The organism is Enterobacter cloacae complex sp. S3, from assembly GCF_014930495.1.
GTDB classification, from domain to species: domain Bacteria; phylum Pseudomonadota; class Gammaproteobacteria; order Enterobacterales; family Enterobacteriaceae; genus Enterobacter; species Enterobacter asburiae_B.
On sequence record NZ_JADBRD010000019.1, the window covers coordinates 1 to 115,343 of the forward strand.

Here is a 115,343-nt window from a genome sequence, read left to right on the forward strand (position 1 = left end):
TTTCAACTCATCGAATGTACTTACATTCACATTCAAACGTTTTAGATTCGATATTTCAGATTCGATTTCTCCAATTTTCTTCTGTAAATTTTTCAAAATTCTCCTATCATTAGGATCGGGTATATCCTCTTTCTCGATATCTTGTAAGATCTCATCTTTGTACTTTATATGTGTTAACAACTCCATTGAAAGATGATTTACTCTAATCTGAATATCAGATTCATTCGCATTCAATGATGAAAAATCAAAATTCCTGATGTATTGCAATAATGCATTTTCAAAAAACTTGTATTTGAATCCACGTTCCTGACATCTATCAATCTTAACGAGACTGCCACCACAACGAAAATAAGATTCACCATTAGGCTCAACACTGTTAACCTGAACATATCTCCCACATTCCATGCATATACATAATCCAGCAAATAAATTATTTGCCTTGCGATGAATTTTACCAACGGGATTCCTCTGTTTCCGTAGTTGGTCAACGATGTGGAATAGTGATAAATCTACAACTACTGGATAGATAACAAGACCACTTAGCTTTTTCCTACCAGTTGAATTGAATTTCCCAATCAATCTCTCATCTTTTATTATCTTGTTTATGTGAGCAATCGTTGGTTCACTATCATTGATTAACATATTTTTTTCTTTTAATACATCGCGTATTGCTGCCGGACCGAAACCGTCAGCATACATCTGGAATATAAGATTATACTTTTCCTTCTCCCCTTCTTTGATTACATATCCATTGTCTTTTACTTCCAACCATGATGGAACTCGATTAGTCAGTACTGCTTTACCATCGATTGCGTTTTTGATTCGTTCATCCCAATTTTTGATACTCAATCGGGCTTTGCGTTTACTCTCGTTATGAGCACGTTGTAACCCGCCCGTAATGATACTGAGGTCACTACTGGAATGATGTATTGTTTCAGTTTCGACTTCATGGATATCACATCCGGCAGTGATCAAATTAAGGAATAGATTAGCGGCTTTAATTGGTTCTGCTCGACTAAATCGATCAAGGTTCTCAATGACTAAAACCGAATTGATAATCTTACGATCCAATACATCATCAATGAATGATTTCAGCACTGAACCATCTTCGATGTTCTTACCGCTATAGGCCGAGATCCCCTCTGCGAACAACCAGTTAACTGCTCCTAATTCGTATCCTCGATCATGTAGAGAATCATCATATGATGACACGTAATCATTCAGCATCTTTTGCTGGCGAGACATCCCAAAGCCATCTTTAGCCTGACCTCTCGAACTAACACGAGCGTAACAATATACCGTTTTTATCATTCTATTTTCCGAAAAATTACAACAGTAATAATAAGTATATCATGGTGGTCATTGGCATCATTGCGATTCTGAGCGCCATCGGCGTTCCCGCCTATCAGAACTACCTGCGCAAGGCGGCGCTGACCGATATGCTGCAAACTTTCGTTCCCTACCGCACGGCCATTGAGCTTTGCGCGCTGGATCACGGTGGTGTGGAGAGCTGCGACGCCGGCAGTAACGGTATCCCTTCCCCCACCACGACACGCTACGTTTCAGGAATGAGCGTGGCGAAAGGGACCGTGACCTTAACAGGACAGGAGAGTCTTAACGGGCTGACGGTGACCATGACGCCACGGTGGAGCGACGGCAACGGTATGACGGGCTGGACGCGCGACTGCAACATCAGTGCTGACAGCGCCCTGAAACAGGCCTGCGAAGACGTTTTCCGCTTCGACAATAACTGAGGAGCGGATAATGAATACCGATCAACTCGTGGCGCTTTGTCAGCGCCATCACGCTCTGCTGCTCACCAGCGACAGTGACATGGTCAGCATCGCCGTCGTGGGCAGCCCCGCGGCTGAACTCATGGAGGCGCTGCGCTTCGCGACCCAGAAACGGATTGATATTGAGTGCTGGAGCGCTGAGCGCATGGAAAAACACCGGCAGCTAACGTCACAATCGCATCTGCCCGTCGTTTCGCAAACACACTCGACGGTGGATATCCTCAACCACACGCTGCAGCAGGCAATCAACCAGCGCGCCTCCGACATTCATATCGAACCGATGGAGCATGCATGCCAGATTCGGTTACGCATCGACGGGGTTCTTTGCCCCCAGCCTCCGCTTTCCGCCTCGCTGGCCAGCCTGTTCAGCGCACGTTTAAAAGTGCTGGGTAATCTGGATATTGCAGAACGTCGTTTACCTCAGGACGGTCAGTTTACGATTGAGCTGGCAAACGAGCCGGTCTCGTTTCGGATCGCGACGCTTCCCTGCAGCGGTGGCGAGAAAATTGTGCTGCGTCTCCTGCATCAGGTTCAACAGGCTCTTGAGCCGAAAGCGCTTGGCATGAGCGCAGAACAACTGGCCTGTTTCAATGAGGTTCTCCACCAGCCGCAGGGGCTGATTCTGGTCACCGGCCCTACCGGCAGCGGCAAAACCGTGACGCTGTACAGCGCGCTGCAGGCGCGTAATACCCCTGACGTCAACATCTGTAGCGTGGAGGATCCGATTGAAATCCCCCTTGCGGGATTAAACCAGACGCAGATTAATCCCCGGGCGGGTTTAACATTCCAGAGCGTGCTGAGGGCGCTGCTGCGTCAGGATCCAGACATCATTATGGTCGGCGAAATCCGTGACGGTGAAACGGCAGAAATTGCCATTAATGCCGCCCAGACCGGTCATCTGGTGCTGTCAACGCTGCACACCAACTCGACGACGGAAACCCTGATTCGCCTGGAGCAGATGGGCGTCGCGCGCTGGATGATATCTTCCGCGCTGTCGATGGTGATTGCCCAGAGACTGGTCCGGCGTTTGTGTCCGCACTGTCGCCGGGAAGCCAGCGAGCATGCTGAATTACCGCGCGCCGTATGGTCCAGACCGCTTCCACGCTGGCAGCCCACCGGCTGCGATCGCTGTTATCACGGTTTTTATGGCCGCGTTGCCATTTTTGAAGTACTGGCGATCGACAATGCCCTGCGCCAGGCCATTGCCAGCGGGGCGGGAATCGAAGTGATAGAGGCGAGTGCCCGGCAGGCGGGAATGATTTCTCTTTTTGAGCACGGCTGCATGGCCGTCGAAAAAGGGCTGACCACGATCGAAGAGCTGGTGCGCGTGCTGGGAATGCCGGATGGCTGCTAATCAGCTCTAGCGCTGGCGAGCGCTCACCAAAGAAGGTGAACCCCAAAGCGGAACACTCTGGGCCACAGACCGCAATGCCGCCTTCACCAGGCTGATGCGTAGCGATCTCCATCCTCTGGCGCTTACCCGATGCGCTCAGCGGCACCGCTGGCGGCCGCATCACTGCTACGAGATGTTTCGCCAGCTCGCAACGCTTCTGCAGGCGGGGCTGACGTTGTCCCACAGCCTGCAGATGCTGGCAGAGCAACATCCGTTAAAACCGTGGCAGGCGCTGCTGCAAAGCATTGCCGATGAGCTCAGTGAGGGATCCCCCTTTTCTGAGTCGCTAAAAAAGTGGCCAGCGGTGTTTAGCCCACTGCATGTCTCGATGGTGAAAACCGGTGAGCTCACAGGGAAACTGGAGGAGTGCTGCCGCCAGCTCGCGCAGCAGCAAAAAGCGCAGCAGCAGCTCAGAGATAAGGTGAAAAAGGCCCTGCGCTATCCGGCGATCGTCCTGACGCTGGCCGTACTCGTGGTGCTGGCGATGGTCATTCTGGTCTTGCCCGAGTTTGCCGCGATCTACAAAACGTTTAACACACCGCTTCCGATGCTGACACAAATGGTCATGGGGATGGCCGCATTTATCCAGTCTTATGCCCTCGCGTTGTTCGCAGCGTTATTAATGCCCTTAGCCGCCGCCTGGGCTCTGAGGCAGAACCCTCGCTGGCAGCGCATGCTGATCCATACGCCCGTGATGGGCGCGCTGGCAAAAGGCCAAAAGCTGGGACACATCTTTACCGTGCTGTCACTCACGCAGCAGGCAGGTATCCCCTTTTTACAGGGCCTGGAGAGCGCAGAGGAGACCGTTGAAAGTCGCTATTGGCGGGGAATACTCCGCAGCGTTCGCGAGGACATTGAAAAAGGTCTCCCCGTCTGGTCATCCTTTCAGAAAGCGGCCATCTTTACCCCGCTGTGTATTCAGCTTTTACGAACCGGCGAAATGTCAGGTGCGCTGGACATCATGCTGGAAAATCTCGCCCGGCACCACACGGAACAGACCTTTCAACGGGCAGATAATCTGGCGGCACTTCTCGAGCCAGTGCTTCTGATTGTGACAGGGGTCATCATCGGCACGCTGGTGGTGGCAATGTACCTGCCGATTTTCCATCTGGGAGATGCGATGAGCGCGGGTTAGTGCTAAACAGTGCTGGCGCACGGGCATGCGCCAGCAGAAGCCATTACAGACTATTGAATACGCGGTTTTCCTGTTCCTGAACGCGAATAAACGTCGTACGTTTCGTCAGCTCTTTCAGGCGGGATGCCCCAACGTAGGTGCAGGCCGAGCGCAGGCCGCCGAGGATATCGCGCGCGGTGTATTCAACCGGGCCGCGCAGAGGCAGCTTCACGGTTTTGCCTTCTGCCGCACGGTATTTTGCCACGCCACCGACGTGACGGGTCATCGCGGATTCAGAGCTCATGCCGTAGAACAGCATAAATTTCTCTCCATTTTCTTCAACAACGGTACCACCGCTCTCTTCGTGTCCAGCCAGCATACCGCCGAGCATCACAAAGTCGGCGCCGCCGCCGAAAGCTTTCGCAACGTCGCCCGGCATGGTGCAGCCGCCATCGCTGATGATCTGGCCGCCCAGACCGTGCGCCGCGTCGGCGCATTCAATGACTGCAGAGAGCTGCGGATAACCGACGCCGGTTTTGACGCGGGTCGTGCACACGGAGCCCGGGCCAATACCCACTTTCACGATATCTGCACCGGAAAGGATCAGCTCTTCACACATTTCACCGGTCACCACGTTGCCCGCGATGATGGTTTTCGTCGGCCAGGCTTCACGCGCCTTGCTGACGAACTGCACGAAATGTTCGGAGTAACCGTTCGCCACGTCAATACAAACGAAGTTGAGCGCCGGGTTAGCGTTCAGGATCTGTTTGGTCTTCTCGAAATCGGCATCGGAAGTGCCGGTAGAAACCATCACATGCTTCACCACGTCAGCAGGCGCGGACGCAACAAACGCATTCCACTCTTCAGGGCTGTAATGTTTGTGCACGGCGGTAAGAATGTCGAACTGTGCCAGGGCGGTTGCCATCTCAAAGGTTCCCACAGTATCCATGTTGGCGGCGATGATCGGCACGCCAGACCAGGTCTGACCGGAATGCTTAAAGGTGAATTGACGTTCGAGTTCAACGTCTGAGCGACTTTTCAGTGTAGAGCGTTTAGGGCGGATAAGAACGTCTTTGAAACCTAACTTCAGATCTTCTTCGATACGCATGTGCGGATTCCTGGGGTTAGAGGCAAATATGTTAAAAGCACAACTCCAGTGACGTTATCATACGCACTAATACCTGCTCCGCAAGACTGCGAAATTCTCTTTTTTTACGCTACAATCCTATAAATTTACCTGGTAAAAAGCCGGTAAACAGGGTCAAACAGTTGCCAGCGCACCTAATAGTTTTAAACAACTGATTTTAATAATGAATAATTCCCAGGATTTGAATTAATGGGGTATATCGTCGCATTAACCGGCGGCATCGGTAGTGGCAAAAGTACCGTTGCGGACGCGTTCTCTCGTTTGGGTATCACGATTATTGATGCCGATATCATTGCCCGCCAGGTGGTAGAGCCCAATACACCCGCGCTAAAGGCCATCGCAGAACATTTTGGTCAGGCAGTCATCAGTGCCGATGGCACACTGAATCGCCGTCAGCTTCGAGAATGTATTTTTTCTGATTCTGCGGAAAAAGCCTGGCTTAATGCCCTGCTCCACCCCATCATCCACCAGGAAACTCAACGTCAGATAGCCGCAGCCCGCTCGCCCTATGTCCTGTGGGTGGTTCCGCTACTGGTTGAAAATCAGCTGCAGAAGAAAGCCGATCGTGTGCTGGTGATTGATGTCGCGCCCGAAACGCAAATCCAGAGAACCATGACGCGCGATCGCGTCTCTCGGGAGCATGCTGAACAAATTCTTGCCGCTCAGGCTACGCGCGCTCAGCGCCTTGCCGTGGCGGATGATGTTATTGATAATAACGGCGCACCAGATGCCATTGCATCGGATGTTGCCCGTCTGCACGCGCAGTATCTGACGTTCGCCGCGCAGGCCGTTGCACAGGAAAAACCATAATGTCGACACACATCCTTTTTGAGCATCCGCTCAACGAAAAAATGCGCACCTGGCTGCGCATCGAATTCCTTATTCAACAACTTTCACAACATCTGCCTGTTAACGATCATGCCACCGCGCTGCACTTCTTCCGCAACGTAGGCGATCTGCTGGATGTGATTGAACGCGGCGATGTCCGCACAGAATTACTCAAAGAGCTGGAGCGCCAGCAGCGTAAATTGCAGGCATGGACAGAGGTCCCCGGCGTAGATCAGAGCCGTATCGACGCGCTCCGCCAGCAGTTGAAAAGCAGCAGCGCCGTCCTGATGGCCGCGCCGCGCGTCGGGCAGTTTTTGCGTGAAGACCGCCTGATTGGCCTGGTGCGCCAGCGTCTGAGCATTCCTGGCGGCTGCTGCAGCTTCGACCTGCCGACGCTGCATATGTGGCTACATATGCCACAGGCGCAGCGTGACGCACAGGTGAACAGCTGGCTGGCAAGCCTGGAGCCAATGCACCAGACGCTATCGCTGATCCTCGATCTGATCCGTAACTCTGCGCCGTTCCGCAAGCAAACCAGCCTGAATGGTTTCTTCCAGGATAACGGTGATGATGCCGATCTTCTGCGTCTCAACCTGTCTCTCGGCGAACAGCTTTACCCACAGATTTCCGGGCATAAGAGCCGCTTTGCGATTCGCTTTATGCCGCTGGACAGTGAAAATGGCACCGTGCCGGAACGTCTCGATTTTGAACTGGCCTGTTGTTAAGGAGTGCCGATGTCTGATGTCACCACCGTAAGCTGCCCAACCTGTGGCAAAACCGTTGTCTGGGGCGAAGTCAGTCCGTTCCGCCCATTCTGCTGCAAGCGCTGTCAGCTCATTGACCTGGGCGAATGGGCGGCGGAAGAGAAACGCATTCCAAGCGAAGGCGATCTCTCGGATAGCGATGACTGGAGTGAAACCCAGCAGTAATCTGTAAAGCCTGCTGGCGCTTCGCTCAGCAGGCCTACGGTTGTGCGACTAACCGCAGGATCACGGGTTCATTAGCTGGCGGGAATTTTTCGGCATCACTTGCCTGAAGTTCCACCCAGTTACCCGGCTGTCCCTCTTTTCCCCAGGGTTCCCCCTCCCAGTTTTCTACCAGCCAGAACCACAGCGTGATGTGCCTGTCCGGAAACTGGTACTCAAGCTTATCAAACAGCGTTGCGCCAAGCGGCGTGATCCCCACCTCTTCCTGAAGCTCCCGAACCAGCGCCTCTTCCGGCGTTTCACCTGACTCGATTTTACCGCCTGGAAACTCCCACTTGTTCGCCATATGGGCGTCGGCAGCGCGCTGGGTGATGAAGATTTGGTTTTGCGGGTTGCGAATAATCCCGACGGCAATTTGCAGTATTTTCATATTGTCACTTCCATAAAAAAGGCGCAGATTTCTGCGCCTTTTTGTTTTTTTATGAACTTAGCTCAGACGGCCGTGGCACGCCTTGTACTTTTTACCGGAACCACACGGGCAAGGATCGTTACGACCCACTTTACGATCGCCGGTCTGCGCGGCGATCGCCGCTGCGGCTTCGCTGTCGTCGGTCTGATGACTCAGCTGTTGCATCTGTGCCAGACGCTCGGCTTCTTCACGACGCTGCTGCTCCATCGCTTCCACTTCTTCCGGCATACGCACCTGAACCTTGCTCAGGGTGCTGATCACTTCATACTTCAGTGATTCCAGCATAGAGGCAAACATGGAGAAGGATTCACGCTTATATTCCTGCTTCGGATCTTTCTGCGCATAGCCACGCAGGTGAATACCCTGGCGCAGGTAGTCCATCGCCGCCAGGTGCTCTTTCCACAGGGAGTCGAGCGTCTGCAGCATTACACCTTTTTCGAAATGACGCATCATTTCAGCACCAACAACCTCTTCCTTACGCTTGTAGACGTCCAGCGCGGTTTCAAAGATACGTTCGCGCAGGGTCTCTTCGTGCAGCTCAGGCTCTTTATCCAGCCACTCTTTGATTGGCAGATCGAGGTCAAAGTCATTTTTCAGACGTTCCTGCAGGCCTTCGATATCCCACATCTCTTCCAGAGACTGCGGTGGAATATGCGCGTCGATGGTGGCTTTAAACACATCTTCACGAATGCTGTTGATGGTTTCGCTCACGTCGGACACGTCCAGCAGTTCGTTACGCTGGGTGTAGATCGCGCGACGCTGATCGTTAGCCACATCATCATATTCCAGCAGCTGCTTACGAATATCAAAGTTGCGGCTTTCCACTTTACGCTGTGCGTTAGCGATCGCTTTAGTCACCCAAGGGTGCTCGATGGCTTCGCCAGGTTTCATCCCCAGCTTACGCATCATGCCGGAAACACGGTCGGAGGCGAAAATACGCATCAGCGCATCTTCCATAGACAGGTAGAAGCGGGATGAACCGGCATCACCCTGACGACCCGCACGGCCACGCAGCTGGTTATCGATACGACGAGACTCGTGACGCTCTGTACCGATAATGTGCAGACCGCCGGAAGCCAGGACGGCGTCATGACGAACCTGCCAGTCGGCTTTGATCTGCGCAATCTGTTCTGGCGTTGGGTTTTCCAGCTCCGCCACTTCAGCCTGCCAGCTACCGCCCAGCATAATATCGGTACCACGACCCGCCATGTTGGTGGCAATGGTTACTGCAGCCGGATAACCCGCCTGCGCAACAATGTCCGCTTCTTTGGCGTGGAATTTGGCGTTCAGAACGTTGTGTTTGATACCCGCTTTAGTCAGCTCGTGAGAAACCACTTCAGATTTCTCGATTGAGATGGTCCCCACCAGAACCGGCTGGCCGTTGGCAGTGCGGTCGCGAATATCTTCGATGATCGCCTGAATTTTTTCCGCTTCGGTCATGTACACCAGATCCGGCATATCCTTACGGATCATCGGACGGTTGGTTGGAACGACCACGGTATCCAGCTTGTAGATGGAGCTGAATTCAAACGCTTCGGTATCAGCAGTACCGGTCATCCCCGCCAGCTTCTCGTACAGACGGAAATAATTCTGGAAGGTAATAGACGCCAGCGTCTGGTTTTCATTCTGAATATCCACACCTTCTTTGGCTTCCACAGCCTGATGCAGACCGTCAGACCAGCGACGTCCCTGCATGGTACGGCCGGTGTGTTCATCGACGATGATCACTTCGCCGTCTTTAACGATGTAATCGACGTCGCGGGTGAACAGCGCGTGGGCGCGCAGTGCAGCGGTCACGTGGTGCATCAGCATGATGTTGCTCGGGGAGTACAGGGACTCGCCCTCTTCCATGATGCCTTCAGCCACCAGCAGCTCTTCAATTTTCACCAGACCACGTTCGGTCAGGTTCACCTGGCGCGCTTTTTCATCTACGGAGAAGTGACCTTCACCCTGGAAGGTATCCGAGTCCTCTTTCTCCTGGCGCAGCAGGTGTGGAATGATTTTGTCGACTTTACGGTACATCTCGGAGCTGTCTTCAGCCGGGCCGGAGATGATCAGCGGGGTACGCGCTTCATCGATCAGGATGGAGTCAACCTCATCCACCAGCGCATAGTGCAGCTTACGCTGTACGCGCTCTTCCGGGCTGAACGCCATGTTGTCACGCAGGTAGTCGAAGCCGTATTCGTTGTTGGTGCCGTAGGTGATGTCCGCGTTATACGCTTCGCGCTTGGCTGGCGCAGGCAGGCCGGACATGTTGATGCCGACGGTCATACCGAGGAATTCGAACAGTGGACGGTTGTTTTCGGCGTCACGCTGCGCCAGATAGTCGTTGACGGTAACCACGTGAACGCCTTTACCGGTCAGCGCGTTCAGGTAAGCCGGCAGCGTTGCGGTCAGGGTTTTACCTTCACCGGTACGCATTTCCGCGATGCAGCGCTCGTTGAGCACCATACCACCCAGCAGCTGAACGTCGAAGTGACGCATGCCGAATACACGCTTACTCGCTTCGCGCACGACAGCAAACGCTTCCGGGATCAGGCTCTCTAAGGTTTCACCTTTTTCCAGACGCGCACGGAATTCCGCCGTTTTCGCTTTCAGCTCGTCATCAGAGAGCTTCTCCATCGCCGGTTCCATACCGTTGATGACGGCAACAGCTTTGCGCATACGGCGCAGGGTACGATCGTTACGACTACCAAAAACTTTAGTTAACAATTTGATTAGCATAATAAATTCTCAAACGCCCCATTGTGGGCAGATAAATTAAGGTATTGAAAAAGTTAATTTAGCTGAGGCGTTGCGGCCCGGCGCGAATGCCGTGAGCCTGGCTAATCCAGGTTGAAACAGAGAATGAAGCAGGTGAAACAAACGCACGCTGCGTTGTCTGACGAACCATGACCGGCGGCTGGCTGTCCTGCGTGAGCAGCGCGTTGAGCGTGTCCAGCAGGGCAAGATGCTGAGCCTGCACCGGCAGCGCCTCTTCCGCAACAGGCATGGCCTGCGGTGCCATCGCAAAGGACAGATGGCGGATAACGGTGCGGATAGCGTGCTGGTGCCAGTAATCGACGGTGAAGTTTGGGCGGCGACTGGCTTCAAGCCACGCGAGGTTAGTGAAGTTAACCCGCGTGCTGAGATCGTGTTTAGTGGTGGAGGTTTTTGCGGGCGTCGCCGCTTCGGCACTGTTGCTGAGCGCAGGCAAGCCGAAACTCGCCGCGACCATCCCTAATAAGAGATGCGGCCAGAAGTAACGTCTGCCAAATTGTCGCCAGCGCGTCAGTATTCCGCTCACCTGCTCCACCCAATAAGCCAGCCTTGCAGAGGCTGAGTTCAGTTATTCATTTTAGCGCCCAGATAGTACCACTAAAGCCAATATACATCAGCAGGAATGAGGTGCCGCCGCGGAGAAAAACGGTCAAGAATGCAGCTAACGCACATATTTTCTGAGTAAGACAAACGAGAGATAACGCTGGGGTAAACGAAGAAGGGTAAAAATAAAAACGACTGGTCTTCCTGGTCGGAGAGAGTACCAGGTTAACCAGTCGATTTTTTTACGAAACGGTTTGAACCGTTACGCCAGAACCATGCTTGGTGCTTTGAAAGCCAGCGGCAGTTCAGCTTCGTCTTCGAAGGTCACATATTCCCAGGCTTCCTGTTTTGCCAGGACGGCCTGCAACAGTTTGTTGTTCAGCGCATGACCGGATTTGAACGCGGTAAATGCACCAATGATGTTGTGACCACACATGAACAGGTCGCCAATAGCATCCAGCATTTTGTGACGAACGAATTCATCTTCGAAACGCAGGCCGTCTTCGTTCAGTACGCGATAATCGTCAACAACGATGGCACAATCGAAGCTGCCGCCCAGGCACAGGCCGCGGGACTGCAGATATTCGATATCACGCATGAAGCCAAATGTACGGGCTCGGCTGATCTGGCGCATAAACGCATCGGCAGAGAAGTTCATCGCATAGCGCTGGGTGCTGGAGTCAATCGCCGGATGGTTAAAGTCGATGGTAAAGTCCAACGAGAAACCATTGTACGGTTTGAATTCAGCCCATTTATCGCCATCTTCGACGCGAACGGTCTCTTTGATGCGTACAAATTTCTTCGCGCAGTTCAGTTCTTCGATGCCGGCATCCAGCAACAGATAGACGAACGGTGCAGCACTGCCATCCATAATCGGGATTTCTGGCGCATCGACTTCAACAATAATGTTGTCGATACCCAGACCCGCCAGGGCGGCGTTCAGGTGCTCTACGGTAGAAATCCGCACGTCATGCTCGTTCACCAGACAAGTACAGAGCATAGTATCACGCACAGATTTGGCATCGGCCGGAAAATCTACCGGTGGATTCAAGTCGGTGCGACGATAGATGACCCCGGTATTGGCCGGCGCAGGGCGTAACGTCAGCGTGACTTTCTTGCCGGTATGTAAACCGACACCAGTCGCCTGAACGATACGTTTAAGTGTCCTTTGTTTGATCATCGTATAATCTCGCCAAATTAACTATCCAACCGAGAGTGTATATCACTAACGGTGGGCCAGTTTAGCACAAAGAGCGCAAATCCCCTAATTCCAGCCAATTCTTAGTCAGCTTGCTTACGCAGGAACGCCGGGATATCCAGATAATCTGGCTCTTTCGCCGTTTGCGGCGTTGGGTCGTTCACCACTTTCGCGGCCGGTTTCTGCTCCTGAGTCAGAGGAGACATACCGTGCTGCTGGTAACGATCCATTACCGGTTGCTGAGTCTGCTTGTTGGTCACCAGGGTGATCTCAGGACGCTTGTCCATACCGATACCGGTCGCAACAACGGTAACACGCAGCTCGTCGTTCATTTCAGGGTCAAGGGAAGTACCGATTACCACGGTAGCGTTGTCAGAGGCGAACGCACGGATGGTGTTCCCCACGGTTTCGAACTCATCCAGACGCAGGTCAAAGCCAGCGGTAATGTTGACCAGCACGCCGCGCGCACCAGACAGATCGATATCTTCCAGCAGTGGAGAAGAGATAGCCATTTCAGCCGCTTCTTCAGCACGGTCTTCACCGCTCGCCACGCCAGAGCCCATCATCGCGTAGCCCATTTCGGACATAACGGTGCGAACGTCTGCAAAGTCAACGTTCATCAGGCCAGGACGGGTAATCAGTTCAGCGATCCCCTGAACCGCGCCTTTCAGCACGTCGTTTGCTGCACCGAATGCGTCCAGCAGGGAAATACCGCGACCCAGAACTTTCAACAGCTTGTCGTTCGGGATGGTGATCAGCGAGTCCACATGCTTGGACAGCTCGGTGATACCCTGCTCCGCGAAGGCCATACGCTTCTTGCCTTCAAAATTGAAAGGCTTGGTCACGACAGCAACGGTCAGGATACCTAAATCTTTTGCCACTTCAGCCACAACAGGTGCTGCGCCGGTACCGGTACCGCCACCCATACCTGCTGCGATGAAGACCATGTCCGCACCTTCCAGTGCAGCGCGCAGCGCTTCACGATCTTCTTCAGCCGCATTGCGACCGACTTCCGGGTTAGCCCCTGCTCCCAGCCCTTTGGTGATACCACCGCCGATCTGGATAGTCTGGCCTACAGCCGTCTTACGCAGTGCCTGCGCATCGGTGTTAACTGCGAAGAATTCAACACCTTCAATGCGTTCACGCACCATATGCTCTACGGCGTTACCGCCGCCGCCACCGACGCCGATGACTTTAATCACCGCGTCGTTGGTCAGTTCCATAGGTTCAAACATAATTTCTCTCTCCGTTGTGCCTGTCGCCCGAGACCGCTAATTCTCTACGGTCTCTTAAAAAAATTAAAACTCTTTTCGCAACCAGTTGTTCAGTCGTTTGACCCACGACCCCACTGAGACGCGTTTTTCCACTTCTGCTTCACCACTGAGATGAGATTCCTTCCCGTAGTGGAGCAGGCCCACAGCCGTTGAATAATACGGCTCCTGAGCATAATCCGTTAAACCGGTGATATTCAGCGGCGCACCAATACGCACCTGCGTATGGAATACGCGCTGAGCACAGGCCGCAAGACCTTCAATTTGCGCTGCACCGCCGGTTAATACAATCCCCGCCGCAAGATGATGTTTAACGCCCTGCTGACGAAGCTGTTCCTGTAACTGTAAAATCTCTTCGTTGACCAGGTTGAGCAGCTCGGTATAGCGCGGCTCAATGACCTCTGCCAACGTCTGGCGCTGCAGGCTACGCGGTGGACGACCACCGACGCTCGGCACTTCAACGCTCTCATCTTTGCCAACGATAGACCCCAGCGCACAGCCGTGGCGCACTTTAATCGCTTCTGCATCGCTCGGCGGCGTACCAAAAGCGTAAGCAATATCGCTGGTCACAACGTTCCCGGCATAAGGGATCACTTTCGTGTGGCGCAACGCACCGCCGGTATACACGGCGATATCCATTGTACCACCACCAATATCGACCACACAGACACCCAGTTCACGTTCATCTTCGGTCAGCACGGAATAACTTGCCGCCAGACCCGCGAAAATAAGTTGGTCAACTTTCAGGCCACAACGTTCAACGGCTTTTACAATGTTCTTCGCCATATCGTTGTGACATGTGATCAGGTGCACTTTTGCCTGCATACGTACGCCAGAAAGACCGACCGGGTTCTTGATCCCTTCCTGGTAGTCAATTGCATATTCCTGTGGAATGACATGCAGCACGCGATGTTCGTCGCGGACACGGACGGATTTCGCCGTGTGCACAACGTTTTCAACGTCTTCCTGCGTCACTTCTTCTTCGGAAATCGGCACCATACCGATTTCGTTCTGGCAGCTAATGTGCTTACCAGAAAGGGCCAGATAGACAGAAGAAATCTGGCAATCTGCCATCAGTTCAGCCTGATCGATGGCGCGCTGAACGCATTTCACCACCGATTCAAGATCGTTTACCCCACCTTTATCCATACCACGGGACGGGCAACTGCCTACGCCAATGATATTGACCATACCGTCGGGCAGAACTTCCCCTACTAAAGCGGCAACCTTCGCGGTGCCAATCTCCAGTCCAACTACCAGTTTTCTGTCCGTCGCCTTGATCATTGTTGTTCTGCCTGTACCTGTGCCTGATTCTGTTGCTGATTAGGTTCCTCGACCGGAGCCGGTACCCAACCGACTGCTGCGCCTGAGTCATAGCGCAAATCAACGTAGCTTATCCGTTTGCCGTCAGTCTGTGCCTGCTGCTGTAAAACCGGGTAAAGTTCGACAAAACGCGCCAGACGCTTCATTGTGTCGCCGCGTCCCAGGTTGAGCTTAATGCCGTTCGTTAACGTCAGCTGCCAGGAACGGCGCGCCGTCATGGCAGCATCTTTTAACGTAAACCTGTCCTTCGCCAGCACCTGACCCATTTCGCGAAAACCTTGTAACACCTCGTTTTCGCTACCTTCCGGGCCATACAACATCGGTAAATTTTGCTTGTTGACACGATCGGCCGGGACGCTGAAGGAGTTTCCGTCTGCGTCAACCATGTGCTGATCATTCCAACGCGCAATGGGCACATATTCAACCAGATGAATCTTCAATTCATCAGGCCATTGCTTTCTTACGCTCGCCTGTTTTATCCATGGCAGACGTTCTATCTGGCTCTGGATAATGTTGACGTCCTGCGTCATAAAGGTGCCAGGCGAGCCCAGCGCCAGAATTGACTGGCGAATATCGTCGTTACGCGTGTAGTGACGCTCACCGGTGACCACCAGCTTAGAAAGCGGCAACCGCTGCGCATCTTCCATCCAGCCCAGGACCATCCAGCCGCTGATAAACACGGTGCACAGCACCCCGAGCAGGAAAATGATGCCTGCAAGACGCGTTCCATTACTGCGGCGTGAGGAGGCGTATTCGTCCTCGTCATCGCGGTTGCGCGTGTTCAATGCAGCCTGAGACATATCAGCCCGCCTGGTCCAGAATGCGTACGACTAACTGCGAGAAGCTCATCCCCGCCTGACGCGCGGCCATCGGCACAAGGCTGTGGCTGGTCATTCCCGGAGAGGTATTCGCTTCCAGCAGATAAAATTGTCCGTCACTGCCCTGCATCACGTCGATGCGTCCCCAGCCCTGACAACCCAGAATATGCCAGGCTTTAAGCACCAGGGACTGTAAATCTGCTTCACGCTCAGCTTCAAGACCACAAGGGCAGAAATATTGCGTCTCATCAGAGAGATACTTCGCCTCATAATCATAGAAGGTTCCGGCCGGTTGGATACGAATTGACGGTAAAATTTCTTCGCCAAGCATCGCGACGGTAAATTCCGGCCCGCTGAGCCATTTTTCAATCAGAACTTCTTCATCATGTTGAAATGCCAGTGCTAAAGCGGACGAAAGATCTTCAGCTTTGTCGACTTTGGACATTCCCACGCTGGAGCCTTCCCGGCTGGGCTTTACAATAACCGGTAAGCCCAGCTCAGCAATGCGTGCATTAACGCTATCCGGCAGGCCCAATTCAAATTCGCGACGCGTCAGCGCAACCCATGGCGCAACGGGTAACCCCGCGCCCTGCCACAGAAGCTTGCTGCGCAGTTTATCCATAGAGATAGCGGAGGCCATCACGCCGCTGCCGGTGTACGGCATGCCGATCAAATCCAGAAGCCCCTGCAGGGTGCCGTCTTCGCCGCCGCGACCATGCAAAGCGATAAAGACTTTATCGAAGCCCATGGCTTTTAATTGCGTCACGTCGACCTCTTTTGGGTCGACCAGGTGCGCATTGACGCCACCTTCGCGCAGTCCCGCCAGCACAGCCGCGCCGGAATTCAGGGAAACCTCGCGCTCGGCGGAGGTACCGCCAGACAGGACAGCAATCTTATCAGCCATGATGCTCATCCTCCTGGGTTTGCGGCTTCAGTTTGATTTCAGCTAAGGTACGGGCGATTTTGCCAATATTTCCCGCGCCCTGAATCAGAATCAAATCGTTACCTGTCAGAACCGGTGCCAGAATTTCCGCCACCTGTGCAGGGTCAGAAACCAGAATAGGGTCAACTTTACCGCGTCCACGGATGGTACGACACAGAGAGCGGCTGTCGGCCCCCGGAATCGGCGTCTCGCCTGCGGCGTACACGTCCAGCATTAACAGGGTGTCTACCTGTGACAGGACGCTGGCGAAATCGTCGTACAGATCGCGCGTACGCGTGAAGCGGTGCGGCTGGAAGACCATCACCAGATTTTTGTCCGGCCAGCCTGCGCGTGCGGCTTTAATGGTGGCGTCGACTTCGGTCGGATGGTGGCCATAGTCGTCCACCAGCATCGCAGTGCCGGCTTTACCGTTCACGGCGTCCAGCGGGAATTCACCGAGGAAGTCGAAGCGACGGCCGGTGCCCTGGAAGCTTTCCAGCGCGCGCAGAATGGCATCATCATCAATGCCTTCTTCCGTCGCGACGGCCACAGCCGCTGCGGCATTGAGGGCGTTATGGCGACCTGGCGCATTCAGCGTGACGTGCAGCAGCTCTTTGTCCTGACGCGCCAGCGTGAAGTGCCCCTGCGCACCGATCTGTTTGTACTCTTCCACGCGGACGTCAGCGTCTTCGCTGAAGCCGTAAGTGGTGATTTGACGACCCACGCGCGGCAGCAGCTCGCGGATCACCGGATCGTCTACGCACATCACCGCGCGTCCATAGAATGGCAGGTTGTGCAGGAAGTTGATGAAGGTCTGCTTTAAGTTCTCGAAGTCGCCCTGGTAGGTATCCATATGGTCAGCTTCGATGTTAGTGACAATCGCCACCATCGGCTGCAGGTGCAGGAACGACGCGTCGCTCTCATCCGCTTCGGCAATCAGATAACGACTGTGGCCCAGACGCGCGTGTACGCCTGCGGCTTTGACCAGACCGCCGTTGACGAACGTCGGGTCGAGACCCGCTTCCGCATAAATACTGGAGACCATCGCCGTGGTCGTGGTTTTACCGTGGGTCCCGGCAATGGCGATGCCGTGACGGAAACGCATCAGTTCCGCCAGCATTTCTGCACGGCGGATCACCGGAATGCGCGCTTCGTGCGCGGCAACGATTTCCGGGTTGTCAGAGGAGATGGCGCTGGAGACCACCACCACGCTCGCATCGCGCACATTTTCCGGACGATGGTTGAAATAGATAGTCGCCCCAAGCGACGCCAGCTGCTGCGTAACAGGGTTTGGCGCCAGGTCAGACCCGCTGATCTGATAGCCTTCGTTAGCTAACACTTCGGCAATACCGCCCATGCCAGCACCACCGATGCCAACAAAGTGAATGTGCCGGACGCGACGCATCTCGGGCACGATTGAACGCAGTTTTGCCAGTTGTTGTGTATTCATTCTCTAAACGCCATCGACTACTTAAAATTCGTGCAGCGCAACACGCGCTGCGAGGGTTAAGCCTGGGCTGCCAGGCTCACTTCTTTTGCCACCCGTTCCGTCGCATCAGGGATAGCGGCCGCGCGTGCGCGTTGCGCCATCTCCAGCAGTGCGTCTCTGTTCCAGCCCGCCAGGGTGGTGGCGACCGCGTCGGCGGTAAATTGTGGCTGTTCAAATATCTTCGCGGCACCGGCTTTCTCAAGCGGCAGCGCATTCCAGTACTGCTGTCTGTCTTTGTGCTGGAACGGCACAAAAAGGGCCGGCAGACCGGCGGCGGCGATCTCGCTCACCGTCAGCGCGCCTGAACGACAGACCACGACATCGGCCCAGGCATACGCTGCCGCCATGTCGTCGATAAATTCTGTGACTTTATGCTGCGGCTGGCCTTCGTCTGCGTAAGCTTGCTCAACGGTCTGCTGAGCGCCTTTTCCGCTCTGGTGCCAGATGGTCACGGTATCCCCCAGCTTTGCGGCAACCTGCGGCATCGTCTGGTTTAGAACACGCGCCCCCTGAGAGCCGCCGACGACCAGTACACGAACCGGCCCTTCACGGCCCGTCAGGCGAGCGTCCGGCAGCGGGAGCGCCAGCACGTCCACACGCACCGGGTTACCCACCACGTCCGCTTTCGGGAACGCACCGGGAAACGCCTGCATAACTTTGGTAGCGATTTTCGCCAGCCACTTGTTGGTCAGACCGGCAATACCGTTCTGTTCATGCAGCACAACGGGAATGCCTAAGGACCACGCCGCCAGCCCGCCAGGACCAGAGACATAGCCGCCCATGCCCAGCACCACATCTGGCTTAAAGCGCTTCATGATGGTGCGCGCCTGGCGCCAGGCGTTAAAAATACGCACAGGTGCCAGCAGCATTGCCTTGAGGCCTTTGCCCCGAAGGCCGGAAATACGAATAAAGTCGATCTCAATACCGTGCTTCGGTACCAGATCGGCTTCCATGCGGTCTGCGGTTCCCAGCCAGCGTACCTGCCAGCCCTGATCCATTAAATGGTGCGCAACCGCCAGCCCCGGGAACACGTGTCCACCGGTACCGCCTGCCATCACCATTAACCGCTTCGGTTGATTCATCGTGAACCTCGTGTAAACGCCTGGGCTTTTTCCAGACGCGTTTCATAATCTATACGCAACAAAAACATGATGGCCGTCGACATAATCAACAGACTCGAACCACCATAACTGATCAACGGCAACGTCAGACCTTTGGTCGGCAGCATACCCGCTGCGGCCCCGACGTTAACCAATGCCTGGAAGCTAAACCAGATACCAATTGAACAGGCTAAGAATCCTGAGAAGCGGTGATCGATCTCCAGCGCTTTCCGGCCGATAGACATGGCGCGGAAAGCGACGAAGAATACCATTAATAGCGCTAATACCACACCGATATAACCCAGTTCTTCCGCAATAATGGAGAAGATGAAGTCAGTATGCGCTTCCGGTAAATACTCCAGTTTCTGTACCGAGTTACCCAGCCCCTGCCCCCAGACTTCACCGCGACCAAAGGCCATCAGCGACTGCGTCAGCTGATAACCGCTGCCGAAGGGATCTTCCCACGGGTTCCAGAACGAGGTAACACGGCGAATACGGTAAGGCTCGGCGAGGATCAGCAGCACAACCGCCGAAATACCCATCCCGATGATAGCGATGAACTGCCACAGCTTCGCGCCCGCCAGGAACAGCATGGCCAGAGTGGTAACGAACAGCACGACAACGGTACCGAGGTCAGGCTGCGCCAGCAGTAATACCGCCAGCACCAGAATCACGCCCATCGGTTTTAAGAAGCCGCGCAGGTTGTTACGCACTTCATCAACCTTACGCACCAGGTAGTTAGCCAGATAGCAGAACAGGGAGAGCTTGGTAAATTCCGCAGGCTGAATGCGCAGCGGGCCAAAGGCGATCCAGCGCGATGCCCCGTTAACAGAGCTCCCCACCACCAGTACGATCAGCAGCATAATAATCGAGGCGATCAGCATCGCCGTACTGTGGCGCTGCCAGAACTCCATCGGCAGGCGCAAGGTCACCAGCGCCAGGCAGAACGCCAGGATGATGTAAAGACCATCACGCTTGGCAAACAGGAAAGGATCGTTCGCCAGACGCTGCCCGACGGGCATTGAGGCTGACGTCACCATAATGAAGCCGACCGCCGCCAGCCCCATAGTGAGCCAGAACAGCGTGCGATCGTACATGACCAGGCTGTCGTTATCTTTTTGACGAGAGCCCATCACCCAGCCTTTGAGCGCCGCAAATACCCATGCCAGGATCCCAAATCCTGGCAGGCGCGGCATTTTCAGGCGAGGGAGAGATAAACGCATTAGCCTAACTCCTTCGCCAGGCGGGTAAAGACATCACCACGCTGTTCGAAATTCTTGAATTGATCGAGGCTGGCACAGGCCGGAGAGAGCAGCACCATATCGCCTGGCTTCACGCGAGGGGCAATCAGCCGCATCGCCTGTTCCATGGTTTCGGTTTGCTCGGCAACCTCAGGGCGCAGTTCAGCCAGCTCGCTGCCGTCACGCCCGAAGCAGTACAGGCGGATGTTATCTCCGGCGAGATACGGCTTCAGTGAGGAGAAATCAGCTGATTTACCGTCGCCGCCCAGCAGTAAATGCAGGGTGCCGTCAACGTGCAGACCGTTCAGCGCGGCCTCCGTGCTTCCGACGTTGGTGGCTTTGGAGTCGTTGATCCAGCGCACGCCGTTGTGCTCCAGCGCCAGCTGGAAACGGTGCGCCAGGCCAGAAAACGTGGTTAACGCTTTCAGGCTGGAGGAGCGCGGCAGCCCTACTGCATCCGCCAGCGCCAGCGCTGCCAGGGCATTGGTATAGTTGTGCTGACCAGTGAGCTTCATCTCTTTCACGTTCAGCACTTTCTCACCCTTCACGCGCAGCCAGGTTTCGCCCAGCTGACGGTTCAGGTGGTAATCCCCCATCGTGATACCGAAGCTGATACAGCGATCGTCTGCACCGCGTACGGGCATGGTCAGCGCGTCATCGGCGTTAACAACGCAGACTTTGGCATTTTCATAAACGCGCAGCTTGGCGGCACGGTACTGCTGCAGACCAAATGGATACCGATCCATATGATCTTCAGTCACGTTGAGGATCGTCGCGGCCGCAGCGTGCAGGCTGGAGGTGGTTTCCAGCTGGAAGCTGGAAAGCTCGAGAACATACAGCTCGCAGCCTTTGTCCAGCAGCATCAGAGCGGGTAAACCAATGTTACCGCCAACGCCGACATTCATGCCCGCCGCTTTCGCCATTTCCCCCACCAGGGTGGTGACGGTGCTTTTACCGTTAGAACCGGTAATGGCGATAACAGGCGCCTGCGCTTCGCGGCAGAACAGCTCGATATCGCCGACAATCTCAACGCCCGCATCCGCAGCAGCGCTCAGCGAAGGATGCGCCAGCGCCATACCTGGGCTTGCGACAATCAGATCGGCTGCCAGCAGCCAGTCATCATTCAGACCACCAAGGTGGCGTTCAACCTGTTCCGGCAGTTTGTCCAGACCCGGCGGAGAGACACGCGTATCCATCACGCGTGGCGTCACGCCGCGTGCGAGGAAAAAGTCCACGCAGGAGAGCCCCGTGAGGCCCAACCCGATGATAACGACTTTTTTGCCCTGGTAATCTGCCATGATTAACGTACCTTCAGCGTTGCCAGGCCAATCAGCACCAGCATCAGCGAAATAATCCAGAAGCGCACAATCACGCGCGGCTCCGGCCAGCCTTTCAGTTCATAGTGGTGGTGAATCGGCGCCATACGGAAGATGCGCTGACCGCGCAGCTTGAAGGAACCGACCTGCAAAATCACCGACAGGGTTTCAACCACAAACACGCCGCCCATGATCACCAGCAGGAACTCCTGACGCAGCAGTACGGCGATAATGCCGAGCGCACCGCCCAAAGCCAGAGAACCGACGTCACCCATAAAGACCTGCGCCGGATAGGTGTTGAACCACAGGAAGCCCAGCCCCGCGCCGACAATCGCCGTACAGACGATCACCAGCTCACCCGCGTGGCGCAAATAAGGGATGTGCAGGTAGTTCGCAAAGTTCATGTTACCGGTCGCCCACGCCACCAGCGCAAAACCGGCGGCCACAAAGACGGTTGGCATAATGGCCAGGCCATCCAGACCGTCGGTCAGGTTAACTGCGTTGCCGGTACCGACAATCACAAAGTAGGCCAGAAGGATGTAGAACAGCCCCAGCTGCGGCATCACGTCTTTAAAGAACGGCACGACCAGCTCGGTGGCTGGCGTATCTTTCCCGGCCAGATACAGCGCGAAGGCCACGCCCAGCGCGATCACCGACATCCAGAAATATTTCCAGCGCGCAATCAGGCCTTTAGTATCTTTGCGAACGACTTTGCGGTAATCATCCACAAAACCGATGATCCCATAACCCACCAGTACCGTCAGAACGCACCAGACGTACGGGTTGGAGGGATAGGCCCACAGCAACACGGAAACTACGATGGCGGTCAGGATCATGATCCCGCCCATGGTCGGCGTGCCGCGCTTGCTGAAGTGCGATTCCGGACCGTCGTTACGCACAACCTGGCCGAAAGAGAGTTTTTGCAGACGGGCAATCATGCGCGGGCCCATCCACAACGAGATGAACAGCGCAGTCAGCAGGCTGACGATGGCGCGAAACGTCAGATACGAAAAGACGTTAAAGCCTGAATAATATTTGACCAAATGTTCGGCCAGCCAAACTAACATGTCCCGTTCTCCTGTAATGCGTGCACAACCTCTTCCATGGCGGCACTACGTGAACCTTTCACTAACACAGTCACAATTTGTTTTTCTGTAATCAACGCCTTAAGGCGCGCTATCAACGCGGTTTTATCAGCAAAATGCTCGCCAACGCCGCTGGCTTGGCTAATCGCCTGGCTCAGTTTTCCTGCGCTCAGCACGCAGTCCAGCCCTGCAGCTTTCGCCGCTTCACCGACCTGGGTATGGCAGGCTTCGCTTTCGTCGCCCAGCTCTGCCATATCGCCCACCACCATGATGCGGTAGCCCGGCATTTCAGATAACACCTGCACCGCCGCCGTCATCGAGCCCACGTTCGCGTTGTAGGAGTCATCAAGCAGCAGCTTGTTTTCCGAAAGCTGAATCGGGAACAGACGCCCCGGCACGGCTTTCAGGTTCGCCAGCCCGGTTTTAATCGCTTCATGCGACGCGCCCACTGCCGTCGACAACGCCGCCGCCGCAAGCGCATTGGCGATATTATGGCGACCCGGCAGCGGCAGCAGCACATCGACGCCACCCGTTGGGGTGGTGAGGGTGAACTCCGTACCGTGCGACGTCACGTGGATATTGGTCGCGGTAAAATCACTGTTGGCCGCATTCGGCGAGAAGCGCCAGGTTTTACGCGAACCAATGATGCTCTGCCAGTTCAGCCAGTCGTTGTTGTCGGCGTTCAGGATGGCGATACCGTCATCCGGCAGACCGGTGTAAATCTCACCTTTGGCTTTCGCTACGCCTTCCAGCGAGCCAAAGCCTTCCAGATGCGCCGCCGCGAGGTTATTCACCAGCGCGGCTTCCGGGCGAGTCAGGCTCACGGTCCAGGCGATTTCGCCCTGGTGGTTTGCCCCTAACTCGATCACCGCAAATTCATGTTCTTTGGTCAGGCGGAGTAATGTCATCGGCACGCCGATGTCATTATTGAGGTTGCCCGCGGTATAAAGCGTATTCCCGCACTGGCTGAGGATCGCCGCCGTCATCTCTTTCACCGACGTCTTGCCTGATGAACCGGTCAAGGCGACAACGCGCGTAGGGACCTGCTGGCGAACCCAGGCGGCCAGCTCACCGAACGCGAGACGCGTATCTTTCACCACAATTTGTGGCAGATCGATATCGAGCCTGCGGCTGACGAGCAGCGCACCGGCGCCGTTCTCTTTGGCCTGTTCCGCAAAATCATGCGCGTCAAAACGCTCGCCTTTCAGCGCCACAAACAGACAGCCCGCGGTGATTTTGCGGGTGTCCGTCGTCACGGCATCAATGGTCAGGTCTTGCCCGCGCAGGTCGCCCTGCAGGATGGCAGCGGCCTGGCTTAACGTGATGCTAATCATGCCACGACTCCCAGCAGACGAGCTGCCGTTACGCGGTCCGAGTAGTCCAGACGGCGATTGCCAACGATCTGATAATCTTCATGGCCTTTGCCCGCCAGCAGGACAACATCATTCTCCTGCGCCTGCATGATGGTGTTGGTCACGGCTTCCGCACGCCCTTCCACCACGCGAGCGCGGCCCGCGTCCAGCATGCCCGCCAGAATGTCATTAATGATGGCGCGCGGCTCTTCAGTACGCGGGTTGTCATCGGTCACAACCGGAATATCTGCGAACTGCTCAGCAATAGCCCCCATCAGCGGGCGTTTGCCTTTATCGCGATCGCCGCCGCAGCCAAACACGCACCAGAGCTTACCGGCGCAATGCAGGCGCGCCGCTTCCAGCGCTTTTTCCAGCGCATCCGGCGTGTGGGCATAATCAACCACAACGGTCGGTTTGCCCGGCGCGCTGAACACTTCCATACGGCCGCAAACCGGCTGCAGACGCGCTGAGGTTTTCAGCAGTTCAGCCATCGGATAACCCAGCGCCAGCAGCGTCGCCAGCGCCAGCAGAAGATTGCTGACGTTAAAGGCGCCCATCAGGCGGCTTTCAATTTCGCCTTCACCCCAGGAAGAGGAAAAGCGGATTGTCGCCCCGCTGTCGTGATAATTCACCTCAACCGCCTTCAGCCAGCGGCCGTGGCAGTTCGGATTGATATGGTCTTCCATCGACACCGCAACCGCATCCGGCAGCTTCGCCAGCCAGCGGCGGCCCACTTCGTCGTCGGCGTTGATGATGGCTTGTCCGTAATGGTGAGTAGAGAACAGCAGCCATTTCGCGGCTTCGTAATGCTCCATATCACCGTGATAATCAAGATGATCGCGGCTCAGGTTGGTAAACACGGAAGCGGCAAATTTCAGCGCCGCGACGCGGTGCTGAACCAGACCGTGCGAAGAGACTTCCATCGCAGCAAAGGTTGCCCCCTGCCCTGCCAGACCGGCAAGCACATGCTGTACGTCTACGGCCGAGCCGGTGGTGTTTTCCGTCGGGCTCACTTTGCCCAGCAGGCCGTTACCCACGGTACCCATCACCGCACCGGTTTCACCCAGCAGCTGGGCCCACTGCGCCATCAGCTGCGTGGTAGTGGTTTTACCGTTCGTACCCGTGACGCCTACCAGGCGCAGCTGGTCGGAAGGTTCGTGATAAAAACGTCCAGCGAGCGCGGAAAGACGCTCGTTTAACTGGCTGAGATAGATGACCGGCACCCCGTGCATTTCACGGATCTCACCGTCGGTTGCCTCATCTTTGGCCTCAGCAATAATGGCAGCCACACCTTGCGCAATCGCCTGCGGGATATAACGACGCCCGTCCGCCTGATGACCGACCACCGCCACAAAAAGATCGCCAGAAGCAGCCACGCGGCTGTCCAGTACCATCTCTCGCAGTGCTCGCTCCGGTGCATTTGGCACCCACGGAGCGAGAAGGTCGCGCAAATTACGATCTGCCACCTGTACCCTCGCCTTGATTAATTACAAATTCACTTTTTTCGCCCGTCGCCAGCGCATCCGGTTCGATGTTCATGGTGCGTAACACGCCGCCCATGATAGCCCCGAACACAGGCGCGGAGACGGCGCCGCCGTAGTATTTACCCGCCTGCGGATCGTTTATCACGACCACCAGCGCAAAACGCGGATTGCTTGCAGGCGCAACGCCTGCGGTATAGGCAATGTATTTGTTGATATAGCGGCCGTCCGGCCCTACTTTTTTCGCCGTACCGGTCTTGATGGCGATGCGATAACCTTTAATTGCCGCCTTCACGCCGCCGCCGCCGGGCAACGCCACGCTTTCCATCATATGAACAACCGTACGGACGGTTGATTCCGGGAAGATACGCTCGCCGGGAACCGGTGGATCAACTTTGGTAATCGACAGCGGACGATAAACGCCATAGCTGCCGATCGTTGCGTAGACTCGCGCTAACTGTAACGGTGTCACCATTAGCCCGTAGCCGAAAGAGAAGGTGGCCCTCTCTATGTCAGACCACCGTTGTTTTTGAGGATATAAGCCACTGCGTTCTCCGACCAACCCCAAATTGGTCGCCTTTCCAAGTCCAAAACGTGAGTAAGTCTCTACTAACGCTGAGGACGGCATCGCTAACGCCAGCTTTGAAACACCGACGTTACTCGACTTCTGTAACACCCCGGTCAGGGTCAATTCGCTGTAGCGCGCCACGTCTTTGATCTCGTGGCCGTTAATTCGGTATGGAATGGTATTCAGGACGGTGTTTTCGTTGACGATACCGCGCTGAAGGGCAGTCATGACCACCATCGGCTTAACGGTCGAACCCGGTTCGAACACGTCGGTGATGGTACGGTTACGCATAATATCCTTCTGCGTACCGGTAAGATTGTTAGGGTTGTAGGACGGGCTATTGGCCATCGCCAGCACTTCACCCGTGTTGACGTCAACTAACACGGCACTGCCCGATTCCGCTTTGTTGAAGGCCACGGCATTGTTCAGCTCGCGGTAAACCAGCGCCTGTAACCGCTCATCAATACTCAGGGCCAGATTGTGTGCGGCCTGGCTGTCCGTAGAGGAAATATCCTCGATCACGCGACCATAGCGGTCCTTACGCACAATACGCTCGCCGGGCTGGCCGGTGAGCCATTTATCAAAGCTTTTTTCAACGCCTTCAATCCCCTGGCTATCAACGTTAGTAAAGCCAATGAGGTGAGCAGTCACTTCGCCGGATGGATAGTAACGACGGGATTCTTCACGGAGATGGATCCCAGGCAGCTTCAATTTTTTGATGTAGTCCGCCATGTCAGGGTTCACCTGACGCGCCAGATAGATAAAGCGCCCTCGCGGGTTCGTATTTACGCGTGAAGCTAACTGGTCCAGCGGCATCTTCAGCGCATCCGCAAGGGCCTTCCAGCGGTTATCAAGCGTGATCCCGCCAGCGTCGTGCAGCTCTTTCGGATCGGCCCAGATCGCCTTCACCGGCACGCTCACCGCCAGCGGACGACCCGAACGGTCGGTGATCATCCCGCGGGATGTCGACACTTCCTGGACGCGCAGGGAGCGCATGTCGCCCTGACGCACCAGCATGTCAGGGGCGATGATTTGCAGCCAGGCCACGCGTCCCAGCAGAAAACCCAGAGCGAGTAAAATGCAGCCGCAAAGCAACGCAAAACGCCAACTGACAAAGTTGGCCTGTTCTTCCTGACGTTTTGGTTTTAGCGTTTTTGCCGCTGCTTTCATGCGTCGCGTTTTCCCTTATTTTTGTACTACGATATTTTCCTGCGAAGGATCAACATGCTGCAGCTGCAGCTTTTCCGTTGCGATCCGTTCAACCCGGCTGTGATCGCCGAGCGCGTTTTCTTCAAGGATCAGATTTCGCCATTCAATATCCAGCGCATCGCGTTCCAGTACCATCTGCTCGCGTTGCGCAGTCAATAAACGTGTATGGTGGGCGGTGGTCACCACCGTAACTGCCGTGACAATGATGCAAATGAACAGACAGAGTGGCAGTTTCCCAAACCGCAAAAGATCGTCGCCGATCACGCCAGGCAAGGCATGGCGCTCGTTGCTTCCTAACGAATCCTTAACTTTGCTTAGGGTCTCTGTCACTCTGCCGATCATGCGTTCGTCCTCTCTGCAACACGCAGCACTGAACTACGGGCGCGTGGATTCTCTGCCACTTCTTCTTCGCCCGGCATCAACTTGCCTAATGCTCGCAACTGACGGCCACCCAGTTTCCTGAGTTGTTCTTCCGTCATCGGCAGCCCCGCTGGCACCTGTGGACCGCGGCTTTGCTCACGCATAAAGCGTTTCACAATACGGTCTTCCAGCGAATGGAAGCTGATGATGGATAACCGCCCACCCGGGGCCAGCACGTCGAGCGAGCTTTTTAGCGCCAGCTCTATTTCCTCCAGTTCACTGTTTACCCAGATGCGAACCGCCTGGAAGGTACGGGTCGCGGGATGTTTGTGCTTATCCTTCACCGGTGTCGCCGCCGCGATCACTTCGGCCAACTCTTTGGTGCGGGTCATGGGCTCAATGCGATTGCGCTCAACGATGGCGCGCGCAATACGTTTGCCAAAGCGCTCTTCGCCAAACGTTTTGATGACCCATGCAATATCTGCTTCGTCAGCGGTCTGTAACCACTCAGCGGCAGACTGACCGCGCGTCGGGTCCATACGCATATCCAGCGGACCATCACGCATAAAGGAGAAACCACGTTCAGCATCATCAAGTTGGGGTGAAGAGACGCCAAGATCGAGAAGAATCCCGTCGATCTTGCCCGTCAGGCCACGCTCGGCAACATAATCCGCGAGCGCAGAGAAAGGTCCATGCACGATGGAAAAGCGTGGGTCATTGATGGTTTGTGCAACGGCAATTGCCTGCGGATCGCGATCGATTGCCAGCAGACGTCCTTCCTCTCCAAGCTGGGAGAGAATCAAACGCGAGTGACCACCGCGACCAAACGTGCCATCAATGTAGATGCCATCCGGACGAATATTCAGACCGTTTACGGCCTCGTCCAGTAACACCGTTTTGTGTTTATAATTTTCCATCATATTTATAGAGACAAGTCCTGCAGCCGTTCCGATAATGTTGCGGAATCAGACTGCTCAGCGTCGATATCTTCCTTGACCTGTTGATACCAGGTCGTTTCATCCCACAGTTCAAACTTGTTGAACTGCCCGACCAGCATCACTTCTTTGGTCAGACCGGCATGTTGCCGCAACACAGGGGCAATCAGTAACCGCCCTGCGTTATCCATCTGACATTCACTGGCATGTCCCAATAACAGCCGCTGCACGCGGCGTTCCTGCGGGTTCATGCTCGACAGTCGCGACAGCTTTTGCTCAATAATTTCCCATTCAGGCAAGGGGTAAAGCAGCAGGCAGGGGGAGTTAATGTCAATGGTGCAAACCATTTGACCCGCAGCGTTCTCAATCAGCTGGTCGCGGTATCGGGTTGGTACCGATAAACGCCCTTTGCTGTCGAGATTGACTAACGTAGCTCCACGGAACATGCCAGTCTCACCCCTCCTCACCACTTTAACCCACAAATTCCCACCTAAAGGAGTTTACGGAGCGAGGGAAAAGCTTGTCAAGCCAGGACTCTCCCTATAAGGACCCGAAAGCCCTCTATTTACAGAGATAAACAGTCCTGGTTAATAACTGCACAACTGGCGAGGCAAAATTAACGTTATGAATATTTGTAAGAAAAAAACCGAATATGCACACTAGCGTTAAAGCTCACTCAATATCATCGCAGATAAATATAAAGTGTCAGTTTGCGACGCGGGCAGCATTTTATGACAGATTCTCAGGGGATAACAGCGCCAGATTCATCCAGGTGCCCGGTAAGCGCGGAGGTTGCCACGTAAGCTGAAGCAGTAAGAGGAAAAACGTCTGAATATTCATCGACCGAAGAGGGTTTGTAACAAAATAATACAAAGATAGCTGTTTAAAATCGCCCGCATGTTCTTTAAAAGGACAATTTAAAAGCCAGAATGAATTAAAAAAATAGGCGATTACGATCCCGCAAGAATTATCCTAATTTCTCTCCGGGAATTATCTGCACGAATAATCACAGCAAAATGGGGCAGATTTCTCCGCCCCGGTCATTTCATTTTTGGCGGCTTAAAATTCCGCGATGGTAGAGATTACGTTTGATACGCGTCAGACCCGGCTTCGGTTTGCGCGGCTCATCCAGGCTTGCCAGCACAATCTCAAGCACGCGTTCAGCCACATCGCGGTGACGCTGTGCTACCGCCAGCACCGGGCACTGCAGGAAGTCGAGCAGCTCATTATCCCCGAACGTGGCAATCGCCAGGTCGGAGGGCAGTTTACCTTCACGACGTAAGGTCACATCCATGACACCCTGCAACAGCGCAAATGACGTGGTGAACAGCGCCTGAGGCATCGGATGCGTTTCCAGCCATTTCTCAAACAGCTGCGCTGCGGCTTCGCGTTCGTAGCTGTTGGCATAGAGGTAGTGAACCTCGCGCGGATCGTCTTTCCAGGCGGTTCTGAATCCCTGCTCACGCAGGAAGCTCACGGAAAGCTCAGGCAACGCGCCAAGATACAGCACTGTTTCAGCGGGGAACGTTCTCAGCTCTGCGGCCAGCATTTCGGCATCATCCTGATCCGCACCCACGACGCTGGTGAAATGCTCGCGATCGAGCGCGCGGTCCAGCGCAACGATTGGGAACGGGTCGTTCGCCCAGCGCTGGTAGAACGGATGCTCTGGCGGCAAAGAGGTCGACACGATGATGGCATCCACCTGGCGCTGGAGCAGATGCTCAATGCAACGCATTTCGTTGTCGGGCTGGTCTTCCGAGCAGGCAATCAGCAATTGATAGCCGCGCTGGCGCGCCTGTCGTTCAAGATAGTTGGCGATACGGGTATAGCTGGTGTTTTCCAGGTCAGGGATCACCAGACCAATAGAGCGGGTACGCCCGGCACGCAGACCGGCTGCGACAGCATTCGGATGGTAGTTATGCTCACGAACCACCGCCATAACTTTTTCAACGGTCTTGTCGCTGACACGGTACTGCTTTGCTTTACCGTTAATCACATAGCTGGCCGTTGTTCGTGACACGCCGGCTAGCCGGGCGATTTCATCCAGTTTCACAATTGCCCCTTAAAAAAAGAAAAGAGTCCATGGCCCTGTCAAGGTTATGGTTAAAACTTTTAACATCTAAACGCAGAAAAGACTTCGCGGCAACCGCTTTTATCTGCGTTGTCGGCTGATTACGCAAAAAAAAGCCCGGCTTTGGTGACCGGGCAGAAAGAGGCGAACCTTTTTGACAACTAACGCATGATTTTCTCGCCGCGTGACAGACCTACGACACCCGATCTCGCCACCTCGACAATTTTTGCAACGTCCCGCACGGACGCGAGGAAAGCATCCAGCTTGTCGCTTGTCCCGACCAGCTGCACAGTATAAAGAGAAGGCGTGACGTCGATAATTTGTCCGCGGAAAATATCCGCATTGCGTTTGACTTCATCACGCCCGTAGCCGCTGGCCTGGATTTTCACCAGCATGACCTCACGCTCAACGTAGGCCCCCTGCCCCAGCTCGCTCACGCGCAGTACGTCGACCAGCTTATGCAGCTGTTTTTCAATTTGCTCAAGCACTTTGGCATCGCCGACGGTTTGGATCGTCATACGCGACAGCGTCGGGTCTTCCGTCGGGGCAACGGTCAGGCTTTCAATGTTATAGCCGCGCTGGGCAAAAAGGCCAATGACGCGCGACAGTGCGCCAGACTCGTTTTCCAGTAAAACAGATAATATCCGGCGCATATCAGGTTCTCTCCGTTTTGCTTAACCACATTTCATCCATACCACCACCACGAATATGCATCGGATAAACGTGCTCGGTCCCATCAACAATCACATCCATAAAGACGAGGCGGTTGTTTTTTACGTGCTCAAGCGCTTGCGCGAGCTTCGTTTCCAGCTCAGCCGGATCGGTCACCCGCATGCCAACATGACCATAAGCTTCAGCAAGACGAACAAAATCCGGCAGCGATTTCATGTAGGACTGAGAGTGGCGGCCAGAGTAGATCATATCCTGCCACTGCTTCACCATACCGAGATACCCGTTATTCAGGTTCAGCACCAGTACCGGCAGTTCATATTGCAGCGCGGTAGACAGCTCCTGAATGTTCATCTGAATACTGCCGTCCCCCGTCACGCAGACGACGGTTTCATTCGGCAGCGCCAGCTTCACGCCCAGCGCGGCAGGCAGACCAAAGCCCATGGTTCCTAAACCACCGGAGTTGATCCAGTGTCGCGGTTTATCAAACGGGTAATACAGGGCGGCAAACATCTGATGCTGCCCCACGTCTGAGGTCACGTACGCCTCACCTTTCGTCAGTCGCCACACCGCTTCAATGACCGCCTGCGGCTTAATATTTTCACTTTGCGTGTCATATTTCAGGCACTGACGCGCGCGCCACTGTTCAATCTGCTGCCACCAGTCGCGGATCTCATCCAGCGGCTGGGTTGCACTCTCCTGGGTCAGCAGATCCAGCATTTGCTCCAGAACCTGCCGGGCATCACCGACGATCGGCACATCAGCCGACACCGTTTTTGAAATTGACGTTGGATCGATATCAATGTGCAGCACGGTAGCGTTCGGGCAATACTTCGCCAGGTTGTTGGTGGTGCGATCGTCAAAGCGCACGCCGACGGCAAAGATCACATCGGAATGATGCATTGTCATGTTGGCTTCATAGGTGCCGTGCATACCCAGCATCCCCAGCGCCTGACGATGGGTGGCAGGGAACGCCCCCAGCCCCATCAGCGACGACGCAACGGGAAGGTTAAGCTTTTCAATCAGTTCACGAAGCTGGGCTTCACAGGCAGAGTTGATCGCCCCGCCACCGACATAGACCACCGGTTTTTTGGCCGCCAGAAGCGTTTGCAACGCTCGCTTGATCTGACCTTTATGCCCCTGCGTTGTGGGATTATAAGAGCGCATGCTGACCGATTCCGGCCAGACATAAGGCAGCTTGTTTGCAGGATTGAGAATATCTTTAGGCAGATCGACCACCACCGGTCCCGGGCGTCCGCTCGCCGCCAGCCAGAAGGCTTTTTTCAATACGCCGGGAATGTCTTCTGTTTGCTTGACCAGAAAGCTGTGCTTCACAACGGGACGCGAAATCCCAACCATGTCGCACTCCTGAAACGCATCGTAGCCAATCAGTGAGGTTGCCACCTGCCCGGAGAGGATCACCAGCGGGATAGAGTCCATATAGGCCGTTGCAATCCCGGTAATGGCGTTTGTCGCGCCGGGGCCAGACGTGACTAACACCACGCCCACTTCACCCGTCGCACGTGCCAGGCCGTCAGCCATGTGTACCGCCGCCTGCTCGTGACGTACCAGAACATGGTCAATGCCCCCAACCGTATGCAGCGCATCATAAATATCGAGAACCGCACCGCCAGGGTAGCCGAACACTTGCTTTACGCCCTGATCGATCAGCGACCGAACGACCATTTCCGCGCCAGACAACATCTCCATGCTTTGCCTCCAGGCATTTTGTTATAGACGGACTGCCGAATTCATTTCCGCACCGTCTTACGATTGGGATGAACCAATCTTATATTTTGCAGAGTGTTCTTTACCTTAACCGCTCGTTATGAGGCAGGCAATTAGCAAACCCGGGGAGATAAACGGTGCGTAAAGCAGAAAAAGCAGCCGTTCACAGAAGATATGGTTAATTCATCTGGGAATAGAGAGTGAGGTGATAAATCATCGCTGAAAAGCGCGACAATGCAGGAAATCATCTATTTTTGCGTGCCGTAGAGCAGCCAAAAAAAATCATCACAGAAGAAAATAGCAGTTATCTAAAAAAACTCAGGATAAATCACATAAACCGATGCGATTTATCCTGATGCGTTTACCGGCGACAGATGCCAACCAGCAACTCTTCCATCCACTGATGTCCTTTATCCCGGCCCGCTGCTTCATGCCAGGAAAGATAACAGGTACGGCTATTTAGCTTGAGCGGCAGAGGCAAAATTTGCAGATTTAAAGGGTCAGAAAACTCTTCTGCCAGCCAGCGCGGCGCAATTGCCACCAGCTGTGTCTGAGAAACCACGTTTAATACGCTGACCATGGCCATGCCCTGATAAGCCACGCTCGCCTGTTTATCCGCAGTGTCATACCACGGCAGGCTAAAGGAAGCATATCTGTCGAGCGCAACAACGGCGTGCTGCTCGTTATAAACATCGTTTTCTCGCAGCGGAGAATTCAGGCGCGGGTGTTTTTTACTGGCGACCAAAACCATTTCATCTTTAAACAGCGGCACGCAGGAAAATTCCGGACGACGGAACTCTTCATACCCCAGAACGAATTCGATCTCCTGATAGCGTAACTGATGTTCTGTGTTTTGATTCAGGGATGATTTAAAAACAAGATTGATATTGGGTGCGATCTCTTCAACTTTATTATAGATAATCGACGTTAAATAATTATCTAAAGGGCTACAGACACAAAGATGGAATACGCGCTCGCTGCTTAAGGGTTCAAAGCCCGATCCCGGCAGCTCATTTTGGACCAGTTGCAACGCCTGACGAATGGAGCCAAACAGCTGGAATGCGCGCGCCGTAGGCTGGATCCCCCTCCCGTAGCGAACAAATAATTCGTCGTTAAACATAAGCTTAAGCCTGGCAACGGCATTACTCACGGCAGGTTGTGACATCCCCAAGCTTTGGGCAGCGCGGGTGATATTCTGTTCCTGCATGACAGCATCAAACACCGTCAGAAGATTCAGATCCACCGTGCGTAACTGCGGTTTAATCCCATCAGTAGCTTGAGGTTGTTTAATATTATTTTCTGGCACTTCTGACTCCACTGTCACGCTACACCCCTTTGCCAACGTACGGTAATAATCCTGAAAAATATCATTTATCATGCAAATACGATCAGCGAAAGAGAATTATTTAAAATTCGGAATAAATAAAGACTGTATATTAACGAAAATTAATGAACAAAACTGATATGTTTGACTTTAGGATTTAAATGAAACCATAAATCAAACCAATATACAATTGCCGTCAGGTTAATGATGGCTTAAGTATTATTAAACTGTTATTACTATCGCCCTACAGTTAGTTAACAACCTGTTATCTCTATTCGCTTTCCAGCATTCCGGAAAAGATTCACTGCATTTATAAGTTTATGATATCAAAACTATTTAAACACAAAGCATCCTCATAAAACATTTCACTCATTTTTAAACATTTATATTTATTGGTTTCTGCAACTCTTTTCTCAAGTCCAAAATTAGACAATTAATCGGGTAAAAAAAGCTAAAACCAGCACAATTAGCTAAAGTGAATACCCTGTTGATTCCGTCTGTCGGGCCCGTTTTCATCCTCAGGGGTTGACATGAACAACCGTATCCAGTACCACTAAAAGCATATTGAATTTAACGGAGCACGATTCATGACACGCACCATTCGTTTCACCGGTCTACTACTACTAAACGCATCCACTGTGCGCGGTAGACTGGCGGGCGAAATTCAGCGTTGAATCGTCACCAGTAAGACTAGAAACCCGCGCCACTGCGCGGGTTTTTTTATGCTCGTAGCAAGGCGCCCTAAGACTGACAAGGACCTAACCCATGAGCCAGCAAGTCATTATTTTCGATACAACTTTACGTGACGGTGAACAGGCATTACAGGCAAGCCTGAGTGTAAAAGAGAAACTGCAGATCGCGCTGGCTCTCGAACGTATGGGTGTTGACGTGATGGAGGTCGGTTTCCCTGTCTCTTCCCCAGGTGATTTCGAATCCGTACAGACCATTGCGCGCACCATTAAAAACAGCCGCGTCTGTGCCCTGGCGCGCTGCGTAGAGAAAGACATCGACGTCGCCGCCGAGTCGCTGAAGGTCGCCGAAGCGTTCCGTATCCACACCTTTATTGCTACCTCGCCTATGCACATCGCAACCAAGCTGCGCAGCACGCTGGATGAGGTGATTGAGCGCGCGGTCTACATGGTTAAACGCGCACGCAACTATACCGATGACGTTGAGTTCTCCTGTGAAGATGCGGGCCGTACGCCAATCGAAGACCTGGCGCGCGTTGTGGAAGCCGCCATCAACGCGGGCGCGAAAACCATCAACATCCCGGACACCGTCGGCTACACCATGCCGTTTGAGTTCTCCAACATCATCACCGGCCTGTATGACCGCGTGCCGAATATTGATAAAGCAATTATCTCCGTCCACACCCATGATGATTTGGGTCTGGCCGTAGGCAATGCCATCGCCGCCGTCCACGCTGGCGCGCGTCAGGTAGAAGGCGCGATGAACGGTATCGGCGAACGCGCGGGCAACTGTTCGCTGGAAGAAGTGATCATGGCGATCAAAGTGCGCAAAGACATCATGGACGTGCACACCCGCATCAATCACAACGAAATCTGGCGCACCAGCCAGACCGTCAGCCAGATTTGCAACATGCCCATTCCGGCTAACAAAGCAATTGTCGGTACCGGCGCCTTCGCGCACTCCTCCGGTATTCACCAGGATGGCGTCCTGAAGAATCGTGAAAACTACGAAATCATGACCCCGGAATCCATCGGCCTGAATCAGGTGCAGTTGAACCTGACCTCCCGTTCCGGTCGCGCGGCGGTTAAACATCGTATGGAAGAGATGGGTTATAAGGACAGCGATTACAACATGGACCAGCTGTACGACGCGTTCCTGAAACTGGCCGACAAAAAAGGCCAGGTGTTCGACTATGACCTGGAAGCGCTGGCCTTTATTAACAAGCAGCAGGAAGAGCCGGAGCACTTCCGTCTGGATTACTTCAACGTGCAGTCCGGCTCCAGCGACATCGCCACCGCCTCGGTCAAACTGGCCTGCGGCGATGAAATTAAAGCAGAGGCCGCTAACGGTAACGGCCCTGTCGATGCCATCTACCAGGCGATTAATCGCGTCACCGAGTATGACGTTGAGCTGGTGAAATATGACCTGACGGCCAAGGGCCACGGCAAAGATGCACTGGGTCAGGTCGACATAGTTGTTACCCACAATGGCCGCCGCTTCCATGGCGTGGGCCTGGCGACCGATATCGTTGAATCCTCCGCGAAAGCGATGGTACACGTGTTGAACAACATCTGGCGCGCCGCCGAAGTCGAAAAAGAGTTGCAACGCAAAGCTCAGAATAAAGAGAACAACAAGGAAACCGTGTAATGTCGAAGAATTACCATATTGCTGTGTTGCCGGGCGACGGTATTGGTCCGGAAGTGATGGCACAGGCGCTGAAAGTACTGGAAGCCGTTCGCGCGCGTTTTGCGATGAAAATCACCACCAGCCACTACGACGTGGGCGGTATTGCGATTGATAACCACGGTACGCCGCTGCCAAAAGCGACCGTGGAAGGCTGCGAAAATGCCGATGCCGTGCTGTTTGGTTCCGTCGGTGGCCCGAAATGGGAACACCTGCCTCCGGCAGAGCAGCCTGAACGCGGCGCGCTGCTGCCGCTGCGTAAACATTTCAAACTGTTCAGCAACCTGCGTCCGGCGAAGCTGTATCAGGGTCTGGAAGAGTTCTGCCCGCTGCGTGCGGATATCGCCGCCAACGGTTTCGACATTCTGTGCGTGCGTGAACTGACCGGTGGGATCTATTTCGGTCAGCCAAAAGGACGCGAAGGCAGCGGACAACACGAGAAAGCGTTCGACACCGAGGTGTATCACCGTTTCGAAATCGAACGTATCGCCCACATCGCGTTCGAGTCGGCGCGCAAACGCCGCCATAAAGTGACCTCCATTGATAAAGCGAACGTGCTGCAGTCTTCCATTTTGTGGCGCGAGATCGTCAGCGAAGTCGCTAAGCAGTACCCGGACGTCGCGCTGTCGCACATGTACATCGACAACGCGACCATGCAGCTGATTAAAGATCCGTCCCAGTTTGACGTGCTGCTGTGCTCCAACCTGTTCGGCGATATCCTCTCTGACGAGTGCGCAATGATCACCGGCTCGATGGGCATGCTGCCCTCCGCAAGCCTGAATGAAGAAGGCTTTGGCCTGTACGAGCCTGCGGGCGGCTCCGCGCCGGATATTGCAGGCAAAAACATTGCCAACCCTATTGCGCAGATCCTCTCCCTGGCCCTGCTGCTGCGCTACAGCCTGGATGCAGGCGATGCGGCAACCGCAATTGAAAACGCCATTAACCGGGCGTTAGAAGAAGGCGTCCGTACCGGTGATTTGGCACGCGGCACGGCGGCAGTCAGTACCGATGAAATGGGCGACATTATTGCCCGCTATGTCGCTGAAGGGGTGTAATCATGGCTAAGACGTTATATGAAAAGTTGTTTGATGCGCACGTTGTGTACGAGGCGCCAAACGAAACCCCGCTGCTGTACATTGACCGTCATCTGGTGCACGAAGTGACCTCTCCTCAGGCATTTGACGGCCTGCGGGCGCACAAGCGTCCGGTACGTCAGCCGGGTAAAACCTTCGCGACGATGGATCACAACGTATCCACCCAGACCAAAGACATTAATGCCTCGGGTGAGATGGCGCGTATCCAGATGCAGGAGCTGATTAAGAACTGCAATGAATTTGGCGTTGAGCTGTACGACCTCAACCATCCGTACCAGGGCATCGTCCACGTGATGGGGCCAGAGCAAGGGATCACCCTGCCGGGCATGACCATCGTCTGCGGGGACTCCCATACCGCGACCCACGGCGCGTTTGGCGCTCTGGCGTTCGGGATTGGCACTTCCGAGGTGGAACATGTGCTGGCAACGCAGACCCTGAAACAGGGCCGCGCCAAAACCATGAAGATTGAAGTGAAGGGTAAAGCCGCACCGGGTATTACCGCAAAAGACATCGTGCTGGCCATCATCGGTAAAACCGGCAGCGCGGGCGGCACCGGTCATGTTGTCGAGTTCTGCGGTGAAGCCATCCAGGCGCTGAGCATGGAGGGGCGCATGACCCTGTGCAATATGGCCATTGAGATGGGCGCAAAAGCCGGTCTGGTCGCGCCGGACGAAACCACCTTCAACTACGTGAAGGGTCGTCTGCACGCGCCGAAAGGTCAGAATTTTGACGACGCGGTAGCGTACTGGAAAACCCTGAAAACCGACGATGGCGCAGCCTTTGACACTGTCGTCACGCTGCAGGCAGAAGAGATTGCGCCTCAGGTGACCTGGGGCACCAATCCGGGCCAGGTGATTTCCGTTAACGACAATATCCCGGACCCGGCATCCTTTACCGATCCGGTCGAGCGCGCCAGTGCGGAAAAAGCGCTGGCCTACATGGGGCTGAAGCCCGGCGTGCCGTTGACCGATGTCGCCATTGATAAAGTCTTTATCGGTTCCTGCACCAACTCCCGTATCGAAGATTTGCGTGCCGCCGCCGAGATTGCCAAAGGCCGCAAAGTGGCACCAGGCGTTCAGGCGCTGGTGGTACCTGGCTCCGGCCCGGTGAAAGCCCAGGCGGAAGCCGAAGGTCTGGATAAGATCTTTATCGAAGCGGGCTTCGAGTGGCGTCTGCCCGGCTGCTCCATGTGTCTGGCCATGAACAACGATCGCCTGAATCCGGGCGAGCGCTGCGCCTCCACCAGCAACCGTAACTTTGAAGGCCGTCAGGGCCGCGGTGGGCGCACCCATCTGGTCAGCCCGGCAATGGCCGCCGCTGCGGCAGTCACCGGCCATTTCGCCGATATTCGCAGCCTGAAATAAGGAGACAATCATGGCAGAGAAATTTACCCAACATACGGGCCGGGTTGTCCCGCTGGACGCCGCTAACGTCGATACTGACGCTATTATTCCAAAACAGTTTCTGCAGAAAGTGACGCGTACCGGTTTCGGCGCACATCTGTTTAACGACTGGCGTTTCCTGGACGATAAGGGAGAAGTGCCTAATCCGGAATTCGTTCTGAACTTCCCGGAATACAAAGGCGCCTCCATTTTGCTGGCACGCGAAAACTTTGGCTGCGGCTCATCCCGTGAGCACGCGCCGTGGGCGCTCACCGACTACGGTTTTAAAGTGGTCATTGCCCCAAGCTTCGCGGATATTTTTTACGGTAACAGCTTCAACAACCAGCTGCTGCCCGTCACGCTGAGCGATGAACAGGTCGATGAGTTGTTCGCGCTGGTTAAGGCGAATCCGGGCATTTCGTTTGAAGTGGATCTGGAAGCAGAAGTGGTGAAAGCCGGGGATAAGACCTACAGCTTCAGCATTGATGCGTTCCGCCGTCACTGCATGCTGAACGGTCTGGACAGCATTGGTTTAACTCTCCAGCACGACGCGGCGATTGCCACTTACGAAAACAAACAACCTGCATTTATGAAATAACCCTCCGGCCTGCAGTCCATTCTGCAGGCCGCGTTTTATCCCGATCCCCCCTCCTTCTGTAAATACTTCCCAAACCCAGCCAATAATGACGTTATATTTAATGTCAATTTAATGTTTCCTGCGCAGAATAACCGCTCAATCAGCTGGCAGCGGAAATAATCATGGAAAAGAAAAATGGCAATGAGTCTCATATCCGTTCTCGGGAAATACATAAATGCACATTAGTGAGCGTAATAATAAATAGTTTACTCACCGCCTTTCAGATACTTGCAGGGATATTCTCCGGTTCACAAGGTTTAATTGCTGATGGGATTCATTCTCTTTCCGATTTATCCTCCGACTTTGTCGTTCTGGTTGCGAATAAAAAGAGCCAGAAAGCCTCTGATATCGATCATCATTACGGTCATCTGCGTTTCGAAAACGGTGCAAAGCTCATTATTGGCGCTATTCTGCTGCTTGTGGGGGTCGGGATGCTCTGGTCCGCAGGCAATAAACTGCTTCACCCCGAGACGCATCAGCTGGTGAAAGGGGCCGCGCTGTGGGTGGCGATTCTGGCGCTGGTGGTAAAGGAAAGCCTGTTCAGATACATGTTTGCCACGGGAAAACGTATTCAGTCCTCGCTGCTGATAGCCAATGCCTGGCATGCCCGTTCTGACGCAGCGTCGTCAGTGGTTGTCGCCATCGGCATTGCCGGGAATTTAGTGGGTTTTCACGCGATGGACCTCATTGCGGCCCTGATTGTCGGAGTATTCATCGCCCACATGGGTTACAAATTTTCTGCCGATGCCCTGCACGATCTGATGGACCGTTCGCTTGAGCCCGAGCTGGAGCACGACATCAAAACGTGTCTTCTCGCAACCGAGGGCGTCACCGGACTCCATGATTTAAAAACCCGCAAGATGGGCGATTTAGCCCTTGTCGATGTCCATCTGGAAGTAAACGGCGAATTAAGCGTAAAAGAAGGACATCAGATTGCTGTGAATGCCAGAAATAACGTGATGCAAAAATTCAATGTGCTGAACGTGATGACGCATATTGATCCTGCCCGCTAACCGGAACGCATAAATACAGTGTGACGCAACCGACCGTTAAGGTTTCGTTAATTAATCTGCGTCACACTGCATCGCATCAGCTCTCTCATTATTGAGGTAAAAAGCGATGAAACCAACATTGCGCGATACGCTTCCCCATAAAGAAACGCCTTTTCTTCGCATACTGCACATTCTTGTGGCCTTACTGGTCCTCGCCCAGATTATCAATTCTAATTTCACCGAAAGTGAAGCCCTCCATGAATCCGGTCTGAACGGAATTGTCACCTGGATCCATGTTATCTCCGGGTTTGGTTTAATTTTTTGTGGCATTGCCATGATGGCATGGATGTTAACCCAGCGCGGATTTAAGTATTACTTCGCCTGGCTGGCGCTGGATTTTCGCGGAATTGTTGACGATATTCGCACCCTCGCGCAGCGTCAGCTTCCTGACGCGCATGCCGGCGGTATGGCGGCAACGGTGCAAGGTCTGGGCGTGCTGGCGCTGCTGGGCGTTGCACTCTGCGGCGCGGCCTGGTTCGTGCTGAACGCCACGCTCGGGCCGGTATCGTCCGTCACGGAATCCGTCTTAGATTTGCATAAATTCCTGACGGTCTTTATTGAGACATATTTCTGGGCACACGGCTTCATGGGCCTCGTTCATATGTACCTGACGCTACGCGCGCAGCGTAAATATCAGTATTCAGAATAAAACGGTTCACAGAGCCCGGCGTTCCCGGGCTCCGTTTCGTTCATCCGATCACACGTCTTTTACGCGGCAGGTCAGCAGAAGCGTCACGACGGATAGCGCCGCAATTATCCAGTAGACAGACGCATGCCCGTAGCTTTGCGCCAGCGCCCCCTGAATCACGCCCGCCAGAATCACCCCGGTTGAAATGCTGTTGGTAAAAAGCGTGGTCGCCGAGCCGGCACGACCGGGCATGAGATCCTGAAACCAGAGCATGCCGATCCCGGCAACAATCCCAATAAACACGGCGTTAAACAGCTGCAGCGCCAGCAACGCTTCCCGCGAATGGAAAAGGATCAGCCCCGCGTAGAACAGCACCCCGGCCGCCACGGCGACAATCATCATCCTGCGCTTTCCAAAGCGCTTAACGTAGTAACCCGCCAGAATCATTGCCGGAATTTCCAGCCCGGCGGCAGTTCCCATTAAGATCCCCGCGAGCTTGTCCGGCAGGCCCAGATCGCTGCTGATCCACAGCGGCATATCGATGATGTACATGGTGTTGCAGGTCCACATCAGCGTGGAGGCAATAAACAGCATGCGGACGTTTTTGTCCTGCCAGCCGCTCACCTCGGTGACAGGTTTATCCGTCGTCTGTTCGACGCGCGCCACGGACGGCAGCGCGAAGGCAATCAGCGCCAGGCTGATGACAAAAATCCCGGCGGCGATGGAAAACATGGTGGTAAAGCCGTAGTTCAAAGCCAGCATGAAGGCCAGCGGCGGACCAATGACCCACGCCAGCGAAAGCTGGGCGCGCATCACCGAGCTGAACATCACCACTTCACGCGCCGAGTTATCCGCATATTCACGGGCCAGCGCGAACAGCTGCGGCATGGCGGTGTTCGCCAGTGACGCCAGCAGCACGCCGCAGGTAATGAGCGTCAGATAATGACGGTTGAAGGCAAAGAGCAGCGCGTTTCCCACGGCCATGGCGCAGCAAAAGAGGATCAGCCTGCGGCGATCGCCCTGGCTGTCCGATCGTTTCGCCAGCGCGAGGCTGACCAGGATCCCGGCAATGGCGTTAACGGTGTAAAACAGGCCGACCCAAAACGGCTGCGCCCCCACCTCGCGGCTGAGAAACAGGCTCAGCGTCGGCGCCTGCAGCGCCCCCGCCACGCCCATCATAAAGGCCACCAGCATAAAAGCGGCATACACGCCGTTCAGGCGTCGCCCCATCGTCATCAACCAGAGCATGCGCAAGTCCTTGTGAAAGCGAATCGAAATTGGGTGAATAGTAAACGAAAAAAGCCAGCAAAAACATTTTGCTGGCGGGTGATAAGCACCAATACTCAGTCACACATGATCGAGGCGAGTTAGCGGGAAGAGGTCGGTGTTGTAACGTCCCACTGCATCAATTCTTCTAACGTTTTCAGCCGTTGCTCTGCACACCGGCGGGCCAGCCAGGACGATCCTTTTGTCGCTGAAAAGTACTGCTGATAAAACTGACGTGCGGTAGACCTCTTCATAATTTACCTCCTCGCTTCATCGGGGAGAATTATTGGCCTAATATAGGGATAAATAAATTGCTGGTTTTTTGTCAGGAGTTCCCCTTTTATGCCTTCCGGTCGTCTGCAACAACAGTTTATCCGCCTCTGGCAGTGCTGCGAGGGGCAATCGCAGGAGACTACGCTCAACGAGCTGGCTGACCTGCTTAGCTGCTCCCGCCGCCATATGCGCACGCTGCTCAACACCATGCAGCAGCAGGGCTGGTTAAGCTGGGAAGCGGAGGCGGGACGCGGCAAACGTTCGCGGCTGACCTTCCTCTATACCGGGCTGGCGCTGCAGCAGCAGCGCGCGGAAGATCTGCTCGAGCAGGACCGCATCGATCAGCTGGTACAGCTGGTTGGCGACAAAGCCGCCGTGCGCCAGATGCTGGTTTCCCATCTCGGGCGCAGCTTTCGTCAGGGCCGCCACATTCTGCGGGTGCTCTACTACCGTCCGATGAAAAATCTGTTGCCCGGCACGGCCTTACGCCGCTCAGAAACGCATATGGCCCGGCAAATCTTCAGCGGCCTGACGCGGATAAATGAGGAAAACGGGGAACTGGAGGCGGATATCGCGCACCACTGGCAGCAGCTTTCCCCGCGCCACTGGCGCTTCTTTTTACGCCCCGGCATCCACTTTCACCACGGCCGCGAGCTGGAAATGCACGACGTCATCGCCTCCCTGGAACGTGCCCGCAGGCTACCGCTCTACTCGCATATCTCCCGCATCCACTCGCCCACGGCCTGGACGCTGGATATTGAGCTGTCGCAACAGGATAAGTGGCTTCCCTGGCTGCTGGGCTACGTGCCGTCGATGATTTTGCCCGGCGAGTGGGAATCAATGAACAATTTTGCCAGCCTGCCGATTGGCACCGGGCCCTACTCCGTGTCCCGCAATAACAGCAACCAGCTGAAAATCCGCGCGTTCGACGACTACTTTGGCTATCGGGCGCTCATCGACGAAGTGAACGTCTGGGTATTGCCGGATCTCAATGAAGATCTGAGCTGCGGGCTGACGCTGGAAGGCCCCACCACGGGAGAAAAAGCCGTGGAGAGTCGCCTCGAGGAAGGGTGTTACTATCTCCTGTTTGACCGCCGCACCCACCGTGGGGCAAACCAGGCCGTCCGCAAGTGGGTTAGCCACGTTTTGTCCCCTTCCAATCTGATTTACCATGCGGAAGAGCAGTACCAGACCTACTGGTTCCCGGCGTACGGCCTGCTTCCGCGCTGGCACCACGCCCGCCCGGTGCACTGCGACAAACCCGCAGGGCTGGAGTCCATCACCCTGACCTACTACCGCGAACACGTGGAGCATCGTTTTATCGCCAGAATCATGACCCGGCTGCTGGCAGCCGAGGGGGTCACGTTAGAGGTCAGGGAAGTGGACTATGACGAATGGCATCAGGGGGAGATCGCCAGTGATATCTGGCTCAACAGCGCCAACTTTACCCTGCCGCTCGATTTTTCCCTTTTCTCGCATCTGTATGAAGTCCCGCTGATCCAGCACTGCATCGACCGTGACTGGCAGCAGGATGCCGCCCTGTGGCGCGCGGGCGAAATGAATCTTGCAGCGTGGTGCCAGCAGCTGCTGGCCGAGCAGGCGATCGTACCCTTGATCCACCACTGGCTGATGATCCAGGGCCAGCGCAGCATGCGCGGCCTGCGGATGAATACCCTGGGCTGGTTTGATTTTAAATCCGCCTGGTTTGCGCCGCCGGAGCCATAACACTTTCGTAATATTCACCAAATCATTACAATAGCGCCGTTCTCAACGGGGTGCTGCATCACAGATGTGCGCTGAGATAATACCCGTCGAACCTGATCCGGATAACGCCGGCGAAGGGATTTGAGGCTGTCGCTCAAAATCCTTTGCCACTCAACCTTGAGGTGCAAAGTGTTAAAAAAAGTTCTTCCCCTGCTGGCGCTGTTTGCGCTGCCTGCTTTTGCGAAGCCCGTCCTGACGGTCTACACCTATGACTCCTTCTCTGCCGACTGGGGCCCTGGCCCGGTAGTCAAAAAAGCCTTCGAAGCTGACTGTAACTGCGAGCTGAAGTTCGTGGCGCTGGAAGATGGCGTATCGCTGCTCAACCGTCTGCGCATGGAAGGGAAAAACAGCAAGGCCGACGTGGTGCTCGGTCTGGATAACAACCTGCTGGAGGCCGCCTCGCAAACCAAACTGTTTGCCAAAAGCGGCGTCGCGGCAGAGGCCGTTAACGTGCCGGGCGGCTGGAAAAACGACACCTTTGTGCCGTTCGACTATGGCTACTTTGCTTTTGTTTACGACAAAAATAAGCTGAAAAACCCGCCGAAGAGCCTGAAAGAACTGGTTGAGAGTGACCAGAAATGGCGCGTGATTTATGAAGATCCGCGCACCAGTACGCCAGGCCTGGGCCTGCTGCTGTGGATGCAAAAGGTTTACGGGGATAAAGCGCCGGAGGCGTGGCAGAAACTGGCCGCCAAAACCGTCACCGTCACCAAAGGCTGGAGCGAAGCCTATGGCCTGTTCCTGAAAGGTGAAAGCGATCTGGTGCTGAGCTACACCACCTCTCCGGCCTACCACATCATCGCCGAGAAGAAAGATAACTATGCTGCCGCTGATTTTGCTGAAGGGCACTATCTGCAGGTGGAAGTCGCCGCGCGTACCGCCGCCAGCAAACAGCCGGAGCTGGCCGAGAAGTTCCTGAAGTTTATGGTTTCACCGGCGTTCCAGAATGCGATTCCCGCAGGCAACTGGATGTATCCGGTCACGAACGTTGCGCTGCCCGCAGGTTTCGAGCAGTTGACCAAACCAAACACCTCGCTGGAGTTTACGCCGCAACAGGTCGCCGCGCAGCGTGCAGCATGGGTAAGTGAATGGCAACGCGCCGTCAGCCGTTGATTCCCGGCTGGTTACTTCCCGGGCTGCTCGCCGCCACAGTGATGGTGGCGGTCAGCCTGGGGGCTTTTCTTGCACTGTGGTTCAACGCGCCAGAGAGCGACCTGCTCGCCCTCTGGCACGACAGCTACCTCTGGCACGTTATCCGTTTCTCCTTCTGGCAGGCGTCGCTCTCAGCCCTGCTGTCGGTGCTCCCGGCTATTTTTCTTGCGCGCGCCCTGTATCGGCGCCGTTTTCCCGGCAGGCTGGCACTGCTGCGCCTGTGCGCCATGACGCTGATCCTGCCCGTGCTGGTGGCGGTATTTGGGATCCTCAGCGTTTACGGTCGCCAGGGCTGGCTGGCTTCGCTGTTCGGCCAGCTTGGTCTGGAATGGTCATTCTCTCCTTACGGACTGCAGGGCATTCTGCTCGCGCACGTGTTTTTCAATATGCCGATGGCAACGCGCCTCTTCTTGCAGGCGCTGGAAAACATTCCCGGCGAACAGCGTCAGATTGCCGCCCAGCTCGGCATGCGCGGCGTGTCGTTCTTCCGCTTTGTCGAATGGCCGTGGCTGCGCCGCCAGATCCCGCCCGTCGCGGCGTTAATCTTTATGCTCTGCTTTGCCAGCTTTGCCACCGTGCTGTCGCTCGGCGGCGGGCCGCAGGCCACCACCATTGAGCTGGCGATTTACCAGGCGCTGAGTTACGACTACGATCCCGGTCGCGCCGCGCTGCTGGCGATGGTGCAGATGGCGTGCTGCCTTGCGCTGGTGCTGTTGAGCCAGCGGCTGAGTAAAGCCATTCCCGCTGGCAGTAATCAAATAACCGGCTGGCGCGATCCGCAGGACAGCCTGCACAGCCGCGTTACCGATTTTATCCTGATCGCGCTGGCGCTCCTGCTTCTGCTGCCGCCGCTGATGGCCGTTATCGTTGACGGACTGAACCTCAATCTCATGTCCGTCCTGCAACAGCCCGTCCTCTGGCAGGCGACCTGGACCTCGCTGCGTATCGCCCTGGCGGCAGGGTTACTGTGCGTCATGCTAACCATGATGCTGCTGTGGAGCAGCCGTGAACTCTATGCCCGGCAGGCCCAAAAGGCCGGGCAGACGCTGGAGCTGACAGGGATGCTGATTCTGGCGATGCCGGGCATCGTACTGGCGACGGGCTTCTTTTTACTGTTCAACAGCACCATCGGCCTGCCGGAAAGGGCCGACGGCATTGTGATTTTCACCAACGCCCTGATGGCCATCCCTTACGCGCTCAAAGTGCTGGAAAACCCGATGCGCGACGTCAACAGCCGCTACGGTTTGCTGTGCCAGTCGCTGGGCATGCAGGGCTGGCAGCGGCTGAAGGTGGTGGAACTCCGCGCGCTAAAACGTCCGCTGGCGCAGGCGCTGGCGTTTGCCTGCGTATTGTCGATTGGGGATTTTGGCGTGGTGGCTCTCTTTGGCAATGACGATTTCCGCACGCTGCCATACTGGCTCTACCAGCAGATCGGCTCTTATCGCAGTCAGGACGGCGCGGTCACCGCGCTGTTACTGCTGCTGCTGTGCTTTGCCTTATTTACCGTTATCGAAAAACTTCCGGGGCGTGATGTTAAAACTGACTGATGTAACCTGGCTTTACCAGCATCTGCCGATGCGCTTCACGCTCTCCGTGCGCCAGGGGGAGATGATCGCCGTGCTTGGCCCAAGCGGCGCGGGAAAAAGCACGCTGCTTAATCTGATTGCGGGTTTTCTGCAGCCGGCAAGCGGCGCGATCGTCATTAACAATCAAGATCATACCCACACGCCGCCCGCGAAACGTCCGGTCTCAATGCTGTTTCAGGAAAACAACCTGTTTACCCATCTGACGGTGCGGCAAAACATCGCGCTGGGGATGCATCCGGGACTCAGGCTGAACGATGCCCAGCGCCAGAAGCTGGAGATCATTGCCGCCCAGATGGGGATCAACGAGTTCATCGACAGGCTGCCGGGTGAGCTTTCCGGCGGCCAGCGTCAGCGCGTGGCGCTGGCGCGATGCCTGGTGCGCGAGCAGCCGATACTGCTGCTGGATGAGCCGTTCTCGGCGCTCGATCCCGCGCTGCGCCAGGAGATGCTCGCCCTGGTTCAGGACGTCTGCCAGCGCCAGCAGCTGACGATGCTGATGGTTTCACACAGTATTGAGGATGCTGCCCGCATCGCCCCGCGATCGGTGGTGATTGCCGAAGGGCGTATTTTGTGGGATGGAAAAACAGAAGAACTGCTGAGCGGTAAGGCGGGGGCGTCTTCACTGTTGGGCATTCGTGCGGTCTGATGCCCTCACCCTGGCCCTCTCCCACGGGGAGAGGGAATAAACCTTAACGGCTCACCACCTTCAGCAGAATTTCGCCATATACCGGCATCAGCGGGTGACGAATCAGCGCGACCAGCGCCACCACGGCCACACCCAGCGTCAGCGGAGCCAGCCACAAAAGGCGAGAGCGCGGAAGATAGCGCGTCAGGCGATCGACGCTGGCTTTCCCACTGCGCCATAGTCGCCAGCAGAGCCATGCCGCCAGCCACAGCAGCACAGCCGAGCCCAGCAGCAGCCACTTAAACTCACCGCTTTGCATACCGTCGGGGATATCGATGGCCGCGCCGGCCAGGATCCCCGGCAGGAAGTAGAACGGCGGCCAGAAGACGCAGCCGATAATGTTCGGCACCACGAATTTTGCGACGGGCAGATCCAGCATCCCCGCCACCATCGGCACCAGCGGACGCGTTGGCCCGACAAAGCGGCCGACGAGGATGGTAAACATGCTGTGCTGATGCAGCGCATGCTCGGTTTTATCCAGCAGGGCTTTGTTCTTTTTCATGAACGACCAGCGGTGCAGCGGCTTCTTAAAGCGCCAGCCCAGCCAGAAGGAGATCCAGTCGCCGAGCAGACAGCCGATAATCCCGGCCAGCCACGCCTGCCAGAAATTGACCTCGCCGCTGCCAATCAGCGCCCCAAGCCCTGCCATCATCACGGTGCCGGGCAGGATCAGCCCAACCAGCGCCAGCGATTCCAGAAACGCCACCAGCGCCACGGCGATGAGCGAGTACATAACGGACTGGGTAATAAAGTGTTCCAGCAATGCCTGCATAACTATTCCGGTCAGAAAACGAATCAGCGATTCTGCTTAGCGCCCCGCACCGCGTCAAGGCAACAATTGTCTGAATAGTTTACAGGTTGCTTTCTCCATTCACCTGTTTGTTTATCTTTTTTTACCGTTTATTCACATCCCGCGCGGAATTCGCTCGGGCTGGCGCCGGTGCATTTTTTAAATACCCGGGAGAAATAGAGCTGATCCTCAAAGCCCACGTTGCGTCCGACGGTGGCAATCGGCATCCGGGTGGTGCTGAGCAGCAGCTTTGCCTGGCTGATGCGCTGATCCTCGCGCCAGCTCAGCACGCTGACGCCCAGCTGCTGGCGGAACAGATGCGACAGCCGCGACGGCGACAGGCAGACGTGCTGAGCAACGCTGGCGATATCAAACTGGCTATCGGCCAGGTGGTCGCTGATGTACTGGCAGGCGTCGCGCACGCGGTTGTCCAGCGGGGGGTTAAGCGATTCGTTAATCGCCTCCATCCGTCGCAGCAGCAGCTGTTCAAGCAGGTTAATCGCCAGCAGTTCGGCGTAGCGACCACCGGCCTGTCCCGCCTCGATAATCTGCGCAAAAAGCTCGCGAAACTGCCCCAGATGAACCTCATCCGGGCGATAAAAACCGGTATGCGCAAAAATGGCGGGCCACGAAAGCCACTCCTGCCAGTAGGCGCGTGGACGGAAATAGACCCACTGGTGATACCACTCTTTGGCATCCGGATGACGGCCATAGTGGTGGATCTCCCCCGGCGGGAACAACAGGATATCGCCGGGGCGGCAGACAAACTGCTGGTCGCCGTTCTTGATGATCCCTTCCCCTCGCACGGTCAGGTTGAGGATATACCCTTTCATGCCGAGCGGTCGATCGACGTAAAAGTCGAGGTATCCCTCAGCCTCGATAGGGGTCAGTCCCGCCACAAGGTGCGCGTTAAACGAGTATCCCGGCAGCAGGGGATCGTTTTGCGTTTCGGCCATAGATTCAGTTCTCCCAAGGGTCCTGAAGGAAACCAATTGTCCATATCACTAAAAGCAGCTTTAAAATGGCCCGCGAAAAGATCCAAAAAGCATCACGCCGCTTTTACGTCCGCCATGTTTCAGCCTTTCCCCCTGATTTCTCCGCCAGAGCAGGCAGATAACCAGTAACAAAAGTGTCTATAAGTGCGGCAGAAATGTCCACATTGAATATTTGCACGGCGTCACACTTTCCGTTGTAACAGCAATTTAGTCCATAAGATTAGCGGATCCTGCCTGACGACTTTTTTCCCCAGTCTCTAATGTTCTTCCATACCTGTTTTTTCGATGGAGCAACACCATGGCAATTGCGATTGGCCTCGATTTTGGTAGCGATTCGGTTCGCGCGCTGGCAGTGGACTGTACGTCCGGCCAGGAGATAGCAACCAGCGTTGAGTGGTACCCGCGCTGGCAAGAGGGGCGCTACTGTGATGCGCCTAACAACCAGTTCCGTCACCACCCGCGTGACTATATCGAGTCGTTGGAAGCGGCGATCAAAACCGTCCTTGCCGAACTGACTGACGCCCAGCGGGCTGAGATTGTCGGAATTGGCGTCGACAGCACCGGCTCCACGCCTGCCCCGGTGGATGCCGAAGGCCGCGTGCTGGCGCTGCGCCCGGAGTTTGCCGACAACCCGAACGCCATGTTCGTGCTGTGGAAAGACCACACCGCCGTAGAAGAGGCTGAAGCCATTACGCGCCTGTGCCATCAGCCGGGCAAGACAGACTACTCGCGCTACATCGGCGGGATTTATTCCAGCGAATGGTTCTGGGCCAAGATCCTTCACGTCACCCGTGCCGACGCAGCCGTTGCGCAGGCTGCGGCGTCATGGGTTGAGCTGTGCGACTGGGTGCCTGCCCTGCTCTCCGGCACCACCCGCCCGCAGGATATCCGCCGCGGCCGCTGCAGCGCCGGGCATAAATCCCTGTGGCACGAAAGCTGGGGCGGCCTGCCTCCGGCCGCGTTCTTCGATGAGCTCGACCCGATCCTCAACAAGAGCCTGACGTACCCGCTGTTTACCGACACCTTTACCGCCGATATTCCCGTCGGCACCCTCTGCGAAGAGTGGGCGACGCGCCTCGGCCTGCCGCAGAACGTGGCCATCTCCGGCGGCGCCTTTGACTGCCATATGGGCGCCGTGGGCGCGGGCGCACAGCCAAACACGCTGGTCAAAGTCATCGGGACCTCCACCTGCGACATCCTGACGGCAGATAAAGCCACCGTCGGCGACCGGGCGGTGAAAGGCATCTGCGGCCAGGTTGACGGCAGCGTGGTGCCGGACTTCATCGGTCTTGAAGCCGGTCAGTCCGCGTTTGGCGATATCTACGCCTGGTTTGGTCGCGTGCTCGGCTGGCCGCTGGACCAGCTGGCGGCGGCGCATCCTGAACTGAAAACCCAGATAGCCGACAGCAAAAAGCAGCTTCTGCCGCAGCTCACCGAAGCCTGGGCAAAAAATCCGTCTCTCGATCACCTCCCGGTGGTGCTGGACTGGTTTAACGGCCGCCGCACGCCGTTTGCCAACCAGCGTCTGAAAGGGGTGATCGCGGATCTCAACCTGGCGACCGACGCCCCTGCGCTGTTCGGCGGTCTGATTGCCGCAACGGCCTTCGGTGCCCGCGCCATTATGGAGTGCTTCACCGGGCAGGGTATCGACGTCAACAACGTGATGGCGCTGGGCGGTATCGCCCGTAAAAACCCGGTGATCATGCAGGCCTGCTGCGACGTGCTGAACCGTCCGCTGCAGATTGTGGCCTCCGATCAGTGCTGCGCGCTGGGCGCGGCGATTTTCGCTGCCGTGGCTGCGGGCGTGCATGTCGACATCCCGACCGCGCAGCAGCATATGGCGAGCGCCGTCGAAAACACGCTCCAGCCGCGTGCCCAGCAGGCGCAACGCTTTGAACAGCTTTATCAGCGCTACCAGCAATGGGCAAAAAGCGCCGAACTTCACTATCTCCCTGTCGCCGCCCCGGCCAAAAGCACCGCGGACACTACGGCAACCCTGACCCATTAAGGACACGATGATGACCATTTTTAATAACTATGAAGTATGGTTTGTGATTGGCAGCCAGCATCTGTACGGACCGGAAGCGCTGCAGCAGGTGACGAAACACGCGGAGCACGTCGTTAACGCGCTGAACGCGGAAGCTAAACTGCCGTGCAAACTGGTGCTGAAACCGCTGGGCACGACGCCTGACGAAATTACCCACATCTGCCGCGACGCCAACTACGACGATAAATGCGCCGGTCTGGTGGTGTGGCTGCACACCTTCTCACCCGCCAAAATGTGGATCAACGGCCTGTCTATCCTCAACAAACCGCTGCTGCAGTTCCATACCCAGTTCAACGCCTCCCTGCCGTGGGACAGCATCGACATGGACTTTATGAACCTGAACCAGACCGCGCACGGCGGCCGCGAGTTCGGCTTCATCGGCGCGCGTATGCGCCAGCAGCACGCGGTGGTCACCGGCCACTGGCAGGATGGCAAGGCGCAACAGCGTATCGGCTCATGGATGCGTCAGGCGGTCTCTAAGCAGGATACCCGCCATCTGAAAGTGGTGCGTTTTGGCGACAACATGCGTGAAGTGGCGGTCACCGACGGCGATAAAGTGGCCGCGCAGATCAAGTTCGGCTTCTCCGTGAATACCTGGGCCGTGGGCGACCTGGTGCAGGTGGTGAATGAAGTCAGCGACGGCGACGTGAGCGCGCTGGTGGACGAGTACGAAAGCAGCTACCGCCTGACGCCTGCGGCACAAATCAACGGCGACAAGCGTCAGAACGTGCTGGACGCGGCGCGCATCGAGCTGGGCATGAAGCGCTTCCTGGAACAGGGCGGCTTCCACGCCTTTACCACTACCTTTGAAGACCTCCACGGCCTGAAACAGCTGCCGGGCCTGGCGGTACAACGTCTGATGCAGCAGGGCTACGGCTTTGCGGGCGAAGGCGACTGGAAAACTGCCGCTCTGCTTCGCATCATGAAGGTGATGTCGACCGGTCTGCAGGGCGGCACCTCCTTTATGGAGGACTACACCTATCACTTCGAAAACGGCAACGACCTGGTGCTCGGCTCGCACATGCTGGAAGTGTGCCCGACGATCGCCGTGGAAGAGAAACCGATCCTCGACGTGCAGTACCTCGGCATCGGCGGCAAAGCCGATCCGGCGCGTCTGATCTTCAACACCCGTACGGGCCCGGCCATCAACGCCAGCCTGATCGACCTGGGCGATCGCTTCCGCCTGCTGGTGAACTGCGTCGATGCGGTTGAAACGCCGCACTCTCTGCCGAAACTGCCGGTGGCCAACGCCCTGTGGAAAGCACAGCCTGACCTGCCAACCGCCTCAGAGGCCTGGATCCTGGCCGGCGGCGCGCACCACACGGTGTTCAGCCACGCCCTTGATCTGAACGACATGCGTCAGTTCGCCGAGCTGCACGACATCGAGCTGACCGTGATTGATAACGATACCCGCCTGCCCGCCTTCAAAGACGCGCTGCGCTGGAACGAAGTCTATTACGGTTCAAAACGCTAAGTACGGAATGCCCGGTGACGCTACGCTCACCGGGCAGGGAGATAACGATGTTAGACGATCTCAAACGTCAGGTGCTCGAAGCCAACCTGGCGCTGCCGAAACATAATCTGGTCACCCTGACATGGGGCAACGTCAGCGCCGTTGACCGCGAAAAAGGCGTGTTCGTGATTAAGCCTTCCGGCGTGGATTACACGGTGATGACCGCAGACGATATGGTCGTTGTCAGCCTTAAGACCGGCGAAGTGGTCGAAGGTAAGAAAAAACCGTCCTCCGATACGCCGACTCACCGCCTGCTGTATCGGTCATTCCCGACCATCGGCGGCATCGTGCATACCCATTCGCGCCACGCCACCATCTGGGCGCAGGCGGGCCAGTCCATCCCGGCGACCGGCACCACGCACGCGGACTACTTTTACGGCACAATTCCCTGCACGCGTCTGATGACCGACGCCGAGATTAACGGCGAATATGAGTGGGAAACAGGCAACGTGATTGTCGAAACCTTCGAAAAACAGGGGATCGACGCCGCGCAGATGCCCGGCGTGCTGGTGCACTCCCACGGCCCGTTTGCCTGGGGTAAAAACGCGGAAGACGCGGTGCATAACGCCATCGTGCTCGAAGAGGTCGCCTATATGGGGATCTTCTGTCGCCAGCTGGCGCCGCAGCTGCCGGATATGCAGCAAACCCTGCTGGATAAGCATTACCTGCGCAAGCACGGCGCGAAGGCCTATTACGGGCAGTAAACTGTATATAAACCCAGCATTAAAATCTTAACCAGGCTATAATCAGGCCTGGTTTTGTTTTCTGGGATAACGGCGTGGCGCAGGCGCAAGAAGGCTTTTTACTGACCCGACACTGGCGGGATACCCCTCAGGGCACCGAGGTCGCGTTCTGGCTGGCAACCGACAGCGGTCCGCTACACGTTACGCTGCCCCCGCAGGAATCCGTGGCTTTTATTCCTGAAGCCCACGTCGAAAAGGTGAAGCAGCTGCTGCGCGGCGAAAACGGCTGGCGCATGACCCCGCTTGAGCTGAAGGATTTCCACCGCCAGCCGGTTTACGGCCTCTACTGTCGCGCCCATCGTCAGCTGATGCGCTATGAAAAGCTGCTCCGCGAGGCGGGCGTGACGCTCTACGAGGCGGATATCCGCCCACCGGAACGCTTTCTGATGGAGCGGTTTATTACCGCCCCCGTCTGGGTCGACGGCACCGCGCATTGCGGCAGCCTCGTTAACGCGCGCCTGAAGCCGAATCCGCACTACCGCCCGCCGCTGAAGTGGGTCTCACTGGATATCGAAACCACCCGTCACGGCGAACTGTACTGCATCGGTCTGGAAGGCTGCGGCGATCGGGTTGTCTATATGCTCGGGCCGCCGAATGGCGATGCGTCCGCGCTGGATTTCCGGCTTGAGTACGTCAACAGCCGCCCGCAGCTGCTGGAGAAGCTTAACCAGTGGTTTGCAGACAACGACCCCGACGTCCTGATCGGCTGGAACGTGGTGCAGTTCGACCTGCGCGTGCTGCAAAAGCACGCCGAGCGCTACCGCATCCCGCTGTTGCTGGGGCGCGGAAACAGCGAGCTGGAATGGCGAGAACACGGTTTTAAGAACGGTGTTTTTTTCGCGCAGGCCAACGGTCGCCTGATTATCGACGGCATTGAGGCGCTTAAGTCCGCCTTCTGGAACTTCTCTTCATTCTCCCTCGAAGCGGTCGCACAGGAGCTGCTTGGCGAAGGCAAATCCATCGACAACCCCTGGGACAGAATGGACGAGATCGACCGGCGCTTTAATGAAGATAAACCGGCGCTTGCCACCTACAACCTGAAAGACTGCGAGCTGGTCACGCAGATTTTCCACAAAACCGAGATTATGCCGTTCCTGCTGGAGCGCGCGACGGTAAACGGCCTGGCGGCAGACAGGCACGGCGGCTCCGTCGCGGCCTTTAGCCACCTCTATTTTCCGCGGATGCACCGGGCGGGATACGTCGCCCCCAACCTCGGGGACGTACCGCCGCAGGCAAGCCCCGGAGGCTACGTCATGGACTCCCGGCCAGGATTGTATGACTCCGTTCTGGTGCTGGACTACAAAAGCCTCTACCCGTCGATTATCCGTACCTTCCTGATCGATCCCGTCGGGCTGGTTGAGGGCATGGCCCAGCCGGACGATGAGCACAGCACCGAAGGTTTCCTCGGCGCACGCTTCTCGCGGGAAAAACACTGCCTGCCTGAAATCGTGGGAAACATCTGGCACGGCCGCGATGAGGCCAAGCGCCACGGCAACAAGCCGCTATCACAGGCGCTGAAAATCATTATGAACGCCTTTTACGGCGTGCTGGGCACCAGCGCCTGCCGCTTCTTTGACCCGCGTCTGGCCTCCTCGATCACCATGCGCGGGCACGAGATCATGCGCCAGACCAAAGCGCTGATTGAGTCCCGGGGCTATGACGTCATCTACGGCGACACGGACTCCACCTTTGTGTGGCTTAAGGGCGCGCATTCAGAAGACGACGCCGCGCAAATCGGCAACGCGCTGGTCGCCTTCGTGAACGACTGGTGGCAGGAACATTTGCAGAAAGAGCGGTTAACCAGCGCGCTGGAGCTGGAATTTGAAACCCATTTCGCCCGCTTTTTAATGCCCACCATTCGCGGCACCGATCAGGGCAGCAAGAAGCGTTACGCCGGGCTGATTCAGGAAGGCGACGCGCAGCGGATGGTTTTTAAAGGGCTGGAGACGGTACGTACCGACTGGACGCCGCTGGCGCAGCAGTTCCAGCAGACACTCTATCTGCGGGTGTTTCGCAATGAGCCCTATCAGGACTACGTGCGCGAGACGATAGCCAGCCTGATGGCGGGCGAACTTGACGCGCAGCTGGTATACCGCAAGCGCCTGCGCCGCCCGCTGGCGGAGTACCAGCGCAACGTTCCTCCGCACGTACGCGCCGCGCGCCTGGCGGATGAGGAAAACGTACGCCGTGGCCGCGCACCGCAGTATCAAAACCGGGGAACCATCAAATACGTCTGGACCATTAGCGGCCCGGAACCCGTGGATTATCAGCACTCTCCTCTCGATTACGAACACTATCTGACGCGCCAGCTTCAGCCGGTTGCCGACGGAATTTTGCCCTTCATCGACGATGATTTTGCTACACTGGTTACAGGGCAACTTGGCCTATTTTGACGCGTGACGAAATGGCTGCCATCCAGTACCATAGCGCCCTTTCCATTCCTGGACCCATTTTTCGTTGACCGTCTTTTTTGACGGTAGTCGAACTATTGCCTGCAATTAAAGATTAGAGCCGAACAACTATGCCTTTTACACTTGGTCAACGCTGGATCAGCGATACAGAAAGCGAACTTGGACTAGGAACCGTCGTAGCAATCGATACGCGTATGGTTACCCTCCTCTTCCCTGCCACCGGTGAAAACCGTCTGTACGCTCGCAATGACTCCCCTGTTACCCGCGTGATGTTCAATCCGGGCGACACCGTGACCAGCCATGACGGCTGGCAGCTCAAGATTGAAGACGTAAAAGAAGAGAATGGACTGCTCGCCTACATTGGTACTCGTCTTGATACGGATGAAGCCAATGTCATCCTGCGTGAAGTGCTGCTCGACAGCAAACTGGTGTTCAGCAAGCCGCAGGACCGCCTGTTTGCCGGGCAAATCGACCGTATGGATCGCTTCTCCCTGCGCTATCGCGCGCGTAAGTTCCAGAGTGAACAGTACCGCATGCCGTGGAGCGGCCTGCGCGGCCAGCGCACCAGCCTGATCCCCCACCAGCTGAACATCGCCCACGACGTGGGCCGTCGCCACGCGCCGCGCGTGCTGCTGGCAGATGAAGTGGGTCTGGGTAAAACCATCGAAGCGGGCATGATCCTGCATCAACAGCTGCTTTCCGGCGCTGCCGAACGCGTGCTGATCGTGGTGCCAGAAACCCTGCAGCACCAGTGGCTGGTTGAGATGCTGCGCCGCTTTAACCTGCGTTTCTCCCTGTTCGACGATGAACGCTATGCCGAAGCGCAGCACGACGCCGACAACCCGTTTGAAACCGAACAGCTGGTCATTTGTTCCCTGGACTTCGTGCGCCGCAGCAAGCAGCGTCTTGAGCATCTGTGCGATGCCGAGTGGGACATTATGGTCGTTGACGAAGCGCACCATCTGGTCTGGAGCGAAGACGCGCCGAGCCGCGAATACATGGCTATTGAGCAGCTTGCCGAGCGCGTGCCTGGCGTTCTGCTGCTGACCGCAACGCCGGAGCAGCTGGGTCTGGAAAGCCACTTCGCCCGTCTGCGCCTGCTCGATCCAAACCGTTTCCACGACTTTGCGCAGTTCGTGGAAGAACAAAATAACTACCGCCCGGTCGCCGATGCCGTCGCCATGCTGCTGGCGGGCAAGCGTCTTTCTGATGACGAACTCAACACCCTGAGCGACCTGATTGGCGAGCAGGATATCGAGCCGCTTTTGCAGGCTGCGAACAGCGACAGCGACAACGCGGAATCCGCGCGTAAAGAGCTGATCGACATGCTGATGGACCGCCACGGCACCAGCCGCGTGCTGTTCCGTAACACCCGTAACGGCGTCAAAGGCTTCCCGAAACGCGAGCTGCATACGATTAAGCTGCCGCTGCCGACGCAGTATCAGACGGCGATTAAAGTCTCCGGCATTATGGGTGCGCGCAAAACCCAGGAAGAGCGCGCCCGCGACATGCTTTATCCGGAACAAATCTACCAGGAATTTGAAGGCGATACCGGCACCTGGTGGAACTTCGATCCGCGCGTGGAGTGGCTGATGGGCTACCTGACCGCGCACCGCTCCCAGAAAGTGCTGGTGATCTGCGCCAAAGCGGCCACCGCGCTGCAGCTGGAGCAGGTTCTGCGCGAGCGTGAAGGCATTCGCGCCGCCGTGTTCCACGAAGGCATGTCCATCGTCGAGCGCGACCGCGCCGCGGCGTGGTTCGGAGAAGAGGACAGCGGCGCACAGGTTCTGCTGTGCTCGGAAATCGGCTCTGAAGGCCGTAACTTCCAGTTCGCCAGCAACCTGGTGATGTTCGATCTGCCGTTTAACCCGGATCTGCTCGAGCAGCGCATCGGCCGTCTGGATCGTATCGGCCAGGCGCATGATATTCAGATCCACGTGCCGTATCTGGAAAAAACCGCGCAGTCCGTGCTGGTACGCTGGTTCCACGAAGGTCTGGACGCGTTTGAACATACCTGCCCGACGGGCCGCACCATTTATGATCAAGTGCATGGCGATCTGATCGGCTACCTGGCCACGCCGGAAAACGCGGAAGGGTTTGATGAGCTGATCAAGTCCTGCCGTGAGAAGCACGATGCGCTGAAAGCGCAGCTGGAGCAGGGCCGCGACCGCCTGCTGGAGATCCACTCCAACGGCGGTGAAAAAGCGCAGGCGCTGGCTGAGAGCATTGAAGAACAGGATGATGACACCAGCCTGATCAGCTTCTCCATGAACCTGTTCGATATCGTCGGCATCAACCAGGACGATCGCGGCGAGAACCTGATTGTCCTGACCCCGTCCGATCACATGCTGGTTCCGGATTTCCCGGGCCTGCCGGAAGATGGCTGTACCATCACCTTTGAGCGTGATGTGGCGCTGTCCCGCGAAGATGCCCAGTTTATCACCTGGGAACACCCGCTGATCCGCAACGGGCTGGACCTGATCCTCTCCGGCGATACCGGCAGCAGCACCATCTCCCTGTTGAAAAACAAGGCGCTGCCGGTGGGCACCCTGCTGGTGGAGCTGATCTACGTTGTGGAAGCGCAGGCGCCGAAACAGCTGCAGCTCACCCGCTTCCTGCCGCCAACGCCCGTCCGCCTGCTGCTGGACAAAAACGGCACGAACCTGGCGGGACAGGTTGAATTCGAGAGTTTCAACCGACAGCTGAGCGCGGTAAACCGCCACACGGGCAGCAAGCTGGTGAACGCGGTACAGCAGGATGTGCACGCTATTCTGCAACTGGGCGAAACCCAGATTGAAAAAGCGGCCAGAGCGCTGATTGACGCCGCGCGCAGTGAAGCCGACGAGAAACTGTCTGCGGAGCTGTCCCGTCTGGAAGCGTTAAAAGCGGTCAACCCGAACATCCGCGACGACGAGCTGGCGGCGATTGAAAGCAACCGTCAGCAGGTGCTGGAAAGCCTGAATCAGGCTGGCTGGCGTCTGGATGCCCTGCGTCTTATCGTTGTGACGCATCAGTAAACGGAGCGCAAGATGGTGATGGAGCCTTACAATCCGCCTCAGGATCCCTGGCTGGTCATTCTGTATCAGGATGAACACATTATGGTGGTCAACAAGCCCAGCGGCCTGTTGTCCGTGCCGGGGCGTCTGGACGAGCACAAAGACAGCGTGATGACGCGCATTCAGCGCGATTATCCGCAGGCGGAGTCTGTCCATCGCCTGGATATGGCCACCAGCGGCGTGATTGTGGTGGCGCTGAACAAAGCGGCGGAACGCGAGTTAAAGCGCCAGTTCCGCGAGCGCGAGCCGAAAAAGCAGTATGTCGCCCGCGTCTGGGGCCACCCCGCACAGGCGGAAGGGCTGGTAGATTTACCGCTGATCTGCGACTGGCCAAACCGGCCTAAGCAGAAGGTGTGTTACGAAACTGGCAAGGCCGCGCAGACCGAGTACGAAGTGCTGGAGTACGCGCCGGATAATACCGCGCGCGTCCTGCTTAAGCCGATTACCGGACGTTCGCACCAGCTGCGCGTGCATATGCTCGCCCTGGGTCATCCGATTCTGGGCGACCGCTTCTACGCGCCGCCTGAAGCGCTGGCCTTAGCGCCACGTCTGCAGCTGCACGCGCAGACGCTCACCATCACCCATCCGGCCTTCGGTAACGCGATGACGTTTAAAGCCCCGGTGGACTTCTAAAAAAAAAGCCCGACATCGTCGGGCTTTTTCTTATTTGAAACCTTTCTTCTCTTTAATGAGCTCGTACGCCTTCTGGATTTCCTGCGCTTTTTGCTTCGCCATCTCCATCATTTCTGGCGGTAAGCCTTTCGCGACCAGTTTGTCCGGATGGTGTTCGCTCATGAGCTTACGATAGGCACGTTTAATCGTGGTCTGATCGTCAGAGGGCTTAACGCCAAGCACGTTGCAGGCGTCTTCCAGCGTCGGACCACGCTGCGCCTGCTGCCAGGCACCGCCGGACGACTGCTGGTGATAGCCGCCGCCAAACTGCGCCCCGCCCTGCATCATGCGCAGGAACTGGTCGAACTGCATGCGGGAGATGCCCAGCTCTTCCGCAATGACGTACAGCACGTCACGTTCATTAGGGTGAAGTGAACCGTCTGCGAAAGCCGCCTGGATTTGAATTTCCAGAAACATCCGAATTAAATCAAAACGTCCGAAGCAGATGCTGCGGAACTGACGCATTTTTTCGCGAAGCGGATAATTATCCGACTTACCGATGCGAAACGCATTTTGCGCTTCCAGACGGGAGTCGCCGTGCAGGTTCATGCGATCCATAAAGACGCTGGCAATCTGAATATCGGCTTCTGTGACACGCCCTTTGGATTTGGTTAAGTGCCCCATGACCTCAAAGGTGGTGGAGAAAAAGAGTGACTGACGCTCGCGCTGATTGGCAAACCAGGCCATTTTGCGGCTGCGCGCCTTATCAAACATATGGCCGATAATAAGCCCAAGCACAATCCCCCAGAACCCGGCACCCATGATGATGGCGAACGCAACGCCGATTATTTTACCCCAATACTGCATATACTCCCCGGATAGTCATATTCCTTGCCGACGCAACGTCATCATCACTGTGTTCAAGTCACGGTCAATTGAAGGACATCGCCTATAATTTGCTTTATCATACTCGTCATTCGATAGCGAGCCTAACACTCTGGCACGCAAACGGGCAGGATTAACGCTGGTACTGCGCAGATGAGTAAGATAGTCTCTGAGCGTTTGTAAGCCGTAGCCACTGATGACGGAACAATAAAATACAACGTATGAAAAAACGTATCCCCACCCTCCTGGCCACAATGATTGGCTCCGCCCTGTACAGTCAACAGGGGCTGGCGGCCGATCTCGCCTCGCAGTGTATGCTTGGCGTTCCAAGTTATAATCGCCCACTGGTGAGTGGCGATACAAATAGCTTGCCGGTAACCATTACTGCCGACAGTTCGAAAGGGACTTACCCTGACAATGCCACCTTTACGGGCAATGTCGATATTAACCAGGGCAATAGCCGCCTGCAGGCAGACGAAGTGCAATTGCACCAGAAACAGCCGGAAGGTGCGGCCGAGCCGGTACGAACGGTGGATGCGCTGGGTAATGTGCACTATGACGACAATCAGGTCATCCTGAAAGGTCCGAAAGCCTGGTCAAACCTGAATACTAAAGATACTAACGTCTGGAAAGGTGATTACCAGATGGTGGGTCGCCAGGGGCGCGGCGACGCTGACCTGATGAAACAGCGCGGTGAAAACCGCTATACGATCCTGGAAAACGGTACGTTCACGTCATGTCTGCCGGGTTCCAATACCTGGAGCGTGGTCGGTAGCGAAGTTATCCATGACCGCGAAGAACAGGTCGCAGAGATCTGGAACGCCCGCTTTAAGCTGGGCCCTGTTCCCATATTCTACAGCCCTTATCTGCAGCTTCCCGTGGGTGACAAACGCCGCTCCGGTTTCCTGATCCCGAATGCCAAATACAGCACCACGAACTACTTTGAGTTCTACCTGCCGTATTACTGGAACATCGCGCCAAACATGGATGCGACGATCACGCCGCACTATATTCACAAGCGCGGCAACATCATGTGGGAGAACGAGTTCCGCTATCTGACCCACGCCGGTGCGGGTCTGATGGAGCTGGATTATCTGCCGTCGGATAAAGTCTTCCAGGACGAGCATCCGACCGAAGGCGATAAACACCGTTGGATGTATTTCTGGCAGCATTCCGGGGTAATGGATCAGGTCTGGCGTTTTAACGTTAACTACACCAAGGTCAGTGACCCGAACTACTTCAACGATTTCTCGTCAAAATACGGTTCGAGTACCGACGGTTATGCCACGCAGATCTTCAGCGTTGGCTATGCGGTGCAGAACTTCGATGCGACGGTAACCAACAAGCAGTTCCAGGTGTTCTCCAGCCAGACCGCGAGTACCTATGGTGCCGAGCCGCAGCTGGACGTTAACTGGTACCAGAATGACGTGGGTCCGTTCGACACCCGTATTTATGGTCAGGCGGTGCATTTTGTAAACACCAATTCCAATATGCCGGAAGCCACCCGAGTTCACCTGGAGCCCGTCATCAACTTGCCATGGTCGAATGACTGGGCAAGCCTGAATACGGAAGCCAAGCTGATGGCGACACACTATCAGCAAAAAAATATTGATGATTACAACACCAGCAACAACGCTCATCTTGAGGAAAGCGTAAACCGTACGCTTCCACAGTTCAAAATGGACGGTAAGCTGATCTTCGAACGCAATATGGGACTTCTGGCGGATGGCTATACCCAGACGCTGGAGCCACGTATGCAGTACCTGTACGTGCCTTATCGCGATCAGAGCAACATCAATAACTATGACTCCTCTTTACTGCAATCTGATTACAGCGGCCTGTTCCGCGACCGTACCTACGGTGGCCTTGACCGCATCGCCTCAGCGAACCAGTTAACGACCGGGGTCACATCACGCGTTTATGATGACGCTGCCGTTGAACGTTTTAACGTTTCTGTTGGTCAAATCTACTATTTCACCGAGTCTCGCACGGGCGATGACAATATTAAGTGGGAGAAAGATAACAAGACAGGTTCGCTGATTTGGGCTGGTGATACCTACTGGCGTATGACCGATCGTTGGGGTCTTCGCGGTGGCGTGCAATATGACACCCGTCTCGACAATATCGCCAACAGTACGGCGGCGATTGAGTACCGCCGGGATGAAGATCGTATGGTGCAGTTGACCTATCGTTATGCCAGCCCGGAATATATTCAGGCGACGTTACCAAACTATGGTACTGCAGAGCAGTATAAAGACGGTATTTCGCAGGTGGGTGGCGCAGCGAGTTGGCCAATCGCCGACCGCTGGTCAATCGTAGGCGCTTACTACTTTGACACTAACGCCAATAAACCTGCTGACCAGATGGTGGGTCTGCAATATAACTCCTGCTGTTACGCGCTGCGTGTCGGCTACGAACGCAAGCTTAACGGCTGGAACAGTGAAAACAATCAGAGCAAATACGATAACGTGATTGGCTTTAACTTCGAGTTACGCGGCCTGAGTTCCAACTACGGTCTGGGTACGCAGAAAATGCTGCGCTCGAATATTCTGCCGTACAGTAGCGCCTTGTAATGTGCTTGATTTGCAACGTAATCCGCTTTGCGGTTAATTGAAATGGAAAAAGTATGAAGAACTGGAAAACGCTGCTGCTCGGTGTCGCTATGGTTGCGAATACCAGCTTCGCCGCCCCCCAGGTTGTTGATAAAGTCGCTGCTGTGGTTAACAACGGCGTCGTGCTTGAAAGTGACGTTGACGGTCTGATGAAATCGGTGAAGCTCAATTCGGGCGAAGCCGGTCAACAGCTTCCTGATGACGCCACGCTGCGCCACCAGATCCTGGAGCGTCTGATCATGGATCAGATCGTTCTGCAGATGGGGCAGAAAATGGGTGTGAAGATCACTGACGAGCAGCTCGATCAGGCGATCGCTAACATCGCGAAGCAGAACAATATGTCTTTAGACCAGATGCGCAGCCGTCTGGCCTATGACGGCATCAGCTACGCCACCTACCGTAACCAGATCCGTAAAGAGATGCTGATTTCGGAAGTGCGTAACAACGAAGTGCGTCGCCGCGTCACCATCCTGCCTCAGGAAGTGGACGCGCTGGCAAAACAGGTGGGCAACCAGAACGATGCGAGCACAGAGCTGAACCTGAGCCACATTCTGATCCCACTGCCAGAGAACCCAACGTCCGATCAGGCTGCGGAAGCAGAAAGCCAGGCGCGTTCTATTGTTGAACAGGCGCGTAACGGCGGCGACTTTGGCAAGCTGGCAATCACCTACTCCGCTGACCAACAGGCGCTGAAAGGCGGCCAGATGGGCTGGGGACGTATTCAGGAGCTGCCATCTATCTTTGCCCAGGCGCTGAGCACGGCGAAGAAAGGGGATATCGTTGGTCCTATTCGTTCAGGCGTGGGCTTCCACATTCTGAAGGTGAACGATCTGCGCGGCCAGAGCCAAAATATCTCCGTCACCGAAGTTCACGCTCGCCACATACTTCTGAAACCGTCACCGATCATGACTGACGATCAGGCGCGTGTGAAGCTGGAACAGATCGCAGCTGACATTAAGAGCGGTAAAACCTCATTTGCGAAGGCAGCAAAAGAGTTCTCTCAGGATCCAGGCTCTGCTAACCAGGGCGGCGATCTGGGCTGGGCGGCTGCGGATATTTACGATCCTGCCTTCCGCGACGCGTTGATGAAGCTGAACAAAGGCCAGATCAGCGCGCCGGTCCACTCTTCATTTGGCTGGCATCTGATCGAGCTGATGGACACCCGTAACGTTGATAAAACGGATGCGGCACAGAAAGACAGAGCCTACCGTATGCTGTTTAACCGTAAGTTCTCTGAAGAAGCAGCAACCTGGATGCAGGAACAACGCGCCAGCGCTTACGTGAAAGTTCTGAGCAACTAATGAAACAGCATCGTGTTGTTATCACGCCCGGCGAACCCGCCGGGATTGGGCCTGACCTCGTTGTTCAGCTCGCCCAGCGCAGCTGGCCGGTAGAGCTGGTTGTCTGCGCCGATGCAACACTGTTACAAGACCGGGCAACGCTGCTCGGTCTGCCTTTAACGCTCATTCCTTACGTTGAAGGCCAACAGCCTGCACCGCAGCAAGCCGGTACGCTCACCCTTCTTTCAGTTCCCCTTCGTACGCCGGCCATCCCGGGCCAGCTCAGCACGGAAAACGGTCACTATGTCGTTGAAACCCTTGCGCGCGCCTGCGACGGTTGTCTGAAGGGCGAATTTGCCGCCCTGATCACCGGCCCCGTCCACAAAGGCGTCATCAACGAAGCGGGTATAACCTTTACCGGGCATACGGAGTTTTTCGAAGAGCGCTCGCACAGCCCGAAAGTGGTGATGATGCTGGCGACGGAGGAGATGCGCGTTGCGCTGGTGACTACCCATCTGCCGATCAAAGCCATTCCTGATGCGATCACCCCTGAACTCCTGCGCGAGATCATCGGGATTTTGCACCACGATCTGCAGACAAAGTTTGGGATCCCGCAGCCGCACGTGCTGGTCTGCGGCCTGAACCCGCACGCCGGTGAAGGCGGGCACATGGGCACCGAAGAGATCGACACCATCATTCCGGTACTCAACGAAATGCGGGCGAAGGGGATGAACCTCAGCGGGCCGCTGCCTGCAGATACCCTTTTCCAGCCGAAATACCTGGATAATGCCGACGCCGTGCTCGCGATGTACCACGATCAGGGCCTGCCCGTGCTAAAATACCAGGGCTTTGGCCGCGGGGTGAATATCACCCTCGGTTTACCCTTTATTCGAACGTCCGTTGACCACGGTACTGCGCTGGATCTGGCAGGCCAGGGGAAAGCGGATGTCGGCAGTTTTATTACGGCGCTTAATCTCGCCATCAAAATGATTGTTAATACTCAATGACTAATCGAGTCCATCAGGGCCACTTAGCCCGTAAACGTTTCGGGCAAAACTTCCTTAACGATCAGTTCGTGATCGAAAGCATTGTCTCGGCTATTAATCCGCAAAAAGGCCAGGCGATGGTCGAAATCGGCCCGGGCCTTGCCGCGCTGACCGAGCCGGTAGGCGAACGCCTCGACGAGCTGACCGTCATCGAACTGGACCGCGATCTGGCCGCACGCCTGCAAACGCACCCGTTCCTCGGGCCGAAGCTGACCATCTATCAGCAGGACGCCATGACCATGAACTTTGGCGAACTGTCCGAAAAAATGGGCCAGCCGCTGCGCGTGTTCGGCAATCTGCCGTACAACATCTCCACGCCGCTCATGTTCCACCTCTTTAGCTATACTGATGCCATTGCCGACATGCACTTCATGTTGCAAAAAGAGGTTGTTAACCGTCTGGTTGCAGGCCCGAACAGTAAAGCGTATGGTCGTTTAAGCGTGATGGCACAGTATTACTGCAACGTGATCCCGGTACTCGAAGTACCGCCGTCAGCGTTCACACCACCACCAAAAGTGGATTCAGCGGTTGTGCGCCTTGTGCCGCACAAGACGAAACCGTATCCGGTTAAAGATCTGCGCGTACTGAGCCGCATTACCACAGAAGCCTTTAACCAGCGCCGTAAAACGATCCGTAACAGCCTGAGCAATTCGTTTACCGTTGAGGTGTTAGCCGAGCTGGGGATTGACCCGGCAATGCGTGCGGAGAACATTTCCGTAGAGCAGTACTGCAAGCTGGCTAATTACATCAGCGATAATGCGCCGCCGAAGGAGAGTTAAGCCATGATTGATTCGCCCCGCGTATGTGTCCATGTACAAAGCGTCTATGTTGAATCACAGTCCTCACCGGACGAAGAACGTTTTGTTTTTGCTTACACCGTGACCATTCGCAATCTGGGGCGGATGCCCGTGCAGCTGCGCGGGCGCTACTGGCTTATCACTAACGGCAATGGCCGCGAAATCGAAGTTCAGGGCGAAGGTGTGGTCGGTGAACAGCCCCACATCGCCCCTGGCGAAGAGTACCAGTACACCAGCGGCGCGGTGATTGAAACGCCGATGGGTACCATGCAAGGCCATTATGAAATGGTCGACGTCGATGGCAATGATTTCCGCGTTGCCATTCCTGTGTTCCGTCTCGCCGTAACCACACTCATTCATTAATCTAATGTCTACATATCTGATTGGCGACGTTCACGGTTGCTACGATGAACTGATCGCATTATTAAAACAGGTCGACTTTACGCCAGGACAGGACACGCTCTGGCTGACGGGCGATTTAGTCGCGCGTGGCCCCGGCTCCCTTGAAGTATTACGTTTCGTCAAATCGCTGGGCGACAGCGTCCGCATGGTGCTGGGCAATCACGATCTGCATCTGCTGGCGGTTTTCGCCGGGATCAGCCGCAACAAACCTAAAGATCGCCTCACCCCACTGCTGGATGCGCCGGACGCGGACGATCTGATTAACTGGCTGCGCCGTCAGCCCCTGCTGCAGATCGACGAAGAGAAAAAACTGGTCATGGCGCATGCCGGGATCACCCCGCAATGGGATCTTGAGACGGCGAAAACCTGCGCGCGTGACGTTGAGGCGGTGCTGGCAAGCGACTCGTATCCTTTCTTCCTCGATGCCATGTACGGCGATATGCCGAACCACTGGAGCGAGGATCTCAGCGGTCTGGCCCGTCTGCGCTTTATCACCAACGCGTTCACCCGCATGCGCTTCTGCTTCCCGAACGGACAGCTGGATATGTATTCCAAAGAGACGCCGGAGAGCGCGCCCGCGCCGCTCAAGCCGTGGTTTGCCATTCCGGGACCGGTGACAAGCGAGTACAGCGTGGTATTTGGCCACTGGGCTGCACTGGAAGGAAAAGGAACACCGGAAGGGATTTACGGTCTGGATACCGGATGCTGCTGGGGCGGAGAGTTAACCTGCTTACGCTGGGAAGATAAAGCTTACTTTGTGCAGCCGTCCAACCGACAGCTGGACCTGGGGGAAAGCGAGGCCGTTGCCTCCTGATACGTAATTCCCTCTCCCGGCCGGGAGAGGGAAAATCACTTAACGACGTTCCAGAATCTCGAAGCAGTAGCTGTGGGAGTTCTGTGCATCCGCGTCGTGGAATTCGCTGAATACCGATTCCCACTCGTCCGGATCGTAGTCCGGGAAATGAGTGTCCCCTTCCACTTCTGCATCAATGTGGGTCAGATACAGCTTCTGCGCTTTTGGCAGGAACTGCTCGTACACGCGCCCACCGCCAATCACCATGATCTCTTCGGCATTGCCGCATGCAGCAATCGCCTCGTCTACTGATTTTACCCATTCGACGCGATCGTCAGTGCCCGGCTGGCTGCTGATAACGATATTCTTACGGCCCGGCAATGGACGACCAATCGACTCCCAGGTCAGGCGGCCCATCACTACCGGCTTGTTTAACGTAGTACGTTTAAACCATGCGAGATCGGCAGGCAGGTTCCACGGCATGGCATTTTCCATACCGATAACGCGGTCCACCGCCAGCGCTGCAATCAGACTGATCATTGAAAATTTCCCGGATGCAAAAAATTGCCGCCACTATACGGAAAGCTTAATCTTTCGTCGACTGGCGGCAGGGTAAAGATAAAGAAATTTTTTAATATTGCTGGCAACTCCACTTCACGCGGAAGGTTTACTCTCGGGCTCGTCAGCCGGATCGCCGGTATGCTTGCCCTCTTCCGTGCCCTGCCAGCCATGACGCTGGATCAGCGACAGGTGGTTACGGTCCTCGTTAATGATTTCCGTCAGCATCGCGCTGGTGCGTTTGAAGACCGCCGCACGCTCGGTGGCGGTACTGCCGGCCATCGCCGCCATCTCTTCGACCATCTCGGTATTAAAGCGGCGGAACAGGTCTGCCCGTTCGCGTGCTTCATACGCGCCGAGCCCCAGGTTTTCCAGCGCCATGCGGCCAGACTTCAGCGCACCTTCGAAGGTTTCACGCTCGGGCGCGTCTACGCCCGCCTGCCGCAGCCGGATGTAGTGATCCACATCGCGCGCGCGGGAGATAATAGTCAGCGCCGGGAAATGCTCTTTTACCAGCTCCACCATCTGCATGCTGGTTTCCGGATCGTCAATGGCGTTAATTAACACCTCGGCTTTTGCCGCCCCGGCGGATTCCAGCAGATCGACGCGGGTTGCATCCCCGTAAAACACCTTCATATCAAATTTACGCAGGGTATCGACATGGTCGGGGTCGTGATCGAGGATGACCATTTTCACCCCGCTCGACAGCAGTAAACGACCCACGATCTGCCCGTAGCGGCCAAATCCGGCGATGATGACGCGCGGCTGCTCCTCGTCGATCTCGTCGGCCTCGCGCTCCTGCCCGCTGTCCGATTTTTCCAGACGCGTCAGCACCACCAGCAGCACCGGCGTCGCCGCCATCGACAGGGCGACCGCCAGCGTCAGCGCCTTCGCCCACTCGGGATCGAGCACGTTTGCCATCTGCGCGGCGCCAAACACCACGAACGCAAATTCACTCCCCTGCCCCAGCAGCACGGCGAACCAGCGGCGCTGCCTGCCCGGCACGTTCAGTGGGCGAGCAATCAGCCACAGCATCACCATTTTAATGACCAGGAAGCCGACGAGCAGGATGACGATCCGCAGCGGGTGCGTCACCAGCGTACCGAAGTCGACGGACATCCCGACGCCGATGAAAAACAGTCCCAGCAGCAACCCTTTGAACGGCTCGATATCGCTTTCCAGCGCGTGACGGTATTCAGAGCTCGCCAGCAGCACGCCTGCGAGGAACGCCCCCATCGCCATCGACAGCCCGGCCTCCTCCAGGAGCAGACCGAAGCCAAACACCAGGAACAGCGCCACGGCGCTGAACACTTCGCGCAGGCCAGAACGGGCGACAAACCTCAGCAGCGGGCGGGTCACGTAGCGGCCAAGCAGCACCACCAGCGCCAGCGCGCCCGCCACCTTCAGCGCCGACAGCGCGAAAGCGCCCAGCGTGGTAGAGGAACCACTGGCCGCCAGCAGCGGGATCATCGCCACCAGCGGGATAGCGGCAATGTCCTGGAACAGCAGCACGGAGAACGCGCTGCGTCCCATCTGGGAGACCGTCAGATTTCGCTCGTTCATCGCCTGCATGGCAATCGCCGTCGAGGAGAGCGCCAGCGTCATGCCGATGAGCTCTGCCACTTTCCAGTCCATACCCAACAGGATGCAGAACCCACCCAGCAGCAGGCCGCAGGCCACCATCTGCAGCGCACCACCGCCAAATACCGAGGCGCGAAGCTTCCACAGCCGCTGCGGGTCGAGCTCCAGGCCAATCACAAACAGCATCAGCACCACGCCAATCTCAGCGAAATGGAGAATCGCCTCGGCATCCGTGACCAGTCTAAAGCCCCACGGCCCAATGACGCAGCCTGCAATCAGGTAGCCGAGCACCGAACCCAGCCCCAGGCGTACCGCCACGGGCACAATCAGCGCCGCCGCGCCGAGGTAAATCAGCGCCTGTATCAGCGTATGGCTATCCATGGTGCGTCTCCTGCCACTCAAGTAAGCGTTGTTTATAATGGCGAGCCTGCGCCTGCAGCGTTTCATCGTCGCAAACAAACGTGCAGTGCATCGCAAACGGCGGGAGCCAGTTCAGACCGCAATAGAGCGCGGTCGCCTGCAGCGGCTGCGCCAGAACGTCAAAACCCGGGAAGGAACCGATATCAAAATGGCTTTCCCCACCGCCGGTGGTGACCGCCCACATCAGGCTTTTTCCTTTTAGCGCATTGCCGTTGTGGCCATACGCCCAGCCGTGGGAGAAGACTTTATCAATCCACAGCTTCAGGAGCGGGGGCGTACTGTACCACTGCATTGGATGCTGCCAGATAATCAGATCGGCACGGGAGAGCGCCTCCTGTTCGGCGGCGATATCGATATTAAAATCGGGATAGAGTTGATAGAGGGAACGTATCTCTACGTTATCAAGCGTCCTTACCTGCTCAAGCATCCGCTTATTCGCATGCGAGTGCTGCGGATAAGGATGGGCATAAATTATCAGAATCATTGATTAGCCTGTTGTTACTGCTTTCTTTTAACAAAAGAGTGTAGTCAGTAATTCAACAGGCTAATAGTGAATATTATTGACGGGCTTACGTCAGAATTCTGAATTAGTTATCCAGCTCGCCCATGGATTTCACCTGGTCACGGTTAATCTGCTCGGTTTGACCGGTTTCGGCGTTTTTATATGACACCAGACCGGTATCGTCATCTACCTGCGGTTTGCCGTCGGTGACAATGGTTTTGCCATCGGTGGTTTTTACGGCCTGATTAGACGAACAGCCCGCAACGGTGAACATTGTCGTGGCAGCCAGAACGGAAGCGATCAGTAATTTATTTTGCATGGTGTTTTCCCCTGCTCTCAGTTGAATTTCGTTATCGACCTAACCATTTTAGGCTAACTGACTGAAAGCGGATGAAAAACCAGAAGGTTCTGAAGATGGGAGAATGCCCGGCAACCGAACGGCACCGGGCATTTTTACTTATTTGCTAATCTGCGCGTGCATTTCCTGCACTGAAATCACCTTCTCGGTGGCATCCGCGTTCAGCGCCATGGCCGTTGCGAAACCGCCGTTCAGGGTGGTGTCGTAGTGCACTTTGTACTGCAGCGCGCTGCGGCGAATCAGCTTGGAGTCTTCAATCGCCTGGCGGCCTGCGGTGGTGTTGATGATGTAGGTGTATTCGCCATTCTTGATACGGTCCTGAATGTGCGGACGACCTTCATGCACCTTGTTCACCAGACGCGGGTTGATGCCGGCTTCGCCCAGCACAATCGCGGTACCGTGGGTCGCGTCCAGCTCGAAGCCCTGTTTCAGCAGCTTGGCGGCCAGGTCAACCACGCGCTCTTTGTCGCCTTCGCGAACGGAGAGCAGCGCACGGCCTGATTTTCTCATGGTGGAGCTACTGCCCAGCTGCGCCTTCGCGAACGCTTCTGCGAAGGTGCGTCCCACGCCCATCACTTCCCCGGTAGAGCGCATTTCTGGCCCTAACAGCGGGTCAACGCCCGGGAATTTGTTGAACGGCAGCACCACTTCTTTCACCGAGTAGTACGGTGGAATGATCTCTTTGGTCACGCCCTGCTGCGCCAGCGTCTGACCCGCCATCACGCGCGCCGCCACTTTCGCCAGCGGAACGCCGGTGGCTTTGGAGACGAACGGTACAGTACGTGCCGCACGCGGGTTGACTTCAATCAGGTAGACTTCGTTGTCTTTCACCGCGAACTGGACGTTCATCAGACCGCGAACCTGCAGCTCAAAGGCCAGCTTCTGCACCTGCTGGCGCATCACGTCCTGAATCTCCTGGCTCAGCGTGTAGGCTGGCAGAGAACAGGCGGAGTCGCCGGAGTGCACGCCCGCCTGCTCGATGTGCTCCATGATGCCGCCAATCAGCACCATTTCGCCGTCGCAGATGGCGTCAACGTCCACTTCAACCGCGTCGTCGAGGAAGCGGTCGAGCAGCACTGGCGCATCGTTGGAAACGCTCACCGCAGTCTGGAAGTAGCGACGCAGGTCGGCTTCGTCATACACGATTTCCATCGCGCGGCCGCCCAGCACGTAGGAAGGACGTACCACCAGCGGGTAGCCAATCTCTTTCGCCTTCTCAACGGCCATTTCAATGGCGGTAACGGTGGCGTTCGCCGGCTGTTTCAGCTTCAGACGGTCAACCGCCTGCTGGAAACGCTCGCGGTCTTCCGCACGGTCAATCGCGTCCGGGCTGGTGCCGATAACCGGCACGCCTGCTGCTTCCAGCGCGCGCGCCAGCTTCAGCGGGGTCTGGCCGCCGTACTGCACGATAACGCCTTTTGGCTTCTCGATGCGCACGATTTCCAGCACGTCTTCCAGGGTAACCGGCTCGAAGTAGAGGCGGTCAGAGGTGTCGTAGTCGGTCGATACGGTTTCCGGGTTACAGTTGACCATGATGGTCTCGTAACCGTCTTCGCGCAGCGCCAGCGAGGCGTGTACGCAGCAGTAGTCGAACTCGATGCCCTGGCCGATACGGTTTGGACCGCCGCCCAGCACCATAATCTTGTCGCGGTCGACGGACGGGTTCGCTTCGCACTCGTCTTCATAGGTGGAGTACATGTAGGCAGTGTCGGTCGAGAATTCAGCCGCACAGGTGTCCACGCGCTTGTAGACCGGGTGCAGGTCGTACTGGTCGCGCAGCTTGCGGATTTCCGCTTCACGCACGCCCGCCAGCTTAGCCAGACGCGCATCTGCGAAGCCTTTACGCTTCAGCACGCGCAGGAAGTCAGCGTCCAGGCCGGTGATGCCCAGCTCCGCGACCTGTTCTTCCAGACGCACCAGCTCTTCAATCTGCACCAGGAACCAGCGGTCGATGTTGGTCAGATTGAACACGCCGTCGACGGAGAGGCCCGCACGGAAGGCATCGGCGATATACCAGATACGCTCTGCGCCCGCGTCTTTCAGCTCGCGGCGGATTTTGGTCAGCGCTTCCGGGTCGTCCAGGCTCACTTTCGGGTCAAAACCGGTCGCGCCCACTTCGAGGCCGCGCAGCGCTTTCTGCAGGGATTCCTGCTGCGTGCGGCCAATCGCCATCACTTCACCGACAGATTTCATCTGGGTGGTCAGACGGTCGTTCGCGCCTGCGAATTTCTCGAAGTTGAAGCGTGGAATTTTGGTCACAACGTAGTCGATTGACGGCTCGAAGGACGCTGGCGTGCGGCCACCGGTGATGTCGTTCATCAGCTCGTCGAGGGTATAACCCACCGCCAGCTTCGCCGCCACTTTCGCAATCGGGAAGCCGGTCGCTTTAGAAGCCAGCGCGGAGGAACGGGACACGCGCGGGTTCATTTCGATAACAATCAGACGGCCTGTTTTCGGGTTCACCGAGAACTGCACGTTAGAACCGCCGGTTTCAACGCCGATTTCACGCAGTACCGCCATCGAGGCGTTACGCATGATTTGATACTCTTTGTCGGTCAGGGTCTGGGCTGGCGCAACGGTGATGGAGTCACCGGTGTGGATACCCATCGCATCGAAGTTTTCGATGGAGCAGACGATGATGCAGTTGTCGTTTTTATCACGCACCACTTCCATCTCGTACTCTTTCCAGCCAATCAGCGATTCATCAATCAGCAGCTCTTTGGTTGGAGAGAGATCCAGACCGCGTTCGCAAATCTCTTCGAACTCTTCGCGGTTGTAGGCGATGCCGCCGCCGGTGCCGCCCATGGTGAACGATGGACGGATGATGCACGGATAGCCCACGTCAGCCGCGACGGCCAGCGCTTCTTCCATGTTGTGTGCGATACCGGAACGCGCGGTGTCGAGGCCGATTTTCTTCATCGCCACGTCGAAGCGGCGACGGTCTTCTGCTTTATCAATCGCGTCGGCGGTCGCACCAATCATGGTCACGCCGAACTCTTCCAGCACGCCCTGACGCTCCAGCTCCAGCGCACAGTTCAGCGCCGTCTGGCCGCCCATGGTTGGCAGCACCGCGTCCGGACGCTCTTTCTCGATGATTTTACGCACCACTTCCCAGTGAATCGGCTCGATGTAGGTTGCATCAGCCATTTCCGGGTCGGTCATGATGGTTGCCGGGTTAGAGTTCACCAGGATAACGCGGTAACCCTCTTCACGCAGGGCTTTACACGCCTGCGCGCCGGAGTAGTCGAATTCGCAGGCCTGGCCGATGACGATCGGGCCAGCGCCAAGGATCAGGATGCTTTTTATGTCTGTACGTTTTGGCATTGTCTTCTCGGCTCCTGATTATTTAGCGGTCTTACGGTATTGCTCGATAAGTTCGATGAAGTGATCGAACAGCGGCGCGGCGTCGTGTGGGCCCGGGCTGGCTTCCGGGTGACCCTGGAAGCTGAATGCTGGCTTATCGGTGCGATGAATCCCCTGCAGGGTGCCATCGAACAGCGACTTATGGGTCACGCGCAGGTTAGCCGGCATCGAGGCTTCATCGACGGCAAAGCCGTGGTTCTGCGCGGTGATCATCACCGTGTTGTTATCGATGTCTTTCACCGGGTGGTTACCACCGTGGTGGCCGAACTTCATCTTAACGGTGTTCGCACCGCTCGCCAGCGCCAGCAGCTGATGGCCGAGGCAGATGCCGAATACCGGGATGTCGGTTTCCAGGAAGGACTTGATGGCGGCGATGGCGTAATCGCACGGCGCCGGGTCGCCAGGGCCGTTGGACAGGAAAATACCGTCCGGATTCATCTTCAGCACGTCTTCGGCAGACGTTTGTGCCGGAACCACCGTCAGGCGGCAGCCGCGGTCAACCAGCATGCGCAGGATGTTGCGCTTGGCGCCGAAATCGTAGGCCACCACGTGGAACGGCAGCTCGCTCTCTTTTTTCGCTTCAGGCAGGTCGTCTTCCAGCGTCCAGCTACCCTGGGTCCAGCTGTAGGCTTCAGCGGTCGTCACTTCTTTCGCCAGGTCCATGCCGTTCAGGCCCGGGAAGGCTTTCGCTTTTTCCAGCGCCAGCGTCGCATCGAGGTTATCACCCGCGATGATGCAGCCGTTCTGTGCACCCTTCTCGCGCAGCAGACGCGTTAACTTACGGGTATCGATATCGGCAATCGCCACGATGTTATGGCGCTTGAGGTAAGAAGAGAGGTCTTCGGTATTGCGGAAATTGCTGGCAATCAGCGGCAGGTCGCGGATGACCAGGCCTTGCGCATGTACCTGAGAAGATTCTTCGTCAGCCGCATTGGTGCCGACATTGCCGATATGAGGATAAGTAAGAGTAACGATTTGGCGAGAATAGGAAGGATCAGTGAGGATTTCTTGATAACCGGTCATTGAAGTATTGAAAACGACTTCCCCAACCGCCGAACCCGTTGCCCCTATGGCCCGACCGATAAACTGGGTTCCGTCTTCCAGAACCAATAGCGCTGACTTAATCAAAACACCCTCCAGAGAATATTCACTCACTTTATTTGCATATTAATTCATAGCATGTCATGGATCAATGCAAATGTGTTGCCAGCGGATTTTTGGCAAACGGCGGCATTCTGGGGATTTGGTGGGTAAAAGTCAACTTAAAACGGATATTTTGTTTACTCTTTTGCAAGTCTGGCGAGTGGAATGCGGCTTAAGCGACAAAAAGATCAGGTAAATCACTGCGGAAAACGCTTGCGCGCCTGGTTTAATGAAAAATGAGATGGTGCAGCACTATAAAGTAGACCAGATGGTCAAAATTTACATTTCAGTAACGTTAAAACGCCACAAGAGATAGATATTTAGAGACTTAAACAAAAATACGCTATAAAACAGACAAAATAAAAGGGCAATAAAATATTGCCCTATGCAATCAAACAATTACGACTGCAATAACCACATCACGATGGGTAATAATGCTTACAAATTGTTGAGATCGAGCACATCTCGCATATCAAAAAGGCCGTTTTTCTTGTTTTTAAGCCACAAAGCAGAGCGTACGGCGCCGTTGGCAAACGTCATTCGGCTGGAGGCTTTATGCGTAATTTCGACACGTTCACCAATATCGGCGAACATCGCCGTATGTTCGCCGACGATGTCACCCGCTCGCACGGTTGCAAAGCCAATAGTGCCCGGCACGCGTTCGCCGGTGTAACCTTCGCGGGTATAGACCGCGCAGTCTTTTAAGTCTTTATCAAGTGCATGAGCAATCGCTTCGCCCATCGCCAGCGCCGTACCCGATGGCGCATCAACCTTGTAACGGTGGTGAGCTTCTACGATCTCAATATCGGTATAGTTGCCCATCACCTTCGCGGCCTTCTCCAGCAGCTTCAGCATGACGTTAACGCCCACGCTGAAGTTTGCCGCGAAGACAATCGCAATCTCTTTTGATGCATCCTGGATAGCCTGCTTGCCCGCATCGTCAAAACCGGTGGTGCCGATCACCATCCCCTTGCCGTGCTGACGACAAAACGCCAGATGCGTGAGCGTCCCTTCCGGGCGGGTAAAATCGATGAATACATCGAAGTCCTCTTTTACCGCCTCCAGGCTGCTTTGCACGGTAACGCCCGTGTGGCCTGCGCCCGCCAGCTCACCGGCATCGGTTCCCAGAAGCGACGAACCTTCACGCTCCAGTGCCGCGCCAAGCGCGACGCCATCCATCTGAAGTGCCGCCTGAATAAGCTGACGGCCCATACGTCCACCCGCGCCCGCAATGGCGACACGGATCTGTGCATCATGCATAGTTATTCTCTTACGTTAAAATGATGTAAACCGTTTTCAGATTAACCAGCCTTGAGAAGCACTGCCAACTGAAAACACCGATAATTAGAATTTAACGTGAAACCGACTTAAATATCAGTAAAAGACATGATTTTGTCGTCACGATAAAGTAACGGGTAAAAAAAAGGCCAGCACAGGAGGTGCTGGCCTTTCATCAGAAAAAGGACTATTCGACTTCGCGGGCGTCGATGCGCAGTTCTTTCGGGACTTCAAAAACGATGTTTTCTTCACGACCTTCCAGCGGCACCGCTTCGCCACCGCCCAGTTCCTGCAGACGAGAAATGACGTTCTGTACCAGAATATCTGGCGCAGACGCCCCGGCCGTCACGCCGACACATGCCGCGTGCTTAACCCACGCCTCCTGAATATCCGACGCGTCATCAATCAGGAAAGCCGCTTTCCCCATGCGTTGCGCCAGTTCGGCCAGACGGTTGGAGTTAGACGAGTTTTTGGAGCCGACTACCAGCACCACATCCGCCTTTTCAGCCAGTGCGCGCACCGCTTCCTGACGGTTAGTGGTCGCGTAGCAGATATCATCCTTACGCGGGCCAACGATTTTCGGGAAGCGCTGACGCAGCGCGTCAATCACGTCTGAAGTATCGTCTACGGAGAGCGTCGTCTGGGTCATAAACGACAGACGGGCTTCATTTTTCACGTTCAGCGTAAAGACATCTTCAGGCGACTCAACCAGATACATCCCCCCTTCCGGGTTGCTGTACTGGCCCATGGTGCCTTCGACTTCCGGATGACCGGCATGGCCAATCAGAATCGACTCTTCACCACGGCGGCTGGCGCGCGCCACTTCCATATGCACTTTTGTCACCAGCGGACAGGTGGCATCGAATACGGTCAGATCGCGGCTTTTCGCTTCGTTACGTACCGCCTGAGAGACGCCGTGCGCGGAGAAGATCAGGATCGCACCGTCCGGCACTTCGCTGATCTGCTCAATGAAGATGGCGCCGCGCTCGCGCAGGCTGTCGACCACGTAGCGGTTGTGTACCACTTCGTGACGCACATAAATCGGCGCGCCGTAAATTTCCAGCGCGTTTTCAACAATGCTGATAGCGCGGTCTACACCGGCGCAGAAGCCGCGCGGGTTAGCCAACAGGATCTGCATTTCAGGCCTCCAGTGCAGGATCGATTTCCAGCACTTCAACATCAAAATGAACGGTACGCCCGGCAAGCGGATGGTTGAAGTCAACGGTAATAGAGTCGCCGTTGATTTCGCGGATCACGCCAGGCATTTCGCTGCCGTCCATAGCGGTAAAGAGCATAATCGCTCCGATCTCCGGTTCACCCGCGTCCATAAACTCGCGGCGCGAGAAATACTGGATCAGGTCCGGACTCGGCACGCCAAACGCGGCATCCGGCTCCAGCGAAAAGGCTTTTTTCTCACCCTCTTTCAGGCCCAGAAGCTGCTGCTCAAGACCTTCAGACAGGGAGGTATCGCCAAGACGAAACAGGGCCGGTTTGCCGTTATTGCGGGTGGATTCGGCCGTGGAGCCGTCATCCAGCTTCAGCGTGAAGTGAACGAGAACCGCGCTGTTGCTCTGTACGGATTTAGACATGCAAATTGCTCGCTTGTTTTGCCCGGTAGCATTACGCCACCGGGCGAGTGTGTTACGCCTGCTCTTTCGCGGCCGGTTTAGGCAAGAAGCCTTCCAGCACGATTAACGCCGCACCGATACAAATTGCCGTATCGGCCAGGTTAAAGGTCGCGAAGTGCCAGTCGCCGACGTAGAAGTCGATCATATCGACCACAAAGCCGTGCCACAGGCGGTCAAACAGGTTGCCCAGCGCGCCGCCAATGATCAGCGCGTAGGCAATGTTATTCAGCTTTTGCGTGGCCTTCGAGCGGTACATCAGCACCGCGAGGATCACGCAGATACCGAGAGCGATACCCGCAAAGAACCAGCGCTGCCAGCCACCGCTGTCGGCAAGGAAACTAAACGCTGCGCCGTAGTTACGCGCGTAGTGCAGGTTAAGCGACGGGAATAGCGGAACCGTCTCCCCCAGAGCAAAATTCTGGAGGATCAGGAACTTGCTGCCCAGATCGATAATCAGCACCACCACAACCAGCCACAGCCAGCGCAGTCCTGTTGAACAGAGAGTTTTACTCATCAGGCAAACTTACGTTTTTCGCCGTCACCGGCGACGTTGCTTACACAGCGTCCGCAGATGTCTGCGTGTTCCGCCACCTGGCCAACATCGGTGGTGTAATGCCAGCAACGCGGGCATTTCTCACCGTCGGCTTTGCTCAGCGCGACTTTCAGTCCTTTGAGCAGCTCGCTCTGCTGAGCATCAGCAGAAGCATCGGCATAATCCGCAACTTTCGCACCGGAGGTCAACAGGACAAATCGTAATTCATCGCCCAGCGCCGTCAGCTTCGCCGCCAGCTCCGGTTCGGCATACAGCGTAACTGCCGCTTCCAGAGAGCCGCCGACTTTCTTGTCCGCGCGCGCCTGCTCGATAACCTTGTTCACTTCGCCACGCACTTTCAGCAGCTCGTCCCAGAAGGCATCGTTCATCGCTTCGGTGCTGGAGAGATCGAACAGACCTTCGTACCACTCGCCCGTGAACACATACTTCTCACGCTCGCCCGGCAGGTAGCCCCAGATTTCATCCGCGGTAAAGGACATGATCGGCGCCATCCAGCGCACCAGCGCTTCTGCGATGTGGAACAGCGCGGTCTGGCAGCTACGACGCGCCACGCTGTCCGCTTTCGCGGTGTACTGGCGGTCTTTGATGATGTCGAGGTAGAACGAGCCCATCTCGATGGAGCAGAAGCGCATCAGGCGCTGCACCACTTCGTGGAAGTCGTAAGACTCATAGGCTTTCAGAATATCTTCCTGCGCCGCTTTCGCGCAGCCTACCGCCCAGCGGTCCAGCACCACCATCTCTTCCGGTTTCACCATGTCTTTTGCCGGATCGAACCCGTTCAGGTTCGCCAGCAGGAAGCGCGCGGTGTTACGGATACGACGATAGCTGTCGGCAGCACGCTTCAGGATCTCGTCAGACACCGCCATTTCGCCGGTGTAATCGGTAGAGGCTACCCACAGACGCAGAATGTCTGCGCCCAGCTTGTTCATCACATCCTGCGGAGAAACGGTGTTACCGATAGATTTGGACATCTTACGGCCCTGACCATCCACGGTGAAGCCGTGAGTCAGTACCTGACGGTAAGGCGCTTTACCCTTCATGGCGGTGGAGATCATCAGAGATGACATGAACCAGCCGCGGTGTTGGTCAGACCCTTCCAGATACATATCGGCAGCGTGACCGGCAAATTCCGGACGCACGTCAACCACGGAAGAGTGGGTAGACCCGGAGTCGAACCACACGTCCAGGGTATCCGGCACTTTCTCGTAGTTGTCTGCGTCAGCGCCCAGGATGTCGCGGGAGTCGAGATCCCACCACGCCTGAATACCGTCAACTTCGACGCGTTTCGCCACTTCTTCCATCAGTTCCAGGGTGTTTGGGTGCAGCTCCTGCGTCTCTTTATGCACGAACAGAGACATCGGCACGCCCCAGGTACGCTGACGGGAGATACACCAGTCAGGACGGTTAGCCACCATGGATTCGATACGCGCCTGGCCCCAGTCAGGGATCCACTGCACGCCTTTGATCTCTTTCAGAGACTGCTCGCGCAGGCCTTTCTGATCCATGCTGACGAACCACTGCGGGGTCGCACGGAAGATGATCGGGGTTTTGTGACGCCAGCAGCACGGATAGCTGTGCTGCATTTTTTCAACGTGCAGCAGCGCGCCGCTGGTGCGCAGCATGTCGACGATGATGTCGTTCGCTTTGAAGACGTTGATACCGTCCAGCGCCGGATAGGTGCCTGGCAGGTAAGATCCGTCCGGGCCAACCGGGTTAGCGATTTCCAGACCGTACTTCAGGCTGATGTTGTAGTCGTCAGGACCGTGGCCACCGGCGGTATGTACAGCACCGGTACCCGCTTCCAGCGTCACGTGGTCGCCCAGGATCGCCGGAACGTCGAAGTCCAGGAACGGGTGTTTGAAGCGCATCAGCTCCAGCGCGTCGCCTTTCACGGTGCCCAGCACGGTGTAGTCGGTGATATGCGCGCGCTTCAGCACGCTCTCAACCAGATCTTTCGCCAGGATAACCGCCTGACCGTCAATCTGAACCAGCGCGTATTCGAACTCACCGGACAGGGAGATCGCACGGTTCGCCGGCAGGGTCCACGGGGTGGTGGTCCAGATCACCAGAGAGATCGGGCCATTTACCGAGGAGACGCCAAATTTAGCCTTCACCGCATCCTGATCGACAGCGTTGAACGCCACGTCGATAGACGGAGAGGTTTTGTCGTAATATTCAACTTCCGCTTCTGCCAGCGCAGAGCGGCAGTCCACGCACCAGTGCACCGGCTTAGCGCCTTTGTGCAGGTGGCCGTTACCGATGATTTTACCCAGCGCACGGATGATGTTGGCTTCAGTTTTGAAATCCATGGTCAGGTATGGGTGCGACCAGTCGCCCAGCACGCCCAGACGGATGAAATCAGCGCGCTGACCGTCAACCTGCGTGGCTGCGTATTCGCGGCACTTCGCACGGAACTCGGCGGCGGTGAACTTCTCACCCGGTTTGCCAAACTCTTGCTCCACTTTCAGCTCGATTGGCAGACCGTGGCAGTCCCAGCCCGGAACGTAAGGCGAGTCATATCCCGTGAGGCCTTTGGACTTCACGATAATGTCTTTCAGAATCTTGTTAACCGAGTGACCAATATGAATGCTGCCATTCGCATATGGAGGGCCATCATGCAGAATGAAGGTTTTTTTGCCTTTTTTGGCTGCACGAATGATGCCGTACAGGTCATCATCGGTCCAACGCGCCAGCATTCCCGGTTCGCGCTTGGCGAGATCGCCGCGCATCGGGAACCCTGTTTCCGGCAAATTCAGGGTTGATTTATAGTCACTCATCAGATTCTCGGTTCCGTATTTATCACGTAGGCAGTTAAGCCGGGTTCAAAGCCCAAAAAACTCGCGGGCCGTCAATTCATCTCGCGCAATTTGCGCTTTTAGTTCATCCAGCGAACCAAATCGCTGCTCGTTGCGTATTTTTTTACGCAGTATCACATCTATATGGCGACCATAGAGGTCCATTACAACGTCCAGCAGGTGCACTTCTAACTGTTGACGCACACCGGCGACGGTCGGACGCGTGCCAATGTTGGCGACGCCGTAGAACGGCTTATCGCCCAGTCCTGCCACTTCCACCGCATACACCCCTTTAACCGGGGAAACCTGACGACGCAGCGGTATATTCGCCGTCGGGAAGCCTATCGTGCGGCCCAGCGCATCGCCATGGACCACGCGGCCAGAGATGGTGAACGGATGGCCCAGCAGGGTTTCTGCCGTGTCCAGGTCATCATTAGCCAGCGCCTGACGCACCGCCGTGCTGCTGACGCGCACGCCGCCTTCGCAGAAGGTCATCGCGCTGGTGACGTCAAATCCATACTCCAGACCAGCCTTCTGTAATAGCAAGAAATCGCCCTGACGACCAGCGCCAAAGCGGAAATCATCGCCCACGGCAAGAAACTGTACGCCAAGACGCTTAACCAGCAGGTCGCTGACGAAATTTTGTGCTGTCAGCGCGGCAAAGCGACGATCGAAACGTAAACACAATACATAGTCCACGCCGGACTCCGCCAGATAGCGCAATTTCTCGCGCAGGCGAGTGAGTCGGGCGGGAGATTTATCGCCCGCGAACAGCTCCAGCGGCTGCGGCTCGAAAATCATCACTACAACGGGCAGGCCACGGGCCTCCCCTTCTTTCCGCAATCCCTGCAACAGCGCCTGATGACCACGATGCACGCCGTCGAAATTACCAATAGTCAGCACGCACCCGTGTGGCGCGCTGCTGAGATTATGTATGCCGCGTATCAGCTTCATGTCTGGCTCAAAACAGTGAAAATCGCCAAAGTATACCTTGTACAGCGGTTAAGGTTAACCGGCGATTGTTCGCGCAAAACAGAAAGCCGTAATGATTTCATCAGGCTGACCTTTCGCAGCGAAAAAATCTGCTCTTGAACTGCGATTTTTATGCCGAAAGGCTGTATTCAGGGAAGACAAGCTGGTAGAATCCTGCGCCATCACTACGTAACGTAGCGTCGCTAATTAACGGCGCTTATTTGCACAAATCCATTGACAAAAGAAGGCAAAGAGGGCATATTCCTCGGCCTTTGAATTGTCCACATAGAACATATTTGGGAGTTGGACTTGGCTAATATCAAATCAGCTAAGAAACGTGCCGTTCAGTCTGAAAAGGCTCGTAAGCACAACGCAAGCCGTCGCTCTATGATGCGTACTTTCATCAAGAAAGTATACGCAGCAATCGAAGCAGGCGACAAAGCTGCAGCGCAGAACGCATTTAACGAAATGCAACCAATCGTGGATCGTCAGGCTGCTAAAGGTCTGATCCACAAAAACAAAGCAGCGCGTCATAAAGCAAACCTGACCGCGCAGATCAACAAACTGGCTTAATCGCTACTTGTTGTTGCTTGTTTAAAGAACCCGCTTAACGCGGGTTTTTTTATGCCTTCAGATTGCCGGTGGCGTAAACAGCGCCGAGTAGTCACGGTTGCAGATTCGCTGCACCGCCGGGTGCTGAATCATTCTTTCGGCAAATATGGCGTGATACTCCTCCATCACGTTATCCACTCTGCCTATCTCCGTAATCTTGTCGTCTGAATAGAGATCGTGCGCGTACAGCGTCGGCGCAACGAAGATCGCATTATGCGCTTCGCCAAAGGCTTTCATCAGCGCCGCATCGTCGAACTCACCGAGGATTTCTACCTTAAGCCCCTGCGAATTAAACCAGTTCAGCAGCTTGCGTCCGAGCATTGAGCGTCGCCCAGGCACCAGCAGGCGACGCTCTTCCAGGCAGGCCGGGAAGGTTTTCTCCGGCGGCGGGTTGATACACCAGAAGCTCACGCCACATTCGCCAATCTTCACCGAGAACAGCCCTTCCTGCTGGGTGGAGTCAATCGGGCAGTCCGAGATAATCATGTCCAGCTTGTGCTGGCTCAGCTGTTCCAGCAGCATCTCGTGGGTGGATTCAAAGCAGCGCAGGTGGATTTGCTCATCTTCCACCACCGCCGCATCCAGCACGCCGCTCACCAGCCGCTTGGACAGCGCATCCGCCACGCCCACGTCAAAGAGCAGGTTCGACTCTTTGCGGTAGTTGACGATATCCAGCATCTCCTGGCTCAGGGTGAACATTTTGTCCGCATAGCGGAAAACCAGTTCACCCAGTTCGCTGGGTTCAATCCCACGCCCCTTACGCTTGAACAGCTTGCCCTGCAGGCGCTCTTCCAGGGCCTTGATTTGCCCGGTGATGGTTTGCGGCGTCAGGTAGAGCGCCTCTGCCGCCCCCACCACCGAGCCCTGTTTATAGACGTGCCAGAAGTAGTACAGATGGTTGTAATTTAAATGAGACATCGCGTCTTCTCTCCCTGAGTGTGTATCGGGAGAAGGATCGCCTCCTCCCGGTGTTCCGTTATGCCTGGACGGCCTGTCCGGACAACTTCACCTTCAACAAGGTATAACCGATTACCGCGGCCAGTAATGACCCGATGAGAATGCCGAGTTTAGCCCAGACGATAAGCTCAGGCGCATGAGTACCAAACGCCAGTGTCGAAATAAAGATCGACATCGTAAACCCGATACCACACAGCACGCCGACGGCCATAATCTGCGAAAACGTGGTGCCATGCGGCAATGACGCCAGCTTCAGCTTCGTCGCCAGCCAGCAGAAGAGGCTAATGCCCAGCGGCTTACCGATAAACAGCCCGGCAATAATGCCCAGCGGAAGCACGGACGTCAGCCCGTCCAGCGTCACGCCGCCGAGGGAAACGCCCGCGTTGGCAAACGCAAACAGCGGCAGGATCATAAAGGCAACCCAAGGGTGCAGCACATGCTCCAGCTGTTTGGCAGGCGACTTGCCGTCCTGCGGTTTAAGCGGCACGAAGAAGCCGACAATCACACCAGCCAGCGTGGCGTGCACGCCGGATTTCAGCACCGCCGTCCACAGCACCATCCCCACCAGGATATAGATACCGATGCGGCGAACATTGAAGATGTTCAGCAGCGCCAGCACCGCAATCGCCCCGGCGGCGACGCTCAGGGACAGGATCGACAGATCGCTGGTGTAGAACAGCGCGATAATCACAATGGCGCCCAGGTCATCGATGATCGCCAGCGCCATCAGGAAGATTTTCAGGGCCACCGGCACGCGGCTACCGAGCAAGGCTAAGACACCGAGCGCAAAGGCGATATCCGTCGCGGCCGGGATCGCCCAGCCGTCACGCGCAACAGGATCCTGCCAGGTGAACGCCAGGAAGAGCAGCGCCGGCACCACCATCCCGCCGAGCGCGGCAATCACCGGAAACGCCGCGCGCTGGCGGCTGGCAAGCGAGCCCAGAACCAGCTCACGCTTAACCTCAAGACCCACCAGCAGGAAGAACACCGCCATTAGCGCATCGTTGATCCACAGCAGCATGTTCTTGTTAATTTCCAGCGCCCCGACCTTCAGCTCAACGGGCGTTTCCAGAAATGCATGGTAGAGATCCTGCGTGATGCCAAGGTTAGCCAGCACCATCGCGGCCGCTGCGGCAATAATCAGGATCACGCCACCGGACGCCTCACTGCTAAAGAAACGGTGTAGTAATTTCATTTAAGTTCTCTCTTTTACAACAATACCTCGATAAAACCATAATACCAAGCCAAATAGCTCGGCAAAAACAGATTAATGTTGAGTATAGACTCAGTTTAACCGAGCTATACGCGCAAATAAAAAAGCCCGGAATCGCTTCCGGGCTTTGAGAAGATGAAAACCAGCTAACGAATTAGCGAGTCAAATCATCGAAGAATTTTTTGACGCCATCGAAGAAGCTTTTGGAACGCGGGCTGTTTTTCTCACCCGTCGGACCGCCAAAGCTCTCCTGCAGTTCTTTCAGCAGCTGTTTCTGCTTGTCGTTCAGGCCAACCGGCGTTTCCACGACGACGCGGCACAGCAGGTCGCCCTGGGCGCCACCGCGAACGGATTTAACGCCTTTCCCGCGCATGCGGAACAGCTTGCCGGTCTGGGTTTCGCCAGGCACTTTCAGGTTCACGCGACCGTCCAGCGTTGGCACTTCGATTTCGCCACCGAGTGCCGCCATCGCGAAGTTGATCGGCACTTCGCAGTACAGGTTATTACCTTCACGCTCGAAGATGGCGTGCTGTTTCACCTGCACCTGAACGTACAGATCGCCTGCCGGTGCGCCGTGCTCGCCTGCTTCGCCCTCACCTGCCAGACGGATGCGGTCGCCCGTATCGACGCCAGCCGGGATCTTAACGGACAGAGTTTTGGTTTTCTCAACGCGACCGTGCCCGTGGCATTTGGTGCATGGATCTTTAATCAGCGTGCCGCGACCGTGACAGTGAGGACAGGCCTGCTGTACCGCGAAGAAGCCCTGACGCATCTGTACCTGACCAGAGCCGTGACAGGTTGGACAGGTCTGAGGCTGTGTGCCCGCTTTCGCGCCGCTGCCGTGGCAAACGTCACACTCTTCCAGCGTCGGGATACGGATCTCTTTGGTTACGCCGCGAACGGCCTCTTCCAGCGTCAGCTCCATGTTGTAGCGCAGGTCCGCGCCGCGCGCCGCGCGCTGACGACCACGGCCGCCGCCGAAAATGTCGCCAAATACATCGCCAAAGATATCGCTGAAGTCAGCGCCGCCGCCAAAGCCGCCGCCACCGAATCCACCGCCGCCCATGCCGCCCTGTTCAAAGGCAGCGTGACCGTACTGGTCATAGGCCGCACGTTTTTGTGCATCGGTCAGGACTTCGTAGGCTTCTTTGATCTCTTTAAATTTGGCTTCAGCCTCTTTGTCACCCTGGTTACGGTCCGGGTGGAATTTCATGGCCAGGCGCTTGTACGCCTTTTTGATTTCACGCTCTTCCGCAGTTTTCGGAACGCCTAAAATCTCGTAATAGTCTTGCTTTGCCATTGGTTTTTTTAAGCCCCTTAACATGCGAGCACGGGCGTGGAGAGTTCTCCTACGCCCGTGCCGATTAATTACCCTGCATCAGGGCGATTATTTTTTATCTTTAACTTCTTCGAACTCAGCGTCGACAACGTCGTCGTCTTTCGCGTTGTTCGCCGAAGCGTCAGCGCCCGCCTGCTGTTGAGCGTGCTGCTGCTGAGCGATTTCCATCAGCTTCTGAGAAGCCTGCGCCAGTTCCTGCATCTTCGCTTCGATGTCCGCTTTGTCTTCACCTTTCAGTGAGGATTCCAGCGCGCTCAGTGCAGCTTCGATAGCAGTCTTGTCTTCCGCTGGCAGTTTATCGCCTGCTTCTTCAACCTGCTTACGGGTGCTGTGCAGCAGATGGTCACCCTGGTTACGGGTCTGAACCAGCTCTTCGAACTTACGGTCGGATTCCGCGTTAGCTTCGGCATCGCGAACCATTTTTTCGATTTCCGCTTCGTTCAGGCCAGAAGATGCCTTGATGGTGATCTTCTGCTCTTTACCGCTGTTTTTGTCTTTCGCAGACACGTGCAGGATACCGTCAGCATCGATGTCGAAGGTCACTTCGATCTGCGGCATGCCGCGCGGTGCCGGGTTAATACCGTCCAGGTTGAACTGACCCAGAGATTTGTTATCCGCCGCACGCTTACGCTCACCCTGAATCACATGGATGGTTACCGCAGACTGGTTGTCTTCAGCGGTAGAGAACACCTGGCTGTGTTTCGTTGGGATGGTGGTGTTTTTGTTGATGAGCGCAGTCATCACACCGCCCATGGTTTCGATACCCAGAGACAGCGGGGTAACGTCCAGCAGCAGTACGTCTTTAACTTCACCGGTCAGTACGCCACCCTGAACCGCAGCGCCGATTGCGACCGCTTCGTCCGGGTTAACGTCTTTACGTGGCTCTTTACCAAAGAACTCAGCCACTTTCTTCTGAACCATTGGCATACGGGTCTGACCACCGACCAGGATAACGTCCTGGATATCGGATACGGACAGGCCAGCGTCCTGCAGAGCAACTTTCAGCGGCTCGATTGAACGGTTCACCAGGTCTTCTACCAGGCTTTCCAGTTTCGCACGGGTCACTTTGATGTTCATGTGTTTAGGACCGGTCGCGTCTGCAGTGATGTACGGCAGGTTCACGTCGGTCTGCTGAGCGGAAGACAGCTCGATCTTCGCTTTCTCAGCGGCTTCTTTCAGGCGCTGCATGGCCAGCGGGTCGTTACGCAGGTCAATGCCCTGATCTTTCTTGAACTCGTCAACGAGGTAGTTAATCAGACGGGTATCGAAGTCTTCACCACCCAGGTGGGTATCACCGTTGGTTGCCAGAACTTCGAAGGTTTTTTCGCCGTCAACTTCGTCGATTTCGATAATAGAGATATCGAAGGTACCACCACCCAGGTCGTAAACCGCGATAGTACGGTTGCCAACTTCTTTATCCAGACCGTAAGCCAGTGCAGCAGCGGTTGGTTCGTTGATGATACGTTTTACTTCCAGACCTGCGATACGGCCAGCATCTTTGGTTGCCTGACGCTGAGCATCGTTGAAGTACGCAGGAACGGTAATAACAGCTTCAGTTACCGGTTCACCCAGGTAATCTTCAGCGGTTTTCTTCATTTTTTTCAGCACTTCAGCAGAAATCTGCGGTGGTGCAGTTTTGGTGCCTTTCACATCAAGCCATGCATCGCCGTTATCTGCCGCGATGATTTTGTAAGGCATGATGGAAACGTCACGCTGAACTTCTTCGTCCTGGAAGCGGCGGCCGATCAGGCGTTTAATCGCAAACAGGGTGTTTTGCGGGTTTGTCACTGCCTGACGTTTAGCCGGCTGACCAACCAGAGTTTCACCATCCTGGGTATAAGCAATGATAGAAGGCGTGGTGCGATCGCCCTCGGCGTTCTCCAGCACGCGTGCAGTAGTGCCATCCATAATCGCTACACAAGAGTTGGTAGTACCCAGGTCGATACCAATAATTTTACCCATCTAAACGTCTCCACTAAAAATTCAGTCAACATGTGGTTGTGTACCTGTAATAAGGGCAGAACGTGCTTTTTCAACTGCCCAGATTTGATTTTTTTCAGGTCCACACACTGCGGTTGACTACAAGATGGGGTCGCGACGGCATCCATCAAGGGGCAAGCATAAAAAAAATTTTAATTTCACCCTGATGAGATCATAGACGCCACCGATTGCGCCCATTATGATGCCGCGCCCAGTCAGGGAGAACTGACGCGGGTTTAACCATTTCACCATATTAATGATGATTTTTTTGAGGACTTATGGGCAACACTAAGTTGGCTAATCCGGCTCCGCTGGGCCTGATGGGTTTTGGCATGACCACTATCCTGCTGAACCTGCACAATATCGGGATGTTCCCGATGGATGGCATCATCCTGGCGATGGGCATTTTTTACGGCGGTATCGCGCAAATCTTCGCGGGCCTGCTGGAATATAAGAAAGGCAATACCTTCGGCTTAACCGCCTTCACCTCTTACGGTTCTTTCTGGCTGACCCTGGTTGCCATTCTGCTGCTGCCTAAAATGGGCATGGCAGACGCGGCAAACGCCCACTTCCTGGGCGTTTACCTGGGCCTGTGGGGCGTCTTCACCCTGTTCATGTTCTTCGGTACCCTGAAAGGTAACCGCATGCTGCAGTTCGTTTTCCTGAGCCTGACCGTGCTGTTCGCCCTGCTGGCGATCGGTCACCTGGTGGATAACGAAGGCATCGTTCATGTTGCAGGCTGGATTGGTCTGGTTTGCGGCGCAAGCGCTATCTACCTCGCAATGGGTGAAGTGCTGAACGAGCAGTTTGACCGCACCGTTCTACCGATTGGTGAAAAACACTGATCCCTCTGTCGTGTCCGCTTCGCGGGCACGACATCCCCTCATCTGCCCCAGCCAAATTCCTAATACCAGCCCCATCAGCGAGAGCGCGAGCACATACCAGGCTGGCGCCATCGGCGAAACACCCATCAGCACCGTCACCGCAATCGGCGTCAGCCCGCCGAAAATGGCATACGACACGTTGTAGGAAAATGAGATCCCGGTGAAGCGTACTTCCGGCGGGAAAGCTCGCACCATGACGTAAGGCACAGCACCCACTACGCCCACGCACAGCCCCACCACGCCGTACAGCAGGAACAGCTGTTCAGGATGGCTGCCTGCCAGATGGTAAAACGCCCAGCTTGATGCGGCCAGTAACAGGCTGCCGACGATAAAGGTAACGCTGGCGCCGAAACGATCTGCCGCCAGCCCGGCGGCCAGACAGCCAAAGCAGAGCATGATTGTCGCGATACTGTTCGCCTGTAACGTCACGGCAGGGGCGAAATCGTACTGCTTTTGCAGCCACACCGGGGACATCAATATCACCACCACAATGCCCGCCGAAAGCAGCCAGGTGAGCAGCATCGACACCACCACCGCTTTTTTATGACGTACCACGACCGCCTTCACCGGCAGCTCCTGCGCCAGCGCTTTGCGCTGCTGCATCTCGAGGAAAATCGGCGTCTCCTGCAGCCAGCGGCGCAGGTACATCGCGACCAGACCAAACGCCCCGCCCAGCAGGAACGGAATACGCCAGCCCCAGTCGTGCACGGCCTGCTGCGTCATGCTGGTGTTTACAATTGTCGCGACGACGGAACCGAGCAAAATCCCTACCGTTAAGCCCGCGGTTAAGGTTCCACAGGCGATTCCAATGCGGCGCGCCGGAACATGCTCCGCGACAAACACCCACGCGCCCGGCACTTCACCGCCAATCGCCGCGCCCTGAAGAACGCGCATCAGCAACAGCAGCAACGGAGCGAGAATGCCCATCGAGGCATAGGTGGGCAGCAGACCAATGGCCAACGTCGGCACGGCCATCAGCAGGATGCTAAGGGTAAACATCTTCTTGCGCCCGACCAGATCGCCAAAGTGGGCCATGATAATGCCGCCCAGCGGACGCGCCAGATACCCGGCGGCAAAAATGCCGAAGGTTTGCACCTGACGCAGCCAATCCGGGATATCCGCCGGGAAGAAGAGTTCTCCCACCACGGCGGCGAAGAAGACGAAGATGATAAAGTCGTAAAACTCCAGCGCACCGCCTAAGGCCGCGAGCGTGAGAGTTTTGTAGTCCTGTCGATTCAGAGGTCGTGTGTTATGTGACATAGCGAACCATTTTGCGTTTGTTGTGGAATTATTTTTACAGCAATCGTAAAGAAAAAATTACTATACCGTAAAAGCTTTACCACGCTATCGCCGCTTCAGCTAATGTCACATATTGGTTAATTTCAGGAGATTGTTTCGCGACGTGCGTTTTTCGGGCGAAAAGCTGCTACCACTTTCTCATCGGTTTCCACATACGGACCGTCAAGCAACTGTATACAATACGGTACACTTGCAAAGATGCCGTGAACGAGGACGCTGCCATCTTCTGCTTTCAGCCCTTCCAGCGTCTCTTTGATCGACTTCGGCTGGCCCGGCAGGTTCAGAATCAATGCCTGTTTGCGGATTACGCCCACCTGACGGGAGAGAATGGCCGTCGGGACAAAGTGTAGACTTATCTGGCGCATCTGCTCGCCAAAGCCCGGCATTTCACGATCGGCAATCGCCAGCGTTGCGTCCGGCGTCACGTCGCGGCGCGCGGGGCCGGTTCCGCCCGTCGTCAGAACAAGGTGGCAGCTCATCTCATCCACCAGCTCGCAGAGCGTCTGCTCGATGATCGGCTGTTCGTCAGGGATCAGGCGGGTCTGAATGTCAAAGGGGGTGGTCAGCGCGCTGCCAAGCCACTCTTCCAGAGCGGGGATGCCTTTATCCTGGTAAACGCCGCTGGAGGCGCGGTCAGAAATCGACACTAGGCCGATGCGTAAGGTATTCATATCCATTCCATTCAAAAAGTACTGATTAAAGGGAATGATACACGCAGAGAGGAGATTCAGACAGGGTACGAAAGAAGTCGCGTGACCGGGAGCCCGGTCACGCAGAATGATTACAGCAGGTCGCCGATCATTTTTTCCAGTTTGCCCTGGTCAACAGCAAACTTACGGATACCGTCCGCCAGCTTATCTACAGCCATTGGATCCTGGTTGTGCTGCCACAGGAACTCGGATTCAGTGATGCGCTCTGGGCGTGCTTTCACTTCACCGGTGTAAGACAGCTTACGCTCGATGGTACCTTCGCTTTCTGCCAGCTCTTTCAGCAGCGCAGGGGCGATGGTCAGGCGGTCACAGCCAGCCAGCTCGATGATTTCACCGACGTTACGGAAGCTTGCGCCCATAACCACAGTCTCATAGCCGTGCTGTTTGTAGTATTCGTAGATTTCAGTAACAGAAACCACGCCTGGATCTTCAGCCGGCGCGTACTCTTTCTTATCGGTGTTGGCTTTGTACCAGTCCAGAATACGGCCCACGAACGGAGAAATCAGGTATACGCCTGCTTCTGCACATGCACGCGCCTGCGCGAAGGAGAACAGCAGGGTCAGGTTACAGTTGATACCGTCTTTTTCCAGCTGCTCTGCCGCGCGGATACCCTGCCAGGTGGAAGCCAGTTTGATCAGGATACGGTCGTTGCTGATGCCAGCGTCGTTGTACATTTTGATCAGGCGTTTCGCTTTGGCGATAGACGCTTCGGTGTCGTAGGAGAGACGTGCATCCACTTCGGTAGAGATACGGCCAGGAACCAGCTTCAGGATTTCCAGACCGATGTTCACTGCCAGTTTGTCGGTGGCATCCACAACCTGCTGCGCGCGGTCGTTGCTCTGTGCTTTCGCCCAGGTCACTGCGTCGTCAATCAGTTTGCGATACTCAGGGATCTGTGCGGCGTTAAGGATCAGAGAAGGGTTAGTTGTGGCATCCTGCGGCTGGTACAGCTTCATTGCCGCGATATCTCCGGTGTCAGCTACGACAGTGGTGAACTGACGAAGGGAGGTCAATTTATCCGTCATGATAGTGTTTCTCTTTTAACGTGCCCTGGATAATTCACGCTACCGACAGCATGTCTGCAGCGGAAAAATGACAGGTTTACTTGTTAGGGGGATGTAACCGGTCTGCCCTGATGATAACACGACGGAGGGGTAGCGCAACCGCAGACAGTGCGCTTAGGTAGAGTATGGTAAACTCGGAAGATTAACAGGCTGCTAAGCAACAGCATGCCCAATCAGTGGTAGCGCTTACATATTCACTTTGGCATCAACAAGAGGGACGTTAATGCCTGATTTCTTTTTCTTTATTAACGAAGTCCTGTGGGGTTCGATAATGATTTACCTGCTTCTGGGAGCAGGTATTTGGTTTACGCTACGCAGTGGGTTTATCCAGTTTCGTTATATTCGCAAGTTTGGCAGAAGTCTGAAAAACAGCGTTACGCCCCAGCCGGGCGGATTAACGTCGTTTCAGGCACTCTGTACCAGCCTGGCGGCACGCCTCGGCAGCGGGAATCTGGCGGGCGTTGCGCTGGCCATCAGCGCCGGCGGGCCAGGCGCGGTCTTCTGGATGTGGGTGACGGCGCTACTCGGGATGGCCACCTCCTTTGCCGAAAGTTCGCTCGCCCAGCTGTATAAAGAGAAAGATAAAAACGGCCAGTTTCGCGGCGGTCCCGCGTGGTACATGGCGCGTGGCTTGGGGATGCGCTGGATGGGCGTTCTGTTTTCGCTTTTTTTACTGCTCGCATACGGTCTTATTTTTAATACCGTCCAGGCAAATTCTGTCGCCAATGCCCTGCGCTATGCCTTCTCCTGCCCGGAGTGGGTCGCCGGTATTGCTTTAGCCCTCGTCGTTCTGCTCACTATTTCTGCCGGTCTCAGGGGCGTTGCCCGCCTGATGCAGTGGCTGGTTCCCGTTATGGCGCTGCTTTGGGTGGTCGCGAGCCTGTTCGTCGCCGCACGGCATATCGACCAGGTGCCGGGCGTGATTGCGACCATCGTCAAAAGCGCTTTTGGCTGGCGCGAGGTAGCCTCCGGGGCGCTGGGCTATACCTTCAGCCAGGCGCTGATGGCGGGTTTTCAGCGGGGCATGTTCTCCAATGAAGCCGGAATGGGGTCAACCCCCAACGCGGCCGCTGCCGCCTCTTCCTGGCCGCCACACCCGGCCGCACAGGGCATTGTGCAGATGATTGGCGTCTTTACCGATACCATTATCATCTGCTCCGCCAGCGCCATGATTTTGCTGCTGGCAGGCCCCGTCCCGCACTCCTCTGGAACCGCCGGGATACAGCTTCTCCAGCAGGCGCTGGTGAACCTGACCGGCGGCTGGGGAGCAGGATTTGTCTCGCTCGTCCTGGTGCTGTTTGCCTTCAGTTCGATTGTGGTGAATTACCTCTACGCCGAAAATAACCTTATTTTCCTGAAGCTCGACTCCCGTACCGCAATCGGAGCCCTGCGGCTCGCGGTCATTCTGATGATCATCGCTGGCTCCTTCCTCAGTATGCCGCTGGTCTGGCAGCTGGCCGATATCATTATGGCGCTAATGGCGATCACGAACCTCACCGCTATCCTGCTGCTCTCGCCCGTTGTGACCCTGATTGCCAGAGACTATCTGCGTCAGCGCAAACTCGGCGTTCCGCCGGTATTTGATCCCGCCCGCTATCCCGATATTAAGGCGCAGCTTGCCCCCGGCACGTGGGATGATTTGCCGCGGCAATAACAGCTATCGATCAATTCAGGGCGATTTTTTGCTAAAGTCGCTCTAAATTTCCTGCAAGGACTGGATATGCTGATTCTGATTTCACCTGCAAAAACGCTCGACTACCAGAGCCCGCTCGCCACCGAGCGCTATACCCAGCCTGAACTGCTGGACTACTCGCAACAGCTGATCCGCGAAGCGCGTAAGCTCTCTGCGCCGCAAATCGCCTCGCTGATGAGCATCAGCGACAAGCTGGCCGATCTTAACGCGACCCGCTTTCACGAGTGGCACCCGGATTTCACCCCGGCGAACGCTCGCCAGGCGATTCTGGCGTTTAAAGGTGATGTCTACACCGGCCTGCAGGCGGAAGATTTTAGCGAAGCCGATTTCGATTTTGCGCAGCAGCATCTGCGCATGCTGTCGGGTCTGTACGGCGTACTGCGCCCGCTGGATCTGATGCAGCCGTATCGTCTGGAGATGGGGATTCGCCTGGAAAATGCCAAAGGCAAAGACCTGTACCATTTCTGGGGCGATATCATTACCGACAAGCTGAACGCGGCGCTGCACGCTCAGGGCGATAACGTGGTGATTAACCTGGCATCCGACGAATACTACAAGTCGGTGAAGCCGAAAAAGCTGGATGCGGAGATTATCAAACCGGTATTCCTCGACGAGAAGAACGGTAAGTTCAAAGTGATCAGCTTTTACGCCAAGAAAGCGCGAGGCCTGATGAGCCGCTACATCATCCAGAACCGCCTGACGAAGCCGGAGCAGTTAACCCAATTTAACAGCGAAGGCTATTTCTTTGACGAAGCATCGTCAGGGAAAGGCGAGCTGGTGTTTAAGCGCCACGAGCAATAAAAACAAACCCCGCCAGCTGGCGGGGTTTTGCATTAATGGCGTTTCCAGTCCGGGCCGCGATCGTCGCGGCGGTCATCGTGGTGATGGTCATCGTGACGATCGTCGTGTTTACGATGCTCATCATGTGGACGCCAGTGGTTATCACGCCAGTCATAATGCGCCTTCCACCAGTCGTGGTCGCGCCAGCGGCCGCCGTCCCAGTAATGACCGTTGTTATCCTGGTCGCCAATCTGCAGTTTGACCGCCGGTACGAGGGTAATTTCAGATGCCTGAACCGCCATGGGGGCGGCCAGCACCAGTGAAAGCGCGATGAGTGCAGGTTTCAGTGTAGACACAGGTGACTCCTTATTCTTCTTGCCCAACGTGGGCCGATGTAAGGAGAGTACGCGAGGGGAACGGGGGATGTTATTCTCTGCAATCCTAAACGCTAAGTGACCGCATTTATTGGGAATTTCTGCTTTTTTCCTGCTTTTTCTCTCCTTAATTTCTCCACAAAAAAGCCGGGTGGCGGCTTCGCCTTACCCGGCCTACGATCAGGTCGTCGTGGTCGTTGTAGGCCCGGTAAGGCGTAGTCGCCACCGGGCAACACAATCACGCGCGCGTCATCATCAGCTTACGCAGCGCGGCAAAATCCGCGGGCAGCTCATGTGACAGCAGCGGCAGGTCGGCGCGCTCGGCCAGCTCTTTCGGCAGCGGCAGCGTTTCGCCCAGGATCGCTTCCACGCTCTCTTTGAACTTCGCCGGATGCGCGGTGCCCAGGAACAGGCCATATTCACCCGGGTTAAGCTGGTCGCGCAGCGCGCGGTAGGCAATCGCCGCGTGCGGTTCAGAGGTATACCCCACCGCCTTCAGCTCGCGCATGGTTTCTTTGGTGGTTTCATCCGCCACCGCGGCGTAGCCCAGGTCACCCAGACGCCAGATCTTACGGCGGAACAGCTCTTCCACGCGCGGCCAGTTGTTCGGCTGTGACACATCCATCGCGTTGGAGAGCGTCGCCTGCGTGGCGTTCGGCGCCCACTTCCCGTCTTTCAGGAAGCGCGGCACGGTGTCGTTGGCGTTGGTCGCCGCGATAAAGCGTTTGACCGGCAGACCCAGGGATTTCGCCAGCAGGCCCGCCGTCAGGTCACCGAAGTTACCGCTCGGCACGGAGATCACCAGCTGGTTGCGCGCTTCCTGCGGCAGCTGCGCCACCGCTTCGAAGTAGTAGCAGATCTGCGCCAGCAGACGGCTGATGTTGATGGAGTTGGCAGAGTTCAGACCCAGGGCCACCTTCAGCTCTTCGTCGTCGAAAGCCTGCTTGACCAGCGCCTGGCAGGCATCGAAATCACCGTCGATCGCCACGGTTTCAATGTTGCCGCCGAGCGTACAGAACAGTTTTTCCTGCAGCGGGCTGATTTTGCCTTTCGGATAGAGGATCACTACGCGGACATTTTTCAGGCCGTAGAAGGCATGCGCCACCGCCGCACCGGTATCGCCGGAGGTCGCGGTCAGGATGGTCACCGGTTTGTCGCCGCTGATGTGGGTCAGCATCTGCGCCATAAAGCGGCCGCCGAAGTCTTTAAACGCCAGGGTCGGACCGTGGAACAGCTCCAGGCAGCCAACGTCAGGCTCAACCTGCTTCACCGGCGCCGGGAAAGCGAACGCCGCACGCACGCGCTCTTCCAGAAGCTCCTGCGGAATTTCGTCGCCGATAAACGCAGACAGAATTTTGGTGCTGCGGGTGACGAAGTCCTTCTTCAGCAGCTCGTCGATCTCGGTCAGCTGGAATTCCGGCAGGTCATGCGGGAAGAACAGCCCCTGATTTTTGCCCAGTCCCTGAGTTACCGCCTGCGCGAAGCTGACCTGCTCGTTATGATCTTTAAGGTTATAGAGTTTCATTAATTATCCCAGTACTCGTGCGCCAGCCGTGTCCAGACGGCAAATATGAACAAAGCCTTCCTGATTTTGCAGGTAGTGTTTAGAGAGCCAGTCCGCCACGCGCTGCGCGGTGTCAGGCTTGTCGCACAGGGCGAACAGCGTCGGGCCGGAGCCGGAGATGCCGCACGCCTGCGCGCCGATATCCATCGATGCCTGTCGCGCCTCGTTAAAGCCAGGCAGCAGCTTCGTGCGGTACGGCTCAGCAATGACGTCCTTCATCAGCTTCGCCGCCAGCTGCGGCTGACGGGTGTAGCAGGCGTGAATAAAGCCCGCCAGATGACGCCCGTGGGCGATACAGTCCTGGCGACGATACTGCGCGGGCAGGATCGCACGCGCTTCCGCGGTAGAGACCTTAATGCCCGGATAGGCCAGCACCCACAGCCACTCATCAAACCCTGGCACCTGCTGGCTGATGATGCCATTTTCTTCGATCATCAGCTGCATGCCGCCGAGGAAGCACGGCGCCACGTTGTCATAGTGAATGCTGCCGGAGATGCGCCCTTCCAGCTCGCCCATCAACCCCAGCAGGCGGTTGTTGTTCAGCGGCTTGCCGCAGTGCTCGTTCATCGCCACCAGCGCGGCGACCACCGAACAAGCGCTGGAACCCAGCCCCGAGCCAATCGGCATACTTTTTTCCAGCGTCATGGCAACCGGCACGTTTTTGCCGATCTCCTGACAGAAGCGTTCCCAGCACTGATAGACGATATTCTCGCGCGGGTCGGACGGCAGTTTGCTGGCGAAGCGGCCCACGTTATTCAGGCTGAAACTGTCTGCCGCTTCCACCGTGACCGTATCGCCCAGCAGCGAACCATCCACCGGCGTCACCGCCGCACCCAGCACGTCAAATCCGACGCTCATATTCGCGCTGGAAGCCGGGGCATAAACTTTGACCATGTTAAACTCCTAACTTCCATGACAGGGTACGCAGCAGATCGGCAAACACACCCGCCGCCGTAACATCGTTCCCTGCGCCATAGCCGCGAAGCACCAGCGGCAATGGCTGATAATAGTGGCTGTAAAACGCGAGGGCGTTTTCGCCGTTTTTAACTTTGTACAGCGGGTCGTTGCCATCCACTTCGGCAATCTTCACCCGGCACACGCCATCTTCTTCAATGTTGCCAACATAGCGCAATACCTTACCTTCATCACGGGCTTTCGCAACGCGCGCGGCAAAAGCATCGTCAAGCTGCGGCAAATTTGCCATGAATGCAGCGACATCACCGCTGCTGTCAAATTCTGCTGGCAGCACGGGTTCTATCACGATATCGGAAAGCTCAAGCTCACGGCCCGTTTCACGTGCCAGAATCAGCAGCTTACGCGCCACGTCCATACCAGAGAGATCGTCACGCGGATCCGGCTCGGTATAGCCCAGCTCGCGCGCGGCGCGGGTCGCTTCCGAGAGACTCATCCCCTCATCCAGCTTGCCGAAGATAAACGACAGCGAGCCGGAGAGAATGCCGGAGAAACGCTGCAGTTCGTCGCCCGCGTTCAGCAGGTTCTGCAGGTTCTCGATAACCGGCAGGCCCGCGCCCACGTTGGTGTCGTACAGGAACTTGCGGCGCGACTTGCTCGCCGCCAGACGCAGCTGGTGATAGTAATCCATCGACGAGGTGTTGGCCTTTTTGTTCGGCGTCACCACGTGGAACCCTTCGCGCAGGAAGTCGGCGTACTGGTCGGCCACCGCCTGGTTCGAGGTACAGTCGACAATCACCGGGTTAAGCAGATGATACTCTTTCACCAGGCGGATCAGGCGGCCCAGGTTGAACGGCTCTTTCGCCTCGTTCATCTCGGCCTGCCAGTTCTCCAGGTTCAGACCGTGAACATTAGTGAGCAACGCTCTGGAGTTGGCAATCCCGCAGACGCGCAGATCGATATGTTTCTTCTTCAGCCACTCCTGCTGACGCTTCACCTGCTCCAGCAGCGCGCCGCCCACGCCGCCGACGCCAATCAGGAACAGTTCGATAACCTGGTCGGTGTTGAACAGCATCTGGTGAACCACGCGTACGCCGGTGGTCGCGTCATCGTTGTCCACGACAACAGAAATTGAACGCTCTGACGAGCCCTGGGCAATCGCCACGATATTGATATTGGCGCGCGCCAGCGCGGCAAAGAACTTGGCGGAAATACCACGCAGCGTGCGCATGCCGTCGCCGACCACGGAGATAATCGCCAGGCGTTCCTGAATGGCGAGCGGCTCCAGCAGCTCTTCTTTGAGTTCCAGATAGAATTCCTCCTCCAGCGCGCGACGGGCGCGCAGGCAGTCAGCCTGCGGCACGCAGAAGCTGATGCTGTATTCGGAAGAAGACTGGGTAATCAGCACCACCGAGATACCGTTGCGGGACATAGCCGCAAAGACGCGCGCCGCCATGCCGACCATCCCCTTCATCCCCGGGCCGGAGACGCTGAACATCGCCATGTTGTTCAGGTTGGAGATGCCTTTGACCGGCAGACCGTCTTCATCGGTACTCGCGCCAATCAGCGTACCCGGCGCCTGCGGGTTACCGGTGTTTTTAATCAGGCAAGGGATCTGGAACTGGGCAATCGGGGAGATGGTACGAGGGTGAAGCACTTTGGCGCCGAAGTAGGAAAGCTCCATCGCTTCCTGGTACGACATCGATTTCAGCAGTCTGGCATCGGGTACCTGGCGCGGGTCACAGGTATAAACGCCGTCGACGTCAGTCCATATTTCACAACAGTCCGCGCGTAAACAGGCGGCCAGCACGGCGGCGGAGTAGTCGGAGCCGTTACGGCCCAGCACTACCAGCTCGCCCTTCTCGTTACCGGCGGTGAAGCCTGCCATCAGGATCATATGGTCAGAAGGAATTTTGCTCGCGGCGATACGGCGGGTTGATTCGGCAATATCAACGGTGGATTCGAGGTAGTGGCCCACCGCCAGCAGTTTTTCAACCGGGTCGATCACGGTCACGCTATGTCCGCGCGCTTCCAGCACGCCGGCCATGATGGCGATAGAGAGTTTTTCGCCCCGGCAGATCAGCGCCGCGTTGACGCTGTCCGGGCACTGGCCGAGAAGGCTGATGCCGTGCAGGACGTGTTTGATTTGTGCGAATTCCTGCTCAACGAAGGACTTCAGCTGAGCGTGTGGGAAGCCTGGCAGCGCCTCTGCCAGCCCTTGCAGCAAGTCAGCGAAGATACGCTCTGCGTCGCAGATGTTCGGGAGTGCATCCTGGCCACCGATGGTTTTTTCAATCATCGCCACCAGATGGTTCGTGATTTTTGCCGGGGCAGAGAGCACGGTAGCAACCTGCCCCTGCCTGGCGTTGCTTTCCAGGATATCGGCAACACGCAGAAAACGTTCTGCATTTGCCACTGATGTACCGCCGAACTTCAACACTCGCATGGTTCTACCTCGTTTCCTTTAGCCGAAAAAAAAGCCCGCACTGTTCAGGTGCGGGCTTTTTTTTGTTTTTCCTGTACGCGTCAGCCCGCATCGTTACCTGTGGTAATGATGATGGTTGTAGTAATGGTGGTGATGCTGATGCGTTTCATGGATGTTGTGTACTCTGTCATTATTATCTGTCTGTCCTGTATTCTTTTAGGGTTAAAGGATCGGGCACCTTAAGTCAACGAATTTTTAATTTGATCACAATTCAGGAGACTCTCACGTCCCGCTGTTTGCAGATTTATTTTCATCCGATTCGCCCAAGTGCAACCCATCAGTACAGACTTATTCACCATAGTAAAAACTTATGACAGGATTTTATTCCGCCAATTTTTTTTCAATATCGTGCAGCAAACGGTGCAGCATTGCGGTGTCCCGCTGCTCAAGACGCCCCAAACGCTGCTGCAACCAGTCAGCCATTTTTTGATCGTCCGCCACACCCAGCTGAGACAACAGTTGCTCAACGCGAGCGCGCAGGGCAGCCAGCTGATTTTCATTTGCCCCTTCTGCCGGAGGTTGAGGGATTTGTATTAGGGAGGCTAATTGATAGCAATAGACCATGACCGCCTGGCCTAAATTCAGGGAGGGATAATCGGCGACCATCGGCGCACCGGTAAGAACGTCCGCCAGCTCCAGCTCTTCGTTGGTTAATCCGGAATCTTCGCGACCAAACACCAGCGCGGCTTTATCCAGCCACTGGCTTTTCTCGCTCAGCATCGGCACCAGCTCCGCTGGCGTGGCATAGTAATGGAACTTCGCCCGGCTGCGCGCGGTGGTCGCAACGGTAAACGAAATGTCGTGCAGCGCATCAGCAAGCGTCGCGTAAGTGGTTATATTATCGAGGATATCGCCCGATCCGTGCGCTACCCAACGAGCCGCAGGCTCCAGGTGGGCAGCGCTGTCCACGATACGTAAATCGGTGAATCCCATGGTCTTCATGGCGCGCGCGGCAGCGCCTATATTTTCGGCTCTGGCTGGGGCAACCAGTACAATCGACAGATGCATTTATGCTCTCTTTTTAATCAGTTAGCGGGCAAAAATGTGATGCACTTCAACATATTACGCGGCGCGAATTTACAAAAATGCAACACAAATCACCGAAATAGCGTTTCATAACAAATTAAAAACGCTAAACTATTCCTTGTCTGAACAATCAGTTAGAATGTTAACAGAACACTATTATCCCCATGTTTTATAATGATAATAGCGACATGAATACCCTATTCTGATTGGATTCGCTTCGTTTATAAATCAATGTCCGCAACTAGTTGGTTTATTGAAAAATTGTGACAAAGGCTAGCATTCCGCTACGATGATTTCATCAAACTGTTAACGTGCTACAATTGAACTTGATATATGTCAACGAAGCGTAGTTTTATTGGGTGTCTGGTGTCACTTAGCCTGTTATGTTGCTGTTAAAATGGTTAGGATGACAGCCGTTTTTGACACTGTCGGGTCCAAAGGGAAAGTACCCAAGACCAAGCTAATGATGTTGTTGACGTTGATGGAAAGTGCATCAAGAACGCAATTACGTACTTTAGTCACGTTAAGCCGATCATGTTAATTTGCGACATGCATCAGGCAGGTCAGGGACTTTTGTACTTCCTGTTTCGATTTAGTTGGCAATTTAGGTAGCAAACATGCAGACCCCGCACATTCTTATCGTTGAAGACGAGTTGGTAACACGCAACACGTTAAAGAGCATTTTCGAAGCAGAAGGCTACGATGTCTTTGAAGCGACCGATGGCGCAGAGATGCATCAGATCCTTTCTGAAAATGATATCAACCTGGTGATCATGGATATTAACCTGCCGGGCAAAAACGGTCTTCTTCTGGCGCGCGAACTGCGCGAGCAGGCGAACGTCGCGTTAATGTTCCTGACGGGCCGTGATAACGAAGTTGATAAAATTCTTGGCCTGGAAATCGGTGCGGATGACTACATCACCAAGCCGTTCAATCCTCGCGAGTTAACCATTCGTGCACGCAACCTGCTGTCCCGCACCATGAACCTGGGTACGGTCAGCGAAGAGCGTCGTAGCGTAGACAGCTACAAATTCAACGGCTGGGAACTTGATATCAATAGCCGTTCGCTGATTAGCCCGAACGGTGAGCAGTATAAACTGCCGCGCAGTGAATTCCGCGCGATGCTGCACTTCTGCGAAAACCCGGGCAAAATTCAGTCCCGTGCAGAGCTGCTGAAGAAAATGACCGGCCGTGAGCTGAAACCGCACGACCGTACCGTAGACGTGACCATTCGTCGTATTCGTAAGCATTTCGAATCTACGCCAGATACGCCGGAAATCATCGCCACGATCCACGGCGAAGGCTATCGTTTCTGCGGCGATCTGCAGGAGTAATCCCGCAGTTAACGCATTAAAAAACGGCGCATTTGCGCCGTTTTTTTTATTTCCAGATCCGCATCGTATCGTTATCAGGTGCTGCGGGTGGCTCTGGTCGCTTCGGCTGAGAGAGCGAGTACCAGTCGAAATGCCGGGTCAGGTACATCACCGCGAACAGCGCCAGGGCAAGAACAGCAGAGCCCAGTAGCAATGCGCTGTCCTCCGAGCGCAGCAGGAACCACATCACGACATCCAGTCCGAGTAGTGCCAGCACAAACAGCCCGCTGCGTTTCCAGCTTTTCAGCACGGCCTGCAGGTACATTCCGTTCATCGCTGCGCCAACCAGGCTTGCAACAACCCAGGCTGGCGTAAACCCGACGTGTTCAGACAGCGCCAGCAACACCAGATAGAACAGGACCAGCGACAGCCCCACCAGCAGATACTGCATCGGATGAAGGCGTAATCCGGTTAAGGTTTCGAAGACAAAGAAAGCCATAAACGTCAGCGCAATCAGCAAAATAGCGTATTTAATTGCCCGGTCGGTCAATTGATACTGGTCGGCTGGCGTCGCTACCGTCACGCTAAAGGCCGGGAGCGCCTCCCACTCCGGCGACTCCTTGCCGTAGAACCAGCTCTCAAGGTTATTTGCAAACCAGCTGCTCTGCCAGTTCGCCTGGAAACCAGACTCGCCTATCTGATGCTTAACAGGGAGATAATCGCCCATAAAGCCCGGATGCGGCCAGTTGCTGTTGAGCGTCATCTCGCTATTACGCCCTACCGGTACCACCGCAAAACTGCCAGTTCCCGCCAGGCTGAGGGACATCTCAAGCGCAAACGTTTTGGCTTCCAGCGCTTTGTCGGTCAGCAGGATATGGATCCCAGCAAGCGCACCGTAGACGCCTGAACCGGGTTCCACGCTTAGGGTCTCACCATTGATTTTAGAGATACTAACCGTGCCAATACCCCGCGCGTCGCCAACGCCCGTCACGATAAACGGCTGCCCTGTCGCGATCGTTTCCCCTTTCAACTGCTTCAGCTCTTCGGTATTAAACTGCGCTTTTATCTTCAGGTCCGTGTTCCAGATCTGCCCGTCATAGATACCAATATTTCTCGACTCAACGCGCTGGTTCCCTTCAACAACCAGAGATTCCGGCAGAATGAAATGCATGTAGCTTTTCTTGTATTCGACCTTCTTCTCATCCTCTATCTTATAAAAGATCTCCGTCATCGGAATCGCAATCATCGGGCCGACCAGTTTTTGCGGTCCGCTGGTACTCTGGCGAAGCGTATTTTCGACATCATTGTGGTAGCTCTCCCGCTCTGATATCAGGTTACTGACCATAAAAAGCGGAACTAACAGCAGCAGGATGCACCCCAGCAGGGTGCTAATTTTCCAGAACAGTGGGGATTTCATCATTACGTCTCCTTTGTGATGAGGAGAGCGTAACCAGGCCGTGTGGGGTTAGTTTGAAGTTATGTGAAGGGACGGTGAAGTATCAGCGTGGCCATCACGCCACCTTCATCACGATTACGCAATGTAATCTCTCCCTGATGCAGACGCGCCACCTCCTGAACAAACGCCAGCCCGAGCCCGCTGCTCTTCAATCCGTTCTCCCGCGGCAGAGAATAAAAGCGCTCAAAAATACGATCCAGCGCGTAATCCGGGATCCCGCTTCCGCTGTCGGTGACGATCAGCTGTATCTGCCCCTGCACTTCCCGGGCCGCCAGTTCAATGGCGCCGCCCTGCGGCGTAAAATCGATAGCGTTATCCAGTAAATTACCGAGTGCCTGTTCGAGCAGGTCGGGATCGCCTTCAACATGAATCGAAGCGGGCTGAAGGGTCAGTACAATCTCTTTTGCTGCCAACAGCGCCGAGCGCGCGTCGGCAAGACGCGTAAACAGCAGGTCGACACGGACGATCTGAGGCGTAATTTCGACCCGATTTTCAAGACGCGACTGAGTGAGCAGTTTTTCAACCAGCGACTGCATACGTGCGTTTTGCACCAGAATATTATCGATAAACCGCGCGGCCACCTGCGGCGGCGGCTGCTCGGAGAGAATTTCCGCCGCGCCGCGTATGGCGGCGATGGGGCTTTTCAGCTCGTGGGTCAGCGCATGGACATAGTGTTCAATGTAGTTTTTCCCTTCCAGGCGAATGCGCATACTCTCCAGCGCCAATGCCAGCTTGTGCAGTTCGCTACTGCCAGGATTAGGCAGCGGGAGAGGCGTATCCGTGGTCACCGAGTCGGCATAGCGCGATAACGTCGCGATAGATCGATTGATCCACCACGCCACAACGAGGCCAATCAGCAGGGCAATGCCGAGCAGCGCCCCGCCTGCCCACAGGATCCGCCGCTCGCTGCGATGGATAACCGGTGCCATCGCGCTGTTAGGTTTCCCGACCGACACCACGCCGATAATCTTGCCCTGCTCCACAACCGGCGCGGCAACATACATCACCGTGCTCTCCGGATCGTCGGGATGGCTCTGGGTACTGCGCGCGCCGTATTCACCGCGAAGCGTCAGCCAGACATCGTTCCAGCGCGAGTAATCTTGCCCCACGGCCAGACCGGCGGAATCAAATACCACTCTGCCCTGCGCATCGGTCATGTAGACGTGGTACTCGTTACGCACTTTATGAATCCCGCCGATATTGGCGCGGAAAGGGCGCTGATGAAGCTGAGAAAAGGCCTGCGCCAGTTTACCCTGCTGCGCATGGCCCGAAAGCAAATCATCACGCCCAATTTCAGCCAGCAGGGTCGCGGTATCGATTAACGTGCCCTCGGTTGCCCTGCGCACGCCGGGCTTTACTTCCTGAACAAAGATCGACAGCACAAACCACGCGGCGATGGCCACGATCAGGAAGTACCCCAGCAATAGCCGCATCCCAATGCGCATCAGTAAAGGCCCAGACTGTAGCCCATACCGCGATGGGTGCTGATGGGTGAGAGTTCCTCGTTCACAGCCCGCAGCTTGGCGCGCAGGGTTTTGATGTGGGTGTCCACGGTACGATCGAAGCTGTCGCCGTCTTCACCCCACACCTTGTCCATGAGCTGCTGACGAGAAAAGACCCGCCCGGGGGCCTGCAACAAGGTTTTGAGCAGCAAGAATTCGTAGCGGGTCAGGGGCAGTGCTTCCCCGCACCAGCTGATTCGCGCGGCAGGCTCGTTCAGTTCAAACTGCCCGATACGCAACGTTGCTGATGGTGCGGCGGATTTCTGCATGCGCCGTAAAATCGTCCGCACCCGGGCGCAGACTTCACGGGGTGAGAAAGGTTTCGCAACATAGTCGTCAGCCCCCATTTCCAGGCCAAGCAGCTTGTCTACCTCATCACTGCGCGCCGTCAGAAACAGCACGGGCAGTGAGGGATGCTGCGCCAGCAGCTGGCGGCAAAGCTCAAATCCACTGATGTCCGGCAGCCCGACGTCCAGAATGGCGAGCGCCGGAACCTGCCGCCGCGCCGCCTCCAGCACGGGTAAACCGCGTTCAAACGCCTTTACCGCGAATCCTTCCTGCTGAAGCATGTAGATCAGCGTATCGGCGATACTGGTTTCGTCTTCAACCAGCCAGACCACAGGTTGTTGCATGATTCATCCCTGAATTAATGCCACGGCATAATCGGCACCGCGCTGATCGCGTTTTTCGGCGAGCCTTCCACCACTTTGTCAGAGTAGGCGAGGTAAGCCAGGGTGTTGCGTTTGGCATCATAGAAACGCACCACCTGCAGCTTTTTGAACACCAGCGAGGTCCGTTTCTGGAACACCACGTCGCCCTGCGCTTTGCCGTTTTTAATTTTATCGCTCAACTCAACCGGCCCCACCTGCTGACAGGAAATCGCCGCATCGGAGGTATCTTCCGCCAGTCCCAGCCCGCCTTTGATACCACCCGTTTTCGCGCGGCTGACGTAGCAGGTGACGTTTTTCACGTCCGGATCGTCAAACGCCTCCACCACGATTTTGTGGTCCGGGCCGAACATTTTGAACACGGTATCGACGGAGCCAATCTGTTCTGCCTGCGCCACGCGCCCAACCATCAGCATCAACGCGGTGAAGATCAAAGTCTTGTATTTCATATTGTTACCATTCTTTAAAATTACACTGAGCGATTATTCAACACTTTAGACAAAAATGTAGCAAGATCACAGGATTAGAATATATCTGCCTGTAATGTGCTCTAAAAAGCATGAATGCGCAAAAAAAACACTGAATGCTAAAACATCAAAAAATGCTATTATCCGCTAACCTGTTATCAGGCACCTGCTGTTTTAAGGATGAGGATAGTATATGGATCAGGCTGGAATTATTCGCGACCTGCTCACCTGGCTGGAAGGTCATCTCGACCAGCCTTTGTCACTGGATAATGTGGCGGCTAAAGCAGGCTATTCCAAGTGGCATCTGCAAAGGATGTTCAAGGATGTCACCGGTCATGCTATCGGGGCCTATATTCGCGCACGTCGTTTATCAAAATCTGCTGTGGCATTGCGCCTGACCGCGCGGCCTATTCTGGATATTGCCCTGCAATATCGTTTCGATTCACAGCAGACCTTCACCCGCGCCTTCAAAAAACAGTTCTCGTTGACGCCAGCGCTTTATCGTCGCTCGCCTGACTGGAGCTCGTTTGGCATGCGTCCGCCGCTGCGTCTGGGCGAATTCGCAATGCCGAAATACGAAATTGTCACGTTGCCTGAAACCCATCTGATCGGCACGACACAGAGCTACTCCTGTTCACTGGAGCAGATTTCAGAGTTCCGTCATCAGATGCGCGTCCAGTTCTGGCGCGACTTCCTGAGCCACGCACCGACGATCCCGCCAATCCTGTATGGCCTCAACGAAACGCACCCAAGCCAGGAAAAAGACGACGAGCAGGAGGTGTTCTACACCACCGCGCTGACGCCAGAGATGGCCAATGGGTATATTCAGGGTTCGAAGCCAGTCGTGCTGGAAGGAGGCGAATACGTGATGTTCGCCTATGAAGGGCTGGGAACGGGGGTTCAGGAGTTTATCCTGACCGTTTACGGAACCTGCATGCCGATGCTGAATCTGAATCGCCGTAAAGGTCAGGACATTGAGCGCTACTACCCGGCGCAGGATGCCAAACCGGAAGAAGGCCCAATCAATCTGCGTATGGAATTCTTGATTCCGATACGTCGTTAACGCTGCAGTTCGTCAAGCGCAGGGGCATCAAGATGCGAAATGTCCCCTGCCATCTCTACTACCCAGCCCGACGCCAGCCACGCGCTTTCCTGATAATCAATCCGGGAAATGGAGCAGTTGCGCAGGCGCAAACGGCGCTCAGCGTAAGCCGGTAACCCCAGAATGGTGCTCACCAGGCAACCCAACGCAATCCCGTGACTCACCAGCAGCGGACGGCTTCCCGCCGGCAGCTTCAGGCACTCCGCCAGGGCGGCATGCATGCGTACGCTAAGCTCCTGCATGGATTCGCCTTCGGGAATGCGGCCATCTTCGGTACCGTTCACCAGCGTGCGGCGCCAGCCCTCCTCCGCTTCCGTCAGCGTATAGATATGGCGTTTCTCCAGCACGCCCATATCCAGCTCGCGCAGGCGCGGCTCCAGCATGACGTCACAGCCGCAGGCATCTGCGATGATGCGCGCCGTCTGCTGTGTGCGACCTAAATCGCTGGTGATCACGTGGGTAATGCCCAGCGTTCTGGCGCGTTCCGCCACCTGCCACGCTTGCTGCACACCCTTCTCAGTGAGAGGACTGTCTGACTGGCCTTGAATACGTCGCTCGGCGTTCCACTGCGTTTCACCGTGGCGAACAAGGTATACCTGTAACATGCTTTTTTTCCGTTATACTGCGATGAGTTTTTTTTGAATCGAGCTTAATTATGCACCATGTTGTCTCTGCTACCACTAATCCTGCCAAAATTCAGGCAATTCTAAGGGCATTTGACGAGATCTTCGGCGCAGGATCCTGCCATATTGAGGCCATCGGCGTCGAGAGTGGCGTACCTGAACAGCCGTTTGGCAGCGAGGAAACGCGCGCTGGCGCACGAAATCGCGTGGCAAACGCTAAGGCCGCGGCACCGAATGCTGACTTTTGGGTAGCGATTGAAGCAGGTATCGACGAAGGCGCAACCTTTAGCTGGGTGGTCATCGAAAGCCGCGAGCAGCGCGGTGAAGCACGTTCGGCCACCCTGCCGCTGCCGGAGATCATTCTGGAAAAAGTCCGTGCGGGTGAAGCGCTCGGGCCGGTGATATCGCAGTACACCGGCATCGATGAGATTGGCCGTAAAGAAGGGGCGATTGGCGTCTTTACCGCAGGCGCGCTGACGCGTTCAGGCGTTTATCATCAGGCCGTGATTCTGGCCTTAAGCCCGTTCCATAACGCGATTTATCGGTAAGTTTTTTGGCCGGATAAGGCAAAGCCGTCATCCGGCGTTTTTCAGCAATACCGCTTCCAGCCACTGGCGCAGCTCAACCGGGGCCGACTTCAGGCTGTTCGAGCCGCGGGTGATCGTTGCAATACCCGCGCCGAGCTCATTTTTCAGCTCGCGCTGGCTCATCTCTCCGCGCAGCAGCTCTTCAATGATCCGCACGCGTGTGCCCAGCGCCTCACGCTCGTCCGGCGTGAGCATCAGCTGCATAAGGGGTAAATGCAGATCCTGTTCGTAAGACTGACGCAGCAGCTCCACAAAACGAAGCCACTCCAGATGACGTTGTTCGGCCATTGCCGAGGAATACGGGGAATGCTGGGTCATGTTATGCTGCCTCTTGTACTCTTTAGCGAGTACAGCATAACACAACCCACGCCGATCAGTAACGTCTCTGCCACTCGGCATCGCTCATCAGGGTATCTTTCTGCCCCATGAAGTAGCGATAGTAAGCGTCATAGGCCAGCACGTTCTTCACGTAGCCGCGCGTTTCCGAGAACGGGATGCTCTCCACAAACGCTAACGCGTCGATGCGTCCGGCGCTGTTGCCGAGCCAGGTGCGCACGCGCCCAGGACCCGCGTTATACGCCGCAGAAGAGAAGATGCGGTTATTGCCGAACTGCTGATACACGTACTGGAGATAGCTGGTACCGATGTTGATGTTGGTATCCGGATCCAGAAGCTGCGACGGACTGCTGTACCCCGGAATATTAAACATCTTCACCGTGTGCGTCGCCGTGCCCGGCATGATCTGCATCAGGCCGCTGGCGCCCACCGGGGAACGGACTTTCGGGTTCCACGCGCTCTCCTGACGGGCAATCGCCATCGCGTAGCTTTGCGGGATATCTTTGCCGCTGGTGTAGCGATCGAACAGATCTTTGTACGCCAGCGGGAAACGCTCTTCCAGATGGTCCCAAAGCTTGCCGGCGATCGTCGCCTGCACGCTGAGATCCCACCAGTGATTATCAAACGCATAGCGGGCAAGCTGGGCTTTCTCATCGGTGGTGCGGCTGGTCACCAGATTCGCCCACTCGCTGCGCGCGGTGTTATCCATATTCCAGTACATCAGCTCGCGAACGCGCGCCATTTCTGGCCCCTGCGTCAGTGCCGGGTTCGCGTTAGCGGGCGCTTTATCTATACGGAAAGTGTATTCTTCGCCCAGACGCTGCGCGGCAGCCATTGGGTAAAACCCGCGCTGCTGCATCAGCGAATGGAGGATCTCTTTGGCCTCATCATCACGACCGCGCTCCATCAGCAGATCGGCCTGCCAGTAGCGCCATTCGTCTTTCTCTTTGGCCTCCATAGGCAACCGCGCGAGCCAGGTATTCAGCCCACGGCGATCGCCCGTGCCCAGCGCCATGCGCACGCGGCGTTCCACCAGCGACGTGGAGTTCGAACGCATAATGGCATCGTCACGCCAGCGCGCCTGTTCATCGGTCACATCGGTGCCCATCAGTCGCCACGCCACGATGTCGCGCAGCTCCTGGGTTTGCTCCTCATTGAGCTGCTGCGCCTGCACCAGCTGCGGGATCATCAGCCGCGCGTTTTCCACATCGTCACGCGCCACGCTGGCAAAGGCCACCGCCGCCATCTGGCGGGTAAAATCGGTCGCGCCCGTACTGCGGGCAAAGGTCAGGACGCTGTTTGGATCGTTAGCCAGCGAGATAACCGCCGTGGAGATCGTCTGGTAATCGGACGGCATCTGCCCCGCCAGCGTGGTCACCAGACGCGTGTTACCGGCTTTCATCGCCAGACGGATGCGTTCAAGGTAGGAGAGCGGATCCTGCTTGCCGGAAGCACGCCACGCGCTAAACAGAGAATCACAGGCGTTCGGCTGGTTTTTTCCGGTCAGCCAGAGCTCTTTCGCTCCGGCCCAGGCCTCTTCCTGCTGGCCGGTCGCCCATTTTGCGTAGTAATAGTTACACTGGGCTTCGGTGGCGTTCGGCTTTTCCGGGCTAAACGCCAGCAGTCCGCGCCAGTCTTCGCGACGCGCCAGCTCATTCACAAAACGAGACTGGAGATTTCGGGCTGGCGGCAGGGTTGGGTTCGCCTGAATGAAGTTATTCACGGTGACGGTAGGCTGGTTCATCAGATCGTCGGTTATCTGGCGATACTCCAGATACGGATACAGCGGATAATCCTTTAGCGTCGGCATCAGCGCCTGCACGGTATCCATCTGCTTGTTGTCCCACGCCTGTTTAATCTGGGCGTATCGGTTACGTTGTTCATCCAGTGAATCGGCATGCACCGCCTGGCTTACCGCCATTACGCATACGCTGGCAGCCAGCAGACGCCAGACCACCCGTTTGGCTTTTTCCACAAGCTCTTCCTCATTGTTTTTTCGTCAATTGCAGCGTCTTGCCACGTCAAAGTCTAATTAACTTATGCTAACCAGGCATTCTTCAACGCGCCACGTCATGGACACTTTTTTACCTTTCTTGCGCGTTTTAACACTCCCGACGTTCCTGGCTGGGATTAGGACGTGAAAAAGGCTACACTTCGAGGCTGAAATTCCTTCTCATTACGATAAAAGAGGCGAAGTCCAACGTGGCTCAATTCGTTTATACCATGCATCGTGTCGGCAAAGTTGTCCCGCCGAAACGTCATATTCTTAAAAATATCTCGCTGAGCTTCTTCCCGGGCGCAAAAATCGGTGTTCTGGGTCTCAACGGTGCCGGTAAGTCCACCCTGCTGCGCATCATGGCCGGCATTGATACAGACATCGAAGGTGAAGCCCGTCCGCAGCCTGGCATCAAGATTGGTTACCTGCCGCAGGAACCTCAGCTGAACCCGGAACACACCGTTCGCGAATCCGTTGAAGAAGCGGTATCCGAAGTGGTTAACGCGCTGAAAGGTCTGGATGAAGTGTATGCCAAATACGCTGAGCCGGATGCGGACTTCGACAAGCTGGCCGCGCAGCAGGGCAAGTATGAAGAGATCATCCAGGCGCACGACGGTCACAACCTGAACGTGCAGCTGGAGCGCGCGGCTGATGCCCTGCGTCTGCCGGACTGGGATGCGAAAATCGCGAACCTCTCCGGGGGTGAACGCCGCCGCGTGGCGCTGTGCCGCCTGCTGCTGGAAAAACCAGACATGCTGCTGCTCGACGAACCGACTAACCACCTGGATGCAGAATCCGTGGCGTGGCTGGAGCGCTTCCTGCACGACTTCGAAGGCACCGTTGTGGCGATTACCCACGACCGTTACTTCCTCGACAACGTCGCTGGCTGGATCCTGGAGCTGGACCGCGGTGAAGGCATTCCGTGGGAAGGCAACTACTCTTCCTGGCTGGAGCAGAAAGATCAGCGTCTGGCGCAGGAAGCTTCTCAGGAAGCGGCGCGTCGTAAGTCTATCGAGAAAGAGCTAGAGTGGGTGCGTCAGGGCGCGAAAGGCCGTCAGTCTAAGGGCAAAGCCCGTCTGGCACGCTTCGAAGAGCTGAACAACACCGAATACCAGAAACGTAACGAAACCAACGAACTGTTTATTCCACCTGGAGCACGTCTGGGGGATAAAGTGGTTGAAGTGACCAACCTGCGTAAGTCCTACGGCGACCGTCTGCTGATCGACGACCTGACCTTCTCCGTACCGAAAGGCGCTATCGTTGGTATCATCGGTCCGAACGGCGCGGGTAAATCCACCCTGTTCCGCATGATGTCCGGTCAGGAACAGCCTGACAGCGGCTCTATCACCCTGGGTGAAACCGTGAAGCTGGCCTCCGTTGACCAGTTCCGTGACGCAATGGATAACAGCAAAACCGTGTGGGAAGAAGTCTCCGGCGGTCTGGATATCATGCGTATCGGCAACACCGAGATGCCAAGCCGCGCCTATGTTGGCCGCTTTAACTTCAAAGGCACCGACCAGGGCAAACGCGTGGGCGAGCTGTCCGGCGGTGAGCGCGGTCGTCTGCACCTGGCGAAGCTGCTGCAGGTGGGCGGTAACGTTCTGCTGCTCGATGAACCAACAAACGACCTGGATATCGAAACCCTGCGCGCGCTGGAAAACGCCCTGCTGGAGTTCCCGGGCTGTGCGATGGTTATCTCGCACGACCGCTGGTTCCTGGACCGTATCGCGACCCACATCCTGGACTATCAGGACGAAGGTAAGGTGGAGTTCTTCGAAGGTAACTTCACCGAATACGAAGAGTACAAGAAACGCACGCTGGGCGCCGACGCGCTGGAGCCGAAGCGTATTAAGTACAAGCGTATCGCGAAATAAAAGCAAAACGGCAACCTCGGTTGCCGTTTTTTATGTTTGTACCCTCTCCCCGTGGGAGAGGGCCAGGGTGAGGGCATCAGGCCGCACAAAATCACCCACCCACGTAATACCGCTTCACCTCGTCAAACTGCATCGCAAAGTCGATATAGCTCATCAGCGCAGGCGAATTCAGCTTGCGGCTTGGGTAGGCCAGCCACAGATCGTTACCTTCAACATTCCACTCCGGCAGCACCTGAACCAGCGCCCCTTTTTCAATTTTATCTTCTACCAGGAAGGCGGGAAGCAGCGTGATCCCCGCACCGGAAATTGCACATTCGCGGGCGTAGACCAGATTATCGGTCATGTGCGCGTTATCCGGCAGGTAGCGGTAATCCTCGCTCTCGCTTCGCAGAAGCCACTCCGACCACGCCCGGTGCGTAATGCAGCGGTGCTCCACCAGCTGACGGGGATGCGTCAGCGGCTCCCGACGCGCCAGATAGTCCGGCGAGGCCAGCATGTAGCGCGGGCAGTGCCCGATCATCCGGCCAATCAGGGAGGAGTCCTGCGGCTTGCCGGTACGCAGCGCTACGTCAAAACCGGCCTCGACCAGATCCACCACGTCATCAGAGATCGACACATCCAGCGACACGTCAGGATAGCGAAGCTGAAACTCGGCATTCATGTGCGCCAGCAGCGTCGCCCCAATCCCCGCCGGACAGGTGATCCGCAGCCGCCCGCTCGGGTTTTCGCGCAGCCGCTGAATGGCGTACTCGGCCCGCTCGCTGGCCGCCAGCATCTCGCGACAGTGCACCAGATAGTGCTCGCCCGCAAACGTGAGGCTGATCCTGCGCGTGGTGCGGTTCAGAAGGCGGATACCCACCTGCTGCTCCAGCTGGCTAATTCGCTGGCTAACGCTGGATTTTGGCAGGTCCGCCTTCTGCGCCGCCGCGGTAAAGCTGCCCATCTCCGCCACCAGCGCGAACAGCGCCATATCCTGCAGCTGCTTAAACATGATTGTTCACCCTGTACGAACGCTGAGTTCTTGATTGTCCATCTTATCACGCAGCTGACCACTTTATAGACTAGCCTC

General features: G+C 56.0%; 100 protein-coding genes, 2 pseudogenes, 1 riboswitch and 1 other annotated feature. Of the genes and pseudogenes, 37 read left to right on the forward strand and 65 right to left on the reverse strand.

Translation table 11 applies throughout. The annotated features are described in order from the left end of the window. Nucleotides 1-1,311, reverse strand: a 1,311-nt coding sequence (locus IM317_RS11820; RefSeq protein ID WP_193362475.1) for a recombinase family protein, incomplete at its 3' end; no start/stop codon positions are given. Between the two features lie 41 nt (nt 1,312-1,352). Here IM317_RS11820 and ppdD point away from each other — a divergent pair. The 3 genes and pseudogenes from ppdD to hofC all read left to right on the forward strand — a co-directional run bounded on the left by ppdD (nt 1,353) and on the right by hofC (nt 4,321). Continuing rightward, nucleotides 1,353-1,754, forward strand: coding sequence for a prepilin peptidase-dependent pilin (ppdD, locus tag IM317_RS11825; RefSeq protein ID WP_049016022.1), 402 nt, complete (start codon nt 1,353-1,355; stop codon nt 1,752-1,754). Between the two features lie 10 nt (nt 1,755-1,764). Beyond that, the gene (gene gspE / locus IM317_RS11830; protein ID WP_033144635.1) at nt 1,765-3,147 is read left to right on the forward strand and encodes a type II secretion system protein GspE; all 1,383 of its coding nucleotides are present in this window, start codon (nt 1,765-1,767) and stop codon (nt 3,145-3,147) included. Beyond that, nucleotides 3,137-4,321: pseudogene (hofC, locus tag IM317_RS11835) on the forward strand (protein transport protein HofC). Before gspE ends, hofC begins: the two are co-directional and overlap by 11 nt. Nucleotides 4,322-4,364: 43 nt before the next feature. Here hofC and IM317_RS11840 read toward each other — a convergent pair. Continuing rightward, nucleotides 4,365-5,408: a GMP reductase gene (locus IM317_RS11840; RefSeq protein WP_033144634.1), complete on the reverse strand. Its 1,044-nt coding sequence runs from the start codon at nt 5,406-5,408 to the stop codon at nt 4,365-4,367. A gap of 228 nt (nt 5,409-5,636) precedes the next feature. Between IM317_RS11840 and coaE the strand changes: the two genes are divergently transcribed. The 3 genes from coaE to yacG are packed head-to-tail and all read left to right on the forward strand — an operon-like array spanning nt 5,637 to nt 7,204. Beyond that, nucleotides 5,637-6,257, forward strand: coding sequence for a dephospho-CoA kinase (gene coaE / locus IM317_RS11845; RefSeq protein ID WP_033144633.1), 621 nt, complete (start codon nt 5,637-5,639; stop codon nt 6,255-6,257). Next, nucleotides 6,257-7,000, forward strand: a complete 744-nt coding sequence (zapD, locus tag IM317_RS11850; protein WP_023310405.1) for a cell division protein ZapD — start codon at nt 6,257-6,259, stop codon at nt 6,998-7,000. Before coaE ends, zapD begins: the two co-directional genes overlap by 1 nt. A 9-nt stretch (nt 7,001-7,009) precedes the next feature. Continuing rightward, the gene (gene yacG / locus IM317_RS11855; protein ID WP_023310404.1) at nt 7,010-7,204 is read left to right on the forward strand and encodes a DNA gyrase inhibitor YacG; all 195 of its coding nucleotides are present in this window, start codon (nt 7,010-7,012) and stop codon (nt 7,202-7,204) included. Between the two features lie 34 nt (nt 7,205-7,238). Here yacG and mutT read toward each other — a convergent pair whose 3' ends face one another. The 23 genes from mutT to leuO form a co-directional block, all read right to left on the reverse strand. Next, nucleotides 7,239-7,631 carry an 8-oxo-dGTP diphosphatase MutT gene (mutT, locus tag IM317_RS11860; protein ID WP_023310403.1) on the reverse strand — a complete coding sequence of 131 codons (393 nt, stop codon included), beginning with the start codon at nt 7,629-7,631 and terminating at the stop codon, nt 7,239-7,241. Between the two features lie 57 nt (nt 7,632-7,688). Further along, a complete protein-coding gene (secA, locus tag IM317_RS11865; RefSeq protein ID WP_023310402.1) occupies nt 7,689-10,394 on the reverse strand; it encodes a preprotein translocase subunit SecA in 2,706 nt (901 codons plus the stop codon). Between the two features lie 58 nt (nt 10,395-10,452). Next, complete coding sequence (gene secM, locus IM317_RS11870; protein ID WP_033146485.1) at nt 10,453-10,956, reverse strand: secA translation cis-regulator SecM; 504 nt, start codon at nt 10,954-10,956, stop codon at nt 10,453-10,455. A 279-nt stretch (nt 10,957-11,235) separates the two neighbouring features. Beyond that, nucleotides 11,236-12,153 (reverse strand): UDP-3-O-acyl-N-acetylglucosamine deacetylase, encoded by a 918-nt coding sequence (gene lpxC / locus IM317_RS11875; protein WP_008501977.1) that lies wholly within the window; start codon nt 12,151-12,153, stop codon nt 11,236-11,238. A gap of 101 nt (nt 12,154-12,254) precedes the next feature. After that, nucleotides 12,255-13,406: a cell division protein FtsZ gene (gene ftsZ / locus IM317_RS11880; RefSeq protein ID WP_008501978.1), complete on the reverse strand. Its 1,152-nt coding sequence runs from the start codon at nt 13,404-13,406 to the stop codon at nt 12,255-12,257. A gap of 63 nt (nt 13,407-13,469) precedes the next feature. Continuing rightward, entirely contained in the window at nt 13,470-14,726 is a 1,257-nt protein-coding gene (gene ftsA, locus IM317_RS11885) for a cell division protein FtsA (RefSeq protein WP_023334508.1), read from the reverse strand. After that, nucleotides 14,723-15,565, reverse strand: a complete 843-nt coding sequence (gene ftsQ / locus IM317_RS11890; RefSeq protein ID WP_023310399.1) for a cell division protein FtsQ — start codon at nt 15,563-15,565, stop codon at nt 14,723-14,725. The genes ftsA and ftsQ overlap by 4 nt, the downstream gene beginning before the upstream one ends. Nucleotide 15,566: 1 nt before the next feature. After that, nucleotides 15,567-16,487, reverse strand: coding sequence for a D-alanine--D-alanine ligase (locus IM317_RS11895; RefSeq protein ID WP_033144632.1), 921 nt, complete (start codon nt 16,485-16,487; stop codon nt 15,567-15,569). Next, nucleotides 16,480-17,955 carry a UDP-N-acetylmuramate--L-alanine ligase gene (gene murC, locus IM317_RS11900; protein ID WP_033144631.1) on the reverse strand — a complete coding sequence of 492 codons (1,476 nt, stop codon included), beginning with the start codon at nt 17,953-17,955 and terminating at the stop codon, nt 16,480-16,482. The genes IM317_RS11895 and murC overlap by 8 nt, the downstream gene beginning before the upstream one ends. Nucleotides 17,956-18,011: 56 nt before the next feature. Then, nucleotides 18,012-19,076, reverse strand: a complete 1,065-nt coding sequence (murG, locus tag IM317_RS11905; RefSeq protein WP_029741228.1) for an undecaprenyldiphospho-muramoylpentapeptide beta-N-acetylglucosaminyltransferase — start codon at nt 19,074-19,076, stop codon at nt 18,012-18,014. Continuing rightward, nucleotides 19,073-20,317 (reverse strand): cell division protein FtsW, encoded by a 1,245-nt coding sequence (ftsW, locus tag IM317_RS11910; RefSeq protein ID WP_023310395.1) that lies wholly within the window; start codon nt 20,315-20,317, stop codon nt 19,073-19,075. Before ftsW ends, murG begins: the two co-directional genes overlap by 4 nt. After that, nucleotides 20,317-21,633 (reverse strand): UDP-N-acetylmuramoyl-L-alanine--D-glutamate ligase, encoded by a 1,317-nt coding sequence (murD, locus tag IM317_RS11915; protein ID WP_033144630.1) that lies wholly within the window; start codon nt 21,631-21,633, stop codon nt 20,317-20,319. The genes ftsW and murD overlap by 1 nt, the downstream gene beginning before the upstream one ends. Nucleotides 21,634-21,635: 2 nt before the next feature. Continuing rightward, the gene (gene mraY, locus IM317_RS11920) at nt 21,636-22,718 is read right to left on the reverse strand and encodes a phospho-N-acetylmuramoyl-pentapeptide-transferase (RefSeq protein ID WP_008501985.1); all 1,083 of its coding nucleotides are present in this window, start codon (nt 22,716-22,718) and stop codon (nt 21,636-21,638) included. Beyond that, nucleotides 22,712-24,070: a UDP-N-acetylmuramoyl-tripeptide--D-alanyl-D-alanine ligase gene (gene murF, locus IM317_RS11925; RefSeq protein WP_033144629.1), complete on the reverse strand. Its 1,359-nt coding sequence runs from the start codon at nt 24,068-24,070 to the stop codon at nt 22,712-22,714. The genes mraY and murF overlap by 7 nt, the downstream gene beginning before the upstream one ends. Further along, nucleotides 24,067-25,554 (reverse strand): UDP-N-acetylmuramoyl-L-alanyl-D-glutamate--2,6-diaminopimelate ligase, encoded by a 1,488-nt coding sequence (gene murE / locus IM317_RS11930; RefSeq protein ID WP_033144628.1) that lies wholly within the window; start codon nt 25,552-25,554, stop codon nt 24,067-24,069. Before murE ends, murF begins: the two co-directional genes overlap by 4 nt. Then, nucleotides 25,541-27,307, reverse strand: a complete 1,767-nt coding sequence (locus tag IM317_RS11935) for a peptidoglycan glycosyltransferase FtsI (protein ID WP_033144627.1) — start codon at nt 27,305-27,307, stop codon at nt 25,541-25,543. Before IM317_RS11935 ends, murE begins: the two co-directional genes overlap by 14 nt. Nucleotides 27,308-27,322: 15 nt before the next feature. After that, nucleotides 27,323-27,688: a cell division protein FtsL gene (ftsL, locus tag IM317_RS11940; protein WP_008501989.1), complete on the reverse strand. Its 366-nt coding sequence runs from the start codon at nt 27,686-27,688 to the stop codon at nt 27,323-27,325. After that, on the reverse strand, nt 27,685-28,626 hold the full coding sequence (gene rsmH, locus IM317_RS11945) for a 16S rRNA (cytosine(1402)-N(4))-methyltransferase RsmH (RefSeq protein WP_021240527.1): 942 nt from the start codon (nt 28,624-28,626) through the stop codon (nt 27,685-27,687). Before rsmH ends, ftsL begins: the two co-directional genes overlap by 4 nt. A 2-nt stretch (nt 28,627-28,628) precedes the next feature. After that, nucleotides 28,629-29,087 (reverse strand): division/cell wall cluster transcriptional repressor MraZ, encoded by a 459-nt coding sequence (mraZ, locus tag IM317_RS11950; protein WP_021240528.1) that lies wholly within the window; start codon nt 29,085-29,087, stop codon nt 28,629-28,631. A gap of 599 nt (nt 29,088-29,686) precedes the next feature. Further along, entirely contained in the window at nt 29,687-30,694 is a 1,008-nt protein-coding gene (gene cra / locus IM317_RS11955) for a catabolite repressor/activator (RefSeq protein ID WP_008501993.1), read from the reverse strand. A gap of 179 nt (nt 30,695-30,873) precedes the next feature. Next, a complete protein-coding gene (gene ilvN, locus IM317_RS11960) occupies nt 30,874-31,365 on the reverse strand; it encodes an acetolactate synthase small subunit (protein WP_023310389.1) in 492 nt (163 codons plus the stop codon). A 1-nt stretch (nt 31,366) separates the two neighbouring features. After that, on the reverse strand, nt 31,367-33,091 hold the full coding sequence (gene ilvI / locus IM317_RS11965) for an acetolactate synthase 3 large subunit (protein WP_033144626.1): 1,725 nt from the start codon (nt 33,089-33,091) through the stop codon (nt 31,367-31,369). Between the two features lie 379 nt (nt 33,092-33,470). Then, the gene (gene leuO, locus IM317_RS11970; RefSeq protein ID WP_033144625.1) at nt 33,471-34,415 is read right to left on the reverse strand and encodes a transcriptional regulator LeuO; all 945 of its coding nucleotides are present in this window, start codon (nt 34,413-34,415) and stop codon (nt 33,471-33,473) included. Nucleotides 34,416-35,020: 605 nt separating this feature from the next. Here leuO and leuL point away from each other — a divergent pair. The 7 genes from leuL (at nt 35,021) to IM317_RS12005 (ending at nt 41,620) form a co-directional block, all read left to right on the forward strand. Then, on the forward strand, nt 35,021-35,107 hold the full coding sequence (leuL, locus tag IM317_RS24265) for a leu operon leader peptide (protein WP_071786497.1): 87 nt from the start codon (nt 35,021-35,023) through the stop codon (nt 35,105-35,107). A 91-nt stretch (nt 35,108-35,198) separates the two neighbouring features. Then, nucleotides 35,199-36,770, forward strand: coding sequence for a 2-isopropylmalate synthase (leuA, locus tag IM317_RS11980; protein WP_029741222.1), 1,572 nt, complete (start codon nt 35,199-35,201; stop codon nt 36,768-36,770). Further along, nucleotides 36,770-37,861 carry a 3-isopropylmalate dehydrogenase gene (gene leuB / locus IM317_RS11985; protein ID WP_023310385.1) on the forward strand — a complete coding sequence of 364 codons (1,092 nt, stop codon included), beginning with the start codon at nt 36,770-36,772 and terminating at the stop codon, nt 37,859-37,861. Before leuA ends, leuB begins: the two co-directional genes overlap by 1 nt. 2 nt (nt 37,862-37,863) lie before the next feature. Beyond that, nucleotides 37,864-39,264 carry a 3-isopropylmalate dehydratase large subunit gene (gene leuC, locus IM317_RS11990; RefSeq protein ID WP_033144624.1) on the forward strand — a complete coding sequence of 467 codons (1,401 nt, stop codon included), beginning with the start codon at nt 37,864-37,866 and terminating at the stop codon, nt 39,262-39,264. 10 nt (nt 39,265-39,274) lie between these two features. Continuing rightward, complete coding sequence (gene leuD / locus IM317_RS11995; RefSeq protein ID WP_032642569.1) at nt 39,275-39,880, forward strand: 3-isopropylmalate dehydratase small subunit; 606 nt, start codon at nt 39,275-39,277, stop codon at nt 39,878-39,880. Between the two features lie 161 nt (nt 39,881-40,041). Then, nucleotides 40,042-40,932, forward strand: a complete 891-nt coding sequence (locus IM317_RS12000) for a cation diffusion facilitator family transporter (RefSeq protein WP_033144623.1) — start codon at nt 40,042-40,044, stop codon at nt 40,930-40,932. A gap of 106 nt (nt 40,933-41,038) precedes the next feature. Beyond that, entirely contained in the window at nt 41,039-41,620 is a 582-nt protein-coding gene (locus IM317_RS12005) for a cytochrome b/b6 domain-containing protein (protein ID WP_033144622.1), read from the forward strand. A 48-nt stretch (nt 41,621-41,668) separates the two neighbouring features. Here IM317_RS12005 and IM317_RS12010 read toward each other — a convergent pair whose 3' ends face one another. Together IM317_RS12010 and sgrT are read right to left on the reverse strand one after the other, a co-directional pair. Beyond that, nucleotides 41,669-42,847 carry a sugar efflux transporter gene (locus IM317_RS12010; RefSeq protein WP_033144621.1) on the reverse strand — a complete coding sequence of 393 codons (1,179 nt, stop codon included), beginning with the start codon at nt 42,845-42,847 and terminating at the stop codon, nt 41,669-41,671. A gap of 119 nt (nt 42,848-42,966) precedes the next feature. Next, nucleotides 42,967-43,119, reverse strand: coding sequence for a glucose uptake inhibitor SgrT (gene sgrT / locus IM317_RS12015; protein WP_023334488.1), 153 nt, complete (start codon nt 43,117-43,119; stop codon nt 42,967-42,969). Between the two features lie 88 nt (nt 43,120-43,207). Between sgrT and sgrR the strand changes: the two genes are divergently transcribed. The 4 genes from sgrR to thiQ all read left to right on the forward strand — a co-directional run bounded on the left by sgrR (nt 43,208) and on the right by thiQ (nt 48,286). Further along, nucleotides 43,208-44,863, forward strand: coding sequence for an HTH-type transcriptional regulator SgrR (sgrR, locus tag IM317_RS12020; protein ID WP_033144620.1), 1,656 nt, complete (start codon nt 43,208-43,210; stop codon nt 44,861-44,863). Between the two features lie 36 nt (nt 44,864-44,899). Further along, nucleotides 44,900-45,000: riboswitch (TPP riboswitch) on the forward strand. A 31-nt stretch (nt 45,001-45,031) separates the two neighbouring features. Further along, nucleotides 45,032-46,015, forward strand: a complete 984-nt coding sequence (gene thiB / locus IM317_RS12025; RefSeq protein ID WP_033144619.1) for a thiamine ABC transporter substrate binding subunit — start codon at nt 45,032-45,034, stop codon at nt 46,013-46,015. Continuing rightward, nucleotides 45,991-47,601: a thiamine/thiamine pyrophosphate ABC transporter permease ThiP gene (gene thiP, locus IM317_RS12030; protein WP_033144618.1), complete on the forward strand. Its 1,611-nt coding sequence runs from the start codon at nt 45,991-45,993 to the stop codon at nt 47,599-47,601. The genes thiB and thiP overlap by 25 nt, the downstream gene beginning before the upstream one ends. Beyond that, entirely contained in the window at nt 47,585-48,286 is a 702-nt protein-coding gene (thiQ, locus tag IM317_RS12035; protein ID WP_033144617.1) for a thiamine ABC transporter ATP-binding protein ThiQ, read from the forward strand. The genes thiP and thiQ overlap by 17 nt, the downstream gene beginning before the upstream one ends. Nucleotides 48,287-48,329: 43 nt before the next feature. On the opposite strand, the gene IM317_RS12040 is transcribed toward thiQ, so the two are convergent. Both IM317_RS12040 and araC read right to left on the reverse strand, forming a co-directional pair. Then, nucleotides 48,330-49,097, reverse strand: a complete 768-nt coding sequence (locus IM317_RS12040; RefSeq protein ID WP_033144616.1) for a DedA family protein — start codon at nt 49,095-49,097, stop codon at nt 48,330-48,332. Nucleotides 49,098-49,225: 128 nt separating this feature from the next. Continuing rightward, entirely contained in the window at nt 49,226-50,071 is an 846-nt protein-coding gene (gene araC, locus IM317_RS12045; protein WP_033144615.1) for an arabinose operon transcriptional regulator AraC, read from the reverse strand. Nucleotides 50,072-50,408: 337 nt separating this feature from the next. Here araC and araB point away from each other — a divergent pair, with 337 nt between their 5' ends. The 6 genes from araB (at nt 50,409) to rluA (ending at nt 60,513) form a co-directional block, all read left to right on the forward strand. Further along, nucleotides 50,409-52,118, forward strand: coding sequence for a ribulokinase (gene araB, locus IM317_RS12050; protein ID WP_033144614.1), 1,710 nt, complete (start codon nt 50,409-50,411; stop codon nt 52,116-52,118). Nucleotides 52,119-52,128: 10 nt separating this feature from the next. Further along, complete coding sequence (gene araA / locus IM317_RS12055) at nt 52,129-53,631, forward strand: L-arabinose isomerase (RefSeq protein WP_033144613.1); 1,503 nt, start codon at nt 52,129-52,131, stop codon at nt 53,629-53,631. Nucleotides 53,632-53,678: 47 nt separating this feature from the next. Next, entirely contained in the window at nt 53,679-54,374 is a 696-nt protein-coding gene (gene araD, locus IM317_RS12060) for an L-ribulose-5-phosphate 4-epimerase (protein ID WP_033144612.1), read from the forward strand. A gap of 74 nt (nt 54,375-54,448) precedes the next feature. Continuing rightward, on the forward strand, nt 54,449-56,806 hold the full coding sequence (gene polB / locus IM317_RS12065) for a DNA polymerase II (protein WP_033144611.1): 2,358 nt from the start codon (nt 54,449-54,451) through the stop codon (nt 56,804-56,806). Between the two features lie 128 nt (nt 56,807-56,934). After that, nucleotides 56,935-59,841 (forward strand): RNA polymerase-associated protein RapA, encoded by a 2,907-nt coding sequence (rapA, locus tag IM317_RS12070; protein ID WP_033144610.1) that lies wholly within the window; start codon nt 56,935-56,937, stop codon nt 59,839-59,841. A 12-nt stretch (nt 59,842-59,853) separates the two neighbouring features. Then, nucleotides 59,854-60,513 (forward strand): bifunctional tRNA pseudouridine(32) synthase/23S rRNA pseudouridine(746) synthase RluA, encoded by a 660-nt coding sequence (gene rluA / locus IM317_RS12075; protein WP_008502014.1) that lies wholly within the window; start codon nt 59,854-59,856, stop codon nt 60,511-60,513. Nucleotides 60,514-60,543: 30 nt separating this feature from the next. On the opposite strand, the gene djlA is transcribed toward rluA, so the two are convergent. Beyond that, nucleotides 60,544-61,359, reverse strand: a complete 816-nt coding sequence (gene djlA, locus IM317_RS12080; RefSeq protein WP_008502016.1) for a co-chaperone DjlA — start codon at nt 61,357-61,359, stop codon at nt 60,544-60,546. A 239-nt stretch (nt 61,360-61,598) separates the two neighbouring features. Between djlA and lptD the strand changes: the two genes are divergently transcribed. Genes lptD through apaH form a run of 6 tightly spaced genes read left to right on the forward strand, consistent with a single transcriptional unit; the run spans nt 61,599 to nt 68,328 of the window. Further along, nucleotides 61,599-63,950: an LPS assembly protein LptD gene (gene lptD, locus IM317_RS12085; protein WP_033144609.1), complete on the forward strand. Its 2,352-nt coding sequence runs from the start codon at nt 61,599-61,601 to the stop codon at nt 63,948-63,950. A 53-nt stretch (nt 63,951-64,003) separates the two neighbouring features. Beyond that, on the forward strand, nt 64,004-65,290 hold the full coding sequence (gene surA / locus IM317_RS12090; RefSeq protein ID WP_033144608.1) for a peptidylprolyl isomerase SurA: 1,287 nt from the start codon (nt 64,004-64,006) through the stop codon (nt 65,288-65,290). Beyond that, the gene (pdxA, locus tag IM317_RS12095; RefSeq protein ID WP_033144607.1) at nt 65,290-66,276 is read left to right on the forward strand and encodes a 4-hydroxythreonine-4-phosphate dehydrogenase PdxA; all 987 of its coding nucleotides are present in this window, start codon (nt 65,290-65,292) and stop codon (nt 66,274-66,276) included. The genes surA and pdxA overlap by 1 nt, the downstream gene beginning before the upstream one ends. Further along, nucleotides 66,273-67,094 carry a 16S rRNA (adenine(1518)-N(6)/adenine(1519)-N(6))-dimethyltransferase RsmA gene (rsmA, locus tag IM317_RS12100; RefSeq protein ID WP_023310362.1) on the forward strand — a complete coding sequence of 274 codons (822 nt, stop codon included), beginning with the start codon at nt 66,273-66,275 and terminating at the stop codon, nt 67,092-67,094. The genes pdxA and rsmA overlap by 4 nt, the downstream gene beginning before the upstream one ends. A gap of 3 nt (nt 67,095-67,097) precedes the next feature. Further along, the gene (gene apaG / locus IM317_RS12105) at nt 67,098-67,475 is read left to right on the forward strand and encodes a Co2+/Mg2+ efflux protein ApaG (protein ID WP_023310361.1); all 378 of its coding nucleotides are present in this window, start codon (nt 67,098-67,100) and stop codon (nt 67,473-67,475) included. Between the two features lie 4 nt (nt 67,476-67,479). After that, nucleotides 67,480-68,328 carry a bis(5'-nucleosyl)-tetraphosphatase (symmetrical) ApaH gene (gene apaH, locus IM317_RS12110; protein WP_023310360.1) on the forward strand — a complete coding sequence of 283 codons (849 nt, stop codon included), beginning with the start codon at nt 67,480-67,482 and terminating at the stop codon, nt 68,326-68,328. A 39-nt stretch (nt 68,329-68,367) separates the two neighbouring features. Here apaH and folA read toward each other — a convergent pair whose 3' ends face one another. From folA to IM317_RS23955, 13 genes and pseudogenes are all read right to left on the reverse strand, one after another. Then, nucleotides 68,368-68,847: a type 3 dihydrofolate reductase gene (gene folA / locus IM317_RS12115; protein WP_008502023.1), complete on the reverse strand. Its 480-nt coding sequence runs from the start codon at nt 68,845-68,847 to the stop codon at nt 68,368-68,370. Nucleotides 68,848-68,961: 114 nt separating this feature from the next. Further along, nucleotides 68,962-70,827, reverse strand: a complete 1,866-nt coding sequence (kefC, locus tag IM317_RS12120) for a glutathione-regulated potassium-efflux system protein KefC (RefSeq protein WP_033144606.1) — start codon at nt 70,825-70,827, stop codon at nt 68,962-68,964. Continuing rightward, entirely contained in the window at nt 70,820-71,350 is a 531-nt protein-coding gene (gene kefF, locus IM317_RS12125) for a glutathione-regulated potassium-efflux system oxidoreductase KefF (protein WP_023310358.1), read from the reverse strand. The genes kefC and kefF overlap by 8 nt, the downstream gene beginning before the upstream one ends. A 103-nt stretch (nt 71,351-71,453) precedes the next feature. Beyond that, nucleotides 71,454-71,687, reverse strand: coding sequence for a YgdI/YgdR family lipoprotein (locus tag IM317_RS12130; RefSeq protein ID WP_023310357.1), 234 nt, complete (start codon nt 71,685-71,687; stop codon nt 71,454-71,456). A gap of 138 nt (nt 71,688-71,825) precedes the next feature. Then, nucleotides 71,826-75,050 carry a carbamoyl-phosphate synthase large subunit gene (gene carB, locus IM317_RS12135; protein ID WP_023310356.1) on the reverse strand — a complete coding sequence of 1,075 codons (3,225 nt, stop codon included), beginning with the start codon at nt 75,048-75,050 and terminating at the stop codon, nt 71,826-71,828. An 18-nt stretch (nt 75,051-75,068) separates the two neighbouring features. After that, the gene (gene carA, locus IM317_RS12140; RefSeq protein ID WP_033144605.1) at nt 75,069-76,217 is read right to left on the reverse strand and encodes a glutamine-hydrolyzing carbamoyl-phosphate synthase small subunit; all 1,149 of its coding nucleotides are present in this window, start codon (nt 76,215-76,217) and stop codon (nt 75,069-75,071) included. Between the two features lie 453 nt (nt 76,218-76,670). Next, nucleotides 76,671-77,492: a 4-hydroxy-tetrahydrodipicolinate reductase gene (gene dapB, locus IM317_RS12145; RefSeq protein WP_033144604.1), complete on the reverse strand. Its 822-nt coding sequence runs from the start codon at nt 77,490-77,492 to the stop codon at nt 76,671-76,673. Between the two features lie 205 nt (nt 77,493-77,697). Beyond that, nucleotides 77,698-78,648, reverse strand: a complete 951-nt coding sequence (gene ispH / locus IM317_RS12150; protein WP_033144603.1) for a 4-hydroxy-3-methylbut-2-enyl diphosphate reductase — start codon at nt 78,646-78,648, stop codon at nt 77,698-77,700. Nucleotide 78,649: 1 nt separating this feature from the next. Next, entirely contained in the window at nt 78,650-79,099 is a 450-nt protein-coding gene (gene fkpB, locus IM317_RS12155) for an FKBP-type peptidyl-prolyl cis-trans isomerase (RefSeq protein ID WP_003856450.1), read from the reverse strand. Nucleotides 79,100-79,151: 52 nt separating this feature from the next. Continuing rightward, the gene (gene lspA / locus IM317_RS12160; protein WP_033144602.1) at nt 79,152-79,652 is read right to left on the reverse strand and encodes a signal peptidase II; all 501 of its coding nucleotides are present in this window, start codon (nt 79,650-79,652) and stop codon (nt 79,152-79,154) included. After that, nucleotides 79,652-82,468, reverse strand: coding sequence for an isoleucine--tRNA ligase (gene ileS, locus IM317_RS12165; protein WP_033144601.1), 2,817 nt, complete (start codon nt 82,466-82,468; stop codon nt 79,652-79,654). Before ileS ends, lspA begins: the two co-directional genes overlap by 1 nt. Nucleotides 82,469-82,513: 45 nt before the next feature. Further along, on the reverse strand, nt 82,514-83,440 hold the full coding sequence (ribF, locus tag IM317_RS12170) for a bifunctional riboflavin kinase/FAD synthetase (RefSeq protein ID WP_023310350.1): 927 nt from the start codon (nt 83,438-83,440) through the stop codon (nt 82,514-82,516). A 7-nt stretch (nt 83,441-83,447) separates the two neighbouring features. Continuing rightward, nucleotides 83,448-83,666 (reverse strand): annotated as a pseudogene (locus IM317_RS23955) (DUF2575 domain-containing protein). A 101-nt stretch (nt 83,667-83,767) separates the two neighbouring features. Here IM317_RS23955 and rpsT point away from each other — a divergent pair. Then, nucleotides 83,768-84,031, forward strand: a complete 264-nt coding sequence (gene rpsT / locus IM317_RS12175; RefSeq protein ID WP_003856458.1) for a 30S ribosomal protein S20 — start codon at nt 83,768-83,770, stop codon at nt 84,029-84,031. A gap of 57 nt (nt 84,032-84,088) precedes the next feature. Here the strand turns inward: rpsT and nhaR are convergent, their stop codons facing one another. The 4 genes from nhaR to dnaK form a co-directional block, all read right to left on the reverse strand. After that, nucleotides 84,089-84,988, reverse strand: a complete 900-nt coding sequence (gene nhaR / locus IM317_RS12180; RefSeq protein WP_033144600.1) for a transcriptional activator NhaR — start codon at nt 84,986-84,988, stop codon at nt 84,089-84,091. 58 nt (nt 84,989-85,046) lie between these two features. Then, the gene (gene nhaA / locus IM317_RS12185; RefSeq protein ID WP_033144599.1) at nt 85,047-86,222 is read right to left on the reverse strand and encodes a Na+/H+ antiporter NhaA; all 1,176 of its coding nucleotides are present in this window, start codon (nt 86,220-86,222) and stop codon (nt 85,047-85,049) included. A gap of 172 nt (nt 86,223-86,394) precedes the next feature. Next, complete coding sequence (gene dnaJ, locus IM317_RS12190) at nt 86,395-87,540, reverse strand: molecular chaperone DnaJ (RefSeq protein WP_023310347.1); 1,146 nt, start codon at nt 87,538-87,540, stop codon at nt 86,395-86,397. Nucleotides 87,541-87,627: 87 nt separating this feature from the next. Beyond that, on the reverse strand, nt 87,628-89,541 hold the full coding sequence (gene dnaK, locus IM317_RS12195) for a molecular chaperone DnaK (protein WP_023310346.1): 1,914 nt from the start codon (nt 89,539-89,541) through the stop codon (nt 87,628-87,630). Between the two features lie 296 nt (nt 89,542-89,837). Between dnaK and satP the strand changes: the two genes are divergently transcribed. Beyond that, nucleotides 89,838-90,404, forward strand: coding sequence for an acetate uptake transporter (gene satP, locus IM317_RS12200; RefSeq protein ID WP_008502042.1), 567 nt, complete (start codon nt 89,838-89,840; stop codon nt 90,402-90,404). Here satP and IM317_RS12205 read toward each other — a convergent pair. The 3 genes from IM317_RS12205 to tal form a co-directional block, all read right to left on the reverse strand. After that, a complete protein-coding gene (locus IM317_RS12205) occupies nt 90,381-91,703 on the reverse strand; it encodes an MFS transporter (protein ID WP_033144597.1) in 1,323 nt (440 codons plus the stop codon). The genes satP and IM317_RS12205 overlap by 24 nt on opposite strands. Before the next feature lie 122 nt (nt 91,704-91,825). Next, a complete protein-coding gene (gene mog, locus IM317_RS12210) occupies nt 91,826-92,413 on the reverse strand; it encodes a molybdopterin adenylyltransferase (RefSeq protein ID WP_023310343.1) in 588 nt (195 codons plus the stop codon). A gap of 110 nt (nt 92,414-92,523) precedes the next feature. Next, nucleotides 92,524-93,477 (reverse strand): transaldolase, encoded by a 954-nt coding sequence (tal, locus tag IM317_RS12215; RefSeq protein WP_023310342.1) that lies wholly within the window; start codon nt 93,475-93,477, stop codon nt 92,524-92,526. A 262-nt stretch (nt 93,478-93,739) separates the two neighbouring features. On the opposite strand from tal, the gene IM317_RS12220 reads away from it, so the two are divergent. Both IM317_RS12220 and yaaA read left to right on the forward strand, forming a co-directional pair. Next, nucleotides 93,740-95,170: a sodium:alanine symporter family protein gene (locus tag IM317_RS12220; protein WP_033144596.1), complete on the forward strand. Its 1,431-nt coding sequence runs from the start codon at nt 93,740-93,742 to the stop codon at nt 95,168-95,170. A 66-nt stretch (nt 95,171-95,236) separates the two neighbouring features. Further along, nucleotides 95,237-96,010 (forward strand): peroxide stress protein YaaA, encoded by a 774-nt coding sequence (gene yaaA / locus IM317_RS12225; RefSeq protein WP_033144595.1) that lies wholly within the window; start codon nt 95,237-95,239, stop codon nt 96,008-96,010. 32 nt (nt 96,011-96,042) lie between these two features. Here yaaA and IM317_RS12230 read toward each other — a convergent pair whose 3' ends face one another. The 7 genes from IM317_RS12230 to yjjY form a co-directional block, all read right to left on the reverse strand. Next, nucleotides 96,043-96,345, reverse strand: a complete 303-nt coding sequence (locus IM317_RS12230) for a DUF2502 domain-containing protein (RefSeq protein WP_033144594.1) — start codon at nt 96,343-96,345, stop codon at nt 96,043-96,045. 256 nt (nt 96,346-96,601) lie between these two features. After that, nucleotides 96,602-97,888 (reverse strand): threonine synthase, encoded by a 1,287-nt coding sequence (gene thrC, locus IM317_RS12235; RefSeq protein ID WP_033144593.1) that lies wholly within the window; start codon nt 97,886-97,888, stop codon nt 96,602-96,604. 3 nt (nt 97,889-97,891) lie between these two features. Next, nucleotides 97,892-98,821: a homoserine kinase gene (gene thrB, locus IM317_RS12240; protein ID WP_023310337.1), complete on the reverse strand. Its 930-nt coding sequence runs from the start codon at nt 98,819-98,821 to the stop codon at nt 97,892-97,894. A 1-nt stretch (nt 98,822) separates the two neighbouring features. Further along, entirely contained in the window at nt 98,823-101,285 is a 2,463-nt protein-coding gene (thrA, locus tag IM317_RS12245; protein WP_033144592.1) for a bifunctional aspartate kinase/homoserine dehydrogenase I, read from the reverse strand. Between the two features lie 24 nt (nt 101,286-101,309). Beyond that, nucleotides 101,310-101,427: a sequence feature (Thr leader region), on the reverse strand. After that, complete coding sequence (gene thrL, locus IM317_RS12250) at nt 101,366-101,434, reverse strand: thr operon leader peptide (protein ID WP_015572623.1); 69 nt, start codon at nt 101,432-101,434, stop codon at nt 101,366-101,368. Its footprint overlaps the feature before it by 62 nt. A gap of 211 nt (nt 101,435-101,645) precedes the next feature. Next, complete coding sequence (locus IM317_RS12255; protein ID WP_033144591.1) at nt 101,646-102,332, reverse strand: tRNA/rRNA methyltransferase; 687 nt, start codon at nt 102,330-102,332, stop codon at nt 101,646-101,648. Nucleotides 102,333-102,731: 399 nt separating this feature from the next. Then, nucleotides 102,732-102,872, reverse strand: a complete 141-nt coding sequence (yjjY, locus tag IM317_RS12260; protein ID WP_085928893.1) for a protein YjjY — start codon at nt 102,870-102,872, stop codon at nt 102,732-102,734. Between the two features lie 95 nt (nt 102,873-102,967). Between yjjY and arcA the strand changes: the two genes are divergently transcribed. Continuing rightward, nucleotides 102,968-103,684 carry a two-component system response regulator ArcA gene (gene arcA / locus IM317_RS12265; protein ID WP_003856501.1) on the forward strand — a complete coding sequence of 239 codons (717 nt, stop codon included), beginning with the start codon at nt 102,968-102,970 and terminating at the stop codon, nt 103,682-103,684. 46 nt (nt 103,685-103,730) lie between these two features. On the opposite strand, the gene creD is transcribed toward arcA, so the two are convergent. From creD to creA, 4 genes are read right to left on the reverse strand one after another with little or no spacing between them, the layout of a single operon-like run. Beyond that, a complete protein-coding gene (creD, locus tag IM317_RS12270; protein ID WP_033144590.1) occupies nt 103,731-105,083 on the reverse strand; it encodes a cell envelope integrity protein CreD in 1,353 nt (450 codons plus the stop codon). Between the two features lie 56 nt (nt 105,084-105,139). Beyond that, nucleotides 105,140-106,564, reverse strand: a complete 1,425-nt coding sequence (gene creC / locus IM317_RS12275; protein WP_033144589.1) for a two-component system sensor histidine kinase CreC — start codon at nt 106,562-106,564, stop codon at nt 105,140-105,142. Next, nucleotides 106,564-107,253 carry a two-component system response regulator CreB gene (gene creB, locus IM317_RS12280; RefSeq protein WP_033144588.1) on the reverse strand — a complete coding sequence of 230 codons (690 nt, stop codon included), beginning with the start codon at nt 107,251-107,253 and terminating at the stop codon, nt 106,564-106,566. Before creB ends, creC begins: the two co-directional genes overlap by 1 nt. 14 nt (nt 107,254-107,267) lie before the next feature. Then, on the reverse strand, nt 107,268-107,738 hold the full coding sequence (gene creA / locus IM317_RS12285) for a protein CreA (protein WP_023334448.1): 471 nt from the start codon (nt 107,736-107,738) through the stop codon (nt 107,268-107,270). A 211-nt stretch (nt 107,739-107,949) separates the two neighbouring features. On the opposite strand from creA, the gene robA reads away from it, so the two are divergent. After that, nucleotides 107,950-108,819 carry an MDR efflux pump AcrAB transcriptional activator RobA gene (robA, locus tag IM317_RS12290; RefSeq protein WP_033144587.1) on the forward strand — a complete coding sequence of 290 codons (870 nt, stop codon included), beginning with the start codon at nt 107,950-107,952 and terminating at the stop codon, nt 108,817-108,819. Here the strand turns inward: robA and gpmB are convergent. Then, a complete protein-coding gene (gene gpmB, locus IM317_RS12295) occupies nt 108,816-109,463 on the reverse strand; it encodes a 2,3-diphosphoglycerate-dependent phosphoglycerate mutase GpmB (RefSeq protein ID WP_033144586.1) in 648 nt (215 codons plus the stop codon). The genes robA and gpmB overlap by 4 nt on opposite strands. A 50-nt stretch (nt 109,464-109,513) precedes the next feature. On the opposite strand from gpmB, the gene yjjX reads away from it, so the two are divergent. Further along, the gene (yjjX, locus tag IM317_RS12300) at nt 109,514-110,029 is read left to right on the forward strand and encodes an inosine/xanthosine triphosphatase (RefSeq protein ID WP_033144585.1); all 516 of its coding nucleotides are present in this window, start codon (nt 109,514-109,516) and stop codon (nt 110,027-110,029) included. A 27-nt stretch (nt 110,030-110,056) separates the two neighbouring features. On the opposite strand, the gene trpR is transcribed toward yjjX, so the two are convergent. Together trpR and sltY are read right to left on the reverse strand one after the other, a co-directional pair. Continuing rightward, nucleotides 110,057-110,386 (reverse strand): trp operon repressor, encoded by a 330-nt coding sequence (gene trpR, locus IM317_RS12305; RefSeq protein WP_023310330.1) that lies wholly within the window; start codon nt 110,384-110,386, stop codon nt 110,057-110,059. 55 nt (nt 110,387-110,441) lie between these two features. Continuing rightward, entirely contained in the window at nt 110,442-112,379 is a 1,938-nt protein-coding gene (gene sltY, locus IM317_RS12310; protein ID WP_033144584.1) for a murein transglycosylase, read from the reverse strand. Nucleotides 112,380-112,606: 227 nt separating this feature from the next. Between sltY and ettA the strand changes: the two genes are divergently transcribed. Then, nucleotides 112,607-114,274, forward strand: a complete 1,668-nt coding sequence (gene ettA / locus IM317_RS12315) for an energy-dependent translational throttle protein EttA (RefSeq protein WP_006810191.1) — start codon at nt 112,607-112,609, stop codon at nt 114,272-114,274. Nucleotides 114,275-114,365: 91 nt separating this feature from the next. Here the strand turns inward: ettA and IM317_RS12320 are convergent, their stop codons facing one another. Then, nucleotides 114,366-115,265, reverse strand: a complete 900-nt coding sequence (locus IM317_RS12320; protein WP_033144583.1) for a LysR family transcriptional regulator — start codon at nt 115,263-115,265, stop codon at nt 114,366-114,368. Between the last annotated feature and the right edge of the window lie 78 nt (nt 115,266-115,343).

Bases quoted from the DNA above. Each gene is read 5' to 3' on its own strand.
- ppdD (WP_049016022.1), top strand. From the start codon at position 1,353: ATGGTGGTCATTGGCATCATTGCGATTCTGAGCGCCATCGGCGTTCCC.
- gspE (WP_033144635.1), top strand. From the start codon at position 1,765: ATGAATACCGATCAACTCGTGGCGCTTTGTCAGCGCCATCACGCTCTG.
- IM317_RS11840 (WP_033144634.1), bottom strand. From the start codon at position 5,408: ATGCGTATCGAAGAAGATCTGAAGTTAGGTTTCAAAGACGTTCTTATC.
- coaE (WP_033144633.1), top strand. From the start codon at position 5,637: ATGGGGTATATCGTCGCATTAACCGGCGGCATCGGTAGTGGCAAAAGT.
- zapD (WP_023310405.1), top strand. From the start codon at position 6,257: ATGTCGACACACATCCTTTTTGAGCATCCGCTCAACGAAAAAATGCGC.
- yacG (WP_023310404.1), top strand. From the start codon at position 7,010: ATGTCTGATGTCACCACCGTAAGCTGCCCAACCTGTGGCAAAACCGTT.
- mutT (WP_023310403.1), bottom strand. From the start codon at position 7,631: ATGAAAATACTGCAAATTGCCGTCGGGATTATTCGCAACCCGCAAAAC.
- secA (WP_023310402.1), bottom strand. From the start codon at position 10,394: ATGCTAATCAAATTGTTAACTAAAGTTTTTGGTAGTCGTAACGATCGT.
- lpxC (WP_008501977.1), bottom strand. From the start codon at position 12,153: ATGATCAAACAAAGGACACTTAAACGTATCGTTCAGGCGACTGGTGTC.
- ftsZ (WP_008501978.1), bottom strand. From the start codon at position 13,406: ATGTTTGAACCTATGGAACTGACCAACGACGCGGTGATTAAAGTCATC.
- ftsA (WP_023334508.1), bottom strand. From the start codon at position 14,726: ATGATCAAGGCGACGGACAGAAAACTGGTAGTTGGACTGGAGATTGGC.
- ftsQ (WP_023310399.1), bottom strand. From the start codon at position 15,565: ATGTCTCAGGCTGCATTGAACACGCGCAACCGCGATGACGAGGACGAA.
- IM317_RS11895 (WP_033144632.1), bottom strand. From the start codon at position 16,487: ATGGCTGATAAGATTGCTGTCCTGTCTGGCGGTACCTCCGCCGAGCGC.
- murC (WP_033144631.1), bottom strand. From the start codon at position 17,955: ATGAATACACAACAACTGGCAAAACTGCGTTCAATCGTGCCCGAGATG.
- murG (WP_029741228.1), bottom strand. From the start codon at position 19,076: ATGAATCAACCGAAGCGGTTAATGGTGATGGCAGGCGGTACCGGTGGA.
- ftsW (WP_023310395.1), bottom strand. From the start codon at position 20,317: ATGCGTTTATCTCTCCCTCGCCTGAAAATGCCGCGCCTGCCAGGATTT.
- murD (WP_033144630.1), bottom strand. From the start codon at position 21,633: ATGGCAGATTACCAGGGCAAAAAAGTCGTTATCATCGGGTTGGGCCTC.
- mraY (WP_008501985.1), bottom strand. From the start codon at position 22,718: ATGTTAGTTTGGCTGGCCGAACATTTGGTCAAATATTATTCAGGCTTT.
- murF (WP_033144629.1), bottom strand. From the start codon at position 24,070: ATGATTAGCATCACGTTAAGCCAGGCCGCTGCCATCCTGCAGGGCGAC.
- IM317_RS11935 (WP_033144627.1), bottom strand. From the start codon at position 27,307: ATGAAAGCAGCGGCAAAAACGCTAAAACCAAAACGTCAGGAAGAACAG.
- ftsL (WP_008501989.1), bottom strand. From the start codon at position 27,688: ATGATCGGCAGAGTGACAGAGACCCTAAGCAAAGTTAAGGATTCGTTA.
- rsmH (WP_021240527.1), bottom strand. From the start codon at position 28,626: ATGATGGAAAATTATAAACACAAAACGGTGTTACTGGACGAGGCCGTA.
- mraZ (WP_021240528.1), bottom strand. From the start codon at position 29,087: ATGTTCCGTGGAGCTACGTTAGTCAATCTCGACAGCAAAGGGCGTTTA.
- ilvN (WP_023310389.1), bottom strand. From the start codon at position 31,365: ATGCGCCGGATATTATCTGTTTTACTGGAAAACGAGTCTGGCGCACTG.
- ilvI (WP_033144626.1), bottom strand. From the start codon at position 33,091: ATGGAGATGTTGTCTGGCGCGGAAATGGTCGTTCGGTCGCTGATCGAT.
- leuL (WP_071786497.1), top strand. From the start codon at position 35,021: ATGACACGCACCATTCGTTTCACCGGTCTACTACTACTAAACGCATCC.
- leuA (WP_029741222.1), top strand. From the start codon at position 35,199: ATGAGCCAGCAAGTCATTATTTTCGATACAACTTTACGTGACGGTGAA.
- leuB (WP_023310385.1), top strand. From the start codon at position 36,770: ATGTCGAAGAATTACCATATTGCTGTGTTGCCGGGCGACGGTATTGGT.
- leuC (WP_033144624.1), top strand. From the start codon at position 37,864: ATGGCTAAGACGTTATATGAAAAGTTGTTTGATGCGCACGTTGTGTAC.
- leuD (WP_032642569.1), top strand. From the start codon at position 39,275: ATGGCAGAGAAATTTACCCAACATACGGGCCGGGTTGTCCCGCTGGAC.
- IM317_RS12000 (WP_033144623.1), top strand. From the start codon at position 40,042: ATGGAAAAGAAAAATGGCAATGAGTCTCATATCCGTTCTCGGGAAATA.
- IM317_RS12005 (WP_033144622.1), top strand. From the start codon at position 41,039: ATGAAACCAACATTGCGCGATACGCTTCCCCATAAAGAAACGCCTTTT.
- IM317_RS12010 (WP_033144621.1), bottom strand. From the start codon at position 42,847: ATGCTCTGGTTGATGACGATGGGGCGACGCCTGAACGGCGTGTATGCC.
- sgrT (WP_023334488.1), bottom strand. From the start codon at position 43,119: ATGAAGAGGTCTACCGCACGTCAGTTTTATCAGCAGTACTTTTCAGCG.
- sgrR (WP_033144620.1), top strand. From the start codon at position 43,208: ATGCCTTCCGGTCGTCTGCAACAACAGTTTATCCGCCTCTGGCAGTGC.
- thiP (WP_033144618.1), top strand. From the start codon at position 45,991: ATGGCAACGCGCCGTCAGCCGTTGATTCCCGGCTGGTTACTTCCCGGG.
- thiQ (WP_033144617.1), top strand. From the start codon at position 47,585: ATGTTAAAACTGACTGATGTAACCTGGCTTTACCAGCATCTGCCGATG.
- IM317_RS12040 (WP_033144616.1), bottom strand. From the start codon at position 49,097: ATGCAGGCATTGCTGGAACACTTTATTACCCAGTCCGTTATGTACTCG.
- araC (WP_033144615.1), bottom strand. From the start codon at position 50,071: ATGGCCGAAACGCAAAACGATCCCCTGCTGCCGGGATACTCGTTTAAC.
- araB (WP_033144614.1), top strand. From the start codon at position 50,409: ATGGCAATTGCGATTGGCCTCGATTTTGGTAGCGATTCGGTTCGCGCG.
- araA (WP_033144613.1), top strand. From the start codon at position 52,129: ATGACCATTTTTAATAACTATGAAGTATGGTTTGTGATTGGCAGCCAG.
- araD (WP_033144612.1), top strand. From the start codon at position 53,679: ATGTTAGACGATCTCAAACGTCAGGTGCTCGAAGCCAACCTGGCGCTG.
- rapA (WP_033144610.1), top strand. From the start codon at position 56,935: ATGCCTTTTACACTTGGTCAACGCTGGATCAGCGATACAGAAAGCGAA.
- rluA (WP_008502014.1), top strand. From the start codon at position 59,854: ATGGTGATGGAGCCTTACAATCCGCCTCAGGATCCCTGGCTGGTCATT.
- djlA (WP_008502016.1), bottom strand. From the start codon at position 61,359: ATGCAGTATTGGGGTAAAATAATCGGCGTTGCGTTCGCCATCATCATG.
- lptD (WP_033144609.1), top strand. From the start codon at position 61,599: ATGAAAAAACGTATCCCCACCCTCCTGGCCACAATGATTGGCTCCGCC.
- surA (WP_033144608.1), top strand. From the start codon at position 64,004: ATGAAGAACTGGAAAACGCTGCTGCTCGGTGTCGCTATGGTTGCGAAT.
- pdxA (WP_033144607.1), top strand. From the start codon at position 65,290: ATGAAACAGCATCGTGTTGTTATCACGCCCGGCGAACCCGCCGGGATT.
- rsmA (WP_023310362.1), top strand. From the start codon at position 66,273: ATGACTAATCGAGTCCATCAGGGCCACTTAGCCCGTAAACGTTTCGGG.
- apaG (WP_023310361.1), top strand. From the start codon at position 67,098: ATGATTGATTCGCCCCGCGTATGTGTCCATGTACAAAGCGTCTATGTT.
- apaH (WP_023310360.1), top strand. From the start codon at position 67,480: ATGTCTACATATCTGATTGGCGACGTTCACGGTTGCTACGATGAACTG.
- folA (WP_008502023.1), bottom strand. From the start codon at position 68,847: ATGATCAGTCTGATTGCAGCGCTGGCGGTGGACCGCGTTATCGGTATG.
- kefC (WP_033144606.1), bottom strand. From the start codon at position 70,827: ATGGATAGCCATACGCTGATACAGGCGCTGATTTACCTCGGCGCGGCG.
- kefF (WP_023310358.1), bottom strand. From the start codon at position 71,350: ATGATTCTGATAATTTATGCCCATCCTTATCCGCAGCACTCGCATGCG.
- IM317_RS12130 (WP_023310357.1), bottom strand. From the start codon at position 71,687: ATGCAAAATAAATTACTGATCGCTTCCGTTCTGGCTGCCACGACAATG.
- carB (WP_023310356.1), bottom strand. From the start codon at position 75,050: ATGCCAAAACGTACAGACATAAAAAGCATCCTGATCCTTGGCGCTGGC.
- dapB (WP_033144604.1), bottom strand. From the start codon at position 77,492: ATGCATGATGCACAGATCCGTGTCGCCATTGCGGGCGCGGGTGGACGT.
- ispH (WP_033144603.1), bottom strand. From the start codon at position 78,648: ATGCAGATCCTGTTGGCTAACCCGCGCGGCTTCTGCGCCGGTGTAGAC.
- fkpB (WP_003856450.1), bottom strand. From the start codon at position 79,099: ATGTCTAAATCCGTACAGAGCAACAGCGCGGTTCTCGTTCACTTCACG.
- lspA (WP_033144602.1), bottom strand. From the start codon at position 79,652: ATGAGTAAAACTCTCTGTTCAACAGGACTGCGCTGGCTGTGGCTGGTT.
- ileS (WP_033144601.1), bottom strand. From the start codon at position 82,468: ATGAGTGACTATAAATCAACCCTGAATTTGCCGGAAACAGGGTTCCCG.
- ribF (WP_023310350.1), bottom strand. From the start codon at position 83,440: ATGAAGCTGATACGCGGCATACATAATCTCAGCAGCGCGCCACACGGG.
- nhaR (WP_033144600.1), bottom strand. From the start codon at position 84,988: ATGTCTCATTTAAATTACAACCATCTGTACTACTTCTGGCACGTCTAT.
- nhaA (WP_033144599.1), bottom strand. From the start codon at position 86,222: ATGAAATTACTACACCGTTTCTTTAGCAGTGAGGCGTCCGGTGGCGTG.
- dnaJ (WP_023310347.1), bottom strand. From the start codon at position 87,540: ATGGCAAAGCAAGACTATTACGAGATTTTAGGCGTTCCGAAAACTGCG.
- dnaK (WP_023310346.1), bottom strand. From the start codon at position 89,541: ATGGGTAAAATTATTGGTATCGACCTGGGTACTACCAACTCTTGTGTA.
- satP (WP_008502042.1), top strand. From the start codon at position 89,838: ATGGGCAACACTAAGTTGGCTAATCCGGCTCCGCTGGGCCTGATGGGT.
- IM317_RS12205 (WP_033144597.1), bottom strand. From the start codon at position 91,703: ATGTCACATAACACACGACCTCTGAATCGACAGGACTACAAAACTCTC.
- mog (WP_023310343.1), bottom strand. From the start codon at position 92,413: ATGAATACCTTACGCATCGGCCTAGTGTCGATTTCTGACCGCGCCTCC.
- tal (WP_023310342.1), bottom strand. From the start codon at position 93,477: ATGACGGATAAATTGACCTCCCTTCGTCAGTTCACCACTGTCGTAGCT.
- IM317_RS12220 (WP_033144596.1), top strand. From the start codon at position 93,740: ATGCCTGATTTCTTTTTCTTTATTAACGAAGTCCTGTGGGGTTCGATA.
- yaaA (WP_033144595.1), top strand. From the start codon at position 95,237: ATGCTGATTCTGATTTCACCTGCAAAAACGCTCGACTACCAGAGCCCG.
- thrC (WP_033144593.1), bottom strand. From the start codon at position 97,888: ATGAAACTCTATAACCTTAAAGATCATAACGAGCAGGTCAGCTTCGCG.
- thrB (WP_023310337.1), bottom strand. From the start codon at position 98,821: ATGGTCAAAGTTTATGCCCCGGCTTCCAGCGCGAATATGAGCGTCGGA.
- thrA (WP_033144592.1), bottom strand. From the start codon at position 101,285: ATGCGAGTGTTGAAGTTCGGCGGTACATCAGTGGCAAATGCAGAACGT.
- IM317_RS12255 (WP_033144591.1), bottom strand. From the start codon at position 102,332: ATGCATCTGTCGATTGTACTGGTTGCCCCAGCCAGAGCCGAAAATATA.
- arcA (WP_003856501.1), top strand. From the start codon at position 102,968: ATGCAGACCCCGCACATTCTTATCGTTGAAGACGAGTTGGTAACACGC.
- creD (WP_033144590.1), bottom strand. From the start codon at position 105,083: ATGATGAAATCCCCACTGTTCTGGAAAATTAGCACCCTGCTGGGGTGC.
- creC (WP_033144589.1), bottom strand. From the start codon at position 106,564: ATGCGCATTGGGATGCGGCTATTGCTGGGGTACTTCCTGATCGTGGCC.
- creB (WP_033144588.1), bottom strand. From the start codon at position 107,253: ATGCAACAACCTGTGGTCTGGCTGGTTGAAGACGAAACCAGTATCGCC.
- creA (WP_023334448.1), bottom strand. From the start codon at position 107,738: ATGAAATACAAGACTTTGATCTTCACCGCGTTGATGCTGATGGTTGGG.
- robA (WP_033144587.1), top strand. From the start codon at position 107,950: ATGGATCAGGCTGGAATTATTCGCGACCTGCTCACCTGGCTGGAAGGT.
- gpmB (WP_033144586.1), bottom strand. From the start codon at position 109,463: ATGTTACAGGTATACCTTGTTCGCCACGGTGAAACGCAGTGGAACGCC.
- yjjX (WP_033144585.1), top strand. From the start codon at position 109,514: ATGCACCATGTTGTCTCTGCTACCACTAATCCTGCCAAAATTCAGGCA.
- trpR (WP_023310330.1), bottom strand. From the start codon at position 110,386: ATGACCCAGCATTCCCCGTATTCCTCGGCAATGGCCGAACAACGTCAT.
- IM317_RS12320 (WP_033144583.1), bottom strand. From the start codon at position 115,265: ATGTTTAAGCAGCTGCAGGATATGGCGCTGTTCGCGCTGGTGGCGGAG.